The sequence below is a fragment of the Enterococcus sp. DIV0802b genome, assembly GCF_050543535.1.
Taxonomy (GTDB): Bacteria; Bacillota; Bacilli; order Lactobacillales; family Enterococcaceae; genus Enterococcus_D; species Enterococcus_D entomosocium.
Genome location: NZ_CP172941.1, coordinates 1,496,098 through 1,611,440, shown reverse-complemented (window position 1 = coordinate 1,611,440; position 115,343 = coordinate 1,496,098). Strand labels below are relative to the sequence as shown.

The window sequence follows — 115,343 nt, the reverse complement described above, 5'->3', positions numbered from 1 at the left end:
AAATGAGCCAATTTACCAATATACATTCGAAAAACACCTTTCTCGTCTCATACGAAAACGGCCGCAAGATAGCGGATTTCTTAAGACAAGCCAGCTTTTGATTTTAAAACATGCACGCTTTTCTCCTACGCCGCTACATCAGCATGATTTTATCGAAATGAATTATGTTTTTTCTGGAACAGTCACGATCATGATCAATGAGAAAAAAGTGATCCTAAAGGCAGGTGACTTTTGCTTACTAGATACAGGGGTGATCCACCAAATTATCGAAACAAATCAAGACGACATTGTTATTAACTTTTTGATCAGCAAAGAGTACTTTTCCACCCAGATGCTCAGTCGGTTGGCATCCAATAGCATGATCGCCGATTTTGCCATCAATGCGTTATCTGAAAGCCAAAAGCACAATCAATACCTAGTGTTTGAAACGAGTAACAACGACTATTTGATTGATGCGATTTTTGGGGTCTTGGCCCAGTTCTTTAATCCCTCCTTCGGTTCTCATGAGGTCATCCATTCCTATATGATCATTATTTTTTCCGAACTCGTTCGTAACTTCCAGGAAAAACAACGGATCGAGTCGCAAAAAAGTGACCAACTGTACCTCGGAGAAGTGTTGGACTATCTGGAGAAACATTTCGCTACTTGCACACTAGCCTCGGTTGCGGAGGCATTTGGATACAACCCGAGCTATTTGAGTCGCCGTATCAGTCAGCAGCTTGGTCGATCCTTTGTGACGATCCTTCAAGAATTAAAACTCAATCAAGCCAGTTTATTGTTGAGAAGCTCTTCTCTGCCTGTGGAACAAATCGCACACCAAGTCGGCTATAAAAATGTCTCATTCTTCTATAAGCTGTTTCAAAAGAAGTATCAGTGCTCTCCTCATGCCTACCGTCAAAACTAAACAATACTGCTGCACACCATTTTATCGACAAAAAAACACTGCTCACTTGATGCTGCTAACGCAGCAATCTCAAATGAGCAGTGTTTTTTAACTAATCAGTTTCAAGCAATTCAGGAATTCACGACGCCGATCCTCGGTGATACAACGTTGTATAATATGGCTGTTCGCTGGTATCGATCGCAATACCGATCCCGAGAAATTGATACTCATCGTTTAGAATCGTTGCCCGATGTCCTTCTGAATTCATTAAACCTTGATGGGCGTAAATACTGCTGGCTTGGCCAAATGCCAAATTCTCCCCTGCAGCAGTGAAGCTGATCCCGTCTTCTTGCATCCGATCAAATGGAGTCGATCCATCTAACCCAATATGGTCAAAGTATCGATGTTCTGCCATATCTTGGCTATGCTTGACGGCAGTCTCACTGGTTGCTTCACTGAATCCAAGGGGCGACAAACCAAATTTCACTCGGGTGGCATTCGTTAATTCAAATAACTGTGTTCGTAAGCCGCTTAAAATGGCAGCTTGATTTTGGCGAAAATCATTCGCATGGCGTGTTTCTAGCGAGCGATTGATGATTTGAATCGCAGTCACTGTATCTTCGGCATGAACATCATAGAAAAAAGTAATCAATTGGTCGTCTTGTAAGAACAGATCATAGTCGGCATCAGAATCGATGCGATACCGTCTTGATCCTCGTTGTAGACTTTCTTGGCGCGTACCCATCTGATTACGAACGCTTGCTTTTGAAGACCCGATACCTAGCGTGTCATCGATAAGAATCGTGTCTTGATTCGTATAGATCCCTTGCGCAATATCATGTTCATCGTACATCACCATCATGAAGTTACGAAAATCATCGTGATAGGAAGTCCAGTTCAGCCCATACCTATTCGCTGATTCATTGATCGCTTCTCCAAAGGTTTCTTCGATCACTTGTCGTGATTCATTATATAAATATGTCTGGGCAGGTGTTTCTGCCGATGGCCTGGCTGAAGTGTCTTGTGAAGGAGAAAATTGGGACGAGAGAGATTGAGTGATCTCGTTGAGTCGAGCATCCCGAAATGCCAAGCGCCCGTCTTGCCATGTAATCATCTGGCTCACAAAATAAAGAAGTCCGATGAGAAAAATGCTTTTGATTAAGAATTTTATTTTTTTCATATGACACCTCCGTCAATGAATCATTATGTGTTAGCTGTAGCGCGATCGTTTATCCACTCATTCATCCCTAGATTGGATCGCTGATAAACCGTCCTGCCTTTTCTAAAGACTATCATTCCTGTGGAAAATTGACCAGCTGCAGCATGAAACTTCTTAGATGGTCTATGTCTTTTTAAGCTCCTGTTAAGAAACTTTTTTACTCACGAAAACTTTGCAGCGCCATCGAACGCTCCATCAATGGATTGGCAATTTTAGCTAAGGTATGACGATCGTATTCTTCTGGTCGCTTGATAGTGAGGTAAAGAATAAACTGTGGATCATCCGTTGGATAGATCGAGACCGCCGAATAAATATAATCAAACTCTCCTGTCATGTAACCTTGACCATTCTCATTGGCGATCTGAGCAGTCCCAGTTTTGACAGAAATCTCATGGTTCGTCAGTTGGTATACATCATAAGCGGTGCCATAGCGTTCATCCGTCACTACATCGGTCATGTATTCCAATACAGCATCAGCCGCTGTTTGTGAAATAGGCTGAGAAACGACTTCTGGAAAAACTTGGGTCTCTTCTCCCACTTGCCGAATCAATTGCGGACGAATCATCTCGCCACCATTGGCAAATGCGCTAAATAACTGCATCATCTGCATCTGATTGACCCCAATCGCATGGCCATAAGAACTCATGGCATAATCCACCCGATTTCTTGAAGGTAAGATACCAGGCACCTCACCGGGAAGCTCACTTCCTGTAACTTTACCTAGTCCAAAATCAGTTAAATACTGCGCCCATGCATCAAAACCGATCCGTTGCTGAAGTCGAACCATCCCAGTGTTGCTTGACCAAGCTAACGCTTGCCGCATCGTCAACTCACCATTTGCTCCTGAGTCGTGGTCGTTGATGACTCGATCTTCAATCTGCATACTCACAGGATTGTAGCGTTCCGTCGGATCAAAAACACCTTCATCAATCGCTGCCGCAACGGTTGCCAGCTTCAAGGTCGAACCTGGTTCATACATCTCTTCCGTAAAAAGATTACGCCAAATAAAGTGCTCATCCGCAATTCCTTCTTGGGTCTCTGGATGAAAACTAGGTCTTTGAGCCATCGTTAAAATCTCTCCAGTTTTCGCATCCATTAATAAAGCCGTCAGATTCTCTGGTCGTGTTTGTTCCATAACCTCATCCATCACTGATTCAGTGAATAACTGCAGATGAGCATCTAATGTCGTCCAAACATCGTTCCCATCTACGCCTTCTTCTACCATTTGATTGGTTGCAGGAACAGGATTCCCTGAAGCATTGACTTGAAAAGACTCTCGCCCATTTTGATTCTTCAAAAAGTCGTTCAGTACATATTCTAATCCAGAAACTCCGACTCGAATTTCATCATCATCTGACGTTGTCCCTATCAAATGTGAAGAAAAGATACCATTCGGATAACTGCGACTTGAACGAGCATCGAAATAGATACCGTTGATTCCAGCTGCATCAAACGCCGTTTCGATTTGATTTCGAGTAGTCACACTTAGACCACTGCCAACATTGCCAAATTCCACTTGAAAGACAGGCGGATCTGTTTGATTCGCACCGTCTGTCAAGATAGACAAAACTTGCTCGTTAGAAATAGGTAAATACTCCGAAAGAATCGTTGCGGTCTCCTCAAAGCGCGCTCTGTCTAAATACATGGGTCGTCCATTGTCAATGTAATCTTCAGAAAGAACCGCTCGAACAGTATAGGAAAGAATATCCTGTGCGATCAATGTCCCCTGCCGATCAAAAATCGCCCCTCGACTTGTTTCGATCGATCTTGAACTATAATATAAATTTTCTATTCTTTCAGACAAAGAGACGCCAGCAATCACGCCGACTTGAACAATGTAAATCAAACGTGCAGAAAACCCCATAAAAAGCGCAAGACTGATTATGTATAACCAATGACCGACAAGCTTACGATTTTTCTTCGCTTTTTTCTTTTTGACTATATGATAGTCATACATCGCCAAAGCGCCCCTTTCGATCGAATATACCTCTATAGTATTGGGTATTTGTGATGATCTTGTGAGGGAAAGAACAATTATTTTTCAAAGAGTCATTTTCCTATTAATTCAGCGATTATGCTGTGATATACTTTAAATAATATAAATTATTTTTAAGGATGTGAATAAAATTGCAAAAAATATTGATTGTCGATGATGACACTCATATGCGTGCCCTAGTGAAAACTTATGCGGAGATCGAAGGGTATCTATGTTTTGAAGCATCAGATGGAAAAGAAACTTTGGAAAAATTAACCAATCATTCATTCGATTTGATTCTCCTAGATGTCATGATGCCGGGAAAAGATGGCTTTCAGACGCTTTCGGAAATCAGAGGTAGCTGTAACACGCCAGTCATCATGATTACCGCTCGAAAGGAAGAGTATGACAAACTCTTTGGCTTCAATCTTGGTGCCGATGATTACATCGCCAAGCCATTTAGCCCTAAAGAGCTGATGGCTCGCATCAAAGCTGTGTTGAAACGAAGTAGTCAATTTCAGTTCGAAAAGATCGTTTATGGCGATCTCGAAGTCAATGTTTTTTCTCATACTGTAACGATCAAAGGGAATCCTCTGCCGCTTACGCCAAAAGAATTCGATCTGCTGGTCTATTTGACAAAAAATAATCATATTGCTTTGAGCCGAGAATCAATTTTAGAAGGTGTCTGGGGCTTCGATTATTTCGGTGATACCAGAACAGTGGATACACACATCAAGTCCTTGCGAGAGCGTCTAGGGGATTACCGAGAGTTGATCCAAACGGTTTGGGGCGTTGGGTATAAATTTGATTATGAAGACTAGTCGGTTAGGTTTTACTTACATCAAAAGTAAATTACTCGTGCGGCTTTGGTCCGCCAATATGCTGCTGGTCATCATTGGCATTGCTTTTTTATGGACTGTTCAAATTTTGCTCTTTGAACCAAATTATATCAATGTAACGAAAGAATCACTTTTAGAAACAGTTCAGGAAACAGCTGCCGCTGTTGAATAAATGGCAGTAGATCCAGATGATTTACCAGAAGATCCATTGCTTTTCCTCAGTAAAACGATCGTTGGGACTCTTTTTTTAGTCGACGAGTATGGCGAAATTCTGGCGGCATTTAACAATGGACAACAATTAAACATAGATGGGTTGAGCAACGAATACAGCTGGTTGTTATCTCATGCACCCACTGTCCTTAACGGTGAGAGCCTTAGTGCTGTAGAAGACTTTGAAAAGTCTTCTGCCATTCTTATTGGCGTTCCTACGACTCTTTTCCAACGCCCAGCTGCCCTTTTGCTCTCCAATACGATCACTCAAATCGAAGCGCTTCAAAGCATGAATCGACAGCAACTCTTTCTATTCACCATCATATTAACAATTTTTGCATCAACGATCTCCTTTTTTTTAGCACAGCATTTTATTCGCCCGATCAAAACCATCAAAGAAGCCATCATCCGCTTAACCAACGGAGAGCTTTATTCCGTACCCAAACTAAACCGTGGCGATGAATTAGGTACACTTTCTGAATCTGTTGCGGACTTAAGCACAGAACTTCAGCGAGTAGACGTGTTACGAAAAGAAGTGATTGCCAATGTTTCTCATGAACTACGATCCCCCCTCGCGTTGATCACGGGTTATGGGGAGATGGTACGTGATGTTTCTGGAAGTGACGAACGCCTTCGAAAAGAACATATGGAACTAATTATCAGCGAAGCCCACCGTATGAGTGCCATGGTTGATGACATCATGGATTTCTCTATCATGCAAGCAGGCTATACACAACTTAAAAATGAAATCTGGAATACATACGAGGTGGTTTCCTCCGTCGTTGCCTACGCAAGAGGGATCGCCAATCAATATGACATCACTGTCGATTTTGAAGCAGATCGTAAGAATGGGATTGCTCTTTTTGATCGCATCAAAATGGAACAGGTTTTGCGTAATTTAATAAACAATGGCATCAACCATACACCTAAAAACGAGCGTCTTTTGATCAAATTAACGAATACATCTACAAGAACAAAAGTTGCTGTCATCAATCCCGGAAAAGATATCCCTCCAGAACAACTCGAACTCATTTGGGAAAGATACCAACGCGTCCAACATCAAGCAGGACATAAAGAAGGAACCGGCATCGGCTTAGCGATCGTGAAAACCATTTTGACTTCTCACGCCTTCGATTATGGCGCTGAGTCGAAAAATGGCGTGACTTCTTTTTGGTTTGTTGTGCCGAGACTAGAAGACCAATGAGAACCACGTTTATACCGTTCATCATAAGTAATGAATGTCTTACTTTCTTTGCACAAAAAAAGCCTTGATTTCTCAAGACTTAATGATTTCTTGTATTTCAGCCATGGATTGGACGGTATGGTCGGCGGATACATCTTTTAAGATACCTTCTATATCATAAAATATCGTCTTGACACCTGCTCCTTGTCCTGCAAAAACATCCATCGTACGATCGCCGATCATGACGGTCTGATCTTTGTCTAAATGATATTTTTCGACAAGATAAATCAACGAAGTTGGATCAGGTTTACGGGGAAAGTTGTTTTCCGGTCCTACGATCTCAACGATCAGGTCTGCCATCTGTTCTTTTTCTAACAGCTCTTTTGTTGAAACGACATCGCGGTGGGTCAAAATGTAGTTCTTGCCACCAGCAGCAACCACGGCTTCTAATGTTTCTTTGGTTCCTACAAAGGAAAGCGGCAAACGATCATCCAGCGCTTCATTTGCTTTGAATGCTTTAGTGAACTCTTGAAAATCTAAGTTGTATTTTTCAGCAACTTTTTTGGAAGATGAATCTTTCAATATATAATAAATCTCCGCTGGATCTGGATCGAAGCCATACTCCTTCAATGTCTTAATAAAAGCTTTTAACATGATTGGGTAGCTGTCGTAAAGTGTTCCGTCAAAATCCCATATGTAAGATTGGTACATGATATCCCTCGTTTTCTCCCTTTTTCAAATGAATGAAAGTTCCATTCATTTTCTGTAACTCTAAAAAGTTTACCACACTTTGTTTGGTTTGTCTTATTTATCAAGGGATTTCCTCCACAAGAAAAAAGCCATTAACCTTGTAACAATTCCATTTGCACAAACCAAAATACAAAGGAATATGTTACAGGTTAATGAACGTTCATCTTTACTAAAAAAGCATTTGAAATAATTACCAGCTACCAGAAACACCGCCACCGCTGCTACTTCCTCCGCTAAAACCGCCAAAATCATTCGAAGAACTTTGTGTATCGGCAATGACTTGTTCTTGATGGGACACGTGATTATTCATCATCACAAAGAACAACGCCATATTCATCCCATGCGGGTCATACTCTTGGCGAGCATTATTTAAAACTGCTGCTCGATCAGAAGCATCAAATGAGGATAATTTGTTTGCTAAATCTGGGTGATTTTGATAAACCTGTTTCAAGTCAACTTGGAACAAGGCATCTGTTTTCACTTCCGCTAGAACATTAGAAACTTCTTTCGGAATGGCTTGTACCATCTCAGGATAGGTCGCTTTTTCCGTCACAAGTTGAGCTAAGTATCGCCCTTGCTCATTGCGTCTTCTGATCTCTTCTTTAGCTTGCTTGGCTATTTCTGCTCGATAAGCATCTGCTAAAGGCAGATTTTCGGGTAACACCGCATCAGTCAAATCGTAGTCTGCCATCCGTTCAGTCACTTCCCTGCCTAATTGGGCTTCATAGGTTTTTAAGGTGTCATGTTGTGTAAGGATCACCTGAACGAAATGTTTGACCGTGGTTTTTTTCTTCATCAGCAAGTTTGAAAAATAAGAGCCAATTGCTGGATTCGTCAAGGCATGTTGGATAACTCGTTTATCCGCAGTCGACAATCCGGTGATCGAGCTCAATTTCGCTGGCACGTAAGTACTCGTCACATACTGCGTAAATGCTTGTTGACAATCTTTTGCTGTCTGATACTGATGGTAACGCTGATAGTTCTTTCTATTGCTAGCCCATTTCAAGAAATCTTTCTGTTGGAAGTGACTATCTTCTAACAGATGTTTCGGCAACGGCAGGTGCTCTTCAAATCGCCGTTTGGTTTTAAGATGGCGAAAACTGATGAACCCGACAAGGCTTGCAGCTGCTGCCGCTAAAACACCACTGACGATTTTTCCAATAGTGAACCACATTTGCTTAGTGGCTTCTGCTTCTTGTGCCTGTTTTTCTGCTAACATTTGATTGCCATCTTGATAAATCGTCCCTAATCCAATCGTTTCATCCGCTTCTTTCATTCGCTGATAGACTTCATTAGAAGCTGCCAATATCGCTGTATCATAATCTTCATCTCGTAATGCGTCTTTGGCATCTTCATCCACTAAATCATCTTCCGATAGCTCACTGAAGACATAGGATAGTCCATCGCCATAACCCAGACGAAATTCACGATCATCAATGGCAAAGAGAAACAATAGTCCATTATTGTCCTCTGGATTTCCTAAACCATATTCATTGAACAGTTCCAAATTACGCTCTTCAATCGATTGCCCATCTAAGGAAGGGATCGTGATCACAGCATATTCTGGCGCGCCAGTCAATGATTGGAACCCCTCTTTATTCAAGGCATCGATCTGTTCGATCGTCTCTTGTGAAAGGACCCCGGCATCATCGCGAACAAATGTCTGTCCGAATGCAATTGATGGTTGAAGGACAAAAAATCCCATCAAACCAACAAAAACCAACATCCCAAGTTGGAAGATTTTCTTCATTTTACCACCCCTTTTTATCGTGTTATCTTTCATTGTATTCGATTCCAAACAAAAAAACATCCGCCTTAGGAATGAAAAAAATAGTAACAGGACCAAAAAACCTTTAAAAGACAGCATTCTGATTAGTCTTTTAAAGGTCACTTTATCATATTTTCTTACAAAATGAACACGAGCTAGTTTTTAAATGAATGGATCGGTGCGGGAATACGGCCGCCACGCAAAATGAAATCAGTAGACTTCGCAGGATTGGTTTTCATCACTGGCGCTGTCCCTAATAACCCACCAAACTCGATGCGATCGCCGATTTCTTTGCCTTTCGCTGGAATGATTCGGACAGCTGTCGTCTTGTGGTTGATGACACCGATCGCTGCTTCATCCGCGATCATTGCGGCGATCGTCTCAGCCGAAGTATCTCCCGGAATCGCAATCATATCTAAGCCGACAGAGCAGATCGCCGTCATGGCTTCAAGTTTTTCTAAATTCAATAAACCAGCTTCTACTGCTTTGATCATTCCTGCATCTTCAGAAACGGGGATAAAAGCACCCGACAGACCACCAACATGGTTGCAGGCCATTACGCCGCCTTTTTTGACTGCATCATTTAACAATGCCAAAGCAGCTGTCGTTCCGTGGGTACCGACAGATTCTAAGCCCATTTCTTCTAAAATCAATGCCACACTATCACCAACAGCAGGAGTTGGCGCCAGCGAAAGATCGACGATCCCGAATGGAACGCCCAAGCGCTCTGAAGCCACGCGCCCGACCAATTGCCCCATCCGCGTGATCTTGAAAGCTGTTTTTTTGACTGTTTCCGCCACGACATCAAAGGACTCGCCTTTGACTTTTTCCAAGGCACGTTTGACGACACCAGGTCCGCTGACACCGACGTTGATTTCCACATCAGCTTCACCGACCCCATGAAAAGCCCCCGCCATAAAGGGATTGTCTTCCACTGCATTCGCAAAGACGACGAGCTTCGCACAGCCCATATCTGATGCCTCAGCCGTCTTCTTGACTGTTTCTCCCATCAGACGTACTGCATCCATGTTGATCCCAGCTTTCGTTGATCCAATATTGACCGACGAACAGACAAAATTGGTTTGAGCCAAGGCTTCTGGAATCGATTCGATCAATGCAAGGTCGCCGCCTTGATAGCCTTTTTCTACTAGTGCGCTATAGCCGCCGATGAAATTTACTCCGACTTCTTGCGCCGCTCGATCCAAGGTCTTCGCAACTTTGATACAGTCTGCGGGTGTCGGCTGGCAAGCTGCCACTACGATCGCTACAGGGGTAACCGAAATCCGCTTGTTAATAATCGGAATGCCATATTCACTTTCGATCTCTTCGCCGACTTTGACAAGATCTTTCGCTTTTGTTGTAATTTTTTGAAAAATTTTCTCACAGGTACGATCAATATCGGCGTCGATACAATCCAATAATGAAATCCCCATCGTGATCGTACGAATATCTAAGTTTTCTTCTTCCACCATGCGAATGGTTTCAAGTATTTGATTTGTCTCCATAGTGCCTCCTATAATTTATGCATGGTATCAAAAATCTCTTGATTTTGAATGCTGATTTTCACACCTAATGCCTGACCTATTTGGTGAAGCTCCTCACGAACACCGTCAAAATCCTGATTGGCATCCATGTTTAAAAGCATCATCATCGTGAAGTAATCTTCCATGATCGTTTGGGACACATCTAAAATATTGATTTCTAATTCTGCTAATTTCTGGCTGACACCGGCGATGATCCCAACCTTGTCTTTTCCAATAACGGTTAATACGGCTTTCATATTCTCCCGCCTTTCATTAAATTTTTCTTATTATAGCACAACAAAACCACATTTTCGATGTAACATCAAACGAAAATGTGGTTTATTCTTTAAATGTTCGTTATTACGCCCGTTCAATCAAGTTTGCTTGGCTATCAAACTCATAAATGATCGGCTGTGCGTTAGGAATATCGATCGTATCCATGTCATCTTTGGGCACGTCCTCCAAGTATTTGACTAACGCCCGCAAACTGTTCCCATGACCAGTAATGAGAATATTCTTATGATCTTTAAGTAACGGAACCACCTGATCTTGCCAAAATGGAACCACTCGGGCCACGACCATTCCCAGATTTTCTCCCTTAGGAATCAAGCGAGGATCCAAAGAATCGTAGCGTCGATCGAAATCATTTTCCTCCACATATAAAGGCGGTTCATCATATCCTCGACGCCATTTTTGCACCTGTTCTTTTCCATATTGTGCCACCATCACATCTTTATTGACCCCAACCAGTTGCCCATAATGACGCTCGTTTAAGCGCCATGTTTTGTGTACAGGGACCCAAAGCTGATTGCTAGCTTCCAAAACGGCATCACACGTGATGATCGTTCGTTGAAGCACAGATGCAAAGGCAAAATCAAAAGTAATCCCCATTGCTTTGATCTGTTCCCCTGCTACCCATGCTTGTTGCCGGCCTTTCTCGGTCAGCGAAACATCCAGCCATCCTGTCCAATAATTTTCGAAATTTGCTTCACTTTCTCCGTGTCGAATCAATACGACCTTCATCCTACCGCCTCCTCTTCACTTTTATTATCGCAAGAAATCAAAAAAATGTCTTATGTTTCGTTTTTTTTGGCTTCTTCTGAGACCATTTTCCATTTGTTCATTCAGTGTGGTCACATTTCTTTATTATCGGTTTTTTTCAAAGTGAAAGATCGAATATATATGTTTAGAAAAAAGACGCTGTGCCTTCTTCACATTGCTCTTGGTTGGATTGCAAAAAAATTGAATAAATGGTTTTACGCTCTACAACATTTTTTGACTTTTTTTCTCTGACTTATTGACTTCAACTGATGTTATGCTATGATAGTTTCTATCACTTATATGTATTTTTATACATTTATTAGTTATTATTTGCATTTTTAATAGATGCGCAGAAAAAGTTAAAGGGGCGTTTACATGAAAAGGTTTAGTAAGGGTACTGTTTTATTAGGGATCATCACAGCATTGCTGCCGTTTTTCTTTGTCGGACAAGCACATGCAGAAGAAACTGATCCAATCTATGAAAAAGTCAAAGAAAATGGTGTATTAGTCGTGGGTTTATCTGCCGATTATGCACCTTATGAATTCCGTGCCAATGTTGACGGAAAAAATGAAATCGTGGGAATCGATATTTCCATTGCCCAAAAGATTGCAGATGACTTAGGGGTCGATCTGAAAATCGAGGAACTTGGATTTGATGCGTTGTTAGGGGCGTTAAAAACAGGCAAAATTGATGTCGTCATCTCTGGGATGGCTGCTACGGATGAGCGCCGCAAAGAAGTCAATTTCACTGACACCTATATGGAAGTCCAACAAACTGTTCTGGTTCGAGCGGAAGACGCGGATCGTTTCCAATCGACGGCTGATTTTGATGGTGTGGCTGTCGGTGCACAACGACAAACCACCCAAGAAGAGCTGGCAAATACAGAATTGACTGGCGCGACTGTCACCTCTTTGCAAAGGGTGCCTGATTTGATCACCAATCTAAAATCACGCAAGATCGATGCGATCGTGATGGAAGGTCCCGTTGCCGAAGCATATGTGACGGCGAATGATACATTGGCATTAGCCGAAAATGTCACGTTTGAAAACGGTGTGAAGGAGACCGCCATCGCCATCTCGAAAGAAGCGCCGGTTTTACTGGAAAAACTCAATTCCTCCATTGAAACCATTATTAGTAATGATCTTTTAAGCCAATACAAAGAAGATGCCTATCGATTGATGTTTACCGAAGATGGCACGATCGATGAAGAGCAAAGCTTTTGGGAAAAATATCTGCCTTTTTATATCACCGGAACTGGCTATACCATCTTCCTAGCCTTGGTTGGGGTATTATTCGGCTCTATCGGTGGCAGTTTGTTAGCCTTTATGAAGCTTTCTAAATCAAAAGCACTGAAAGTCATTGCCGCTGTCTATATTGAATATGTTCGAGGAACACCTTTGTTAGTACAAATATTTATTGTATACTTTGGAACAGGCGTGTTAGGCTTAGAGCTTTCGAAATTAGCTGCCGGCTGTATTGCCTTAGCACTAAACAGTGCCGCCTATGTGGCAGAAATCATTCGTGCCGGGATCAATGCTGTCAACAAAGGACAGCTGGAAGCCGCTCGTTCATTAGGAATGAATCAGATCCAAGCGATGCGCTTCATCATTTTCCCGCAAGCCATCAAAAACATCTTGCCTGCTCTAGGAAATGAATTTGTCACGGTCATTAAAGAGTCTTCGGTCGTATCGGTGATCGGTGTGTCTGAACTGATTTTCCAAACAGGCGTCGTTCAAGGGGCCAGCTTCAAACCGTTTTTACCATACGTTATCGTATCATTGATCTACTTTGTATTGACCTTCGCCCTCTCACGTCTCTTGGGTGTTGCTGAAAGGAGAATGAAAACTAGTGATTAAAGTTGAAAAATTAGTGAAAACATTTGGCGAGAATACCGTCTTAAAAGAAATCGATCTTGAAGTGACACCTGGTGAAGTCGTTGTGATCATCGGACCATCAGGAAGTGGAAAAAGTACTTTCTTACGCTGCTTGAACCTTCTTGAACAGCCGACCGGCGGGAAAATCACCTTCGAAGGCAATGATTTATTGGCAAAAGGTGTGAAAATCGATCAGATTCGTCAAAAAATGGGAATGGTTTTTCAAAGCTTCAATCTATTCCCTCATAAAACGGTGTTAGAAAATCTGACTATCAGCCCGATCAAAGTCAAACAGCAAGAGCAAGCCGCTGCCGAAGAGACAGCGAAAGGATTGCTGGAGCAAGTTGGCTTAGCTGAAAAAGCGGATAGTTACCCCTCTAGCCTTTCTGGCGGGCAGCAGCAACGGGTCGCTATTGCTAGAGCGTTGGCAATGGATCCTGATGTAATGCTCTTTGACGAACCAACATCGGCTTTGGACCCAGAAATGGTCGGAGAAGTGTTGACGGTCATGCAAGCTTTAGCAGAAAAAGGCATGACGATGGTGGTCGTTACCCACGAAATGGGCTTCGCTAAAGAAGTTGCCGATCGTGTCATCTTTATGGCTGACGGTATCATTCAAGAACAAGGAACACCCGAACAAATCTTTGAGCATCCGCAAAATGCGCGGACACAGGATTTTTTAAGCAAAGTTTTATAGAAATTGGAGATGACAAAATGAACCGTCCGTTGATTGCAGAACGTTTTTTACAACCAGAAGAAAATCTTTTAATGGAGATCGCCACTCTTGCGAAGAAAACCCCAAATTTGATTGATTTGTCGATTGGTGATCCTGATTTGATTACAGATGCGACGATCATTGAAGCAGCTTTTGCTGACGTCAAAGCGGGTCATACAAAATACACCGCTTCAGACGGTAGTGCTGATTTTATCCAAACTGTCGTTGATTTTTATCAAAAGCAATACCAGCTTACTTTTTCTCCTAGCCAAGTACGAGGAACTGTCGGTGCATTGCATGGCATGTACTTAGCTTTGGCTGCCATCATTGATCCTGGTGATGAAGTGATTATTCATGAACCATACTTTTCACCTTATAAACAACAAGTCGAACTAGTCGGTGGTGTGCCGGTCTTTATCCCGACCTTTGAAAAAGATGGCTTTCAAATCGATGTCGAGGTCTTAAAATCCGCCATCACTGAGAAAACTCGGGCGATCATCATCAATTCACCAAACAATCCTACCGGTGCTGTTTTTTCTCCAGAAACTTTTGAAAAAATCGCAGCAGTTGCCATTGACCATGACTTGCTGGTCCTCTCGGATGAAGTCTATGAAGCCTTTTGCTTTGATGATACCTTTGTACCGATGGCAGCCTTCGCACCTGAGAACACCATCACATTCAGCAGTTTCTCAAAAGCCTTTGCCATGACTGGCTGGCGGATCGGCTACATGATCGCACCTGAATCGATCAATCTTACGGCAAAACTGATCAATGAGGCGATCGCCTATTCGGCACCAACCCCTTCACAACGGGCAGGTATTTACGCATTGAATCACTATGATACCCTCGTGCCGCAAGTGGTTGCTGTCTTTAAGGAACGACTGACTTACATTGAACAACGGGTTGCTGAGATCCCATTCCTTTCCTTATCCCCTGTCAAAGGAAGCATGTATGCCTTCATCAACATTGAACAAACTGGGTTGGACTCTGTCAGCTTTGTAGAGAAATTATTAAAAGAAACCAGTGTGCTGATGATCCCTGGGAAAGCCTTTGGAGAAACGACCGGCGATGGCTATGTTCGCTTAGCTGCCACCCAATCGTTGGACTTGTTAAAAGAAGCTTTCGACCGGATTGCCGCGTGCTCATTTGAATAAAGAAAATCCCACTCACTACTAGTGTGTGGGATTTTTATTGTTGATGGACACGACCAACATTTAGCAGCTGTTTCGCTAAATCACAAGTTTCATGTAGAAAAAGGGACAGAAGAATCCGATTTGATTCTTCCATCCCATGACTATCTACTCGTTTTTACTTTTTTGCTTCTTCAAGCAGTTTTGCCATCGCTTCTTTTTGATAAGCTTCTGTCAATTCAGCGATTTTTGCTTTTTGGGCTGCCTCGTCCATAGTTGGATCAGCCATTAATGCAGCTTGCATTTTTTCTTGGACATACGCTTGTCCTTGTGTTTTCATGGTGTCCGCTTGTTCTTTCGCTAAAGAAGCCAGTTTTTTTGCTTGATCCACACTCAAGACTTCCCATGAATCTGGTAATGAGAACGTATTGGTACGGCTGACATATTGGCCATCGTTATCAGCGATTCCGAACAAGAAGCGTGATAGGTCACTTTTATAAACCCAGCGCGTCGTTTTTGTTTCTAATTGAGCTGAATCAGCCCCTGTTTCCACGACATTGGTCACTTTATCAGTACCGGTTTGTTTTGGTTCCTCTTGATCAGTATCCGTTTTATACAGGTAGATTTTTTCCGTACCATCTCCTAATGGCTGATACAATAGTAAATCAAAATTCTCGTTATCGGCACTAGAAACCAGTGCTGTTGTTTTAGCAGTCGTTTCTTTTTCCATTCCAAAATGGTAAGTCAAATTGGCCATCAATGCGACGACACTTGCTACGAAGACTAGACCTAAGACCAATGATAAACCTGTTTGCAGCTTGTTTTTGGCAAAAACATTCAGTACCGCAAACCCTAACACGCTAAGAACGATCAAAAGCAAGATCATTTGTCCGCACCTCCTTCAAGAACCGTCAATCGTGGTTCTTTTTTCTTTAAGGAGAAGGCGATCAAGAATCCTAAGAAGCTAAAGACCGCTGCCACATAAAAAGCGGCATGGTAGCCAGATAAAGTCGCTTCGATTGCTTGTTCTTTGTATGCCAAAGGCGTTGCATCCAGCAAAGAATCACTTGGCAAGTTGCCTTTGGTGACGTTTGTCAAGACACTGATCAAGATAGCCGTACCAATTGAGCTGGCTACTTGACGGAACGTATTGTTTACTGCGGTACCATGACTGATCAGATTACCAGGCAATGCATTCATTCCTGAAGTCGTTACTGGCATCATCACCATTGAGATCCCGAACATCCGAATCCCATAAAGAATGATGATATGCAAAATCGGTGTATCTTTTGTTAAGAAAGCAAATGGTAAGGTTGCGGCGGTCAAGATAAACATCCCGGTGATAGCTAAACGTTTTGCACCATACTTATCAAAGATCGCACCAGTGATCGGCATCATGATCCCCATAATCAACGCACCTGGTAATAACATCAATCCTGAATGGAACGCTGATTCACCACGAATGTTTTGGATATACAATGGGAGAACCATTTCAGCACCGATCATCGCCATATTCGTGACCCCGGAAAGGATCGATGCCAAGGTAAAGGTTGTTGATTTGAACACGCGCAACTCTAAGAAAGGATGCTCGATGTGCAATTGACGCCATGCAAAGAAAGCAATGAAAAAGACACCGGCTGCTAGAAAACCGATTACTTCAATACTGCCCCACCCTTTGTCACCGACACTTGAAAAGCCATAGAGCAATGTACCAAAACCAAGCGTTGATAAAATCGCTGAGAAAAGATCGATTTTCGGATGCGACAATTCAATCACACTCTTCATTAGAAAGAGCGCTAAGACTAAGACTAAAACGACGATAGGAATGACCATTCCGAACAAATAACGCCAGTCATAATGATCAATGATCCAACCAGATAACGTTGGGCCTAAGGCTGGTGCCAACCCAATAACGATTCCAGACATGCCCATAGCTGAACCGCGTTTTTCTGGTGGGAAGATCGACAACATGATATTTTGCAAAAGCGGCATGGAGATCCCTACACCAGCAGCTTGCACTAAGCGGCCAATCAATAATGTAGAAAAGTTCGGTGCTGCAAAACAAGCGATCGTTCCAGCCAGGAAGATGCTCATTGCCGTTAAGTAAAGATTTCTTGAGCTGAACTTGTTGATCAGCCATGCGGTGATCGGGATCATGATCCCATTGACCAGCAAGAAACCGGTGGTTAGCCATTGGACATCAGATGCAGAGATGTCAAAGGCATCCATCAAGGTTGGAAAAGCCGTTGTTAACAATGTTTGGTTCAAAACAGTACAAAACGTACCGATCAGCAAAACCATAACCAGTAAGGAACGATTGTAAGGTTTGCCGTAGATATCTAAAGGACGACTCGTTGACATATTTCACACTCTTTTCAGTATATTTTTCATAAAACCTTCTTTACTTTAAATCTTTCCCTAACATTTGTCAACCTACTTGACATAAAAGTAAAACAAGTTACAATGTTAACAAATACCTTTACAAGAATGGAGTCCGTATGTCTCATCTTTTTCGAAAACTCGTTGATAATGAAAACTTGTTGGTCGGCATCAGCGAACTTAGCCAAATGTGTGATATCTCCCCTCGCCAATTGCGTTATTGGGAACAAAAAGGATTTATTCAATCGGTCCCACAAGAAGAAAATGCCCCACGAAAATACCGACTGCCCACGGTCGTCAAAGTGGAAATGATCAAAACGTTTTTAGATGAAGGCTTTACGTTAGCCAAGGCTGTTGAAAAAGCAGACAAAAAAATCAAGACCGCCCATCATATTCGCAAAGTGTTTTCTGGGGTTTTACAGAATTTAGAAGTCATCAATGAACGGTTTACGATCATCAGTCTGGGACCAGTAGACGAAGACGGAAAAATCCTCCATATCATTCACGATGAAGAAACAGAACGATTGCAATACGAAGTGCTGTCTGCTAATCAAACGATCGATTTTGAGAAGTTCAAGCAATGCACGTCAAAACAAGCGGAATAAAGGATTCCCTATCCTCACCTCCTAATGAAGCAAGCACCTTTGATGACGGTGCTTGCTTCTTTTTTGGTGTTCGCTTTCCTTTTAAAGAAGGTGTCGTTTCATTTACAAGGAAAAAGCCTCATGATATAGTCGAAGGGAGAAACGAACCTTTACAAGAATGGGAAGTGTCATATACATGGAAAAAGAAGTTTTTATCCAACAAATCAAGGACGGAGTGATCGTTTCTTGTCAAGCATTGCCTGGAGAACCCCTATATACCGAAAACGGCGGTGTCATGCCCCTATTGGCAAAAGCAGCTCAAGAAGCTGGTGCTGTTGGCATCCGTGCCAATTCCGTTCGCGATATTCGCGAGATCCAAGCAGCTGTTGATTTGCCGATCATCGGAATCATCAAAAAAGACTATCCACCGGAAGAACCATTTATCACAGCAACCATCAAAGAGGTACACGAATTAGCAGCTTTACATATTGCGGTGATCGCCTTGGACTGCACCTTGCGCAAACGTCATGATGGCTTGACGGTCAATGCCTTTATCAAGCAAATCAAAACTCTTTATCCCCATCAACTACTCATGGCAGATATCGCCACCTATGAGGAAGGCATCAATGCCTTTGAAGCGGGCGTCGATTTTGTTGGTACAACTTTGTCAGGCTACACGGCGAACAGTCCTACCAATGACGAACCGGACTATCAGTTGATCCAGCAATTGGTTGCGGCGAAGGTTCCGGTAATAGCCGAAGGCAAGATCCACACACCGGAACAAGCAAAAAAAATTCAGGATATGGGTGTGACCGGTATCGTGGTTGGTGGTGCCATCACCCGACCAAAAGAGATCGCCAGTCGATTCGTGCAAGAGCTTCGCAACTGAGTCGTTCATTTCCTAAAATAAGTCTTTCTATGCGCCTTGTGACAGAAGGCGCATTCTTTGTTGTCTTTTTGAGAAACGTTTATACTTAAAAGAGAACGAATGACAACAGAGAAAGCGAGTGAAGAAAATGACAAAAATCAATGCTGGTACAGCAATGATCAAGATTTTTGAAGCGTGGGGCATCGACCATATCTATGGAATCCCCGGTGGATCTTTCAACTCAACGATGGATGCTTTGTACCATGTACGGCAATCGGTCAAATATGTTCAAGTACGTCATGAAGAAGCGGGTGCGCTGGCAGCGGCGGCTGATGCCAAGCTAACGGGAAAAGTCGGTGCGGTTTTTGGTTCTGCTGGTCCGGGTGCCACCCATTTGATCAATGGCTTATACGATGCTCAAATGGATAATGTGCCCGTCGTTGCCTTGTTAGGACAAGTAGCTTCGAGCTCGATGAACTACAATGATTTTCAAGAAATGAATGAAAATCCGATGTTCGCTGATGTCAGTATCTACAATCGCACGGTCATGTCCCCTGAAAGTTTGCCCCACGTGGTGGACGAAGCCATTAAAGCAGCCTACAAATTTAAAGGAGTCGCTGTGGTAACGATCCCGGTCGATTACGGGTTTGCAGAAATCGACGAACAGGAGATTGCAACCGCAAAAAATCATAAGACAGGTGTTCTCCAGCCTGATGAAGAGGGTTTACAGGCTGCCCTTCCTTATTTTGAACAAGCAAAAAAACCCGTCCTTTATATCGGACAAGGTCTCTTTGGTCATTTTGATGCCATCGATGCTTTTTCTAAGCATTTCTCGATGCCTATCGCAGCTTCTGTCTTAGCCAAAGGCATCGTGCCTGATCTTTATGAAAACTTTCTTGGATTTGCTGGACGGGTTGCGACAAAACCTGCCAATGAAGCTTTGGCAGAAGCCGATCTCATCGTTTTTGTCGGCAGTGACTTCCCTTTTGGCCGCCGCTTTTTCAATCCTGGTGCCAACTTTGTCCAAGTTGATATCGACGCCTCGAAATTTGGTCGTCGTCATCAGACGGATGTCTCCGTTTTAGGAGATGGTGCGACCGCTCTTAGAAAATGGACAGAGATGGCAGCCCCTCGTCCTGCAGATGCTTGGTTAAAAGCCAATCAAGAAAACTGTCGCAATTGGCATGCATGGCGCCATCATTTTTACCATGATTCGCAAGTTCCTTTGCGTCCTGAACCTGTCTATCGAGAAATCAACCGGATTGCAGCTCCTGATGCCCTGTTTGTCACGGATGTCGGTAATGTGACGATCCACAGTATCCGTCATTTAGAAATGACGGGTGAACAGCGTTTTATAACGTCTGGCTGGTTTGCGACAATGGGTAATGGTGTACCTGGTGGGATCGCAGCTCAATTGAGCTATCCGAATCGCCAAGTATTTACCTTTAGTGGGGATGGCGGTTTTGCGATGCAAATGCAAGACATCATCACCCAAGTGAAATATGATTTACCAATCATCAACGTGGTCTTTTCCAATGACTCATTCGGCTTCATCGAAGCGGAGCAAGAAGATACCGAGCAAACCAAGTTCGGTGTCCAACTAGCCGGTGCTGATTTTGGTAAAGTTGGGGAAGCATTAGGTGCGAAAGGCTTCACGGTAACGAAGGAAGATGAATTAGCATCCGTCTTTACACAAGCTAAAGAAATCAACGGACCTGTGGTGATCGATGTCAAGATCGCTAACGAACGACCTCTTCCTGTCGAAGAACTGAAACTTGATCCGAACCGCTTCAGCGCTGAAGAAATCGCAGCGTTTAAAGCAAAATACCAAGTCCATGATCTGCCAGCTTTGAGTGAGTTGTACGTGAATTCTGAGGAATAAAAAAAAAGAGAGAAAGACAGCAACCCTGTCCTTCTCTCTTTTTTTAATCGCTCATTTCGTATTAATAATCCATCGCCTTACTTATTATAAATTTTCGGGCCTTTACGCATGTTTTTCCGATCATTTTTTGGGGATTCCATCTTTTTTGAACGGCCGCCGCCTTGTTTTTTCTTGATTAGTTCTAACATTTTTTCTTTTTGATCCATCGATTCCACCTCTATTTCTTAGCAATACGATCTGTCGGTTGAAAAGAAGTGTTCCTGACTTCTTTTATGTTTGCGAACAACTACTTTATTTCGATTGGGTTAAAAAACAAACGCTGCCTATTGACGTGTCTAGAGTCAGCAGTTCCTTTTGACATTTTTACTACCCTGATTTAATCTACTTTGATTTTGATTGTTTGTCAATGGCTCTTGAAAAAATCATGTGCTTTTGTTGCCTTCTCCCAAATAACAAACCACCATTTATTATATTATTTTATCATTTTATCTAATTAAATCGAATATTTTTATTATTTATTGGTATAATTATAACAGAATCTCTGTTCCTTTCTTTTGCTTCCTTCGTTCTTCTTCCGATTGTCTCCTAACTTTCGTCGTTCTCACAAATCACGCTATTTGAAAGGAGGTGGATATGTGCTGCACACTTATGCACCTGAGCAAATTTATTTGTATGTTTTGATTGGCTGTGCTGTTTTAGCCTTTTTGCTGCTTCTGTTTGGGGATATCTTCGATTTCGACGGACCAGTCGATCCGATGTTAATTATTCCATGGTTTGCCTTTACAAGTCTCTTCGGTTACTTAGGAGAAACTTTTCTGTCTGGCTATTCGCTCCTACTTTTCGTCATTAGCGGCTGCCTTGCTACAGGGCTCGTTTTTCTCTTGAATTTTTACGTGCTGATTCCCATGCGAAATGCGGAAGCGACACTGTCAAGTTCTGAGAAAGATTTTGAAGGTCGCATCGCAACGGTGCTGACGCCGATTCCTTGTGAAGGAATGGGCGAAATTCAACTCACAAGTGTCACTGGTTCAAGCAATCGACCAGCTACGGCTTTCCAACCAATCGATGAACCATTAGCAGCTGGATCGAAGGTTTTGATTATTGAAGTCAAAGAACGAGTTTGCTACGTCGTTCCTTACACAAAAAAATTTTTGGATAACTAAACTAAATCACTAAAGAGGTGTATCTATGGATATTCTATTATCACCAATCGTTTTCCCGATCGCCATCGTGGCATTCATTTTATTAATGCTTTTGATCGTCTTTGTCACGAAATATCAAACAGCCAAGCCCGATGAAGCATTGATCATCAGCGGAAGCTATCTAGGTAGCAAAAATGTACACGCCGATGAAAGCAACAACAAAATCAAAATCGTGCGTGGTGGCGGAGCCTTTGTTTTGCCAGTGTTTCAACGATCGAATCGAATCAGTTTGCTCTCCAGCAAGCTGGATGTCTCAACGCCGGAAGTCTACACTGAACAAGGGGTTCCCGTGATGTGTGACGGAACTTCCATTATTAAGATCGGCTCATCCGTGGAAGAAATTGCAACGGCAGCGGAACAATTTCTAGGAAAAACCCGTGAAGAATTAGAAAATGAAGCGCGGGAAGTGCTAGAAGGCCATTTGCGTTCGATCCTTGGTTCGATGACTGTGGAAGAAATTTATCAAAATCGCGACAAATTCAGCCAAAGTGTGCAAGAAGTAGCCTCTGTCGATCTAGCGAAAATGGGCTTGATCATTGTCTCCTTTACGATCAAAGAAGTACGAGACAAAAACGGCTATTTGGATTCTCTTGGAAAGCCTAGAATCGCCCAAGTCAAACGGGATGCTGAAATTGCGGAAGCTGAAGCACTGAAAGAAACCCGCATCAAAAAAGCCCAATCGGAACAAGAATCGCAAACAGCGGAATCAAAACGCATGACCGAAATCGCTGAAGCATTGAAGGAAAAAGAATTGAAGCTGGCGCTTTATAAGAAAGAACAAGACATCGCCAAAGCCGATGCCGATCAAGCCTATCATCTACAAAGTGCCATCATGAAACAAAAAGTCCGAGAACAAGAGATTGAAGTCGAAGTCGTTGAACGACAAAAACAAATCGAATTGGAAGAAAAAGAAATCTTGCGTCGTGAGAAGCAATTTGATTCAGAGATCAAGAAAAAAGCCGATGCGGATCGTTATGCGCTTGAACAAGAAGCGCTAGCCAAAAAAGCATCTGCCTTAGCTACCACTGAAGCCGAGCAATTTCGAACAGAGTCCTTGGCAAAAGCCGAAGCCGATAAGATTCGTTTGATCGGTTTGGCAGAAGCCGAAACCACTTTGGCGAAAGGAACGGCAGAAGCCGAAACGAAAGAAAAAGTCGCTGAAGCCTTCAAGAAATACGATGAAGCAGCCATTCTGAGCATGATCGTCGAGATCCTGCCACAATTAGTCAAAGAAGCAGCCGCACCATTAGGCAATATCGATAAAATTTCAGTCGTTGATACAGGATCAGGTGAAGGTGGCGGTGCCAATCGTGTCACCAATTACGCCACCAATCTCTTATCGACCACACAAGAAACGTTGAAAGAAACCCTCGGTCTTGATGTGAAATCGTTGATTGAAAACTTCGCCGGTTCCACTACGAGCGAGCCGCCTCAAGAATAAGAAAACTGCTGTTAGTCTTCATCGCTTTACAAGCGACAAGGCGAACAGCAGTTTTTTTCTTACTCATTGCTATTATGCTTACTCAGTAACCTCTTTGACATATTTTGCAGGTACACCAGCCACGATCGTGCGCTCAGCGACATCTTTGGTCACCACCGACCCAGCAGCAATGATCGCATGGTCACCGATGGTCACACCGGCAACGATCGTTGCATTTGAGCCAATCCAGACATTCTTCCCAATCGTAATGGGGGCTGGATAAAGCGTGCTACGATCTTCAGGGTGAAGGCCATGATTCAAGGTAGCTAGAACAACGTTATGCCCAATTAGGGTATCATCACCGATCGTGATCCCTCCTTGGTCTTGAAAATGACAACCCGCATTGATAAAGACATCTTTGCCAATGCTGATATTCTTGCCATAATCTGTATAAAAGGGTGGAAACAGCGAAAAAGTCGGCTCAACTGGTTTTCCTGTTAATTGGGCAAAAAGTTCTTGTAACTCATCAGACTCATGGTAGACTGTATTGATTTTCATCGTGATTTTTCTCGCCTTAGCACTCAGAGCTACCATTTGTTTGGAAGCTTGCGAACCGGCAAGTAAGGGTTCGCCACTTGCCATGAGTTTGTTTAATTGATCGATCGTCATGTGTTTTTCTCCTATTCATTTGTTATTCACGAGGATTTCTTAACGAAAAAATAACCTCTACGTCTTCCGCCCCAAGTACTTCTTTTAACCCCGTCGGATCTTCAATGACACCGATACGATTATAACCACCATAAGAATTGGTAAAGGTCTGATAAAACAGCACCAACGTATGACTATTCCAGCTCATGATTTCTCCTTCGTGAATGATCTCCGGCCGTTCTGTAGTCATTTCTGGCAAATTCTCAGAAAAACGATAATATTTCTCGTTGTTGTTCAAATCACTCATTGTCACCGTAAAGGGCATTTGATTCATTAGGTGCTCAGACACCTCATTTTCATAAAACTTCGCTAGAAAATCCTGTTGACCAACCGTAATGACGACAGCTGTTGCTGCTGAAAACTGCTGGACATTCTCTTGGCTAGCTTCCGATGAAGTTTCGTTAGCGGATTGCATATTGGTTCTCTCTGTTTCGCTTGTCCCACAGGCACTTAATAAGAACAGCAAAATAGCGGATATCAATTTTATAAGCATCTCTTCGCTCCTTTCTGGTGATGATTCTATGTAGAAGCGGGCAACTGAATGCGTATTTTCAAAAAAACACGACTGCTCAGCAGAGGCAGAGTGACCGAACAGTCGTGAAGATCGTTGTGGCTATTTAGTTCAAATGTTCTTGGAAGAATTGGGTCATTTGATCAAAAGGAATTACGTCTGTTTGATCATATAGATCAACGTGCGAAGCATTAGGAATGACCGTCAACTCTTTGTTATCGCCTTGTAATTGTTCAAAGGCGTCTTGACTGAAGTAAAGAGAGTGGGCTTCTTCCCCATGTAGTAATAAAACGGCGCTTTGGATCTCATCGATATACGACAAGAGCGGCATATTTAAGAACGACAGCGATGATGTCACGTTCCAACCGTCATTAGAATTTAACGAACGTTCATGATAGCCGCGTTCCGTTTTGTAGTAATCAAAATAATCTTGCATAAAGACCGGTGCATCCTCCGGTAGTGTATCTGGCACTCCACCTGCTCTATCGTAGCTACCGTTAGCAAAATCGACTGTCCGCTGGGCGTTCAGCTGTTGGCGCAATTCATGACGTCCTTCAGCCCCCATCTCATCAAAATAACCTTGAGCATTGACTCTCGACATGTCATACATAGTGGCGGAAACCGTCGCTTTCACACGGGTATCAATGGCTGCGGCATTCAATGCCATCCCGCCCCAACCGCAAATTCCGATCAAGCCGATTCTTTCTTCATCTACATTTTCTTGGACTGACAGAAAATCGACTGCTGCCTGAAAGTCTTCTGTATTGATATCTGGTGATGCCACATAGCGTGGTTCCCCACCGCTTTCGCCTGTGTATGAAGGATCAAAAGCGATCGTAACAAAACCTCGTTCAGCCATCGTTTGGGCATATAGACCAGATGTCTGTTCTTTGACTGCCCCAAAGGGTCCGCTAACCGCGATTGCTGGAAGTGGTCCTTGCGCATCAATTGGTTCATAAAGATCAGCAACTAAAGTGATGCCGTAGCGATTTTCAAAAGTTACTTTTCGGTGATTCACCGTGTCACTTTCTGGGAAAACTTTGTCCCATTCATCTGTAAATGAAACATTTTCTGTCATCGTTTCTCCTCCTGAACTGGCTTGTGTTGCTTCATTTGACTCCTCGTTATTGCTGCTGCAAGCACCTAAAATAAGTGGTGCTAGCATCAATAGTGATACAAGTGTCTTTTTTTTCCAATTTTTCATTTCATTCGCCTTCTTTCATGGTCAATCATCCTGTACCTTAGGGCGACATATACAACTCCTTTTCTCTTTTGATCTTTTGTTGATTACCGGTAACTCATAGATCAAAAGAGTGATTCTCGGATTAAATCTATTGTACTTCGCGGTCTTTTCCATGTAAAATATCAATATCAAATACCTAACTATTCATTATACGAATAGCAAGAGGAGCATTTTAAATGGAATTAAAAAATCTGACCACCTTTTTAGCAGTTGCAGACAAAGAGACAATTTCGGCTGCAGCAAAACATCTGCATCTTTCTCAACCTTCCTTGTCCCGACAATTGATGGAGCTAGAAAAAGAATTAGGCGTGACGTTATTCACCCGAGGCAATCGCAAAATCACATTAACAGAAGACGGACTGTTGTTTCGTAAACGGGCGGAAGAAATCGTAGAATTATTAGAAAAGACCCGCTCAGAATTTTTGTCGCCTCGAGATACGATCGCCGGCAATGTATCGATCGGAGCTGGAGAAACTTATGTGATTCAGTTGCTAGGAGCAATCATCAAAGAAATCCAAGTTGAATACCCCAACATCAAATTTCACTTTTATAGCGGCAACGCCGATGAGGTCAAAGAACGATTGGATAAAGGATTGTTGGATTTTGGTGTCGTAATCAGTCCAGCAGACGTCAAAAAGTACCATTCCTTACGCTTACCTGCCAAAGATACATGGGGCGTGTTGATGCGAAAAGACAGTCCTCTAGCTGTCAAAGAAGTCATTACCCCAAAAGATCTCTGGGACGTTCCCTTGATTACTTCGCGACAAAGTTTGGTCAGCAGTGAACTTTCTAAATGGTTGAAAAAAGACCTGAAAAAATTGACGGTCGTCGCCACATATAACCTTGTTTACAATGCATCAAAACTGGTAGAAGAAGGTGTCGGCTACGGCTTGACTCTAGATAAATTAGTCAACTTCGCCCCCGATAGCCAATTGTGTTTTAGAGAATTGAGTCCTGCACTGGAATCAAACCTTGACGTTATCTGGAAAAACACCCAAGTTTTTTCAAAAGCTTCTGGACTTTTCTTGGAGCGGATGAAGGAACAGTTTTCGGAGGATAGGTATTGAAAAACAAAAAACGAGGTGTTTCATCTTTCACATGAAACACCTCGTTTTTCTTTATTAAATGAGATGATTTATTGGCTAAAATCAGTTAAGGCATTCCCGTTCTTTAACTTGGACGTCTTTTTCCATCCACTGAAATAGATGAAAAAATAGCCTATCTCCTTTAAATCACGACTCTTTATTACGAGACTTCCTAAAAAGCCATTGCGCATTCCGATAGCTATGGGTAAAAATATACAAATTTCCTTAGCTTTTAAGAACGACAAATATAAGAATTTTATTTTTTCGAAAGAAAATTGCTTAAATAGAATGCTTTCGAAACTCAGCGATTTGGTAAATATCACTCAAAGGAACGTCACTCGCTACATCAAAAATCACAGAAAAAAACTTCATTTTCGTGCCATTGGTCGGCGCCTTATGAATCCTTTCTTTTGTGTCATCATTGATTGATAGAGACAATAACTGTGTTCGGACTTTCTCGCTAAAGTGAAAGGAGACTTTGAAGAAGCCCTCCCACATCGAAAGCCAAAAAATTGGTTTCACTTTATTCGTCCCACGAGTCGTTGTCCATTTGTATTCGCCTTTGGATAACCACGCTTTCCCATCTTGGTAATAGCGCCAATCCATAAGAGAGATTCCCTCGTTTTTAAGCGTTTCGACAAAACGTTGATAAATGGCATATCCCTCACCCAGTGATTCCGCAATCAGTTGCTCTGTTGGTTTCACGTTTTTGTCTCGAAACAATTGCTCTTTGCCTTCCATCCTTTCGCTCAACTCCTTGCGCTTTTTTTAGGTTTTTGCTACGTTACAATTTAATTTTGTTGATATCATCAGTGATGACCCAATCGTCCATATTTTTTTCACGATTGTACTGAAATGGCGTTATTTCTTCTAATTCAGCGATTTCATAGACCGCTAGATACTTTTTCCCTGCCCAACGATCGACTTGCTTTTTCGATAGATTCAACTCTTTTTCATAGCGTTCTACAAAATCTATGGATTCTTCTTTCGTCATCTTTTAAGATTCAGTCACATTGGCAATGATGCCCCGATGAGTGATGGTCAAATCGCCTCCGGTCTCCACAAAATAAACAAGATCGTTGATTTTGGCTCTTCCTCCTAAGGGTGATTTTCTGCCAGCTGACCCCCGAATGATCATTGTTTTGTCGCCATGAATCAGTTTCTCAAGCTCTTTGGCTTCCTTATTTAAATAGACCAAATGTTCTGCCCGCCCAGCTTTTCCTTGATACCATTCTGCTGTTTTTGTCATAAGAAGTTCCTCTTTTCATATGAATTGTTTTTTAGCGTTGTCCATTCCATGCTGAATGGTTATTGGAACATTTTTTCAATCGTGTATAGGTGAGAGCTGCAACTGTTTCGATTGATGAATGAATAAAAACATTTGTGCAAAGGCATCTGGGATACCGCATTGGTCAAATGTTTCCGCATCTTCTTTCGTTTCGAACTTGGTGATGTCAGCCCAAGTTTCTCAATCTACTAATCATTCAAAAGAAAGGTATCCTCTTTGTTTGAAAATGTATTCACGGTTGAATTGTTCAACGACTGGAACAAATTCTGCTGTTGAAGCACCTTTTATTAATTTGTATAAGTTATGAAATGCAACCTGTCCCATCGTGTGTTTCTCCTTTCCGATTCCCTCAAGAAACAGAGCATTTAAACAACTAATAGTCGTCGATTCAACATTCGAATGACTTTTTAACATCCCGTTGTATTTTTCCCTATAATTTCTAAACAGTTGCAACAAAAAGTCCGTTCATCTGAAGAGCATCCGATACTAAAACGATCACTCAATCACTTCCCCTAAAAGCTTGTCGTGGGGAACGATCAAACATTTCTCGATTGCTTTCCAATAGCTTTCATACAGCCTTTTTTGGGCTTTGCCATAGTTTTCTTCGGTATCAAACTCCCAATAGTGGGCATATTTCACACATTTTATGACTCTTGTCAATGGATCAGGCAGGCGTCCTTCCTTGATGGTGCTCATTTCTTTAATGTAATGGGTTCGTTTCATTAATCGAAAGAACAAAGCCCCCTCCATGGCCTTCATTGCCTCTGTTGCTTCCTGCATGATTGCTTCAAAGGTATCGACTTCACTTGGTTTTACTTGATAAATACTGATTTCTGAAAACACTCCGACCGCTCCTTTCACTTGTGATTTTCTTCTCAATTATAGTATACCAAGTTTACGCCGTTGATAGTTTGGTCATTTTATTCATTTCTCATTTATCTTCCGTTTATTATTGATTTGGCCTCCTATATGCGGGATCAAATTGCTAGATTTTAAATTCTTAAAAGACTAGCAGCCAAGCTTTATCCGTAGTCACCTGCTTGCCATAGTCATTAAAAGGATCATAAAGCTTTCGCCTACAAAAAAAGCAATCAACTTTTGACAGTAGACTGCTTTTTCTTAACGCTCATTATTGCAAAAGGAATGGTTTTAGCTCTGTCTCGATAAAGTCGATTCGATCAAAGACAGTTGGCTTAAAATAAGCCGTAATAGCAATGACGCAATCTGATTCGGGATCAATATAAAGGACATTTCCGCTATTACCGATGGCGGCATAGGTGCTTTTCTCAGTATCCAAAATCCACCACAAATATCCATAACTCATGTTTTGAAATTTCTCTATGTTTGTCTCTAGCGGATTGACCATTTCAGTGAGCCATTGTGAGGAAATCACTTGTTTCCCTTGATGGATGCCTTGGTTCAAGCATAGCTCACCGATTTTGGCTAAATCTTTTGCTGAAAGGCATAGCCCGTAACCTGCCGCCCCAATATTTAAAGGATCGCAAAACCAAACTGGTTTTTTTGGTGCCTTGCTCATTGTAAAGTGCTTATGTTCTTGTGCCGTTTTCGCATAATAATTGGTTATTTCGGCTACACCAAGAGGGCGAAATAAATAATGGTTCGCATAATCAACGGTCGTCATTCCAGAAGCTTTCGCTAACAAACCAGTGAGGATCTGCAGACAAACGGTTTGATAATTGAATTCATTTGTCACTCCTTTTCTTCCTCCCAATAAATCAAGGGAGGCGCTGGTCCAGTCGTGACTCGAACAAACTTTTGTCCATGGATCACCTTTGCATTTATACGGGGCTCGCATCGTTAATAGGTGTTTGATGGTAATATCGTGAATCGTTTTTTCGCCCCGTTTTACGGAATAGTCTGGAAAATAATCGAGTACTTTGTCATTGACACTCCTGATGAGGCCTTGATCTATCGCTATTCCGACTAGTAGAGAAACGATACTTTTCGTAGCGGACATAAGGTGGCAAGTATCGTCTGGCTTATACTCATGCCATTCATCCGAGTAAACTTCCTTTCCATTTTGGTAGGCAGAAATTTGGCAAATATTGGGCTGGTTTTTACTGATACATGCATGCAGTTCTTGTCTGTTCATTTGTGAAGCCTCCCTTCAAAGATAAGCATTGTACCATTAAAAATTGTTTTCAATGTTATTTTTAAAATTGTTTTTGAAAGGACTTTTAAAAGACTACTTCAGAGGAACAAACAAAAAAGGCCCTCAATGATAGAGGTACCTTACATAAAACTTTCGAATATCGATTTTTGATTTCTATCCAGTTTTTTTGCGAGTATCGTTATCAGCAATTCTTCTAATGCTGAAATAGTGCCGATGACTCCCAAAATCAAGACAACAATTCTTTCATGGAATATTATGAGCAGCAATGGAAAAATACATAAAAGAAATCCGACTGCTTTGTTGAGCCATGTATGCAGACTGCTAAAAGACTGAAATTTTACATAGCCAATCAGATAACTGACGAAGCGGATGATAGCGATCACCAAGATCCAAACCATGATCGTTTGGGTTTCCAAAAGCTGCGGTAGAAAAGAAAGAAAGACAGCGAGAAAAAAGCTTACATCTGCGAAACTATCTAGTAAGGCACCGACCTCACTCGTGAGGTTCATCCTTCTTGCTAGTAGCCCATCGACAAGGTCACTTAAAAAACAATAGGAATAAAGCAGCCAAAACCAGCCAGACATTGGCTGAAGGAATAGTAAAAGTGGTGCTAGAATCAGTCGAGAAGTAGTAATGATATTGGGTAATTGCTTCATTTGTTCCCCCTGAAATACATTTTCTGAATACCTAAGATTGCTGCAAGTTTTTTAAAGAAGCTCAGAAACGTTAAAATGTTCTTTCTTCTAAGCATTTCGGCGATGCCCCCTATCAAAGTCTCACAGCTAGTCCCTAATGCTCCTATAAAAATCGTATCCGTTCTGTACTATCTGGTATCTGATTCCGAACCTTTATCCATCGTCCTGCTCGGTAAACCTCGTATTCTTCAAAGCGGCAAGGCAGCCCTTTTGCATGGGCGATATCGTTACTGTCCATCACTTGAAAATGCAGATGAGGCGAAGTCGAATTGCCGGAATGACCGACATTGCCAATCACCATCCCTTTGGTGATTTTTTGTCCTACGGAAACTTTGATGGATCCTTTTTGCAAATGGACGAATGCCATATATACGCCCTCAGAAGCTTTTATCACAATGTAGTTGCCAGCTATTTGTTGATACTCATCTTTTTGTTCATTAAAAAACAAGCCATTTTTTAAAGCAATCGAAAAATCGACAACCCAATGAACGACTTTGCGTTCCCGATAGCCCTCTCCTACAACAATCACTTCACCATCACAGGGCGCATAGATTTCTTTGCCCCAACAATAACAGTTCTCAAGGGGAACTCCTAAGAAGAAATAGCGCAGAAAGCTTCGGTCGTGAAAAGCTTTTGTTTTCCCCTCAAAATCGACTTGTAAAAAATCAAACGCATAACGTAACCCCATTCGATCGGTGCCATGACTAGGAATCTTCTTGGCTGGTGTAGTCGGCGCAAGCCACTCACCTCTTAAGGGAAATTCAATGGTTATCGGCTGCTCTTTCATAGGACTTTCTCCTTTTTGGATCACATGATCTCTTTTATTTGGAAATGACTATCAGCCTCGCGGCAATCTATACCTGTGCTTTACTCCTTTTCACTATAGGTCACCTAAGCCTTTTTTTCAACTCTAAAAAAGTGGGCTAATAGGAGTAGCTAAAAAAAAACACCTCAATCATATAGTGATTCCAAAAAGTTAGATCAAAAATTCTAACTTCTAGAAGTCGCTTCATGGATGAGGTGTTCTCACATTCTATTTTACTGTAGGTCCTGTCGGTGACGACTGTTCGACTAACTTTTTTTAACGGCTATTGTTTTCGCTCCACAAGTCGGTAGTAGACTCTTGCAGTGATGAAATACACCAGTAAATAGATCATTGTAAACAGCAGAACAGAGATCATCGATACCGTGATCAATAAGTTGCGATCTGTCAGACCAAAAAGAAGCAATAACTTCCGAATCATCGGCAAAGCAAATGCGAGATGGATGATCGCTACCGCCAATGGAAATGAGAAAATCATCAAGACTTGCTGCTGGATCACTTGTTTGACTTCCTTATGGCTTAACCCAACTTTTTGCAAGATCTCAAAGCGTTCTTTGTCCTCCATCCCTTCGGAAACTTGTTTATAATAAATGATCAATGCGGCAGCTAAAATAAAGACCACACCAAAAATCAAGCCTAAGAAGAAGAAGCCGCCGGTAAAGGTTTTGGTCTCACCTTCAAAAAGATCTTTTGACTGAACGCTCGCATGAGCATCTGCTGCCAGAAGTTCGCTGCGAATCTCTTTTGCGATCGCTTCGCGATCGCTTGCTTGAAAATTAAAGACTGTTGTTGTCATTGGTTGCTGGTAAAGTTGAAAATCTTCTTTTTGATACCAAGAGCTTAGCTTTTCAGTAAGCCACTGATCATCCGCCACAAGAACAAGATGCTGAACCGGGTTTTCTGTTTTCGTGAATGTTGGCAGTTCCTTCAATTCCCGCAAACGAAATTGACGATCATCGATCGTGGTCTTTTCTGGTAATGCTTGTTGGGTCCAAGTTGCGGGAAAAACAAATAATTCACCTTCAGCAGGTCCTGTTTTCCCACTGATTTCATGGTATTCAGAACTGGTAAGAAAAATAAGATACACGGCTTTATCTAAACTACCGCTATTTTCTTCAAAAGTGGTTGAGGGAACAAAATTTGGTTCCTCAAAGGTAAAAAGCAATGGTCTTGTTGTAGTGACTTGCTGGCGCTCTTTGATCGTTAGCTTCTCTTCAAGTCCATCAATCACTGTGTTGATTTGCTGGGAATCAGCCGCTGACTCAATTTGAACATCGTATGGAAAACGAGTTTCGATCACATTCTTTTGTCCAAAGTAAAGACTGGCGGTCGTAGCAACTGTCACTAACACCATCGTTGATAAAATACAAATACTTGCTAAACCAGCCGCATTTTGTTTCATCCGATACAGCATGGTAGAGACATTGATAAAATGGGTCGTTTGATAATAATAGGTCGTTCGTTTTCTTAAAAACTGCAACGCTTTGATACTGCCAGAAATAAACAACAGATAGGTGGCTAAAATCACGAGGATCACTGCGACAAAGAACAGGCCTAAGGCACTGATGGGAGACTTGATCGTCACAGAGATCGTATAGCCGGCTACTAAACAAAGGACACCTAATAGTGCTAAAATGCCTTTCGCACGAGGCTCTTTTTCATTACGCTTGCTTCCCTGTAGCAGTTGAAGTGGGTTGGTTTTGCGTACTTGCAACAGGTCAATTAAAAATAGACAACCAAACACGCACATAAAATAGAGGATCACAAATCCAATGCTCTCAAATGAAAGTTTAAAAACAAAGAATTCGCCTACGGCTAAGATTTTCTTCAGAATCAAAAATCCTAATCGTGCAAACAATAAGCCGCTGATCAACCCGGCCGCAAGACTAATAAGAAAACTGTAAAAGAGTTCCCAAAAGACCACGAAGGCTATCTCGCGTTTTCCTAGTCCCAAAACATTGTAGAGACCAAATTCTTTTTTTCGCTGCTTGATCAAAAAGTTATTGGTGTAAAAGGAAAAGATCGCCGCAAAGATCATCAGGATGATATTTCCTAAATGAAACATGAAAATGGCGCTTTGACTACTAGGAAGTTCCTTCATCCCCGGATTGTTCACGATGATTTGCGTCATCATCAAAACAGCTACCAAGAAACTCATGGATACTAAAAAGGGTGTGTAGGCTTTGGCATTTTTACGTAAATTGGAGAAGGCGATTTTTTGAAAGAACATTCGTTACTCCTCCTTCGCAAAAACAGCAGTCATTGTTTCGGCGATTGCTTCTAGAAAAGCGGTATCACTCCGTTCTCCTCGATACAACTGGTGAAATACATACCCGTCTTTGATAAACAAGACGCGTTGTGCGCGACTGGCTGCGATCGAACTGTGGGTGACCATCACGATCGTCTGTCCGTTTTGATTGATCTGCTGAAATAATGTCAGTAGTTGATCAGAGGTTTTCGAATCCAGCGCTCCGGTTGGCTCATCTGCTAATAGCAGTTCTGGTTTTGTGATGATCGCTCGTGCGACGGCAACACGTTGCTTTTGTCCGCCAGACAATTCATACGGGTAATGCTGCAATAAATCGGCGATCCCTAAAGTTTGTACAATAGGCTGAAGCTGCAATTCCATTTGTTTGACGCAAACTTTCGATAAAACTAATGGCAATAAAATATTGTCCTTTACCGTAAAAGTGTCCAATAAATTAAAGTCTTGAAAGACAAAGCCTAAGTGATCCCGTCGAAAACTTGCTGCATCTTTTTCTTTGATGGTGGTCAAATCGATGCCATTCAGCTGCATCTCACCCGCTGTCGGTTGGTCTAACGTCGCCATCAAGTTCAGTAGCGTACTCTTCCCCGAACCTGATTCCCCCATGATGGCTACATATTCCCCTTCTTCTACCTTAAAGGTGATATTCTTCAACGCTTCGACGGGTTGCCCATTCAGCTGGCTTTGATAGATTTTTTTTACTTGTTGAATGTTTAAAAGTGTCATCTTGTTCCCTCCTTCCTTTTTAGAATAAGCTGACTGGCAGAAAAAAGCGACTTACAATAAAAACCGCAAACTTACAGTGTTGAAAGTTTGCGGCTATCGGTTATTTGTGGTGGGAAAATGAAGTGTGACGATGGTTCCCTGTCCCACTTCAGAATCAATCGCTAAACGGCAGCCGATTTTTTCAGCCGCTTGTTGACTCATATATAAGCCTAGCCCGCTCGCTCGTTGCTGAAAGCGACCATTTTGTCCCGTATATCCTTTCTCAAACACCCTTGGCAAGTCTTCCTTACGAATACCAATGCCGCTATCTTGAATCACTAAGGCATTGTCTTTAGTGAAAACATTAATGCCACCGGTTTCAGTATACTTCAAGCTGTTGAAAAGAACCTGTTCAAAAATAAAAATGAGCCACTTTCGATCAGATGTCACCGTCAAATCCACTGCCATATCCAGTTGCAGATTCTTTTTCGAGAAAAACAAGGCATACTTTTTGATTGTTTGACGAACAAGGGGCTCTAAAGCAATCGACTCAAAGACAAAATCATCATTCGCTAAATTTTGTCGCAAATAATTCAACATCATTTGCAAGTAATCGTTCACCTTAAATAATTCCGCTTTGACCTCCGTCGGTGACAGGGTATCGCTTTGAACCAAAAGATCCAACGCCGCTAGAGGCGTTTTGATTTGATGAAGCCACAAGCCGAAATCTTCATAAATTTCTTCATTTTTCACGGTCGCTTTGTATTCAGACAGAGTTTTTTCTTTTGCCATCTGCCTAAGAAGCGTTTGATACTCGTCTTCTAGCCGATTTCGAGTGGTCGGCAAGAACGCCAACGCCGCTTCCGTCATACGTTCTTTTCTTAATAAATGCTGTAGCTGCTTTCTTTTTTGTGCGTAACGAAAATAATGAAAAAGGGAAAGACCTCCTAAAATCACCCCTGAAAAAACCGCATAGTCAATGAAGGGTTCTAATGGAAGGCTGTGAAGAAAGAATAACCCTAGTAGACCCGCACTAAATAGCAGGTAAACGAGATAAAACTTTCCATACAACACGAAATATTCTTTCACATTAGTCATAGGCGTGTTCCTTTTCTATCAAATAGCCTTTATTCTTTACCGTTTGGATCAAATCGGATAGTTCGATCTGGCTCAATTTTTTTCGCAAACGAGTCATATTGACGGCTAATGTATTGTTATCGATGAACTCTTCACTATTCCAGAGCATTTCAATGATGGTCTCTTTGGCTACGATCTTCCCTCGATGCTGCAAAAGCAAGGAAAGAATCCGAGCTTCATTTGGAGAAAGCGGCAACTGTTCCCCCTGATTTTTTAATACATTTTCTGTTGGATAAAAGGTTACTTGCCCTATGTCAAAGGTCAGCGATTGTTGGTGGCTATACTGATAGCTGCGCCGCAGCAACGCTTGGATTTTTGCCAAAACGAAGGCTAAATCAAAGGGTTTTGTTAAATAATCATCCGCCCCCATGTTCATCGCCATGATTTGATTCATCTGCTGATCCATCGACGAAAGAAAAATGATCGGTACTTCTGACGCCTTGCGAATTTCTTGGCACCAATGATACCCATTGTAATAAGGCAAGGAGATATCTAAAAGAACGAGATCAGGTTTGATGTCGTGAAACTCTTGCAAGAGTTCAGCAAAATTCTTGGCCGAATGGCATTCGTATCCCCACTGCTGCAAATAATCGGCTAAAACAGAGACGATCGTCGCATCATCTTCAACCAGATAGATTCTTTGCATGTCTTTCTCCCCTCTGTTGATTATTCGGTCGGTTCTTTAGAGACAGTGTACCAGAAAAGAAAAAGAATCGTCTAGATGGAGGAACATTCCAAAGGACTGTTTTTTCCTTAATCTTTTGCCAAGTGAGCAAGGATTTCTTGGTACCGTCGGGTGGCGAAGGAACTAATTTGTCCTTTTTTACAAAAATTCAGTTTCCCCAGTTTTGGTACAACCCGTTCTACAATAACATTGCCATTTTTAACTTTCGATTCAAACTGCTGCAAAGCCTCCAGAAACCGTGCGTCTTTTCTGGCAGAAGGATAAAAAGACAAGACATACAGATAATAAAAAAGATTGTACCCTCTAAAGGGGTATTCTGTCTGCATAAACAATGTGCCCATTCCGTAATGACAGGGACTGATTGGCTGACGAATCTCCCAATGAGCAAGCAAGCATTCGATTGCTTGATTAAGTGTTTCCATCTGTTCACGATCATGAGTATATCGAAAGGCATCAAGGACCGTTAACGTCGTCATCGGGGTTGAATAGCGGGTCTCCGGGCCGCGACCAAAACTGTATTTATTGCACTTCCAGCCGCCATCTGTTTCCTGAGTAGCAAGAAAATAGTGAAAGGTCTGTTGTAGCCGCGGGTCCCTTGCGTAACCAAGAGCACACAGCGTTCGCAAAGCCAGCGCTGTATGACAGGGATAAATCCCCCCTGATGGCGAAATTTTAAATCTGCCATCTTCTCTCCATCCTTGAAAGATCAATGCAGCGGTCTCTTTTAATAAGTTCTCCTCAGGCGACATACCAAGTTCAAGCAAATAATGAGGACACTCTAAGGTTGTAAAGGGTGCTCCTTTCAGTAATTTATGGTCTGGCGTCGACCATAAATCGGCGCCATGATCATATTGACGGGAAATGATCGCTTCGATATCTTGCTGAACCGTCTGATCCATATTGTTCCTCCTCCATTTCTTAAGTGCCCTGCAATCAACGCAACAATCCTTATTGACCCACAATGCAACAGCTTCTAGAATGATAAAATCGACGTTTTTCAACACATGAGTTAGATTTTTGTATTCGAATTGTCCAAATAAATTTTAGGAACCAACGAGTTTTTCAGGATGGACGTACTTAAAACAAGAGTGTTCAGATTTTCCTGATGACAGGTTCTAAAAAAGTTTCTCTCTAAACTCGCCTGATTATGCTAGCCCCTTAATGAAAGATCACCTTAATAAGAACGCGCTCACGCAATAATTTAATGCCACACTCTTCTAGTTAAAGGAATCAGGCATAATGAAATAGTTCAAAACGAATGCCTTCTGGGCTTTCAAAGAATAAGGCATAGTAGTTAGGAGCGATGCGCTCATTGTACTCCATTGGTCGATCGTGAAGGATCTTTACCCCTAAGGCTTTTATTTTGGGAAAGATCGCATCTACTACTTCGCGGCTTTCCGCCTTAAACGCCATGTGCTGAACCGAGCCAGGTTTTCTTGAATCGATTTTCTCCTTCTTCCATTCTTTTCGTGGGGAACAAATACCGAAATCAAATGAATCCCCTATATATTCTACTACTTCCATCTCGGCATGTTCTAAATACCCAGAATATTTCTTCTGAAGGTCGAAACCTAATAGTGCAAATAATTGATCATAAAAACCTTCTGCTTTTTTTACATCATTGACTGTGATTTGGATATGGTGAAACTGAATGTTCATAATCGCTCCTTTCTGGCTAACAAAATAAGTGTTTCAGGAAGAAAAGCCGCTTGCGGAAGTTTGATTCAATGGGATTAGCCAGGAAGCTCATTTAATGTAGAAATCACATTTCCCATTGCCTTTGCTACCTCTTTAGGCAACTTATTATAGCCATCATTTTCTGTTTCTTGAGCCAAAATAAAGTCCAGCCGTCCTTGCATCCGCTCTCTTAAATGAGCAACATAGGAGGCATCTTGAAAATCGACTTCGAACCCTGTTACTGGCAGGTAACTCATTTCTGTGATTTCACCAAACCTCTTAAAATTGGCCTCGCCTTCCACAATTTTTTCAATCGATGTCAGCGTGACTTCAGGTGTGACCTTCTTGTCTTTGTAAAAGCCTGTATTTAGAATATAACAAGCCGTTTGGTTTTCTTTGAATAAGTTCATGAAATGGGCAAAATCTTCTTTTAAAGGATAGACTCTAAATGGATTGGCATAAGGCTCGATGACCAGTTTATCTATATCCGTGGTCTCGACAACATGTTCAGCTGTCGTGCGCTTCGTAGCTAAGGTCAAACCAAAAACAGCGGCTAAAATCGGATCGTCAATTTTTACTACAGGAGGTAGCGTGTCATCTTTCATGATCCAAAATACTGCATCGATCGGCGACTCTAAATGATCCACCCGGTTAGGTGTGACATACCGTGATTTGACGGTTCGACCATTCCCGTTACGAATATCTTGGGTCACAAGCACCTTCTTTCCTTCCTCGTCTAAAGTAACCCCAACATTTTGACAGGTGATAAAGTAGCGGACATTTGGATTGGTTAATGGATAATCCTGCGTTTTATCAAAATAAGAAGGCTCCAGAGCAGTGGACGCACCGTTTGTTTGATTGATCACAAACGCATCGTCATGCAGAACCTTGATATCATATTTGCCATCATGTTCTGCCAATGTAATGGTCGATTTTCCTGATCCTGAAAGACCAAAAGCAGCCATCGTAAATGTTCGATTCGGTAGCTGATATTGCTTCATTCCTCCATGACACGCCACAAAGCCATTGCGATGCGCGGTAGCCCAAGCCAAAGTTAATGTCGCTTTTTTCAATTCACCAAAATAGTTTAAGCCTAAGACTGCCGCAACATTGTGTTCAGGATCAAAGAGAGATAGCCCATAGGGAAAATCAGGATGTGTCCAGTCCGGATCAGCGTACAAGAATATATCTGTCTCTGGATAGTTCTTGGAGTGTTGATACCTTTCCTGCCATGATTTCGTCAGCATTTGAAAATTCAACAAATAAGAATAAAAATTGGTTTCATAGTACTCTGGTAGCAACAGGTGTGCTTTGACCATAAACGCTTCGTCTAACCCTACAACAACTTCACCGCCATAGAATTTTTTACGTGTCCCTTGAAATAAAGCATCTCTTAAAATCCCTTCATACAATTTTCGATCAATCCCGGGATGTCCGATGATGCGTCGAGCTGCCGCTGTCCGTCCAACAACTTTTCCGTCATTAAACACGATGACTTTAGCATCCTCTGGTAGTCCTAACTCCTTGGTGTGTGTGACCGGCATATCCGTAAGAATAGCACCAGAAGATTCTTTTGCTAAGCAATAGGCCGTGGCTAGATCATGAATCCAAGTGACATTGTTCCCATAAAAAGCTGACTCTATCAACACTTTAAAACTCGACAAATGCGTATTCTGCGGTGTAATCTCTTTGTGTGAAAATGCACGAATCGTTGCCATGTGTAATCCCTCCTAACAAAAATTTTCTATTCACTACGTTTATTATAATACTTTCTAATCACCACACGCCATATTTTTATACACATTAACTATAAATTGCCGACAAACCATTTTGTTAAAGGATTTGGATCTCTGCATATTTGAAGCTTCACTGCTTTTTACATTGATTTTTTCCCCGCTCATCATTAGTGAGAAAGAACAAAAAAACTGGAACAAAAAAGAATGTCTTTCTGTTCCAGTTTCTGGTTTTATATTTCATCCATTCTAAACGTCACAATCGACGTAACTAGATAGACAGATGGGTTTTAGTTGCTTATTTCTCAATTGACTTGCTTTCTCTAGTAACTTTGCTATCGTAAGATTTTATGACATTTACCATAAAAAGAATTCAAAATCAAAATTGCTGAAAAAAACTTGTTGTTTCTTAACCACGTTCTAACAACACGACACACTCCACATGGGTCGTTTGTGGGAACAAATCTACAGGTTGAACTTCTTTTGTCACATACCCTTCTTCCGCAAACAACGCGAGGTCACGAGCCAAGGTTGCTGGATTGCAGGAAATGTAAACGATGCGCTCTGGTTTAACCGCAGCAGTCGTTTCGATAAAGCTAGCATCTAAACCTTTGCGAGGTGGATCAACGAAGACGACTGTCGGTTGAATGCCTTCGCGTAGCCATTGCGGCATGATTTTTTCGGCTTTACCGATAAAGTAATGCACGTTTTCGACACCATTTCTTTTGGCATTGGCTTTGGCATCGTTCACTGCTTCAGGAATGACTTCCATCCCTAACACTTCTTTCACGCGATCAGCCAAACTAATCCCGATCGTTCCGATTCCTGCATAAGCATCCACAACGACATCATTTTCAGACAGTTGCGCCATCTCGAAGGCGGTTTGATACAAGACTTCTGTTTGCGCTGTGTTGACTTGGTAGAAAGATTTCGCTGAGATTTGGAAGGTTTTACCTAATAATTGATCATCGATCGATGACTTGCCATACAACACACGCTCGAATTCCCCCATGATCACATTGGTTTTTTCTTCATTGATGTTTTGAATGACAGAAACAACTTCTGGAATCTCTTCGTGGATCACTTCCGCGATTTCTTCTCCTTTGAAGAATTTCGGTTTACGTGTCACTAATACGACCATCATTTCACCTGAGTGATGCCCACGACGAACGACAATGTGGCGTAAGAACCCTTCATGGGCTTCTTCATTGTAGGCTTTGACATTGAACCGCTGCAAAATATCTCTGACTTTGATGATTGCTTGATCGATGTTTGGATCTTGAATATAAAAGTCTTCGATCGGTACCAGAGTATGGCTGTTTTTGCGGTAAAATCCAGTCGTTAATTCCCCATGGATTTTTTGCACAGGGATTTGCGCTTTGTTGCGGTAACCAAATGGTTTTTCCATTCCGATTGGCGCATTGACTGTGATTTCAGGCAATTTGGCGATTTTAGCCAAAACATTCTCTACTTGCTGCTGTTTGAAGGCTAATTGTTTGTCATAGCTCAAATGACTCAATGGAGCGATACCGGTGCGCAACAATGCTTCATTCGGCAATTCTTGCCGATCAGGACTTGCTTGCAACAGTTTCATCACTTTGGCAAAACCAAATTTGTTGCCGACTTTCAACACTTTGACTAAGGCACGTTCATTTGGCAGGGTGTTTTCAATAAATAATAAGTACCCATCGACTTTGGCGATCCCATTTCCTTCATGGGAAAGATCCAAAATATCAACTTCAAGTTCCTGATTCTTTTTAACAGGATAATTTTTCATAGATTTCTCCTTTGTGCTTGCTTTCTTCATTTTAAAAAGGAATGGCCGAAATTGCAAGCGGTGCTTATTCTAACGGTCCAACTTGACTTCGAGCAAAAAAGAACCGAAGGAGGGAAATCGGCTGATTGCTTTTTCTGGGTCCTGCGGCGAAGAGCCGCTGCAACACAGGAGCAATCCCTTTTCCATCCTTCGGAAAATCGAACAGATCAGAAGTGTTTAAAACTTTTGATCACTGTTTTAGTTATCAGTTATTTTTCTTTTTCTGTGATTTTTCCCGTTCGCTCTTGTTCAAGATTTGTTTTCTTAAACGAATGCTTTCTGGTGTTACTTCACAGTATTCATCATCATTCAAGAATTCCAGTGATTCTTCCAAAGAAAGAATACGAGGTTTCTTGATAACTGAGGTTTGGTCTTTGTTTGCAGAACGGACGTTGGTCATTTGTTTTGCTTTCGTGATATTGACCGTTAAGTCTTTGTCACGAGAGTTTTCACCAATGATCATTCCTTCGTACACTTCGGTACCTGGTTCAACGAAGACCGTTCCACGTTCTTCAATACTCATGATCGAGTAAGTCGTTGCTTTTCCTGTATCGATCGATACAAGTGCGCCTTGATGACGGCCACCAATTTGTCCTTGGATCATTGGCAAATATTGATCGAAGGTGTGGTGCATGATGCCGTAGCCGCGAGTCATTGATAGGAATTCTGTCGTGTAACCGATCAAGCCACGAGCTGGTGCCAAGAAAATGATCCGTACTTGTCCATTCCCTGTATTGATCATATCTTGCATTTCTGCTTTACGCATTCCCAATGATTCGATTACTGATCCCATGTATTCTTCTGGGGTATCGATTTGCACCCGTTCAAATGGTTCGCATTTCACGCCATCGATTTCGCGTTCGATAACTTCTGGACGAGAAACTTGCAATTCAAAGCCTTCACGACGCATATTTTCGATCAAAATTGACAAATGAAGTTCGCCACGTCCAGAAACGATCCATGAATCAGGTCCGATTGGATCCACACGCAATGAAACGTCTGTTTGCAATTGCGCCATTAAGCGTTCTTCAATTTTACGAGCGGTTACGAATTTTCCTTCGCGACCCGCAAATGGTGAATTGTTCACGATAAAGGTCATTTGCAAAGTTGGTTCATCAATGTGTAAAACAGGTAATGAATCTTGATGATCGATTGGTGTAACAGTTTCACCAACGAAGATATCTTCCATCCCAGAAACGGCAATCAAATCACCGGCTTTGGCTTCTTGGATTTCTAAACGTTTCAAACCGAAGAAACCGAAAAGTTTCGTCACACGGAATTTTTTAACTTCTCCGTTTAATTTCATCAATGCAACTTGGTCGCCGACTTTGATTGATCCGCGGAAGACACGGCCAATACCGATACGTCCAACGTAGTCATTGTAATCAAGCAATGATACTTGGAATTGCAATGGTTCGTCGCTGTTGTCGATTGGCGCTGGAATATGTTCGATGATCGTATCAAACAATGGTGCCATCGTTTTTTGTTGATCAGCAGGATCATCTGATTCACTTGAAGTTCCGTTAATCGCAGAAGCGTAGATCACTGGGAAGTCCAATTGGTCATCGTCGGCACCTAATTCGATAAATAGTTCTAAGACTTCATCGACAACATGCTCAGGACGAGCAGATGGTTTGTCGATTTTGTTGACAACTACGATTGGCACTAAGTGTTGTTCCAACGCTTTTTTCAATACGAAACGTGTTTGAGGCATCGTTCCTTCATAAGCATCAACAACCAAAACAACACCATCGACCATTTTCATGATCCGCTCTACTTCACCACCGAAGTCCGCGTGTCCTGGGGTATCCATGATATTGATTTTTGTACCGTTGTATTCAACCGCTGTATTTTTCGCTAAGATCGTGATGCCTCGTTCTTTTTCGATCGCATTTGAATCCATCGCCCGTTCTTGTAATTGGGTATGGCTATCTAACGTTTGGGATTGTTTCAATAATTCATCAACTAATGTAGTTTTTCCGTGGTCAACGTGGGCAATAATTGCGACGTTGCGGATATCATTTCTAATATTCAATTTATAAACTCCTTTTTTGGTGACATTGCACTCGACAAGCCATTATACCAGAATTTCTTTCTGAAATATAGTGCAAAGTTTTCATTTTTACAGAAAAAACCAGATATTAATAAAATATCTGGTTTTTTTCTTATTGATTAACGATCGCCAATAATTCTTCAAAAGCTTTCGGTGTACCGCCGACAAACAATTCCCGTCCATTCAGGGATAGTGGCTCTCCTTTGATGTTTGCCATTTTTAATCCAAGGGTTTCTAACAAAACACCCCCTGGCGCATAATCCCATGGCGCAAGATGAGAAAGATAGCCTGCTCTTTGTCCTTTAGCGAGGGCGATCAACTCTACCCCAGCACATCCAGTCATACGAATGCCTAATGCTTTGTCACTGACTTCAGTTTCGTGGTGGCGGTTATGGATCAACATGGGTGAATTCAAGCCAACGAGACCCTCGGATAAGGCAATATCTTTCGGCGGTTCGATCTTCTTGCCATTGTTATAAACACCAATCTCTGGACCCCCCCATAAGAATTCATCTTTCATGACATTATAGACAAAGCCAAAGCGCCCTTTGCCCTCTTCGTAGATCGCGATCATGATACAAAAGTTTTCTTTTTCCAACACGAAATTCATGGTTCCATCGATCGGATCAATGATGAAGACCCGTCCACTCATGTCGGCAAGTGTGTCCAGTCCGTTTTCTTCACCTAAAATTTTGGCATCCGGATCATAGGATTGGATCTTACCAATCAGAAAATCTTGCGTGGCTTTATCCAATTCTGTCACTAAGTCTTTCCGTCCTGATTTTGTCTCGACCACCAAGTCTTCTTTATTTAAATTGCCTTTGATCCTTTCGCCTGCAGCGATTATCCACTGGCGAACTTCATTAACGATTTCATGCATTCGTTGATCTACCCTTTCATTTTTAGTTTTCCCTCAGTCTTTTTCGCTGCCTGCACGGCATGGTATAACGAATAGCCTGATAGTTCTTCAAATTCTCTACCTAAACGGCGTTCCTCGCCAATGCTGGGAACGACTTTCTTAAAGGCTTGATACGCCTCAAGAAACGTGCTGCTAGGAAGGCCTTTTTCATAGGCTTGTTCTAACCGTTCCCACATCTTCATGACGACGACCATTTCATCCGTCGACCAATCTAAGTCCAGAGGATATTGATAATCCCGCATATTACCACTCCTATTCATCTTATTCAGTGTACCACAAAATTGAAAATAGGTCAGAGCCTCCGCTGCAAAAAAGGTACATTCTGGCAATGAATGTACCTCTGGTTTACAAACTATTTGGATTTCTAGAAGCTGAACTCCATGAATCTCAAATAAGAAGGAAATTCCTTTGTTCTTTCAACGAGATCGCTGATTAAAAGATGACCGATTTCAAAAAGGTTCGTCTAGAAAAGCCCGCAAAAACAAAAAATTTTTAATGATAGCAATTGATTTCCACCACTGTTTACTAATGAAAAACTCTGGGTAATCTGTTCCCCATTGCCATGGAATGACAAATGATCCGTCTGCTTGTTGGTGTTCTAAAATTTCTTCGGCTTCTTTTTTACATATTTCTTCACTAAAAATCCCAAGCAGCTGCTCTCTTGTAAAGAAAAAATTTGAAGGTTTGCTGACATAAGACGTGAACCACTCTTCTGGCTCGTTTGAGACAGTATGGCGAATTTGCTGGAATAAGATCTCGCGAAAGCGGTCATTTGCTAAAACAGGCTGATACTGGATTTCTTCACAGTCTTGTAATAATTCTAGATAGACGACTAATGTGTGCATTTCACTGGTTGGCTCCTTAAGGAAACTTGCAACTGCTGTTTCGGCGATTTCTTGTGCTTTTTGATAGAGGGTCGTTTCGCCTGTTCTTAAGATCGTACCAGCTAGACTGACCGTTGGGTTGTCTGCTGGCACGCCCACAGGACTCTCCCACCAAATCGCATGCGGATAGGATACCGTTGACGGCACTTGGTTGAGCCATTTCCCTTCAGAAAATTCTTTTCCACTAGCTAAATACCTTAGAATCCCTTGGACTTGTGGATTTGACGAATGAAGGCATTCAAGCTCTCGTAAAATTCGACATGCCTCCCACACTGCAATCGGTGTACTATTGGGATTCCAATAATCAGGTTCCAAACCATGCCCATAACCACCATCTTCATTTTGGTAGACTTGTAACGCCTGTAATACAGCCTCGCGAGATCCATTTTCAAAATGGTACTGCCAACGAGCAAGGTCTAAAGGGCGCGCGTTTTTGTAAATAAATTTTCGTGCTTTTTCGAATGCTTCCATATCTTCGCCTCCTTTGGCTTTCTTTTATTATCGCTTACTCCCCTAATGATTACAACGCTTACATCAATATCATTTCTCTGAACGACCATTCTCAGAATAGCTTCTTGGCATTTTTCAGGAAGCATACTTTTGGTGTTTCCCTTGGCATGATGTTACAGTAAGAATAACAAGAAAAAGGAGGAATTCTCTTGCGTTTAGAAAACAAAAAAATCATTGCCTTAGTCGACAATGATTTCGAAGATTTAGAACTTTGGTATCCGGTCCATCGGTTACGGGAAGAAGGCGCACAAGTCGATTTAGTCGGTGAAGAAGCGCATAAAACGTATATTGGCAAATATGGTGTACCCGCAGAATCAGCCTATGCTTTTTCTGATATTCACGCCGATGACTACGATGCCATCTTAGTTCCGGGTGGTTGGGCACCTGATAAATTACGGCGTTTCCCAGAGGTCATCTCTTTCGTGCGAACGATGGACAAAGACCAAAAAATCATTGGACAAATCTGTCATGCAGGCTGGGTCTTGATTTCTGCGAATATCCTGCAAGGCAAGACGGTTACCAGTACACCAGGCATCAAAGATGATATGACAAATGCTGGAGCCACATGGGTCGATACACCTGTGGTTACGGATGGACATATCGTTTCCAGCCGCCGTCCCCCAGATCTACCAGACTATATGCGGGAATTTATTGCTGTTTTAGAAAAGAAATAGTACCCATTGATCAGATTCAAAAGAGTTGCGACCGAAGGAAATACGGCCGCAACTCTTTTTTCTACCTATCGATCATTCGCTTATGATCGCTAATTTTTTGTTGCTTTTAGGGATTTTTTTCACACCGATAAAGGTCAATGTAGCACCCAAAACGGCAAACCCAGTCCCAATCAAAAGCATTTCCCAGACACCAAAGCTTTGGATCAGCATCCCCCCTAAAAGGTTGCCGATCACGCCACCGATCGTGGTAGCGATAATGATAATCGTTTGTCCAAAAACCCGGTCTTCATCTGCCAAACTATGGTTGAACAAATAAGCAGAAGCAGGAATAAACAAGGCAAAACTAACCCCTTGCATCAAATGGCTCATTTCCATCAGGATGATGGAGCTGATCAACAGCATCAGCACTCCACGAATGGCAAAGGCAACACTGGACAGCAACAGCCAAAAACGGCTAGACCGTATCCTCACTAACTGTTCAAAGAAAATCATGCCCGGCAATTCGCATAACGCCGCAATCATCAGGGCGATGCCAACTTCCTTACTGCCACCGCCAATATCGGCAAAAATTTGTGCCAAAAAACTGTTGATCATCGTGTGGAAGCTGAAGAGAAAGCTAAATCCGACAAAGAGAAAGAGTAAAAAAGGATATTTTTTCAAAAAGGCACCTGAATGACTTTGTTCTGTATGCATCACGGGCATTTCTGGCTTCTTGATCGCTGGCAGCAAAAGCAAAATAATGAGAAACAAAACGGCTTGCCCGATAGCGATCATTGGCAAAAGGGCTGCCGAAAACTCCTCTAAGAGCTGCCCCAGTAAAAAGGAGGTACCCGCAAATCCTAGTGACCCACCGGCACGGGAAAAGCCAAAATTGATTTTGTTGCCGCTATTTGTGTATTCAAACGCCAAGGCGTTGAGAAAGGACTGCATGGAAACGAGCAAAATCCCTCCTAAAACATAGGTCAGTATTGATAATCCAGGGACCATCACACCTGCTAAGAGCACCGCGACCACGCCGATTGTCATCGTTTTCAAGACAACGATCAGTGGTACTTTGCTTTTTTTGATAATGACTTGACTGATGAAGGGCTGCAAAATCGTAGACGCAATATTGACTAGGGCTAAAATACCGCCAATTTTTGCTGGATCGACCTTGAAATAAATCAAAAAGAGTGTCGCAAAGCCATAGATTGAGCAAAACATCATCCAATAAAGAAATTGCAAACTTGTGTAGTAAAACCGAATCCTCTTGTCACTTGCATGATTACGCATACATCCCCCACCTTATCCATATTCCTTAGCAACTAAATATAGCATAGAACCGATGGATTTACTATCCTTCTATCAACAGAAACCGCAGTTTTATTTGAAACACTAACCCACAACAAAAAAGCGCAGCATAGTATCCTGCGCTTTTCCTACTGCTTCAACTATTTAGAGCTGTTGGAAGGCTTGCGTGAGATCTTCCAATAGATCGTCGATGTTTTCCAATCCAATGGATAAGCGAATCGTCTCTGGACGAATTTTGGCTGCTGCAAGTTCTTCTACGCTAAGCTGAGAATGGGTCGTCGAAGCTGGATGGATGATCAAGGACTTTGCATCGCCAACGTTCGCCAGTAGCGAGAAGAGCTTAGTTGCGCCACAAAAGGTTTTGCTTGCTTCTGCCCCACCCTTTAATCCGAAGGAAAAGACCGAACTGGTCCCTTTGGGGAAATACTCCTGCGCCCGCTTAAAATAAGGACTGTCCGGCAGAGTTGGGAAATGAACCCAAGAAACTTCCGGGTGCTTGGCTAAAAATTCAGCAACTTGTTGCGCATTTTCTACATGACGTTCCATCCGCAACGAGAGGGTCTCGATGCCTAAAAGCAACACCCATGAATTGAAGGGAGAAATCGCAGCACCTGTATCCCGTAAAAGAATCGTTCGGGCCCGAGTGATATAGGCAGCGTTACCAGCGGCTTCTATCCATGAGATTCCATGGTAACTATGATCGGGATCGACCAGCTTGGGAAATTTGCCGTTTGTCCAATCAAAGTTGCCACTATCAATAATAGCCCCTCCTAAAGCAGCCCCGTGACCACCGAGGTATTTTGTCGTGGAATAAACGATGATGTCCGCCCCGTGCTCAAACCCTCGAAACAGATAGGGAGTCGCAAAGGTGTTGTCAATGATGAGGGGAATCCCGGCTTCATGAGCAATCGCTGCAATCTTTTTAAAGTCGGCAATATCAATATCTGGATTGCCTAAAGACTCTAGAAAAACTGCTTTGGTATTTTCTTGGATGGCTGCTTTTAGTGCTGGTAGATCTTCACTATCGACAAAGCTTGTGGTGATGCCAAAATCTGGCAATGTATGGGCGAACAAATTATAGGTACCGCCATAAATTGAAGCAGCAGAAACGATATGATCTCCTGCTTGCGCGAGATTTAAAATTGCATAGGTGATCGCCGCTGAGCCAGAAGCCGTAGCTAACGCACCGATACCACCTTCTAATAGGGCTAATCGCTCTTCTAGAACCGCGGTCGTCGGATTGGTAATACGGGTATAGATATTGCCGCTCTCACTAAGACTAAATCTCGCTGCCGCTTGGTCAGCATCATCAAACACATAGGATGTGGTTTGATAAATGGGTACGGCGCGACTTCCTGTGGTAGGATCTGGTATTTGTCCTCCGTGTAATTGAATCGTCTCAAATCTTTCTGTCATACTATTCCTCCTTAATAATGCAAATAAAAAAGCCCTCTGATATCGAGATATCAAAGGACGTGTTTACGTGTTACCACCTTTATTCAAGCAGACTTTCCAGCATGCTTCTCAGCAAGTACGCGACAAATAAACGTCGTTATACTCTGACGCGATAGCGGGCGCACCCGGATCTCCTTATCTTTCGTACAAGTTCAGAAGATCACCTTAGAGGCCATTTTCGATTGATCCTACAAGTTCTTCTTGCACCTTACGAAGACTCTCTAGGCTTGCCAAATCAATTTACTTTCCTCATCAACGGTTGAAATATTAAGAGCATCGTATCATTTCCAGAAGATTCTGTCAATAGCATAGGATCGCTTTATTTCTGGTGATAAAAAAACTCGTTCACCAAATGATGAACGAGTTTCACAAAGCTTAAATGTGGATTGGTAATCCTAGAGCTAACTCAGCAGCATCCATTGTGATCTCACCTAGAGATGGATGTGGATGGATCGTTAACGCGATATCTTCTGCGTTCATGCCAGATTCAATAGCAAGAGCAAGTTCTGAAACCATATCGCTTGCTCCTAGACCAGCAATTTGCGCACCGATGATCACATTGTCTTCAACCGTTGTTACTAAGCGGATGAATCCTTCAGTTTTTCCTAGAGATAACGCACGACCGTTACCTGAGAATGGGAATTTGAATGCTTTTGCTTCAATTCCAGCATCTTTGGCATCTTTGATCGTCATACCGACAGAAGCCAATTCTGGATCAGTAAAGGCAACTGCTGGCATTGCTTTGTAATCAACGGCAACTTTTTTACCAGAGATTGCTTCAGCAGCGATTTTTGCTTCGTAGCTGGCTTTATGTGCTAATGCAGCACCAGGTACAATATCACCAATTGCGTAGATGTTTGATACGTTGGTACGGCCTTGTTTGTCAACCGTGATCAATCCGCGTTCGCCTACTTCAACACCTGCTTGTTCTAAGCCCATGTCATCAGTATTTGGACGACGACCAACAGTAACCATCACGTAATCAGCAGTAACTGATTCTTCTTTACCATCTACGGCATATTTGACAGTTACGCTATCGCCATTGTCAATTGCTTCTTTCGCCATTGCGTTCGTAACGACTGTTACACCTTTTTTCGCAAAGTCTTCTTCAACCAATTTGACCATGTCTTTTTCATAGGTTGGCAAGATTTGAGGAGAGCCTTCAAGGATCGTTACTTCTGCCCCTAGGTTTGCATAAGCTGCACCTAGTTCAGAACCGATGACACCGCCACCGATAACAACGAATTTTTTAGGAACTTCTTTTAATGCCAATCCGCCAGTTGAATCAAGAACACGTCCGCCGAATTTGAAACCAGGGATTTCAATTGGGCGAGAACCTGTTGCGATGATTGCATTGTTGAAAGAGTATGTTTGTGCTGAATCTGGGTGGATGACACGCAATGTGTGATCATCAACGAAGAAAGCTTCTCCTTCAATCGTTTCTACTTTGTGTTTTTTCAATAGGAAACCAACACCTGAAGTTAACGTTTTAACGACTTTGTTGTCTTTCCATTCTTGTGTTTTGGTAAAATCGAGGGAAACATTTTCACTTGTTACACCAAACATTGTTGAATCCAAAGATTCTTGATAATGATGACCTGCAGCGATCAAGGCTTTTGAAGGGATACAACCAACGTTCAAACAAACGCCGCCGATGTATTCTCTTTCAATGATTGCTACTTTTTGTCCCATTTCAGCAGCGCGGATGGCAGCTACATAGCCGCCAGGTCCCGCACCGATTACAACTGTATCTAATTCAACAGCAAAATCTCCAACTACCATTTGTTAATCATCCTTCCATCATTAATAGCTCTGGATCAGCTAATAGACGTTTGATATTATTCATTGCTTGTTGCGCTGTTGCGCCATCAACGATACGGTGGTCGAAGCTTAATGAAAGTTTCATCACACGTCCGACAACGATTTCGCCTTCAGCGTTTACGATTGGTTGTTGCGCGATTGTACCTACACCCAAAATAGCTACTTCAGGGTAGTTGATTACTGGAGTGAACCAGCCGCCACCAACTGAACCGATGTTACTGATTGTGATGGTACCATTACGCATATCATCTGCAGCCAATTTGCCGTCATGAGCAAGTTTTGCTTTTTCGTTGATTTCATCAGCGATAGCAAACATGCCTTTACGATCTGCATCTTTTACGTTTGGTACATACAACCCATGGTCAGTATCTGTTGCGATACCGATGTTGTAATAGTTTTTGTATACGATCTCTTGTTTTGCATCATCGATCGACGCATTCAAGATAGGGAATTTTTTCACTGTTGCAGTCAATGCTTTCACAACATATGGTAAGAAAGTAAGTTTTGTGCCGTTTGCAGCAGCAACTTCTTTGAATTTCTTACGATTATCCCATAGGTTTGTTACTTCAACTTCATCATGCAAGGTTACATGAGGTGCTGTTTGTTTGCTGTTTACCATCGCTTTAGCGATTGCTTTACGTGTAGGTGTTAAGGCAACACGTTCTTCTAAATCACCTAAGTTTGATTTGAAGGCTTTTGCTGGAGCTGCTGGTTTGCTTTCAGTTGCTGCAGCTTTTGTTTCTTCTTTCGCAGGAGCTTGAGTTTCAGCTTTTGCAGCTTGTCCGCCACCTGATAGGAAGTTTTCGATGTCTTCTTTTGTTACACGTCCGCCTTTACCTGTTGCTGATACTTGGGAAATATCCACATCTTTTTCGCGAGCGAATTGACGGACAGAAGGCATAGCCAAGACACGTTTGTTAGGATCTGCTGCTTCAACAACACTTGCTGAACCAGAAGTTTCCACTTTTTCTTTTGGTGCTTCTGCAGGTGCGCTTGATGAAGCAGGCGCACTGTTGTGACCAGGTGCGTCGATTTCAACTAAAACATCACCAACATTTGCAACTGTTCCTTCAGCAACAACGATGTTTTTCACTGTTCCTGTTACTGGAGATGGGATTTCTTCGACTGATTTGTCGTTTTGAACTTCAAGCAACGTATCGTCTTCATTGATGGTATCTCCTGCTTTAACGAACCATTTTACGATTTCGCCTTCTGCAATTCCTTCACCGATATCCGGTAATTTGAATTGGAAAACGCCTGCGCCTTCAGAAGAACCAGCTGATGCTTCAGCCGTTTCCGTTGTAGGTTCTGCTGCTGGTTTTGCTGGTGTTTGAGACTCTGCTGCTACACCTGCATCGCCTTCGTTGTCTTCATGTCCTGGTGCATCGATCTCAACAAGGACATCTCCAACGTTTGCGACTGTACCTTCAGGGACAACGATGTTTTTCACTGTTCCTGTTACTGGAGATGGAATTTCTTCCACTGATTTATCATTTTGAACTTCTAGTAAGGTATCATCTTCATTGATGGTATCCCCTGCTTTGACGAACCATTTTACGATTTCGCCTTCTGCAATTCCTTCACCGATATCCGGTAATTTAAATTGAAATGCCATTTTCTATTCTTCCCTTCTTCAACTATTAAAAGTTCACGATTTCTTTCACTTTGTCTTCGATGTCTTTTGCATTTGGCAACCAAATGTTTTCAGCTTGACCGAATGGGAAGATCGTATCTGGTGCAGACACGCGTCCGATTGGAGCTTCTAGTGATAGAACCGCACGTTCAGAAATTTCAGAAACGACTTGAGCGCCAACACCTGCTTGTTTTTGTGCTTCTTGAACGACAACCACACGACCAGTTTTTTCAACTGATTTGATGATCGTTTCAACATCAAGAGGAGCAACTGTACGCAAGTCGATAATTTCAGCGTTGATGTTTTCTTTCGCTAAGTTGTCAGCAGCTTTGATTGCTTCACGAACCATTGCACCATAAGTGATGATTGAAACATCAGAACCTTCACGAGTTACTGCTGCTTTGTCTAAAGGAACTTCGTATGCTTCTTCTGGCACTTCTTCACGGAATGAACGGTAAAGTTTCATGTGCTCTAAGAAAACAACTGGGTCATTGCTGCGGATAGAAGCAATCAATAATCCTTTTGCATCATATGGGTTTGATGGAATAACGACACGGATACCAGGTGATTGAGCGATCAATCCTTCCAAGTTATCTGAGTGCAATTCTGGTGTGTGCACACCGCCACCAAATGGTGAACGAATAGTGATTGGTAAATTACGTGTACCACCCATACGGTAACGAGTACGCGCCATTTGACCAACGATTTCGTCAAATGTTTCAAATACGAAACCAAAGAATTGGATTTCTGGAACTGGACGGAAACCTTCTAATGCTAAACCGAAAGCCAAGCCGCCGATACCAGATTCAGCAAGAGGGGTATCGAAGACACGATCTTCGCCGAATTTTTCTTGTAAACCTTCTGTTGCACGGAAAACCCCGCCGTTTTTACCGACATCTTCACCAAAGACTAAAATCTCTTTGTCATTTTCCATTTCAACAGCTAAGGCATCTGTAATTGCTTGAATCATTGTTTTTTGTGCCATGACTATTTCGACTCCTTCGCTTCGTAAGTTGCAATTTGTTCTTTAATGTTTTGTGGTTGTACTTCAAACATGTTTTTCAAGAAATCTGAAACTTTTTGTTTTGGCACGCGGTCCGCTTCAGCGATCGCTGCTTTGATTTCTTCTTTTGTTTGTTCAATGACTTGTTCTTCTTTTTCTTCAGACCAAAGTCCTTTTTCAGTTAGGTAAGTACGGAAACGTACCAATGGATCTTTTTGTTGCCATTCGCTGTCCATGTCTTTTGAACGGTAACGGGTTGGATCATCACCAGACAATGTATGTGGACCGTAACGGTAAGTCAAGGTTTCAATTAATACAGGACCGTTGCCGTTTGCTGCCCATTCACGAGCTGCTTTAGAAACATAGTACACTGCCAATGGATCCATACCGTCAACTTGGATACCAGGGATCCCAGCTGCTGCAGCTTTTTGTGCCAATGTTGGTGCCGCGCTTTGTACTTCACGAGGTGTAGAGATCGCAAAACCATTGTTTTGGATATAGAATACAGCGTTTGCATGGTAAGCCCCTGCAAAGTTGATTGCTTCATAGAAGTCCCCTTGTGAAGAACCGCCATCACCTGTATAAGTGAATACAACATTTTTCTTGTTGCGTTTTTTCAATCCTAAAGCAACGCCGGCTGCTTGGACGTATTGTGCACCAATAATGATTTGTGGTGGCAATGCTTTTAAATCTTCTGGATAAAGGTTCCCAGCAACGTGGCCACGTGACCATAAGAAAGCTTCTTTCAATGGCAGACCGTGTTGGATCAATTGTGGTACATCACGGTAACCAGGTAATAAAACGTCTTCTTTTTCAAAAGCAAATTGACTTGCTAATTGGCTTGCTTCTTGTCCAGCAGTTGGCGCGAAGAAACCTAAACGACCTTGACGGTTTAACGCAGTTGAGCGTTGGTCTAATACACGAGACCATACCATACGAGTCATCAATTCAACTAATTCGTCGTCACTTAAATCTGGTACTAACTCTTGATTTACAATTTTCCCGTCTTTGTCCAAAGCTTGGTAAGTTGGAAAATCCGCATTGACTTGCTCCAAAATCGCTTGGAAATCAAGTGCTTTTTGTTTTTTTGCCATCTTGACACACTTTCCTCTCTGATATAAAAATTCACTTTCGTATGTAACAGGGTTTAAATCTGTACTATCGAAATTTCATTTACTCTTATAAATTATCATTTAACTTCGAAAATGACAAGTGAAAAGGGTATTTTTTTTAATAAAAGAATTCCCACTGTAGCAACTCTTAAGAAAACATTAGTGAAATTAATCACATTAAAGCAATCGCTTTCTTCAATTTTTTCTTTTCAGATTCTTTTTTTTATTTAAGAATAGTACAGCATCCACCATTCCGCTAAACAGATTTATCATTAACCTCCTTTTATCACTTGTGAAGGATTCGACTTGAATCAAAGAGAAATTTCTTAATATGAGAAAAAAATAATACAGAGAACGGATAAAAAGAAACAGATCGGCGATTCTCCCCCTGTTAGGAAGAACGCCGACCTGTTTTTTTAAATCCATTCTCTCGTGACATGAATGTAAATGCGTTTCGCAAACTCAACTGTTACTAAATAAGCTAGATTGATACCGACATACCATGGCCAGTAACTTGATGGCAGTGCTGCAAAATCAAAGACGGTATGCAATGGCGTCAAGATGACCAAGAAGCCAACTGCAATCGCTAGAACACTTGAAATCAAAACTGCAGGTGATGCGATACTTTTGATAAATGGTAATTTTCTCGTTCTGATCATGTGAACGACTAAGGTTTGTGTCGTCAAGCCAATCATAAACCATCCTGCTTGGAACAAGGCTTGCTCTTGGATGGTATTTGCACTAAAGACATGCCACATCATAAAGAAAGTCAAAATATCGAAGATGCTGCTGACAGGTCCAATGCCGACGGTAAACTTCAATAGTCCACCCACTTGCCATTTAACTGGTTTTTCTAACTCTTCTTTATCTACGTTGTCCCATGGGATCGTCAATTGGGCCATATCGTACACCAAGTTTTGAACCAACAGTTGAATGGACAACATTGGTAAGAAAGGTAAAAAGGCACTAGCAACTAAGATCGAGAACACATTCCCGAAATTCGAACTCAACGTCATTTTGATGTACTTCATCATATTGGTAAATACTTTGCGGCCTTCGATGACCCCTTTATCAAGGACATTCAAACTTTTTTCTAATAAAATGATCGAGCTGGCATCTTTGGTGATATCTGCTGCGGTATCAACCGAGATACCAACATCTGCTGTACGTAAAGCAGGCGCGTCGTTGATGCCATCTCCCATAAAGCCGACCGTATGGCCTGCCGCTTGAATGGTTTCAATGATTCGGGATTTTTGCATTGGATTTAATTTTGCAAACAGATTAGTTTTTGCAGCTTTCTCTGCTAACTCTTCATCTGACAGATGATCTATATCGGTTCCTAACAAGTATTCATCTGCATCAATACCAACATCTCGACAAACTTTTTGCGCAACGATCGCATTATCTCCCGTTAACACTTTGACATTGATGCCATGACCGTGTAAAGAAGCAATCGCTGTTTTTGCTGTTTCTTTTGCTGGATCTAAGAAGCCCATAAAGCCAATCATGATCATATCTTGTTCATCTTCTACAGAATAAACGGCATCTGCGTGGGCATCTCGTTTTACAGCAACAGTCAACACGCGCATTCCTTGTTTATTCAAGCGCAAATTCACTTGACGCAATTGTTTTCTCAATTGAGGAGTCAATTCCATCACTTTGCCATCAACTTCTACGTACTTGCAGACTTGTTCCATTTCCTCGGCGGCACCTTTAGTGACCATCAGTTGATGACCATCTGCATTGACAACAACCGTCAAGCGGCGACGTGAGAAGTCAAACGGAATCTCATCGATTTTTGTCACATCGTTAAATGGCGCTGCCAAGCCTTCTTCTTCATAGTAGTTTAAGACAGCAATATCCATCAGGTTTTTCCACCCTGTTTGATAGTAAGAATTTAAATACGTCATATCAAGGACTTGTTTATCTTCTACGCCAAATGGGTTTAAATGCTGTACCAGTACAACACGATCTTCGGTGATCGTACCCGTTTTATCGGTACATAGTACATCCATTGCACCTAAGTTTTGAATCGAAGGCAATTCTTTGACGATCACTTTTTCTTTTGATAAAGAGATCGCCCCTTTGGCTAAGTTACTGGTGACGATCATTGGTAGCATTTCTGGCGTCAAACCAACTGCTACTGCAATCGCGAAGAACAACGCTTCGCCCCAATCACCCTTGGTCAAACCATTGATCAATAAAACGATTGGGAAAAGAACCATGACCATTCGCAACAATAGCTTGCTAACTTTTGTTAAGCCATCTTCAAAGGTTGTTTTGCCCCGTTTCGTGGTCGCATTTTTGGCAATATCACCGAAGAAAGTACTTTGACCGGTTTTCAAAATAATGGCTTTTCCTTGACCACTTAAGACATCGGTACCCATGAAAACAAGATCTTGCATATCTAGTGCAGAAATTTGTTCATCGCTTTCTTTGATCCCAGCATCGACAAATTTTTCAACTGGCATTGATTCGCCTGTTAATGAAGATTGATTGATAAATAAATCTTTGGTCCAAATCAAGATCGCATCCGCAGGAATCATGTCGCCGGTTGCTAAGGTGACGATGTCTCCTGGAACGACTTCATCCATCGGAATTTCTCTCGTGATTCCATCTCGGGTTACGGAACAAGTATTTTCAATAAGTTCTTTTAACGCTAAGCTTGCTTTTTGGGAACGGTATTCTTGGACGAAAGTAATCATGACACTGGCTAAAATCATGATTCCCATCACGATCACTGCTTCAATATCGCCTGTTACAAAAGAAATAACCATTAATAATGCCAAAACTAACACAAAAGGATCTTTGAAAGCACCTAGGATCATCAACCAAGCAGGTGTTGGTTTTTGCGCATCCACTTTGTTTGGACCGTACTCTGCCAAACGTTCTGCAGCATCTTCTTCCGATAGCCCTTGGAAGGATGTCCGCATTTCCATCAGCAGTTCTCTTTCGGTCAATTTTGCCAGTAATTTTAGTTCTTGATCTTTCGATAGTTTTTTTAACATCTTTTTTTCCTCCTAGCACTTAGGAGTTGCTTACGCCACCCCTAGCGATTCGATAATTACTCCGCTGTTTCATCTGGGGACTGGGGTATTCCATGTGAATCTTCCTTTCTTTTTATTAGGTAAGTCACTGTGGAACATGCGTAAAAGACACAAAAAAACGCACGCTCCCAATAAGCATGCGTAAAAAACTCATGATCATTGTAGAGCTTTAGCACTATAGGGCGTAGATAGCAAATCTGCTATCAGCTACTTTGGGTTTAACCTTCACGATTAGACCTGTCCTACCAACTAAGTATCTCTCGATACTTTTGCGGCAGCAGCTTGTGTCCATATAGGAGCCTCACCTAACAATTATTTGTATAAAATGTCAGTTCGCCGGAAGTCTATCTTCCAACTACCCACATAATAACTGCTATCCTAGCCAATGTCAACCGCAACAATGGAAAATAGCACCCTTTTTTCATAGATTTTCGTTGGTTTTCAAATGAAAGGTCTTACAATAAAATAACAACGTTAAAGAACTGCTGTGATTTTATATGTGACAAAACTTCTTTTACACGAATAGATAGAGAGAAATCCTCTCAGGGCAAAACCCAGAATCCATCAAGTCACTTCGGCTATCTCATTGAAGGAGAGAATGTAATAAATTTCCAAACTCGAATAAAAAATAGACAGCCATTTAAATAAACAGCTGCCTATTTCTCTTTCATATCCGATTCTGAAAAATGATTTTTTCTATATTCTTTCGATCCAGCTCTCACGAAAAATGATCTGCTAAAATTTTCAAGATTCGCCGACTAGCTTTCCCATCGCCATAGGGATTTTCTGCATGTGCCATGGCATTGTAAGCTTCTGGATCCTCTAGTAGTCGCTTCGTTTCTTGATAAACCGCAGCTTCAGACGTACCGATCAGTTTTAACGTACCTGCAGCAATTCCTTCTGGGCGCTCTGTTGTATCTCGCAAGACCAAAACAGGAACGCCTAACGACGGTGCTTCTTCTTGGACACCACCAGAATCCGTCAAAATCAATGTGCTTTGATTGGCAACATTGTGAAAATCAATGACATCTAAAGGCTCAATCAGCGTGACATTTTCTAGTTCCCCAAGTATCTCCAAAGCAATCCCTCGGACTTGAGGATTTTTATGCATAGGAAAAACCACTTTGATGGTTGGTTTCTCCTTAGCGATCTTCGCTAAAGCGCGGAAGACTTGCTGCATCGGAACACCTAAGTTCTCGCGACGGTGCATTGTCAGAAGAATCATGGTTTGATCTGCTGCAGAAAGTTCTGGATGCTGATAGTCCTCCGAGATCGTATAACGCATCGCATCAATGGCGGTATTTCCCGTTACAAAAATTGCAGCTTTATTGCGATTTTCCGCTAATAAATTTTCTTTACTTTGGACAGTTGGCGCAAAATAAAAATCCGCTAATACATCGATCAGCTGACGATTGGCTTCCTCCGGATAAGGAGATTTTTTGTTCCATGTACGCAAACCGGCTTCCACATGCCCCACAGGAATCTGCTGATAGAAAGCTGCCGTTGCGGCTGCATAAGCTGTGGTCGTATCCCCGTGAACGAGTACGATATCAGGGGTTTCTTTTTGCAAGATAGGTTCCAGATCCAGCAAAACTTTGGTGGTAATTCCTGTCAAAGTTTGCCCTAAAGTCATAATATCCAGATCATAATCTGGTATGATTTCAAAAACCGTTAAAACTTGATCCAACATTTCTCGATGCTGCGCCGTCACCACAACGATCGATTCAAAACGCGGGTCGTTTTCCAATTCCTTTACTAGTGGCGCCATTTTGATGGCTTCCGGTCTGGTACCGAACACAGACATCACTTTGATTGTCATTTGGTCACCCGCTCCTCTACTTCTCATTGCTTCTATTATAACGAAGAAAACAGAAAAACAAAATGGTTGTTCCAACAAAAAAAAGAAACGACCGCTAAAAGGCCGTTTCTTCAGTATCCAGCTTAAATAGTATCTCCATTGAAAATCGAATTTTTCACGATTACGTAATCCACTTTACGAATCGATTCTAAATCTTTTCCACCTGCATAAGAGATCGATGACTGCAAGTCTTGCTGCATTTCAACTAACGTATCTTTTAAAGAACCTTTGTATTGAATCCAAATTTTCTTTCCTTCTACGTTTTTCTTTTCACCTTTTTGAAATTCTGATGCAGAACCAAAGTATTCTTTCATTACAACGCCATTTTCTACCTTGGTTTCCCCTGGTGATTCTTCATGCCCAGCAAACAATGAACCGATCATGACCATGGTTGCACCAAAGCGGACAGATTTAGCGATATCGCCGTGTGTCCGAATGCCACCATCTGCAATGATTGGTTTGCGAGCAGCTTTGGCACACCAGCGTAATGCTGCCAATTGCCATCCGCCAGTCCCGAAACCAGTTTTGATTTTTGTGATACAAACTTTCCCTGGTCCAATACCGACTTTTGTTGCATCTGCGCCAGCGTTTTCCAATTCACGAACTGCTTCTGGCGTTCCAACATTTCCAGCGATCACAAACGTTGCTGGTAAATGCTTCTTGATGTGTTGAATCATATTGATCACGGCGTTTGAGTGACCATGGGCAATATCGATCGTGATAAAATCAGGAACAAGCTCTTTCTCAGCTAGTTCTTCTACAAAGGCATATTCATTTTCTTTGACACCCACGCTGATTGAACTAATCAAGCCGCGGCTTTTCATTTTTTTGATGAATGGAATCCGTGCTTCTTCATCAAAGCGGTGCATAATATAAAAATAGCCATTTTCAGCTAAAAATTCTGCGATTGAATCATCAATAATTGTTTGCATATTTGCAGGAACAACAGGCATTTTAAACGAGTGTCCGCCTAATGTCACCGTGGTATCACATTCTGAACGGCTGTTCACGATACACTTGTTAGGAATCAGTTGTATATCTTCGTAATCAAAAACTTTCATGTCAAACATAAAAATATCCTCCAAATCTTACTAAGAGTGAAGCAAGCATCAAATGGCATCAGCCTATTTTTAACGCCCACAACAATTTAAACCACCTGGAAATGAAATACAAGCTTTTTAGAAATACTTTTTGAAAAAAAAGGATGAATGTTCGTCTTTCGCGAACATTCATCCTTATAACAACTGAATAAAACGGAATTTACGTATAAATTAAGGCAAGATGTTCCCTGCTGCTTTATACACTTCATACCATTCATGGCGGGTCAATACGATCGAAGAAGCTTGCGCAATTTCTTCAATTCGATGCGGGGTCATCGTTCCGGCAATCACTTGCATATTTGCTGGATGACGTAAGATCCACGCAGATGCGATGCCAGTCGGCGTTGTTTGATACTTGTTCGCTAGTTCGGTTAATTTTTCGTTTAACTCTGGGAATTTCTCGTTGCCGATAAAGACCCCTTCAAAGAAACCATACTGATACGGAGACCAAGCTTGGATCGTCATCTCATGCAAACGAGAATATTCTAGAATTTCTCCATCATGATCGACACTACCAGCATCCGTCATGTTGACATGAATTCCTTGATCGATCATTCCCGTATGCATGATCCCGAATTGCAGCTGATTCGCTACTAAAGGTTGGGAAACATATTTTTTCAATAGCTCGATTTGACCAGGTTTTTGATTGCTGACACCGAAGTATTTCACTTTACCGTCTTTTTCTAATTGGTCAAAGGCTGCTGCCACTTCTTCTGGTTCAAACAAAGTGTCAGGGCGATGCAATAATAACGCATCTAAATGATCAGTTTTCAATCGTTGCAAACTACCTTCCACAGAAGAGATAATATGCTCTTTCGAAAAATCAAACATCTCACCTGGAACGATGCCGCATTTTGATTGAACAAACAAATCTTCTCTTTTAGCTGCCGTTTTTGCTAACGCTTCTGCAAAAATCGTTTCACATTCACCGCGACCATAAATATCCGCATGGTCAAAGAAGGTAATGTCATTTTCAATCGCAGTCGTCAAGACCTTCACAGGATCTTTGGCATTGTTGATTCGCATCAATCCTAAAATCACGCTGGATACTTCTAAATCAGTGGGACCGAATTTAATTTTTTTCACGTAAAGTTCCTCCTTATTTAAACTACATTCCTATTTTATCACAACAAGATGAAAACGCTATACCAACGTCAAAAAAACCTCCCATAAAACGAAAACCACCAGCACAACCGATTGGTTCTACTGGCAGCCCTCCTTTTTTCAGTTTGTGTTATGCACAGAAATATTCTTTACTTCATCGCCTTTGATGAGTTGCTATATTGCAAGGCTTTATCGCCGATATCGTTTCGGTAATATAAGCCAGATAAAGACAACCTGCTGATTGCTTCATAGACGTTCTTTTGTGCAGCAGCTAAATTCTCAGCTGATGCTTCCACAAGAAAAACGCGCCCACCAGCTGCCGTCAAACCACCTTGGTCGGCAGCTTCATCCACTCCTGCATAAAAGAATTGCGTTCCTTCTCCTTCAGGGCTTGGGACAGGCATTCCTTGCTGATACTTGCATGGATATCCTTGAGAGGCAATCACGACACCGATCGAAGCCGATTGATTCCATTGGATCGTAGGTACTTGGTCCTGCAAGAGATCATCAATGATCTGGGCTAGACTGCTTTCTAAACGACTTAACACGACTTGTGTTTCTGGATCGCCGAAACGCGCATTGAATTCGATGACTTTCGGTCCATCATTGGTAGCAATCAGACCTGCATAAAGAATCCCCGTAAACGGTGTATTGTTGCGAATCATCCCTTTTGCTGCAGGAAGTAAAACTTCTGCTACCGCTTGATCGACCATTTCTTGCGGAATCTGCGGTACCGGCGTATAAGCCCCCATACCTCCTGTATTCGGACCTAAATCGCCATCGAAGGCACGTTTATGGTCTTGGGCAATGACCATTGGATAGACGGCTTCGCCCTTCACAAATGCCAATAGCGAAAACTCTTCTCCAGCCAAAAACTCTTCGATCACCACTTTTGCACCACTTTCACCGAAAGCATTTTGCTCCAGCATCGCTTCGACTGCTGCGTTTGCTTCTTCAATGGTTTCCGCGACAACCACACCTTTGCCCGCCGCTAAACCATCTGCTTTGATGACGATTGGCGCACCTTTACGTTGGATATAGGCTTTTGCCTGGGCACTATCTGTAAAGCTTTGATAGTCTGCTGTTGGAATGTGATTGGTTCGCATCAATTCTTTGGCAAACTCTTTTGATCCTTCAATCATCGCTGCTTGGCGATTGGGGCCAAAAATTTCCAAGCCCGCCCCCTGAAAATCATCTACGATGCCATTTAGCAACGGAACTTCCGGACCAACGAAGGTCCAATCAACCTCCTGCTCTTGAGCAAAAGCAATTAGACTTTCATGATCGGACTCTTCAATTGCGACTGTCTTAATCCCGTCTTTTCGCATACCGGGATTGCCCTTCGCACAAAAGACTGTTTCCACTTGAGGATCCTGCAGAAACTTTTTTGCGACGGCATGCTCTCTACCGCCACTACCAATAACAAGTATTTTCATCGTCTTCTCCTATTTCTTAGTGTTTAAAATGACGAACACCAGTAAAGACCATCGCCACACCGTATTTATCTGCCATGTCGATCGACTCTTGATCTTTGATACTGCCACCAGGTTGAATAATCGCTTTGATTCCTTGTTGCGCTGCATATTCAACACTGTCATCCATTGGGAAAAAGGCGTCGCTTGCCAGCACTGAACCAGCCAGTTTATTGTTTTCACGGGCTTGTTCGACGGCGATTTTCACCGAACCCACGCGGTTCATTTGACCAGCGCCGATCCCGACGGTTTGCTGTTGATTGGCTAAAACGATGGCATTAGATTTCACGTGTTTCACCGCTTTCCAAGCAAAAGCCAAAGCTGCGCTTTCTTCTGTTGTTGGCTTTCTCTTTGTCACCACGGTCCAATCTTCTGGTGTTTCCATTTGATCATCTGGTTCTTGCACCAATAAGCCCCCAAGGACAGAGACAACTTCTGGCTGTTTGACTGCTTTTTCGAAATCAACAACCAGCAGGCGCAGATTTTTTTTCTTCGTTAAGATTTCTAGTGCTTCTTCTTCAAATGCAGGTGCAATGATGATCTCAAGAAAAATCCGCTGCAGTTGCTCCGCAGTTGCCACATCAACTGGACGATTCAAAACAATGATCCCGCCAAAAATCGACACTGGGTCTGCTTCGTAAGCTTCTTGGAAAGCTTCAGCAATCGTTTCTCCACTTCCGATTCCACATGGATTCATGTGCTTGAGGGCTACCGCAGTCGGCTCTGTAAATTCTTCTGCGATCCGCAAGGCAGCATCAGCATCTTTAATGTTGTTGTAAGACAATTCTTTGCCGTGGATTTGTTTTGCGCTGGCAATCGAATAGGGCACGGGTAATGCATCTTGATAGAAGGAAGCTTTCTGATGACTATTTTCACCATAACGCAATTTTTGTTTCAAAACATAGGTTTTCGTCAAGGTCTCTGTTTCTGTTTCAGCCACCGCTTTGGTCAAGTATTCACCAATCAAGGCATCGTAAGCGGCGGTATGGCGGAAGACTTTGGCAGCTAATTTCTTTCTTGATGCCAAAGTCGTATTGCCTTCCTTCAGCTCAGTTAAAACCCAGTCGTAATCCTCGGGATCAACGATAACAGTTACTGAGGCATGATTTTTCGCCGCAGAACGTAGCATGCTTGGTCCGCCGATGTCGATATTTTCGATTGCGTCGGCTTCTGTGACGTCAAGCTTACTGATGGTTTCTTTAAATGGATAAAGATTGACGACAACAAGGTCGATCGGTAAAATGCCATGCTCAGCCATTGCCTCCATATGAGAAGGCAGATCACGCCGTCCTAACAGACCACCATGCACCCGTGGATGTAGCGTCTTGACCCTACCATCCATCATTTCAGGAAATTCTGTGACCGCTTCGATGCCGATCGGTTGAAGCCCCGCTTGTTCCAAGGCCGTTTTTGTCCCGCCAGTTGAGATAATCTCAAATCCTAAATTGGTCAATTCTTGGACAAATGGTACGAGTCCTTCTTTGTCAGACACACTGATTAATGCACGTTTATTCACGATTCGATAGCCCCTTTTCCACGATTTCAGCTAAAACAGCTGGATAGATTTGATGTTCTACTTGATGAATTTTTTCTGTCACATTTGCTAATGTATCGTCGGTGTCGATCCGAACGATTTCTTGGGCAATGATTGGCCCTGTGTCAATGCCGGCATCGACATAATGAACCGTCACTCCCGTCACTTTCACGCCGTAAGCGAAGGCATCGGCGATCCCAGATTTACCTGGGAAACTCGGCAACAAGGAGGGATGGATATTGATGACTCTGCCTTCATAAGCGGATAATAGAGTGTTGCCGATGATTCGCATATACCCTGCTAAAACAATAAAATCGATGGCATGATCCTGCAATTCTTCGATCAATTTATTTTCAAAGGCTGCTTTTGATGCAAATGCCGCTGGCTCTATGACAAGCGTTTCATAGTCTCTCGCGCGGGCTTTTTCTATTACTGGCGCTGTAGGTTTATCGGAAAAGACCAACCCGATCTGCGCTCCTTTGATTTTATTTGCTTGGATCGCATCGGCGATTGCTGTAAAATTGCTGCCCGTTCCAGAAGCAAAGACGGCGATCCTCATCGGACTGCCTCTTTGAAGCAAACGGCTTCGTTGTTACGTTTGGTCACTTTACCGATCCGGTATGCTTGTTCTTCATTGGCGGATAGAAGTGCCATCACAGCCGCAACATTTTCTGGCGCAACGGCTATGACCATACCGATACCCATATTGAAAATCTCGAACATTTCTTGATGAGGAATCGCGCCATGAGTAGCGATCATATCAAATATTGGCAACTGCGGCCAAGTGTCTAAGGCGATTTCTGCCGCAAGTCCTTCAGGCAGCATCCGTGGGATATTTTCAACAAAGCCGCCACCAGTGATATGAGAAATTCCAGCTAACAATCCTTCTGTCAATAAAGGTTTCAGTGCATCAACGTAAATTCTCGTTGGCGTCAATAAACTTTCTGCAAGCGTTTGGTTGCCAAGTTCCGCAAACGTTTCTGCTCCTGTATAGCCATGCTGTTCAAAAAAGATTTTTCTGACTAAAGAGTACCCATTGGAGTGAATGCCTGAAGAAGGCAAACCAATCAGCTCATCGCCCTCTTTGATGGTTTCTCCAGTGATCAACCGACTTTTTTCGACGATCCCTACGGCGAAACCAGCAAGATCATATTCTTCCGGCTGATACATCCCCGGCATTTCAGCGGTTTCTCCACCAATCAGGGCAGCACCCGCTTGCACACAGCCCTCTGCGACACCAGCAATGATTTGTTCGATCTTTGCCGGATCGTTTTTACCAACTGCAACATAGTCAAGGAAGTAGATAGGTTCTGCCCCTTGAGCGACGATATCATTCACACACATCGCGACGCAATCAATGCCGATCGTTGTGTGCTGTTCTTGTTGGATCGCCAACAAAAGCTTGGTTCCTACACCATCAGTCCCAGAAACGAGTACCGGTTCTTTCAATTGGTACGATGATAAGTCAAAACAGCCACCAAAGCCCCCGATTGCCCCCATCACGCCTAGCCGTTCTGTTCGTTTCACATGCTTTTTGATCCGTTCGACTACTTCATAACCGGCTTCGACATCGACACCGGCTTTTGCATATGCATTTGCCACGTTCGTTCCTCCTCAATCATTCATCCGCTTTTCTTCATTCAGCTCATTCGTCATTCGTCGTTAACGCAAGTAAACCAGCGGTCCTTCACTGCTTCGTTTGAAAAACCATTTTTGCCTACTATTTATTCAGCTTATTCAGCTAAAGACGCGAGATAGTTTTCTTCATAATCATACAAAGGGGTTGGATAATCGCCATTGAAATAGGCCATACACAATCCTGAGTAAGGTGCGTCGAAATCTAAACCGATCGCTTCGATCAACCCGTCTTCACTTAAAAAGGCCAAAGAATCTGCTTCGATTTTTTCACAAATCTCAGCTTCCGTATATTTGGCTGCGATCAATTCTTTTCTCGTTTGAATGTCGATCCCGTAAAAACATGGATAGCGCAAAGGCGGCGAACCGATACGCACATGAACTTCTTTGGCACCTGCCTCTTTTAGCAGTTGCACGATACGGCGGCTGGTGGTTCCTCGGACGATCGAATCGTCGACTAGAATCACTCGTTTGCCTTCGACTACGCCACGAACAGCTGAGAGCTTCATTCGCACGCCTTGCTCTCTTAACTCCTGTGTCGGTTGAATAAACGTTCGTGCAATGTATTGATTTTTTACTAAGCCCAATTCATAAGGAATACCTGAAGCTTCAGCGTACCCGCTGGCAGCAGATAAGGATGAATTCGGTACACCAATGACCATATCCGCTTCGATCGGTGCCTCTTGTGCCAAGCGACGGCCCATATTTTTACGGGCACGATGGACGTTGACGCCAGCGATGTTGGAATCAGGACGGGCAAAATAAATAAACTCCATCGAACAAATCGCCGGCTGTACTTCTTGGGTATACTGCTCGATTTGAATGCCTGCATCATCAATGATCACGACTTCGCCCGGTCGTACATCACGAATAAATTCCGCACCGATGACTTCCAACGCACAGGTTTCTGAAGCCACCACATAGGCACCATTGACCATTTTCCCGATTGACAATGGCCGAAAGCCATTGGGATCTAGTGCTGCGATCATGGCATTTTCCGTCAGTAAAAGGTACGCAAATCCACCTTTAACTTGATTTAACGCCTCCTTGACCCGATCCATAAAAAGCGGTTCTTCGCTGCGACGGATCAAGTGCATGAGAATCTCTGTATCGGAATTCGAGTGGAAAATCGCACCAGCCTCTTCTAAGGATTTCCGTAGACTTTTCGCATTCGTCAAGTTGCCATTATGAGCTAAGCCAATCTGCTGATCAAAAAATTTGAATAAAAATGGTTGAATATTATCAACGCTACCATTACCAGCAGTTGCGTAACGAACGTGACCAATGGCAGCATCTCCTGTCAGACGCTGGAGGACACGTTCATCCGAAAACACTTCCGCTAGCAACCCTAAATCACGGTGACCATTGAGTTTTCCCGCATCATTCGTGACGATCCCAGCACCTTCTTGGCCGCGATGTTGCAAACTGTGTAGTCCGAAGTAGGTGACACGAGCGGCATCTGGATGACCCCAAACACCAAAAACCCCACATTCCTCGTTGAGGCTCTTTACTTCATTAAACATGGAATGGTTTCCTCCCATTTCAATTTCGCCTCAGTAAGGGGCATCTCGATCGTATCATCTTGTGCTTGCATGCGAATCTGGCCATCAGCAGTCACTTCCCCGATCGCTATTGCAGCAGCACCTACCAGTGCTTCAAAAGCTGTTTGCTTATCAGGTGCGACTGAAAGCACAAAACGGGATTGGGTTTCTGAAAACAATTGTGCTGCTGGCAATGACACGGTCACATTTAGACCAAAGCCCTTGTCAAAAGCGGATTCGGCTAAAGCGATCGCTAAACCACCTTCGGCACAGTCGTGGGCACTTTGAACAAGACCTGCTTGGATCGCTGCGGTAACCAAATGTTGGTTCGTTTTTTCTGTTTCAAGATCAAAGGACATTAAACGCCCAGCGATCTTTCCTGTCTGCAGTTTTTGCAATTCAGACCCATTGAAATCAGCATGGGTTTCCCCTAGGACATAGATCACATCCCCTGCTGCTTGGAAATGCTGCGTCGTGATATGCGCCAGCTCTTCGATCAATCCGACCATCCCAATTACAGGCGTTGGATAGACCGATTGTCCGTCCGTTTCGTTGTATAAGGAGACGTTCCCAGAGATTACTGGTGTCTCTAGTACACGACAAGCTTCTGAGATCCCGTCAGCAGCCGTAGATAACTCCCAGAATCCTTCTGGTTTATCTGGCGAGCCGAAGTTAAGGCAGTCAGTGATCGCCAATGGACGCCCACCGGAAGCGACGATATTTCGAGCAGCTTCTGCAACTGCGATCTGTCCGCCGACTTCAGGATCTAAGTAAAGGTAACGAGCATTACAGTCAGTCGTCATCGCCAAGGCTTTATTGGTTCCCTTGATTCGTAAAACGGCCGCATCACTGCCGGGTCCTACCACGGTATTGGTACGAACTTGCGAATCGTAGGTTTCAAAAATCGAGCGTTTCGAAGCGATCGTCGGCTGCTGCAGCAGATCCGCAAATACAGACGTTGCTGAATGAATCACTGGAACAAAGTCCGGTGTTTCCTTAAACACTTTGATCCGTGCTGGTTCTGCCATCTCTTTGTAGTAAGTCGGTGCATCTTCAGCTAAAGCATCCACTGGTAAATTAGCGACTTCCTGTCCATGATGGAACAAACGATAGTTGCCATCATCCGTCACTTCACCGATCACGACTGCTTCTAGATCGTATTTATTAAAGAGGGCTTCCACTTCAGCTTCATGCCCTTTTTTGACACAGATCAGCATCCGCTCTTGGGATTCTGACAACATCATTTCATAAGGCGTCATATTGGTTTCTCGTTGTGGAACATCATCTAATGTTAAGCGCAAACCTGATCCGGCTTTTGATGCCATCTCGGCACTAGAAGAAACCAATCCAGCAGCGCCCATATCTTGAATCCCGACTAAAATGTCCGAATGATCCACGATCAATTCCAAACAAGCTTCCAACAAGAGTTTTTCCATAAAAGGATCACCGACTTGTACGGCGGAACGTTGTTGTTCTTCTCCTTCGACAAATTCTTCCGATGCAAAAGTCGCCCCGTGTATCCCGTCGCGTCCTGTTTTTGCGCCGACATACATGATGGTGTTTCCAACACCTTTGGCTTGCCCTTTTTGAATATCCTTGTGAGCAATGATCCCTACACACATGGCATTGACTAATGGATTGCCTTCATAACAAGGATCAAATGCCACTTCACCACCGACGGTCGGAATCCCAATACAGTTGCCATAGCCACTGATCCCAGCAACGACTTCTTCCAAAAGATATTTCGTTCTTGGATTATCTAACTCACCAAATCGTAAGGAGTCTAAAACAGCAATCGGTCTTGCTCCCATACTGAAGATGTCGCGGATGATTCCACCAACACCAGTTGCTGCTCCTTCATAAGGTTCCACCGCAGAAGGATGATTATGGCTTTCCGCTTTAAATACGACAGCTAGATCATCGCCGATATCCACGATACCCGCACCTTCTCCCGGACCTTGCAGTACTTGCGGCCCATCTGTCGGGAATTTCCGCAAAACAGGTTTGGAATTTTTGTAAGAACAATGTTCACTCCACATCACTGAAAAGAGTCCAGTTTCGGTATAGTTTGGTAAACGTCCCAAAATATCTTCTGAGATCATCCGATATTCTTCTTGGGTCAATCCCCATTGCTCGTATAATTTCGTGTCTTTGATTTCTTGTGGTGTAGGTTCTTTTACGATCATTTTATCCATTTACCGGCACCTTCCCAAAATTTTTCAATAATGAAGCAAAAAACTTCTTGCCATCTTCTGAGCCTAATAAACTTTCCATCGCTCGTTCTGGATGAGGCATCATGCCTAGGACATTGCCTGCTTTGTTGCAGATACCAGCGATATTGTGTAGACTGCCGTTGACGTTATCTTCATAACGGAAAACGATTTGATTGTTGGCAACCAATTCCTGATAAGTCGTTTCATCACAATAATAATTGCCCTCACCATGAGCGACAGGAAGCGTAATGACTTGATCCGTTTCATATTCAGAAGTAAAAGCTGTTCGATTATTCACTTGCAGACGGACCGGCTTGCAAATAAAATGCAATGATTCATTTCTTTGTAAAACCCCTGGTAACAAGCCCGCTTCCGTTAAAATTTGAAACCCATTGCAGGTACCAAAGACAGGTTTGCCTTCATTTGCCAAACGAATGACCTCTGACATGATCGTAGAAAAACGGGCAATCGCTCCGCATCTTAAGTAATCACCATAAGAAAATCCTCCTGGAAGCAAAACACCGTCAAAACCGGCTAAGCTTTCTGCATCATGGCGCACATATTCTGCTTCTGCCCCCATGATATCTTTGATTGCCCACATCAAATCAACATCACAATTTGATCCAGGAAAGACGATCACTGCAAATTTCATAGGGCTGCTTCCTCCATTTGAACTATTTCATAACGGTAGGTTTCCATATTGACGTTTGCTAAAAGTTTGTCACAGATCGCTTCAATCTCCTCTGCTACTGCTGCTTGTGTTTGATTGTTGGAAGGTGTCACTTTGATTTCAAAGTATTTCCCGATGCGAATATCACTGACATCTTGATATCCTAAGCGATGAACAGCTCCTTTGACGGCTTCTCCTTGAGGGTCCAAAACAGATTCCTTATAAGTGACGTAAACTTTGACTAAATACATGTTGAATTCTCCTTTTCTAAACGATTTAAAACTTCTTCATAAACAGGAACGATGTCCCCTAAATCACGACGATAGACATCTTTATCAAGATGTTCATTTGTACCCATATCCCATAAGCGGCAAGTATCTGGTGAGATCTCATCAGCCAGGAGCAACTCGCCCTTCTTGGTTTTGCCGATCTCGATTTTAAAATCGATCAGTTGAATCTGGATACTTGCAAAGATTTCCAGTAACGCAGCGTTGACTTGTAGCGCCAGTTTTTTGATCTGGTCCAGTTCCTCTTTTGTAGCAAGACCCAGATAGAACACATGATCGTCATTGATAAACGGATCATCTAAGCGATCCTCTTTGTAGTAAAACTCCACGATCGGCTTTGGCAGTCTGGTTCCTTCTTCGATGCCCAAGCGTTTTGAAAAACTACCAGCAGCCGTATTGCGAACAACGACTTCTAAAGGAATCATGGTGACAGCTCGAATTAATTGTTCGTGTTTAGACACTAATTGAAGAAAGTGACTTGGGACATTTTTATCAGCTAAACGCTGAAAAAGATGCGCAGTGATCTGATTGTTTAGGGCACCCTTCCCTGCGACTGCATCTTTCTTTAAACCGTTCAGCGCAGTTGCTTGGTCCAGATAAAGGACTCTCAACACATCTTCTTCGTTGGTTTTAAACAATTTCTTGGCTTTTCCTTCATAAAGAAGCACTTCTGATTCCATATTCCACCTCAGTTAAGTATTATTTTTCACATAGCGATGACACACATCTTTATTTGTTTATTATTCTAACAACGCTGAAAAAGCGGGTCAACGATTATCTGTACATTTACACATTAATAAACACGAATGTTCGCCTTTTATCCCGTCAAACAAGTTTACCTCTCCCGTTTGACTGGCGAAGGGTTTTATAAAGCGTTTACAACATTCTATTTTCATGCTATATTTAGGTCGTATTGTAGCTACATTCAAGGAGGAGTACTATATGTGGTCGCTAAAGAATCGTGCTGAACTTTTTTTAGCTCATTTAACAGACAAAGAAAAACAACAGCTCCATAACGAATTATTGGCCGTGCAGCAAATCCTTTCCATTAATCAACAAACGAGTTTCTATGTATTCAGTCCCTTCAAAAAAGGGGCACGTCCTCACTATGCAGAAGAACAAAAAAGAGTTCTACAATTTCAAAATGGCCGCAATGACGAATTGATCATTCACCAGATACATCGTCAAAGCTTATTTAAACATACGTATTCTTTCCGTATTTATTTTAATTTAGAAGAAATGGACTTTTCTTTTTTAGACGATCTTTTGCATCTTTTGAAGGAACAAAGTCAAGCCCCTACCTTTAACTTAAGTCACGCTACGCACTGATGGGTGATCACTAAATAAAAATAAGATAAAAAAAACAAAAGCCCGAAATTTTACGGGCTTTTTTTGTTATACTGTTTTCAGACAAAAGAAAGGACACGATTATGCTATTTACAAAACAGTCATTTGATGCTTTTGCTTTAGAAACATTAGAAGAAAGAATGGAAAAAATCCGTTCAGAGATCCAGCCGGTTTTCCAAATCATCGGCGAGGCAGCGATCCCATTATTTGAAGAAAGCTGTCAAGAACCTTTTTATTTGCATATCGCACAGCATCGGCGTAGAACCGTCTACCCTCCTGCCGAAACGTGGGCGGGGATCGGCCCTAACAAGCGTGGTTATAAAATGGATGCCCACTTTCAAATTGGGATCAATCAAGCGTATGTCTTTGTTTGGCTCAGTGTGATCGATCAACCGAAAAATCAAGCAACGATCGCGGAATCTTGGCTGGCTCAAAAAGAATTATTTGATCAATTGCCAGCAGACTTTACGCTATCTCCTGATCATACCAAGTATGACCACTCTCCAATCGCTAAATGGCCAACCTACTTAGAACGATTACAGAAAGTCAAAAAAAGTGAACTTCAAATTGGCAAGATCTTTCCAAAAGAAATGATCGAAGACGTTGAAATGGCGGATATTTTAGCAGTTTATCAAACGCTGTTGCCGCTTTATCACGCCCGTTTGTCGGCACTAAAGGAGGAACAATAATATGTCAGAAAACCGGCGCTCTCGCAAAGAAAAACCAGCGAAAAAACCTAAGCGTTTCGTCTGGCTGGCACTCCCTGCCGCCTTATTAGTACTTGGTGGCGGTTATTATGGCTATACAGTCTATCAAAATCGACAAGAAGAAGCAGCAGCAAAAAAAGTCCTCAATTCCTTTATCGGTGCTATATCTGATCAGAAGTACAGCGATCTATCTGCTTTACTGACCGAAGAAAGTTTGGAATCAAACGGCTTTACCGCAGACGAAGTCTCAGCAAAATACGAAGCGATTTTCACTGGTATCGGTGCCGAATCATTTAAAGCTTCAGGAATTGAGCTAACGCCCGATGATAAGGATTCCGATCAATTCAATTTCCAATACAACGGTTCCTTAACCACCTCGTTAGGTGAATTAACCGAGCTGTCTTATAGTGGCACGATTACTCTGGCTGATGACCAAGCCAAGATCGATTGGTCGCCTCAATTGATTTTTCCGGGAATGGAAGGACAAGACAAAGTTAGTATCTCTGTAGATAATGCCACACGTGGAGAAATCTTAGACCGAAACAACGAACCGCTAGCAGAAAATGGCACGCTCTATCAACTAGGCGTCATTCCAGGACAGCTGGGTACGGGAGACGAAAAAACCGCCAATATCAAAGCAATCGCGGAGCGTTTTGACCTAACAGAAGATGCGATCGATCAAGCATTGGCTCAATCGTGGGTCCAAGATGAGTTGTTCGTTCCCTTGAAGATTATCGAACCAACCGATGAAATGCCAACTGGAACAAGTTTAAAAGAAACGACGGGACGGACTTATCCTCTTGGAGAAGCCGCTGCCCAGTTGATTGGTTATCTAGGGAACGTGACTGCAGAAGATATAGAAAAAGATGAAACACTAGCAAGTAACGGACAAATTGGTCGTAGTGGTCTGGAAGCTGCCTTTGACAAAGAGTTGCGGGGCGAAAATGGCGGAAAAATCGCCATCACTGATGAAGACGGTGCTGAAAAATCGGTTCTTTTAGAAAAAGAACGGGCAGATGGTAAAGATATCCAACTGACCATTGACGCACAAGCCCAAAAGACAGCTTTTGACGCCTTACAAAATCAGGCGGGCTCCACGGTCGTCACAGAACCAAAAACCGGTGATCTGCTAGTATTAGCCAGCTCACCAAGTTATGATCCCAATAAAATGACCCAAGGAATCTCACAAGAAGACTATGATGCATATGAACAAAATGAAGACTTGCCTTTCATCAGCCGATTTGCTACGGCCTATGCACCAGGTTCGACCTTTAAGACCATCACGGCAGCGATTGGCTTAGAAAATGGTACGATCGACCCTACCCAAAGTATTGCGATCGATGGATTGAAGTGGCAAAAAGACAGCTCGTGGGGGGACTACTTTGTCACCAGAGTCAGCGACGTAGCTTCTGTCAATCTAAAAGATGCACTGGTTTACTCTGATAACATCTATATGGCACAACAAACCTTAGCTATGGGTGAAGATGCTTTTCGTAACGGTTTGTCGAAATTGATTTTTGGTGAAACGTTGGATTTACCGATTGCGATGAATCCTGCTCAAATTTCCAATGAAGACTCCTTCAACTCAGAGATTTTACTGGCAGATACCGGCTATGGACAAGGAGAACTGTTACTGAATCCCATTCAGCAAGCTGCTGCTTATTCGGTCTTTGCCAATCAAGGAAAACTGGTTTATCCTCGTTTATTGAAAGAGACAGAACAAAAGGACAAAGAAGTCTTTAAAGCAGAGACGATTGAGCAAATCAATCAAGATTTAACGGCGGTTGTCTCAGATGCCAACGGAACGGCACACTCTTTGGCAGCGCTGAACATTCCACTAGCTGCCAAAACAGGAACTGCTGAAATCAAAGAAAAGCAAGATGAAAAAGGCCAAGAAAACAGCTTCTTATTCGCCTTCGATTCGCAAGATCAAGGATTTCTGATGGTTTCCATGTTAGAAGATCGCCAGGATAACCAATCAGCAACTGGTTTAGCACCTGATCTATTGTCCTACTTAGCTGAAAATTATTAAAAAAGCCGCAACCTTAAGACGGAGGTCTCAAGGTTGCAGCTTTTTTTATTCGGCTAAACCGACACGTTCAAAGATCGTGTCAACTTGTTTTAAATGATGGTTGTAATCAAACGCATCATCCAAATCAGCTTTGGTCAAAACATCCGTGATTGCTGGATCAGCTTCTAACAATGGGCGGAAATCCGTTTGTTCATCCCAAGCTTGCGCTGTTTTCGGCTGAACCAAGTCATAGGCTTGCTCTCTGGTCATCCCGTGATCGATCAATTTCAACATCACCCGTTGGCTGTAGATCAATCCAAAGGTCGCATTCATATTGCGCTTCATATTCTCTGGGAAAACGGTCAGATTTTTGACGATATTGCCAAAGCGATTCAGCATGTAATCGATCAAAATCGTCGTATCCGGAATAATGATCCGTTCTGCCGATGAATGTGAGATATCCCGTTCATGCCAAAGGGAGACATTTTCATAAGCCGTCACCATATGACCGCGAACGACTCTTGCAAGTCCGGCCATATTTTCAGAACCGATTGGGTTACGCTTATGGGGCATGGCAGAAGAACCTTTTTGTCCTTTGGCGAAGAATTCTTCAACTTCCCGCGTTTCTGATTTTTGTAGTCCACGGATCTCGGTGGCGAATTTCTCAATGCTGGTTGCGATCAATGCCATTGCTGAAAAATATTCTGCATGTAGGTCACGAGGCAATACTTGCGTGGAAATATCTTGCGCACGAATCCCTAGTTTTTCACAGACATACTCTTCGACAAATGGAGGGATATTTGCAAAGGTTCCAACAGCACCACTGATCTTTCCAGCTTCGACCCCTTTTGCTGCCCGCTCAAAACGTTCAACATTGCGTTTCATTTCTGAATACCACAAGGCTAATTTCAAGCCAAAGGTCGTTGGTTCCGCATGAACACCATGGGTACGTCCCATCATCACGGTATGCTTGTATTCTTTGGCTTTTTCGCCAATGATCGTCACGAAACGGTTCAAATCTTCCCGAATCAAATCGTTGGCCTGTTTCATCAAGTAACCATACGCCGTATCAACAACATCCGTCGACGTCAAGCCGTAGTGGACCCATTTACTTTCATCACCCAAAGATTCAGAGACTGCTCGGGTAAAAGCAACCACATCATGTCGCGTTTGCGCTTCGATCTCTAAGATACGGTCGATATCAAAGGATGCTTTTTCACGAATCAATGCAACATCCTCTTTCGGTATCTCTCCTAATTCCGCCCAAGCTTCGTCAGCTAAAATCTCGACTTCTAGCCACGCTTGGTAGCGATTTTGATCGGTCCAAATAGCACCCATTTCTGGTCTTGTATAACGCTCTAACATGTTTTTATCTCCTTTAATCCCAAATATTGGTTTGATAGATTTCTTCAGTGGTTTCTGCAATGTCTTCCGTCAAAATAGTGATATGTCCCATTTTGCGACCGGTTTTTGCTTCTTCTTTGCCATAGTAATGAAATTGCCAAGCAGGTTTTGTGGCAATCAGATCATAGGTTTCTGTCAATTCATCTCCTAAGACATTGACCATGACTGCTGGTGAAAGCAAAGAAACTTCCGGCAACGGCCAGCCACAGATGCCGCGGATATGAGCGTCAAACTGACTCATGGAGCAAGCTTCGATCGAATAGTGACCCGAATTATGCGGACGTGGCGCCAATTCATTGACATACAAGCCGCCGCTTTTGGTCAGGAACATTTCGATGGCTAAAACGCCTTGCAGATCCAAAGCTTTTGCAATAATGTGAGCGATCCGTTTGGCTTCTTCGGCAACTTCTGGATCAATGTGCGCAGGAGCGATCGTTTGATGCAAAATATTGTTACGGTGGATATTTTCTACCACTGGGAAAGTGGTAAAGGTTTCTCCATTACCGGCAACTAAAATCGATAATTCTTTTTCAAAAGGAATCCATGCTTCTAATTCGCAAGTTCCTTCGCGAAGTAAATTCATGGAAGGCGCCAAATCAGCCGTACTGTAAAGCACGTGCTGTCCTTTTCCGTCATAGCCGCCTCTGGTGGTTTTTAATACACAAGGGTAACCAATGCTATCGATGGCATCTTGGATGTCTGTCGGGCTGATGATCGTGGCATAAGGTGCAATCACGATATTGTTTGCCTCTAAAAATGACTTCTCTAACAAACGATCTTGAGTGATTGCTAACAGATCGGTGCCTTGAGGGATATGTGAGTAAGGCAAAATAGAGTTCAATGCTTCAACACTGACATTTTCAAATTCATAGGTGATTACATCGGCACGTCGAGCCATTTCTTCTAAAGCAAACACATCATCATAGGCAGCAACAATATGCCAATCAGCGACTTGGGCTGTTGGACAATTGGCAGTAGGGTCTAAAACGCCAACCCGAAAGCCCATTTCTTTGGCACTCATTGCCATCATACGACCTAGCTGTCCTCCGCCAACGATTCCGATCGTTGCGTTGGGCATTAAAGGTTTAATCAAGTTGATCACTACTTTCCAATACGATTTCTTTTAATGTATTTCTTCGTGCGTCTAATTTCTCCGCTATCTCTAAATCATACATGGAAAGCATCTGGGCTGCAAGTAGTCCTGCGTTAGTTGCGCCAGCTTTTCCGATCGCCGTTGTTGCTACTGGTACACCACCCGGCATTTGCACGATCGATAAAAGGGAATCCAAACCGTTTAATGCGCGGGATTGGACGGGAACACCAATGACCGGCAATGTTGTTTTAGCTGCCACCATTCCAGGCAAATGAGCAGCGCCACCCGCTCCTGCAACAATGACTTTAATCCCTTTTTCTCGGGCTGTTTCTGCAAATTCGAACATCAAATCTGGTGTACGATGTGCCGAAACGACTTTTTTCTGATAAGGTATCGCTAACTCATCTAAAATCAAGCAGCACTCCTTCATTGTTTCCCAATCTGACTTGCTCCCCATAATCACTGCAACTGCTGGTTTCATTTGATTTTCCCTCCAACGATTTTTTACGATTCTCTTCTGAATAAACCTCAGAAGTATTTTTCTTACGAAAATCATTTTGTTAGCAACCTTTTATCGCTACGCCTGAGATATCCCGAAGTCACATGGCTCTGCTAACAATCACTTTCACCTCTAAATAGTAACGAGTAGCCCGAGCAATGTCAAAATATTTTCGAACTATTAACAAATTTTACTTTTCATTGTTCGCTTTTATCTCAAAGATATGTATTCAACACGTCAGATAACCGATAATAAGACAAATAAAGGAACAATACAAAAAATCCAGACGAATCCTCGTCTGGATCAAATAAACTTACTGTTGCAAGCGCAATTCCGTCACTTCGTCTGTTTCTTTCGGCAGCCCATTAAAGAACAGATTCAAAACAATGGCAGTCAAACTACTCATGACGATCCCATTGCCTGTAAACATTTGAACGGTTTCAGGCATTTGACTGAATAAAGTGGGCATCATATTGAACCCTAAACCAAAACCGATTGATACTGCAATCACTAACAAGTTCTTGTCATTCATAAAATCAACTTTGCTCAGCATTCTCATCCCTTGAACAGCCACCATGCCAAACATCACTAACATGCCGCCGCCAAGCACTGCCTCTGGAATGATCTGTGCGATGGCACCGACTTTTGGAAACAACCCTAATACGATCAAAAAGATTGCTGAAAAGAAAATCGGACGGCGCGTCTTAATGCCTGAAAGTTGAACCAAACCTACGTTTTGTGAAAATCCAGTATAAGGAAACGTATTGAAGATCCCACCAAGGATCACCGCCAAGCCCTCCGCACGATAGCCGCGCTTTAAGTCATTGCCTGTAATCGGTTTTTCAGTAATGTCTCCCAGTGCAAAATAAACGCCTGTGGATTCTACCAAACTAACGATGGAAATAATGATCATCAAGACGATCGACCACAGATCAAAGGTTGGTAAACCGAAATAAAAAGGCTGTGGCAAATGAAACACAGGTGCATGAGTGATGGCAGAAAGATCAACCAAGCCTAATAATGCTGCTAAAATAGTCCCACCGATCAAACCGATCAGTACGGCAATCGAGCGAATAAAGCCTTTGCCAAACACTTGCACGCCAATGATCAGCGCAATCGTCACAAAGCCTAACAATAAATTCGTTGGATCACCAAAGTTAGCAGCTGCGGCATCCCCTCCACCGATTTTGGTGATGGCGACTGGAATCAAGGTCAAGCCGATGACGGTAATCACCGTTCCTGTCACCAATGGAGGGAACAAAACTTTGATTTTCGAAAAAATGCCGGCGATCAAGACAATGAAAATCCCAGCAGCAATGATCGCTCCGTAAATCGCACTGATTCCTGATTTGGTGCCAATCAAAATCAATGGGGAGACAGCTTGGATGGCACAACCTAAAACGACTGGTAGGCCGATCCCAAAAAAGCGGGTGACGACTAATTGCAAAAGCGTAGCGATTCCGCACATGAAAATATCGATCGAGATCAAATACGTCATCTGCGCTTCATTAAAGCCGAGGCCTGTTCCAATCAACAAAGGGACGGCAACAGCTCCTGCATACATCGCTAGCAAATGCTGCAAGCCTAAAACTGCTGAACGGCTATTCGTCTCTTTCATTAGGCATCTCCTTCTAAAAAGCTAACTTGGCCTTCCGACAATGAGGCGATTCGTGCTAAGGAAACAACGGGGATTCCCATTTCTTCAAGCAATTGTCGACCAGTTTGGAATGATTTTTCAATGACGATCCCAATGCCAACGACTTTTGCTCCTGCTTGCTGACACAATTCGATCAATCCTTTTGCAGCTTGTCCGTTTGCTAAGAAATCATCAATTATTAATACCGTATCATCTGAAGATAAGAATTTCTTAGAAATCGATACTTGGCTGGTCACTTGCTTAGTAAAGGAATAGACCGATGCGGTCAACAACTCTTCATCCATCGTCAGACTCTTTGCTTTTCGAGCAAAGATCATTGGTACCTGCAACTTTTCTGCAGTATAAAGTGCTGGTGCGATCCCTGAAGCTTCGATGGTCACTACTTTGGTGATCCCACTTTCTTGAAATCGTTCTGCAAAAACTGTACCGATTTCTCTCATCAACTCATAATCCACTTGGTGGGTCAAAAACTGGTCCACTTTGAGAACCCCTTCACCCAAGACGTTCCCGTGTGTTTTGATACGCTCAACTAATTTATCCATCCTAGCTCTCCTCGTTCCTTTCTATTCCATCCTGAAAAAAAAGACACTCTTTTTGCCAAAGCAAAAAAAGTGTCTAACAGGCACGATTTTTACTTATAGTCCGATATTTACGGTATCGGGTAGAGACTGTCGACCATATTTCGACGATATACAAGTAATTTTTAAATGATAGATTCGATTATGCCTGTCTTTGATTAAAAACACAAGCATGGAATGCCCTTTATAAATAAAAATATTCTCATTTGTGGATCATTTGCTACTCTGGTTTCTCCATATCACGATAGTGCTCCATCTTTTTACTGAAAAGCTCCCCGTTGGAAGGCGGCGTGTAAGTGATCGCATTCGCACCTGCTTCAATCGTTTCTAAGATGCTCTCCTCAGTTGGACCACCCGTTGCAATGATCGGCAGCTTCGGATATTTTTTACGGAAGAAAGCCACGGTATCCGCTGTGTCCTTGCCGGCACTGATATTGATGACCTTCACACCAGCTTCAAGTTTGGCATCAATTTCAGTATACTTACTCGTTACGGTACTGATAACGGGAATATCCACGACTTTACAGACTTGCTCCACAGTTTTCAATGGCGTGGGTCCGTTTAAGACGACCCCGATCGATCCCTGAGCTTCAGCAAACATGCTCATATAAGAAGAGCGGAATCCTTGGGTCAAGCCGCCGCCGACACCAGAAAACACTGGAATATCCGCTGCTTCGATAATTGCTTTCGTAATTGCTGGGTGCGGTGTAAAAGGATAGACCGCTATCACAGCGTCCGCATTTGTATTACGGATGATCGCAATATCCGTAGTAAAAATAATGGAGCGGATTTGTTTCCCAAATATTTGAATGCCGCTAGCCTCTCGAATAACTTTAGGCACTTTGACGATATCTTTGCGTAAATCAGTGGTGATTTTTGGCATATATTTTTCTTCCATAAGCAGCCAACTCTCTTTTCTTATTGATCAAATCGATTCAATTGGTAGGTTTCAATGACTTGAATGATTTTGCTGGCATAATCTGGATCCGTTGCATATCCTGCATCTTGTAAGGCTTGTGCGGCACTGCGGTAGTCGTTTGCTGTCAAGACATCTACATAAAGCGCAGGATTCCAATCAACACCATTTACAAACAACATCGTATGATCATCCATTGATTCTTCCCAAGTATCATAGACACGAAAATCTCCTTGAATCGTGACCCATTCTCCATTATAAAACTCTTGGGTATCTAATGTCACCTTTTTTGAATGACCAAATGACTTGATGCCAAATAAATTATTGTATTTGCTGGCTAGAGAACTCTGGCCCCAATCTGATTCAAGAATCGCCTGACCTATAATGATACTTGGTAAAATCCCATAGCCTTTTTGCAGTTCTTGCGCGTAAGGAGCAATGCGATCGATAAATTCTTCATGAGAGATCGCTTCAGTATTTGTTTCTTCCTCTTTCGGAAGAGGATCCGCCAAACTATTTAAGGAAAAAATAAAAGCAATCCCAATTAAGAATAACCCTAGAAAGACTAATGGGAAACGAGTCTTCTGTTTTTTTCGTCTTGCGCTCATTTTTTCACTTCCTTTGTCTGACTAAACACGTTCTTAGCGAACAAATCGCCTCCACTCATCAACAACTCTTCTTGTGCTCGTTGACTATTTTCTTGATTTCTAGTAAGAGAATTAGTAAAGATCCAGTCCTCCTGCAAAGGATCTGCCACTTCGTGATACGACAGTTCTGCTTCTTTACGAGTGATGTGTTCTTTTGCCTCATCAAGAAACTCTTCGAATGTTACCTCATGTTCTTCAATATATGTCGCCACTTCGACGCCTACATAGCGTAAATGCCATGGTTCATAATCGATTTGGGTAATGTCATGTTTCCCTTTCGGATAACGGATGATGAACCCATACTCTCTCGCATGGGCTTGTAGCCATTTTCCACCGTCTGTAACGCCGAATCCCTCATTGAGAAGTTCGCCTGTATGATTTTGATACCAGTCTTCATCGATTACGTCAATCGCAAGACCGGTATGGTGCTCACTATATCCCGGTTCAGTAAAGGTCAGTTTCGTGATACGAATTGCTTCTTCTTTTGTATTCCCTTGGCGGATCAAGCTATTGACATTGGCATCGAATATTTCCTGTTGATACTCTACCGAACGGTAAGCAGAGACCATGACTAAAGGATATCCAGCCACCTTTGCTGCGTCAGCTAGTTCTTCGTATGCCGAAACGATTCGCTTGTCCACAAGGTAGCCATTTGATAATTTCCCCAAATCTTCTTGCGCGATTTCGCTGACGATTTTATTTTTTGGTCCTACCAGAGCCAATGACCAATCATCCAATGAGACAGTTGGGAAATCATCTTCGTTCACTTCATCACTAACAGCTGCTTGTTCTTGCGCATCCTCTGAGTATTCCGTCGAAGTTTGACTGCTGGATTCAGTTGTTGCGCTCGTCACTGTTTGAGTAGTAGAACGAGCGATACTTAGATTCTTTATTGGGGTGACTGCGGTCACTCGGTTCACTTGAATGGTTAAAAGAACCAGAAACAAGAATCCTGCTGCCGCAGCCATTCCATAATACTTTTTCAAAAAATACCCTACCTTTAATTATAAGTTTCTTCCAGATTTTCTTTAACCCACTCTAACAACTCGATTTTTTCATTGCGGATCTGCTGCTGAACAACAGCGGGCAATCGGAAGTTTAATATATCATCATAACCCCACTCATCATACGTAATACTGACTCTCAAATCAAGGTATTGGGCTGTTTCTTCAGATTCTGTTAACAATTCGACTTTTGCTAAATCGCTACCTAGCCACGTTCTGGCGATTTGGGTTTTCATTTTTTTGAACTCGACGACCGCTTGATTGCGTTTTTCTGGATAAATGACGGTCTGGCGAATGATTTTTTGGATCAGCATCCATTCATAATCCGAAAACAGCAGTTTCACTTTCTGATTTTCAGCAGGCGATAAACTCATTGTGCCGCTTTTCCAAGCTTCCCATTGCTCCTCAGTGATTCCTAAATGTGTCTCATAAAACTGTTTTTCTGATGTATATTGCTCGATAATCGTATTTAAAATAATGGCTATTGATACATTATGCATATGTTATCCCTCCTCTTCTATATTTTACTGAAAGTCAGCCGTAATGGAAACTTTTTGCGATTGTTTTTGATTATTTTAAAGAATTCATTTCTTTTGTTATACTAAATATGAAGGAGATGATCAATGATGAAAAAATACCGTTGGGGAATGATTGGACTTGGAGACATCGCGACACAATTTGCCGCTGGTTTTTCCAATGAAGCAAGTGAACTGTATGGAGTCAGCGCCCGCAGTTTGCCAAAAGTCCAGGCCTTTGCCGAAAAATACGCTATCCCCCATGCTTATGAAAGCACAGATGCTATGCTGGAAGATCCGCAAATTGATATTGTGTACATTGCAGTACCTAATGATCTTCATCACGAATTTATTATGAAAGCTCTAATGGCCGGAAAACATGTCCTCTGTGAAAAAGCCATTACGACCAGTGCCGATGAATTAGCTGAAGAATTGACCTTAGCCAAAGAAAAAAATCTGATCTTAGAAGAAGCTATGACGATCTTCAATATGCCGGTTTATGCACGTTTGAAAGAAGAGATCGATGCTGGACGCTTAGGAAAATTAAAAATGATCCAAGCACCATTTGGCAGCTATAAAGATCCTGATCCCACCAATCGTTTCTTCAACCCAGATTTAGGTGGCGGTGCGTTACTGGATATTGGCACATATGCCGTTTCATTTGCTCGCTTTTTCATGACGGATACGCCAGAAGTGGCGTTTAGCAGCATGAAGCCCTTCTCTACTGGTGTAGACGAACAATCTGTAACGATCCTCCAAAATCCAGCTGATGAAATGGCTAGTGTCACGCTGACTTTTCAAGCGAAAATGCCTAAAACCGGTATCGTCGCTTTCGAAGAAGGATACATTACCGTAGATGAATACCCTCGTGCGGACAAAGCCGTGATCCATTTCCGAGATGGAACAAATGAAGTGATTGAAGCTGGCGACAGCAGTCAAGCCCTTAATTATGAAATTGCCAATATGATCAAAGCCATCGATGGCGAGATCGAAGGATCGATCCATTTGACCACCGATGTCATTGACGTTCTTGATCAAATGCAAGCTTTTTGGGAACAACAGTAAAAGTGAAAAGACTCCTTTGCAGGAGTCTTTTTTTTAGCGCTCCATCGTCTGAATCTGTTCAGAAAAGTCGGCTTTGATTTCAATAAAACTTTTAAAGGTTTGCAGAAACTGAAACAGCTGGGCCCGATTTTCAAATTCTGCTCTTGTTTGCGGCAATGGTTTTTGTCGATAATCTTCGTATAAAGCTGCAATTTTTGCCAAGATCTCTTTTCCATCGTTATTTTCATGAAAGGACTGGGCGGTAAAGGATAGCAGCTCTTGAAACGCATTTGTATAGGCTTCTTCTACCCAAAACAATTGTAATAGATCAACCATTTCCAAGAGTAAGCGCGCTTGACTTTGCCGCATGGTGAAATACTCTTCATAATAAGAGGCTTCTCCTCGCCACTGGTTTTCACTATGAACCATCGCTTGCTGTTTGCCTTGCTTGATTTCTCCTAACAATGCTTGGCAAACATGAGGGAGCGTCGCCTTTTCTTTTTCTGTTAACGCGATCGACATGTCTTTTAAAAGACTTTTAAACGTTTCTTCCACCAACTGCTGTTTTTCTTTCAATGCCCGTTCGCCGTCTGGCATATACAAGTTAAATAAAAGTGCAAAGCCGATGCCAATACTCATCAACAAAAAAGCATTTCCAATCAATGGCCAAGCAAAAGAACGTTCCATCATATAATGGGTCACCAAGACCGAATTGACCACGATCCCATCGGTTAATTTGAAATAGACTGCCGTCGGAATAAATAGGAAGAGAAAAAGAACAAAGCCCAGCGGACCAAAGCCTAAAAGATGAAAGCTGACAAAAGCTAGGAGCGTCGCGATCGCCAAGGAAACCAAGCGACCGATTCCTGTAAAGAGCGAGGTTTTCTTTGTATTCCCAACACTCAAAATTGCGATGATCCCTGCGGCTGGTGCATACAATAGACCGATCTGCTGAGCAAGAAACATGGACAAACCGGCAGCAACTGCTGTCTTCACTGTTCTCAATCCAATTTTCATTTTTGTCACCTCCTTTGAAAAGTATACTAAATTGTGAGGAATAAGACTAGAATTTCTCAACAGCATTGGGTATGATTAAGTAAAGGGGGCATTCTACCATGAAACTGGGGCGTTTTCGCTTAGGTATGCGAACGATAAAAACAGCCATCGCTGTCATGCTTTGTATTCTGCTCTTTCATTTCCTTGATCGCGGCCAGCCTTTGATTGCTGCCTTGTCTGCTGTCTTTTCATTGCGACAAGACCTGACAACAACAATCTCTTTTGGGAAATCACGGGTACTAGGAAATACGATCGGCGGCGGTACAGCCATTTTTTATTTTTTGACGAAGCAATATTTTCAAAATGATTTTCTGATCGAATTGTTTGTCCTGCCCGCACTGGTCATCTTTGTCATCGTTTTTTCAGATGGCATCAATAACAATTCTGGCATCATCTCTGCCATTGCGACGATGCTGTTGATCACTTCCAGTGTCCCACAAGGGGAATCGATCATCTTTGCATTGGACCGTGTGCTTGATACCTTTATCGGTACCTTAGTTGCCCTGTCAATCAATTTTGTTATTCGACCACCTGAGGAAGAGAAAAAAGATGAGATTCAAGAAGATTTGGTCGTGCTAAGGCAAAAAGAGCTTGAACTAAAAGCCATGCTAGAAGAAGTCCAAGGGGAAATCTCTGAGCAAGAAAAACAAGAAAAATAAAAACAGCCTTTTTCCAGAATGCTTCTGAAAAAAGGCTGTTTTTGTTACTCATTGGCTTTCAAGGCATCGATCATATTGACATGTTTCAACTTGAAATACATCGCGATCCCTACCACGCCTGAAAACAAGCAGGTCAATCCCGCTGCATACACATAGCTCATTGGTTCGACTGTCGGTGAAAACATGGCGATATCAACTTCGATGGTCTGTAAGACAAATTGATGCTGAAGCACCCCTAATAACAAGCCAAAACCAATACCGAAAATCGTTAAAAAGATATTCTCACGAAAGACGTACATCGTCACTTCTCGATCATAAAAGCCTAATACTTTGATAGTCGACAACTCGCGGATCCGTTCCGCTATATTGATATTGTTCAAGTTGTACAACACGATAAAGGCTAATGCCCCTGCTGACGTGATCAAGATCCAAATGACGATGTTCAAGGTTGCTGTCGTGTCATCTAAGGCATCCGCTGAAGCTGAGAGGAAGGAAACATTGATGACATTATCTTGTGCCATCAGGTCAGCTGCGATCGCTTCTTCATCTGTTTTGCTTAAGCGCTGATTGAATTTCAATAACTCACTATTGTAAGCAGGCGTTTCCTGAAAGATCTTTTCGTACGTTTCAGGTGTCAAATAAGCAAAATGGCCCGTGTAGTTTTCTGCGATGGCAGCTACCTTCAGTTGAAATTCCTCGCCGCTTTCATTCGTCAACGTTATCGTATCACCCACCGATAATCCAAACAACTTAGCAAGCTTTTCATTGATGATGGCACCCTCTCCTTCTAGCTCGTAAGCTTCTCCTGAAACCCGATCATTCAAGTGGACAAATCTCGATAAAGCCGCAGGATCTTCTGGCACGGTGACGGTTACTTCTTGCTGCGTGACCCCCGATTGAGCCAACGTCAGACTTTCCGTATGCAAGAATAACCCTGCTTCAAAGCCTTCAATATCTTCTGCGGCGGCTTTTGTTTCACTCATTGCTTCCGAATCCTCGTCATCAAAGGTAATCACCGCCTGATATTGCCAGATTTTCTCAAACTGCAAAGGAATGATATTGCTGATGGAATCTCTCAGGCCAAACCCAGTTAAAATCATCGACGTGCAACCAGCGATTCCTAAGATGGTCATGAGCATTCTTGACTTGTAGCGAAACAGGTTTCGCATTGTAACTTTTTGAATAAAACTTAAGTGCCGCCAAAAAAAAGTGATTCTTTCTAAGAGAATTCGTTTCCCTGTTTTTGGGGCCTTTGGTCTCAACAAGGAAGCCGATGACTGTCTTAAATCAAATCGTAAAACCAGCAGCGCAATTCCGATGGTGCAAAGCAAGCTAACACCCACAGCAATCAATGAAAGCCGTAAATACCATGGGGTGTCATACTCCGTGAGATTGTAAAGCGGTCCATAAGCTTGAATGATGATTGCTGGAAAAAAGGAAAAGCCTACTGCTAGGCCCAATACAGCACCTGTGATGCCTGCTGCAGAGGAATAAAGCAAAAATTTCTGTCCAATCTCCCAGTTGCGATAGCCTAGTGCTTTCAACGTTCCGATCTCACTGCGTTTTTCATCGATCATCCGCGTCATAGTGGTTAGACTCACTAAGGCTGCGATCAAAAAGAAAATGACTGGAAAAATCGTCGCTAACGAAGAAACGCGTTCCGCATTGTCTTGGTATTCTGAATAACCAGGATTCGCATCGCGGTTCGCGACACGATAAACTGCCGGTTTTAGCTCCAACAATTCCTGCTCTTTTTCCGCAACTTCTTTTTTGACATCTTCAAGCTTTTCGCGTTCTTTTGGTGCTCTTTCTTTAAATTCGGCTAGCTTTTCTTGAAGGGTTGCTTCGTTTTCTCGGTATTCCAGCCAGCCCTTGTCTAGCAAAGACTGACCATTAGCTTCCTCAGAAGCTAAAGTCTCACGAGCAACACTCAGCTGCGATTCTCCTTGAGTGATCTGGGTCTGAGCCTGTGCCAATTCTTGGCGTCCGGCACTGACCTGGCTCCAGCCAGCGTTGACTTGCTGTTGCGCCCGTTGAAGTTGCACTTCTTGTTCATTGATTGCAGCCAGTTGTCCGCTTAATTGGGCACGTTGTTGCTCACCTTCAGCAATGAGTGGATTCAATGTATCTTCAGCTGCCGTCAGCATAGTAGCAATCATCGTTTCATCGATTTCCTCCAGATCAGGAATCGGACCAAGGACATCTGTCGGTAGGTTCAACTGTGCCAGAGCGGCTGTTACTTGTGCATAGACGGTAGGCAGCTGGGCCATTTGCTCCTCTGCAGAAAGTTGACCCACACTTCTGATTTGATCCATGCCTTGGTATGCCAGCGCAAGTTGCTCCTCCACTTGTTGGGTGCCACTTTGTAGTTCTGACTTTTGTGCCGAAATGGGCGCTAACTGGGCTTGGGCTGATTTTACTTGGGCTTCTTGCTGAAGCAACGCTTGTTCGCTTTGATCCAGCAGTCGTTGGTTTTCCGCCAACGCTTGCTTACCCTCAGCTATTTTTTGTGCTTCACTATTCAACTGCTCTTGGGCAGCTTGAATTTCTGTTTGGAAAGCTGCTTCTTGTTCCGTCAGTTCCCGGTGCGCCTGCGCTAATTTTTCTTGTGCGTCGTCGAGTTCCCTTTGTGCTTCTTGCAGAGCCGTTTCTCCGTTGCGGATCTGTTCTTTGGCTTCGTCAATGGCTGGTTGTGCTTCATCGATCAGCTCTTGTCTGCGTCCTTGCGCCCGAGGAGCCAACTTTTTCTCAACTTCAGCACTTATTTGATCTCTTTTCGTCTGATACGCCACTGAATAGCTTTCCATTTGAGATAAGTCATCAAAGCGAACTAAAAATCGGGCGTACGCACTTTCTTTAAAATCCTCCTCAGGAATCACCGCAAAGTAATCCACTGTCCCATTACCAACGGTACTGTTCCCCCGATGAAAGTTCTCAATATATTCAGGACTATTGACAAAGCCCACGATCGTGAAGGTATGGGTTTTTAATTGATTTTCGCCACTTTCTGGCAACTCAAAGGATTCATCTAATTCGAAACCACCACTATTTTGTGCCGCTTGATCTAAGGCGATTTCCCCTGATTTTTGCGGCAATCGACCAGAAGTCACCTCATATTGATTGACAGGTCGATCAGTTGAAAGAGAGAAGACACGAATCACAGCACGATGATTTTCGGCATTGATATCAGCGATCTGCTCCGTCTCAACCGCTGTGACGCCAGGCATTTCCTCAATGATTTGCCGATCGGTATCCGACAACCCCAAAGTTGAAGCAATTGTAAGGTCGGCTAATTGTTGGCGAGAAAAGTAATCTTCAGCAGCTTGTTTCATATTAGGGCCGGTGGCGCTGATCCCGACAAAAAAAGCGACTCCTAAAAAGATAATGCCTAAAATGGACAAAAATCGCCCGGGTGCTTGCCTAATTTCACGTAAACTGGAACGTAATAATGTTTTTTTCATAGGCATTTACCAAGAAATAGAGGCAATTGGAATCGGATGAGTATTTTTTTCCATCTTGCGAACCTTTGCGTCATTGATATGGATCACGCGATCCGCCATGGGAGCCAATGCACTGTTGTGTGTAATGATCAAAACGGTCGTCCCAGTCTCGCGAGCTGTTTTTTCTAAAATAGCCAAAATCTGTTTTCCCGTTTCATAGTCAAGTGCCCCAGTTGGTTCATCACAAAGCAGCAGTTTGGGCTTCTTGGCTATGGCACGAGCAATCGTGACCCTTTGCTGTTCACCGCCAGACAATTGTGCAGGAAAGTGATCCAAACGATCACCTAATCCAACTTGGGTCAAAATCTCAGCTGCATCAAGTGCTTCGGGTACGATTTGTGCCGACAGTTCCACATTTTCTCTAGCCGTCAAGTTCGGCACCAAATTGTAAAATTGAAAGACAAATCCGACGTCTTTGCGACGATAGGTCGTTAGTTGTTTAGCATCAAAACCAGCAATATCCGTTCCATCGACAATCACTTGGCCGCTGTCACATTGATCCATCCCGCCTAGTATGTTCAAAACGGTGGACTTACCGGCGCCACTAGGACCAAGGATCAGCGCGATCTCGCCTTTCTCTACGGAAAAAGAGACGCCATCATTGGCAGCAATCATCGTATCGCCCATTGTGTATTTCTTCACTTCTTTCACTACTTCAATATAACTCATTTTATTCCTCCAAGAATTCCAGCGCCGCATGCGCTTTCTCGCTTAACAGTGTATCACACTTTTTCCCTTGAAAGAAACCGCAAAAAAGCAGCACAAGGTCGTGCTGCTAAAAAACAAGTCATTTATTCAAAGTGATCCAGATTGGCAAAAGCAAAACAAATCATTTTGTGTGGTCCGCAATTCTTTGTTGCGTTTCTTGCCATAGTTTCTGTGCTTGTTGCTGCTCCTTCGGGATCTCGGTTAGGACTGCTTGACGATCAACAAAGTAGCGGCCACTGATATCCGCAACGTCTGGACTTAGCGCTAAGTAAATCGCTGTATCTGCCCCTTCTTCGGCTGTTTTAAAAAAAGGCGTCAACATTTTATAAATAGATTGACCAAATCCTGTTTGTCGACTGACCCCTAAGCTGGTCGCCACAGCTCCCGGATGCAAGGAATTAGCAGTAACGGTCGTATTGCGTAGCTGGAACGCAAGCGCATCCGTAAATAAAATCAGGGCTTTTTTTGAGCGGCCATATTCCCGCCAAGGGAAAAAATCCGGTACATCGAAAAAGCGCTGATCCTTTTTCTTTACAAATTTGTAGGCGCCGGATGACACATTGACGATCCTGCCGGCATCGGCACGTTTTATTAGCGGCAATAACTGACGGGTCAGTTCAAAATGCCCCACGTAGTTTACGCCCAGCATTTGTTCAAATCCATCGGCTGTTCGCTCTTTTTTTAAATTGACGATGCCCGCATTATTGATCAGTACATCCAATTTCTCAAAGCGGGCGTTGATTTCAGCGGCTGACTTGCGTACGCTAGCCAACGACCCCAAATCACCGATCACTAGATCGATGCTTGGATTGCCTGTCTCTTCCTTCAAACGTTGCTGTGCTGCCTGCCCTCGTTCAGCAGAACGGCAATACAAAATCACATGCATCCCCAATTCTGCCAATTGTTTGGCTGTTGCAAAGCCCATACCGGCATTGGCGCCGGTAACTAAAATCGTCTTCAAATCCCCATCATCTCCTTCATAGGATGTCGTTTTCTTTCATCATAACTGAAAACAAAAAAATCTGCTCAAAAAACAGATCAAGAGAAGCTCTCTTCTTGTTTCTTTAAGCAGATTGTTTTATTTTACGCCTGGTAGCGGCAGACGCCATCTAAATAGGTGGCTGTTACATTCATTTCTTGATCCAAAACAATAAAGTCAGCTGGGCGACCTTGTTTGATCATGCCGCAAGCATGGTCAATTTTACAGCTGATTGCTGGAATCAAGCTGGCCATCATGACCGCTTCTTGAGGGGTAGCGATTCCCCAGTCTACTACATTTTTCACAGCTTCTTTTAGTTTCAAAATACTACCAGCAAGATTGCCAGTTTCCATTCGAGCCGTTCCGTCTTTCACCACTACTGGAAATTCACCTAAAATATAATCACCATCTGGCATGCCGCCAGCCATCATACAGTCAGTGATCAAGGCAACATGGTCGTGACCAGCTTTTTCCATCAAAATCTCAGCTGCTTGAGGATGCACATGGTGGCCATCACAAATCAACTCTGAAAAAACTTCTTTTAATGAAAGTAGGGCACCAACCATTCCAGGCTCGCGATGGTTTAATCCGCGCATACCGTTGAATGCATGAACAAAAACGCTAGCACCAGCTTCAACTGCTGTTTGCGCTTCTTGTAATGTACCGTTACTATGGCCTAGAGCAACCACTACGCCTTCTTCCGTCACTTGCGAAACAAACTCACTCACACCTTCTCGTTCAGGAGCCAAGGCGATTTTTTTGATAATTCCACCAGAAGCTTCTTGCCATTCATGGAAGGTATCGATATCAGGATCACCAAAATAAATTGGATTTTGTGCACCTTTATGTTCTTCAGTAAAGAATGGGCCTTCAAAATAGATCCCTTGGATTTTTGCTCCTGTAACTTCGTCTTTGACTTTCCCAACGGTTTCAGCAACATCCCGCAACCGTTCTTTGCTGGATGTTAAGGTTGTTGGCAAGAAGGAAGTCACACCACATGATAAAAGGCCTTCCGACATGGCTTTAATGCCTTCTGCATCGTTGTCCATCACATCATGGTTCATAAATCCGTGGATATGAGTATCCACAAGACCCGGTGCTACCCATTTGCCTGAATAATCTTCTACGTCTGCACCAGAAGGGACTTCATCGACGATCGCTCCGAATTTCCCCTCTGTGACCTCCAGGTAACCAGGGCCATGAACCGCTGATTTTAGAAAGAATTTGTCTGCGTAAATATATTTATTCATCTTGATCGCTCCTCTATTTCTTTTCTTCCTTAAAAGTACTCTTATTTAGGGAAGAAGTCAAGAAAGGTCTACACCACTTTGTCAGATTGGCGAATATCCATGACAGCACGATACAGCTGAAAACTTTTTTCGGCTGCATTTTCTTCTTTCAGTCTATAAAGTAAGTGTCCCTTCAGTTCAAACAATTCTTCTAGAAAATACAAACTGTTCTTTTCTCTGGCTAAGGAAATGCCTTCGTTCGTTACCTTTAGCGCGAGGCAATCTTCTTGTTGCTCCTTTAAAAAGACCGCATAATTGTAGTAAATTTTGGTCAATGATGTGGAGAGACGTTCCGGTGGCAATGCGTGCATGGCATCGTATGCTTTTTCTAAGTAAAAACGAGCTTCACCCAGTTGCAGCAAATCACTATAGACGCGACCCATGCAGCTCAGGATACGAATTTCCATCACCGACACATTGGTCTTATCCTGTTGATAGGAGTAGGCCAATCCTTTTTTCAGCGCCTCAAGGGCGGCATCATAGTTTTGATCGAGGAAATAATCACAGCTGCCTAGATAGTAGTAATACATTTGCATATCTGAATCCAGATACAAATAATCCTTGATCGCCTTATCTTCCATTTTTTCCCGCATTTCTTGAAACTGCTTATGGACAAAATGTGATTCGATTTCGGCAAAGATTTGATTGGTTTTGTTGATCTCTTCCGAATGAAGCATCATTACTTGATCTAAGGTGACTCCTAAGCGTTGGCAGATTTGATACATCACCCAGACATTCGGCAACTCTTCGTTGTTTTCAATACGGCTTAAAACACTTTGCGAACAAATATCTTCCGCTAACATCTTCTGTGTCATCTTTCGTTTCAACCGAATCGAACGGATATTTTGACCAAAAGATTCTTCTTTTTCCTTCATAATCGTCCTCCAGGGGGAATTCTTATAAAAACCGAACGTTTCTTGTCAAAAATGCGAATTCGCATTTTTAATTTTCTTTATTTTAGCACATAATGACAAAAAGGAAAGCAATTTCAAGAATGTCTTGTTATTTTTCCACAATTTCAAATGAGGTGTTAAGATGACGATCGACAGTACGATCTTTTTTACATGGGATGGCAAGAAGTATCAAGGGATCATCGAACGAGAATATGAGAACTCTGTTCTGGTTCAAGTCACCGATCCTAGTGCTGAAATGCTGGATAAATTTACCAATCGAATGATTGTGAGCAAAAAAATTTGTCAACCAGTTGCCGAATAAAAACATAAGCACCACTCCCTCACGGTTGTTGAAGGAGCGGTGCTTTTTTATATTCTTATTTCTGACGATAGGACGCCAAAAATTCTGTCATTTTTTCAGCAGTCGTTTTTAAGTCTTCCATATTAGGAAGATAAACGATTCGGAAATGATCTGGCTGTTGCCAGTTGAACCCACCGCCGTGAACCAGCAAAATGTGGTGCTCGTGTAAAAAGTCTAAAACAAATTGTTCATCATTGGTGATATTAAAGCGTTGAATATCAATTTTAGGGAAAATATAAAAGGCGGCTTTCGGTTTCACCGCTGACAATCCCGGAATGTCATTGATTGCCTTGTGGATAAACGCTCTTTGTTCATAAATACGACCACCTGGTAATAGTAACTCATCAGAACTTTGATAGCCTCCTAATGCGGTCTGAACGATTTGTTGCGATAAGACATTCGAACACAGTCGCATCGAAGATAGCATATTCAAGCCTTCGATATAGTCTTTCACATGGGACTTGTCGCCACTGAGGACCATCCAGCCCACACGGAAACCTGCCACTCGATGAGACTTAGACAAGCCACCTAGCGTCACAACGAATCGATCTGGCGCTAATGTAGCAATCGGCACATGGACATAATCATCCATGACTAACCGGTCATAGATCTCATCAGAGAAAATGATCAAGTCATGCTCACGAGCAACGTCGACGATTTGCTCCAAAATTTCTTTTGGATAAACGGCTCCTGTTGGATTGTTCGGATTAATAATGACGATCGCTTTGGTTTTGCTGGTGACCTTGGCTTTGATGTCCTCGATATCAGGATTCCAATCTGCTTGTTCATCACAAATATAATGGACGGGCTTTCCGCCAGCTAATGAGATCGAAGCAGTCCACAAAGGATAGTCAGGCATCGGCACGAGCACTTCGTCCCCATTGTTACATAGGCCCTGCATACACATCGTGATCAGCTCGGAAACACCATTACCTGTGTAAATATCATTGATGGTCACATCAGGAAATTTCTGTAATTGATAATATTGTTCGATCGCTTTACGGGCAGAAAAAATCCCTTTCGAATCAGAATATCCTTCCGATTCTCGCACGTTCATAATCAGGTCTCTAACGATCTCATTTGGGGCTTCGAACCCAAAAGGCGCGGGATTCCCCGTATTTAATTTCAAGATACTGATGCCTTCTTCTTGCATCCGATCGGCTTCTTCTAAAACTGGGCCGCGCACATCATAACTGACCCCTTCAAGTTTTGACGACTTCGAAAATTTCTTCATATTCCATTTCTCCTTTAACCATAGGTCAACGTCAGGTTATTGGTTCTCGTCGTTGATCTCTTTTCAGATTGAACCTATTATAGCAAAAAACTTTTACCTATGGCGAAATTTTTTTGCTTCTCCTTCATCTGTGCTTGTCCCGCTCTCATCTCGTAAATAGTGCGACAGTCAGTAATTTTCAGGAAAATACGTCAAATACAATTCATTTAGTGCCAAGTGCCCCACAGAAAAATCAGTGATCCCTGCAGCGATAAACCGTTGCGGTAGCTGAGGATCGCTGATTTCTATCAGATAGATCCGTCCTTGCAGATCGATGGTCACCGTCGTTAATTCTGGAAAAGCCACCAAAAAATCTGCCGAGTCCGTTTTTAAGTACAACGGTTGATTGACTAACGACTTGCGACCAAAGTATTCGTGAATGATCTTGCCGTCTTTTAAAAACAAGACCCGATCCGCGTAGGAATCCAAATTCGTCAAAATATGCGAAGCAATCACGATCGCTTTCTTTTGCGCTCGCAAGGCTTTTAATACGTTAGAGATCAATTCCACATTGGTCGGATCCAAGCCATTCATGACTTCATCCATCAGCATATAAGGCGTATCCGTCACGATCTGCATCGCAAAACAAAGACGTTGCCGCATGCCCAGCGAATAGGTACCCACAGGACGTTTGATATAGTCACTCATTCGCAAGCGCTCAATCGTTTCTTCCACTAAGTGTTCCTCTGAACGCCACATTCGCTGATACAGCTTGAGATGCTCGAAACCACTCAAATCATTGTACAAATCATTTTGGTCAGGAAAAAACGAAATTTGTTGATGCGCTGCCACTTCTGATTTTTTGGTCACATATACTTGACTGCCATTCAAAAATACTGCGCCTTCATTCGGCTGGATGAAATTCATCGCCACATTCAATAGCGTGGATTTCCCGGTGCCGTTAGGGGCGACTAACCCGACGATTTCCCCGGGAGAAAAGGCAATGGAAAGCTGATCCAATACTTTTCTCGTATACGTGACCGTCACATTTTTCAGTTCTAACATATCGTTCCTCCTATGCCAAATGAAATTTTTTGCGTTGGATCGTCACGAAGAAACACATTTCGATCAGAAGCCAAACGCCTCCTAATAAAAGCAACCCTTTTTCCATCGTAAACCCTGCAGAACCAAAATAAAAACGTGTCCAGCCTGAAAGGACTTGTCCCACATTTTGATACAGATAGACATACAGCGTTTTATCAAGGTAAGCACTGAACCAACGTCTTTGGAAAATATAGGGTGAAAGCAAGCAAAAACCAGCCAAAAGCAAATTAACCAGTTCTGAGCGAAACAGGGCACTGAACAACAAGATGCCGCGACAATAAATAAACTGCAAAAAAAGCGTCGCAAGAAAACATTGGCCTATAAAAAGACCGATGGCTTGTGTTTCAAAAGCGTTGAAATCTGTGATCGGGTAGCGGGCATCAAAGGTCGGTGATAAAATCGTGACCGGTAGTTCCAGGGAACCAAAGCCGAATTGAATACCAGAACCCAACCAGAGAAAGAACATGGTCCCAAGCGTTGCAATTGCAGAACCGACCATCAATACTGCCGTTTTGCTCCAAAGGATCTCTTCTGCCGATAATGGCAGTGAAAGAAATAGGGATTTATGTCTTCGTTCTTTTGGTAAGCAATCGATCGCCAAAAATAAAGAAACAGCAAGCAATAGAATCGGTAAATATCCAGTAAAACTTCGCTGCAATGCCTGTATCCCCGTTTTTTGCTCCATGACTGCTTGCGAGAGTTTCTTATTCGGCAACTGGCTGAAGGCTTCCATAAGCTTAGCGGTTGAAGCATAACCAAAGCGACCGTCATAGGCAGCGTAGTAATTTTGAAACGTATAATAATCCGGTGTATAAAAAACATTTCGTTCATCGGTAAACTGCAACGCCAACTGGTACCACGTAGTTGTTCCTCGTGCATAAGCTTGCCAGTTTTCATCAGCTAGTGCATCTAATCGTTGTTTTTCCGCTTCGTTCCATGGGGTAAACATTTCAACTGCTAAGCTTGCCGACCAATGGTCAGAAGGATTGGCTGCTTGTTGATCAAGAAAATCTTGTCGCACAGTATAGCGTTGTTGCATTTCTGTTTTATCTACTCGTTCAATCGGGCGAAAATCTTTTTGCCAAAAACTGTAAACGCCGCTATAGATAAGAAGCAAGCAAAAAAGACCAATAGTTTTCTTGCTCTTTAAGAGTTGTCGTAATTCAAATAAAAAATAGTCTTTCATCCTTTGCCTCCTCTCAACAAGCGATTCTGTTTATCCGCAACGAGCATCAAAGCTATACAAAGGAAGATCCACACCACCGTCAGCAGCCAACTAGCATAGACTCCCCAAGAAGTACCAGAACCCGATGCAAAGGCGCCCGAATAAAATTTATCCATAGCAGCTATATGAACTGGTAACAGTGGGATCTTTTGCAGCATCGGAATCAAGCCGAGCCCATAAAAAAGCACCAGCAAAAAGAAAGAGACGTATCGATTGGCTGCGATCATGTTCATGACAAAACCTAAGCATTCGATCAAACCAATCAGCAAGCCAAAAGAAACCAGGCTATATAAAACGCTCTGCCAAAAAGGTAAGGCTACCCAATCCCCATTGAGATAGACGGCTACTGGATACTGCCAATCCCCGAACTCCCCCAGAAGGCTCATTGAAAGAAAGACGCCTAAGAAGAACACAATCAAAACGCCTAAATTTGTAATCCCTTTAACCACAATTTTACTTAACATCCGAATCGGAAAAATCTGCGGGTACGAGCGAATCAAAGAGAAGTGTTCTCTTTCTTCTATCAAATTGTCACTGGCAAAAAAAGCCCAAAAGAAGAAGCCAAAATTCAGCAAAAACGTTATTGCCAAAGCGACAGCGGTCTGGGCATTGGCAGCAGTGAGGACCGGCTCTTTTTCTTGCTCGACTAAAGCTTGATAGACCTTCTGATCTTGTTCGATTGCCCATAAAGGTGGCAAAAATCCTTTGTCATCAACTTCTGACGCCCAAATCTGCTTTTTTAGTTCTGCAATTTGAATACTCGTTTGATTAAATCGTTCGTATTCTTCCATAATCAAGTTGGATAACTGTCGCGAAGTCAGTGTATTGTTTTCAAGCAAAAGTTGATACACCTCTTGTTCAGCAGGTGAACCCGACTGATTGGCTTGGTAGCGATCAACAAGCCGTGAGGCTTCCGCTTTTTCTGCAGTGATCGTGGCGGGTAAGTTGATGGGTTCCATCAGCTTCAAATAAATGGAAAAACAGCAACCTAAACTAAAGGCACCAATGAGCAGGAAGAGGAACGTTTTCTGTTTGACAGATTTAGCTAACTGGTTTTTAAAGTAGTTCATTTGCTCTCCTCTCAAAAAAATAATTATTCATTCTTTTAGCATACCTTTTATGGGAGAAAATGCAATCTAAAGTCTGAAAATTCTTTCAAATAGCATTAGGAAAAGTTATTGACAAACCTGTTGAAAATCAGGTAAGATATTTTCTAGACGCGGCGTGACAGAACTACCTCAGCCTGCGTTTCCTTCTATAGTATTTGCGGAAATGACGGAATGGCAGACGTGCAAGATTGAGGGTCTTGTGAGCAATCGCTCGTGTGGGTTCAAATCCCATTTTCCGCATCCTTACAGCTTCCCTATTATGGGAAGCTGTTTTTTTGTTTGCTCAAAAGATTCCCCATGGCGATCCTTCGATGAATTCTTTCGATCGCTTTGATCTTGAGCGTCTACTCCTAGAAAGTTGATACGAAGCTTCCTTTCCCAAATGTAAAAATCGATAAAAACTCTTTTATCATTGCATTTCAAACCATTTTTCATATAAAATGAATAATATAACAATTATTCTCGAAAGCTGGTTCGATGCTCCGCTTTTTCTTATTGGCGGATCAGAAACAGTTGCCTGAATTTACTGGTGATGAAAAATCTTTTCAGCATTTTTCCCATTCACCTTCTCTCCTCCTTCCCCCAGATAAACAAACCTCTTCCGACCGTTTTCTCAGTTACTTTCGATAGAAAGAAGGAGCCTAATGAAAAAAAGAGTACTGATCACCCTATTGTCATTCGTTATTTTGCTTATCGGTTGCGCAAAGGCAGATGAAGAACTGTCAGAGACCGTTGCACTTGGCATCGACGCACGACTGGAATATACAAACCAATCCGGAACGGGCTGGGCCTATTATCACCCAGCAACCTTAGAGTTGTTGATTGCCGGCAGTCAAGCCGAATTGGCTATTTTGGAAGAGCTTGATTCTTCCGACGAAGATCTTTATCAGTTAATCAGCCACACAATTGATTTGATGGCAACCGCTGAACGAGCGTTAGTGGAGCGTCGGATCGATGTCCCTGCTTGGTTTGCTGCCCGCATTGGTTATAGCGAGGCTCTGGCTGCGATTCATGAACGGAGCCCTATCATTCTCAGTAATCAAGACAACCTCAACCGTCTACTGGAGGTAGCAAACGAAACGATTCCTGAAGCCGACCCGCGTCAAAAGCTGGGGCTTTTGGCAGACGATATTGCGCAGCTTCAGCAGCTCACCGAAGATGAGCTAACTCTTTATCGCAGGATCAAACTTGACGACGAACTCACCGCCACTGTTTACCACACAAGTGAAATGAATGTTGACGTCTTCGTTTTTTCGAAGCCCGAAGAGGAGTACGCATCTGGATTTACTGTTCTTAATCGGGAAACTGCCGACGAGCAAAAAGCTGCATTCTATGAAACGATTTTACGAGGGCTGGTCGTAAATATTCCTCGTGAATCGTTGATGTTTATGAATCGATTCGATCAATCTTCAGATGAACATCAGCTGGCTGTGATGACCTATGGCTTTGATCATGACATTGATCAAGACATGGTCACTACCGTGTATCAACAGCTTCAAGAAGCAAACGCAAAACAAGAAGCAGCTACGGCTTTGCAGCAAGAGCAAAGCCAGCAAAACCAGGACGAACAAACTCAGACCGAGAATGAAGGAGCTTCAGAACAAAGACGAGCGATCGCACGTGCCGAATCCTATACGAACCTCATGGCTTTCTCACGTGCACGATTGATCCAACAATTAGAATTTGAAGGGTTTACCCATAATGATGCGCAATGGGCAGTTGATCAGCTCACGATTGATTGGAACGAGCAGGCGTTGAAGAAAGCAAATAGTTACCATTCCTTGATGAGTCTTCCTCCAGACAACATTCGCCGGTTATTGGCTTCCGAAGACTTTTCAGAAGAACAAATCGACTACGCGATGACAAACATGGGTAACTAAAAACTAGCGAACAAAAGGACATCGCGATGCCTTTATGATAGCCCTTATATTGTTGCTATTTTTTATACCCAAGAAAGTGCTCGATCTGATGCGTTCATTCGAACAAAATGGCGAAGTTTACCAGAGTCCCCGAGGAGGAGAAAAAATGAAAAAACAAGTTTTGTTGCCATTATTACTGATACTATCCCTGATTTCAGGATGTGGGACGATAAATTTAGCAAGTCCTGAGGAACTTTCTGAGCGCATCGGCGCCGCTTTGGATGCAGGTTGGGAACATACCTATCATGCAGAAAAGCTTACTTATGAGTTAAGTATTGAAAATTTAGAACTGATGATTCGTGGCAAAGAAGCAGAATTGGCCTTTCTAGAACAGGTCAATAGCAACTCAAAACACAAGGCGGCATTCATTGAAAACACGGAAAAGATGATTCAACTCGCCCAAGAAGCGATCGAAGCTCGCTATCTGGATATGCCCAGTTGGGTTGCCGCTCGGAATGGTCGTATCGCAGCCTTACTTGCCATCCATGAGGAAAGCCCGATCATCGTCAGTAGACGAGCAAAATTGCAAGAATTATTCAAAGAATACGAAGAGGATTTGGCACTAGTGACAGCTAGGGCAAACACTCCATTTGCCGATGAAGAAGCGTTCAATGAAGATACACGAGAAAAGCTTGGTTTGACGCCTGATACACTTGAACGTTTACACCAACAAAGCGACGACCAAGATATCGAGTGGCAGACCACTATTGATTTGGTGAACGGCGTGACCATGAATGTCTTTTCAACAAAACATGAGCCAGTGGAGATTCTCACATTTACGAATGCTGGCGAAAAATACCCTGCCGCAATCACTTTGTTTAATGGGCAAACGACGGAAATCGTTCCCGAGATAATGACTCCTTACGAAGCCGTTTCCGCTTATTTTTACGAAATTGCCGATGCAGTTTATGAAACGATTCCAGTCGGTTATCGATTTCTGGTTGAATCACTATGGCTTGAACTGGAAAACGACAATCGTTTTCAATTTAGAACCTACGTGTTTGATAACGAAGTGACCGAGGAAACGATTTTAGCAGGGTTTCATTTCGCCCCGACTGTAGCAGCACGCTATGAGCGCGAAAACAATGCGACAGAACGAGAACGTGAAGCCTTTTTCCTCGTTAGAGCGCAAGGAAATCGTCGCTTTTATTCAAAACAAGAGATGGCAGAACTGTTAGAAACAGAAGGTTTCACTGCGGAGGAAACACAATGGGCACTAGAGACCCTTGACGTAGATTGGTATCGCCATGCTTTAGGGCGCGCCAATCAATCCCGCCGGGTGTTAGGGATCCGTCAAAGAAATATGGCCGCTCATCTTGAAGGGAACGGCTTCTTACCTGATGAGATCGAATTTGCGATTGAAAACATGGAAAATTAGTATGTAGTGGACGAGACAGATCCCATTCCCCATTTTTTCTTAGCGTAAACAAAAAACCGACCAATCTTCCTGTTTAAGATTGGCCGGTTTCTTTATTTTTTGGTTTTGATTGGTACCATGGCTTTGCGCCGATGCTGTTTCATTATTGCTTGAAGACCATAGACACCAACTCCGATAATTCCTGCAAAAGCCGAAAAAGCAATAAAAATCACAGGAGACGCCCCACTTTCTATTAATTGTTTCCCTTGGACAAAGAAAAATAAGCCCATGCTGATCAATAATGCTAGAAATAGTGATTGTCCCGCCCCGTTTTTTTTCATGCTTGCTCTCCTTTTATTTGATTATAGGTTATTCTCTCATTTCATGAATGAAAAAACCTCCATCTTAAGGCTGATTCTTTCTTTCGATGATCAGATTGATCCCATTCGGATCAGTCAAATGCAAGCGGCTGTCTGTTTCTAACTCATAAGAAACGCCACTTGCCTTTAGATGACTTCGTAACGTAGAAAAAGCCAAAGCTGGCAAAACGATCGTAAAGTACGCTAAGCCTAGATCCTTTTCCTCCATAGCTGGAACATTTCTTCCCATCCAAATATTCGATCCGATATGGTGATGATACGAACCAGCAGCAAAAAACTTTGCTTGGCTACCAAAATCTGAAGTCAAATGCATGCCTAAAACTTCGGTGTAGAATTCTTCTGTTTTTGCCAGATCCGCCACTTTCAAATGGACATGCCCCACCGTGGTGCCAACTGGAAAAGTCGTTTGTGATCGGTCAGCGGCTCCCAGCACGCCTTGCGCGTCCATTTCGATAGTAACGCCTACGATCTCACCGTCTGCTCGAATATCCCATTCACTCTTCGGTTTGTCACGATACACTTCGATCCCGTTTCCTTCTGGATCGGTCAGGTATAACGCTTCACTATACCCATGATCGCTAGCACCATCCAGAGGGGCTTTGGCCTCCAAATAATGAACCAGCATATTTCCTAGGTCTTTACGGCTAGGCAAAAGAAACGCCGTATGGAAAAGGCCTGTTTTCCGTGTCAAAGGCAACGGATCACTTACCTTCTCTAGGACTAAGAGCTCTTGTGTCCCCACGCCCAATCGCGCGTGATCTACACTTTGCTCCAATAAAGTTAGGCCAATCACGTCCGAATAAAACCGGCTCATTTTTTCCATATTCGCTACTTTTAAAACGACTTTGCCAATTGCGGCTGTTGCATCGATTTGATAGGTTGATTGAATCATTGTCATCGCCATTTCCTCTTTTCTAAACAGTTAAATTCACTTGTACCTTTAAGTATAACACTAACTTTTAGTAAGTAAATAAATCTGCTTGTTGAGGAAAGGATTCCTTGATCTCCCGTGACTCCTTGTAACAAAGCTTTTCCTCATCAGTCACAATCAAAGACAGCTCGCTCACTTTTGCAATGCTTCAATCAGTGAAATGGCCGGCTGCATCGCTTCTTCGGTCGTCCCTTCTAACACAACATAACAAAATGGCTTGTATTCAGCGGTGATGGCCAATAGTTGTTGATAATCAATCCTTCCTTCTCCCAATGGCACTACCTTGATTTTACCATCGATTACTTGATAGTCCTTCAAGTGCAAGCAAACGATGGCATCACCAAAGCGGGAAAAAGCTTCCCTTGTCAAAGCGACTTGCTCTTGATAGTTCTTCGCCGTAATCAGATTGGTTGGATCAAAGATGATCCCTAAATAGTCAGACGGTACTCGTTCCAGCAATTCTTCGATTCGATCGATCGATGATAGTGGATGATTCAAGCCCGCTTCAATCCCTAGCATCACTTGATGTCTCTTAGCCACTTGGACCAAACGCTTGATCACCTGAACCAAATCATCGAAAACGACGTCACTAAAATTTTCCTCGGTATACCCCATATTTGGCAAAACCGAACCAGTTTCACTTGCAACCATAGCTGCATCAAAGTATTTGGCATGTGCGAGATAGGTCTCGAATCTGGATAAAATCGCTTCCCGTTTTTCCAGATCAGGATGGATCAGATTACTATAACAACTCAATAAAGCGACCTGAACATGAGATTGCCCAAAAACACGTTTGAAAAAGCGGCCTAAACCAGGGCTTAATTGCTCTGGCTCTGCCCATTGCGGGAAGGATTTATTTAATGCAAATTGAATGTTATGAATGTTTTTGGCGGCAATTTTTTGCGCTAATTCTTCTGGGGACCCATAATTCTTTAAATCATGCCCCCGAACAGTTAGTTGAAACATAGCTTCTCCTTTCTTCATTGCTTTTGAAGCAAAAAGAAGACCAAGCAGCGAATCACTTCAACTGGTCTTGGTCTTCCAATCATTCAGCAGTAGCGGCTCCTCACTTCATCCATTCCTTCTCAACAGATGATCAGAACCTTTTGTGACCTTTATTGTTGTGAACGATAATCTTCCGTGAACTCATCAATGATTTGCTGTCCACCATTTCTTAAGAAGGTTTCGATCGCTGTATCAAACCCATCGATCTCGATTTCCCCAGTCATATATTGGTAGTAAGCGTCTGAGATTCCTTCAATCAAGCTTGACCATGAACGATCATAGGTTTCAGAGGTCAGCGATTGTGCAGGATTGATCACCGCAAACTCTTCATTTTCCCGAATCTTTTCATTGGCTAAGTTGACATAGGGGTTGCTTGAAGGGAAAACTGTTACTAATTCTGATGGACGAGACGAAGAAAATGGTTGTACTTCTTGTTGCCACTTCGTATCATCTAAACGGACATAGACACCCTCATCATCAATTTCATAATGGACCCCTTCGATCCCTTGCGTCATCAAGGTAAACGGCTCTTCGTCCATCAAATCGTTGATAAATTTCAAAACAACACGTAAGTCTTCTTCGGTTTCAACATTGTTTTTCGGAATGGCTAACCAACCGCCCATTCCACCATTGGTATCAGAAAGGATACGACGTTCCACATTTTCATGGACGATATCATTGATCAAGACCCATTCCATATGCTCTTCATCAGTACCAGCTGCATCATCAATGTAGTTACGTACTTCTTGCAAACCACTCAATACAATCCCACCACGACCTTGAACGATATAGTTCTTCTGATCATTTTTCGCCATTACCGCAAAATCAGAATTCATCCAGCCGTTATCATAGATATTACGGAACCATTCCATTGCTTCTTTGTATTCTGGTTGCATAAAGGATGGCATCACTTCATCATCATCCGTGATCGTAAACCAATTGTCTGCACCAAAGTAACCTGAAAGTGAACGGAACCCAACATTAAAGGACTCATCACGTTCAACGAATCCGACCGTGTCATCTACCCCATTGCCATCTGGGTCTCCTTCTGTAAAGGCTTGTGCCACAGCTGATAATTCTTCTAAAGTCGATGGCACGTCCAACCCTAAATTGTCTAACCAATCTTTTCTTACGAGGACACCATAACGAGCGATCGGTTTTAGAAACGGTACACCATAGATATGACCATCGATACGAGAAGATTCTAAGCGATCCTCAGAAATTTCTGCCAGATTCGGAAACTCTTCTAAATAGGGTTCCACATCCCAGAACATTCCAGATGCTAGCGAACTACGGACGGTTGTGTTATTGATTTCTGTCAAACTTACGATATCTGCTAAAGAATTTGACGCTAATGCTGCATTCAAGCGTTCTGTTTTTGATGCGTCCGGCACCCATGTAAAGTCGATCTCTACCCCTGTATATTCTTCTAACTTTTGTGTTACATCCCCAGACGGAGGTGAAGCGGTATGCAGCATCGCCATCCAAGAAATACTTGTTTTTTCATCACTTTCTGGTCCATCAGATGAACCTCCGCCATCGCCGCAGCCTGCTAAAAACAGTCCTGCACATAATAATAAACTTGCTACTTTCAACTTTTTCATTCGTTACCCTTCTTTCTCTATTTTTAGGGAATCATCATCGAGCGGATCTTTCCCTTGATACTTAAAGTACGTAAAATCGGCATAGCTTCCAGCAAAGTGATCTAGATCATGGGCACTGATTCCAATGAAATTCCCTGTAAAACCACCAGACAAGAACTGGATGTTTTGCTTTTTAAAGGGATGCCACGTTTGTGATTGCCGATAGAACCATTCTGCTTCTAGATAAGAACCGACTACTTTCAATCCGATCGGCTCACTTGAAGCAGCGAGGGCCAATTTATCTGGGAACAAGTGAAATTCTCCTTCACAACACCGAATCAGACGAAGGATCTTGCCGTCTTTTTCATCATAAGTCACATAGAAAAACAAATAGTTTTCTTCGTTTAAGAACAACGACAATCCAGCCATCTGATTAAACGATTGGGGGTGGTATTCCATCACTGTTTCAGCTTCAAAACAAAAGTCTTGTTGACGAATCGCCAATAAGTGCTTATGAAAGTTCGATTGCATCGATTCTCCGCCGATCAATCGCAAATACCCTGGTCGCTTACTCAGATTGCACCACTCTTCATTGGGCAGCAATCGCCTACCGTTCCATGCTTTTTGCAACGATCCTTTAAAATCATCCATAAAAACAGCAGGTGATGCCCTTTGCTTCTGAGCGTCGCTAGCGAGTCTGATGGTTTGATCTGGGATCGTATCATCATTGCTAAGACGCAGCCATCCTTCGTGATCCCAATAGACGGTTTGGAGTGCCGTCTCTCGTCCAAGGATCGCTGCCTCTTCTACTGGCCGAGTCATCAAATAGCTCATGACCCATTCTCCTGATGGTGCAATCGTCAAACTGCCATGACCTGTACATTGAAAAGGGGAATCTTCGCGCTGATAGGCACGCATCATGGGAAAATGCGGATCTACTTCATAAGGCCCAGTGATGGTTTTACTACGACAAACCGTTACCGCATGACCTGCACCCGTTCCTCCTTCTGCCGTCAGTAAGTAATAACACTCATTGTGGTAATAAAGATGCGGTGCTTCAGTCTTCGCCAGCTGGGTTCCAGAAAAAATTGGCACTCTGTCACCGATCAATCGGCCTTGTACTTCAGAGTATTCTTGGAGCACGATCCCCACCGATTTATTTGGTGTATCCTTACGATAATCCCAAAGCGCATTCAATAACCAGATACGCCCCTCTTGATCATGAAACAAGGACGGATCAAAGCCACTACCATTTAAGTAAATGGGCTCACTCCATGGCCCATGAATCGTAGGAGCCGTGATGAGATAGTTTCGACAGTCTTTGAAGGGACGTGTCGTGTTGCGAACATTTGTATAGACACAATAGTATTGTCCGTTTGCGTAACTGATTTGCGGTGCCCAAATGCTGCAATTTGCTGTGTTACCTAATAAAACCACCTGATTGGTCAGAATATCTGTTTCATGGGACCAATTGACTAGATCTCGAGAACAGTAGACCCGAATTCCTGGCAACCACTCAAAGGAAGAAACCGCTAAATAATAAGTATCCTCGACTTTTAAAATACTCGGATCAGGATGAAACCCTCTTAAAATCGGATTATTGATCATTGCCTTCATGCAACCCCTCCTTGTTTGCTGACTGCGTCCGTTGTTTTTTTCTTGTGTCCGTCATCGCGATGGAGAAAACAAAAACCCGCCGCTAAAAAGAAACAAAAGGCAATCGGAAAAGCGATCATTTGACTACCAATCAATGTCACGACACCAGTCAAAAAATAAATAGCACAAGATTGCTTTCGATAATTACGATAGCGAACAAGCATCGTCGCCACTGAAACCAATATCAGGAGTGCCAACAGCGTGAAGCCAAACCAAGCACCGAGTGTTTGAAATTGCGCCAATGCTGCTTCTGCCGTCATTTGCTTCAGTACAGAGGGAAACGCACGTTGAAAGATCTCTTCGAACTGCTGGACAGTCATTTGATTGATCGCCAAGGAAAAGCCGCCCATCAACACCAGAGCGAGAACCATCCCGATCCAGCCAGACCATTTTGCCTTGCTCATTTTTCTATCACTCCTTCGATAGTCACCCATTCAGGACGTTTGGGGCTTGTTTGGTAACAACACATTCGCTCCGTGAACGCGACCGTTTGGTGGTTTGCTGTTTTTCCCCAATCAGACCATCCGCAAGGGACGAGCTGTTGATCAAAGCAGCAGGATAAAAAGGTGACTTTGGCTTCATTGCGCCAAGGGCGGCCTAGATAATAGGCTTTGTCCCCTGTCACCCGACACCGATCGAAGGTTAACCCGCTTGCTTGTTTGCTAGTTGAGGCAGCAGTAACGTAGTTCGTTTGTGGTGTATTTTTACAATGCAAGCGACACTCTTCAAAGGTGGCGGAACCACCGCCAAAAATAAAATCGACTGTTCCACTGATCCTGCAATGCAAAAACAAACTCTGTTGTTGGTCAAAGATTGTCTTTCGCCAAGGACTGATCATTGGTTCACCTTCTTTGGTATATTTTGGCAATGGACCCAGACACAAGGTATCTTGAAAAGCATCGAGATGACAGCGTTCGAAGCGAATGTCATCCCCTTCGATATAGACGGCAACTGCTTGCCCGACTGCTTGCCCATACCCTGCGTCATTGATGATGGTCAGGTTTTTTACAAAGACTTCTCGGCTATTGATAAAGAGCGTCGCTGTTTGGAAGGTTCCTCTTTTTTGCCCATTTTCATCGGTTTGCTCGGCAGCCAAGTGGTAGCATAAGAACGTGTTAGTTTCCCCGATCAACGTAAGCTGGTTTTTATAGATTTTCACCTGTTCTTGATACACGTCAGAGGCGATCGTGATCTCACAAGGTGCGTTTAAGGCTTCAGCAGCCAACACGGCTGCTTGGATACTCGTAAAATCACCCTTTTGCGGCTCTTTACTAACCTTTAGCTTGATAGGAGGTGTTGTTTTAGAAATTCGATCCACTGCGCTCTCATCTCCTTGGTTTCTTCATGACCACCTGGCAAGCAACACGCCTGCCAATGCTCCTTGTAGCCTATTGCTTCATAATGCTGCCCGACCTGCTGATCCAAACGAGCGACGCCGCTTGAGGGGCAGCCACGATCCTCTTTGCCAACCAAACTCAAACGCGGGCGTGGTGCGATCTGTTTTTGGATCGCCGCAGTCGTAAAGTCTTTCAACACATTAGGAACATAATAGTAAAACCCATGTTTGCTTAGACGGTCCTCTTCGATCAATGCTTGATAGTCCACTTGTGCTGCCATGTCCACCACCACTGATATCCGTTCATCTAGCGCTGCCAACCACCAGCTCATCAAGCCCCCCATAGAAAGTCCCAATGTGGCGATAGCGGACTGTTTCACTTCTTTACGGGAAGCAAGATAGGTTAAAAACTGTTGATTGTCATAGATTCGTTGTCCCCATAATGTTTTGCCTTGCAACAGAAACCGCTTGTAGCTATCATTCTCACCGTTTTTTCGTTTGCCAAAGCCCCACATGTCGATCACTCCAACGGCGACGCCCAGCTTCATAAATGCAGCGAATAGGCTTTCTTTTTGCATATACGGCGGACTTTGTCGCAGTTCTTCTTTCCCCATCGTGAAGTCGCCGCCATGAGAATGATTGAACAAAACGAGTGGAACCGGTTGCTGAGAGCTAGGATAAGCAAAGTATGCAGGGACATCCTCTTCTTGATTTAATCGTAGAAGTAAATGTTCCAAGGTATAATTTTGCACCTGCTCTTTTGTTTGCTGAACCACTTGTGGTGCAACTTTCATATCAGGACCTAGCAGCTGAAGTAACTGAGGATCCCTCACAAAAAATCTCCTTGAAATCCCAGAGGCTGACGATTCTCAAATGACTGTGTGACGGTGATTTCCCGGCTATTCTCGATATGGAACGCTTCAGTTACACCTTCCAAATTGATACGATCAAACTGAATATTCCGTCCACAGCCAATATAAAAACCTTGTTTTGTCATCTCTTCGATACCTGTCATCATCGCAGGCTTTCCTGGAATTGGGTGCTCAGCCATAGAGACGGCAATATCTTGGAAAGTGATATCTGAAATAAATTGTTCAGCCAAGCCATAAACAAACCCAGCGGCCGCATGGACATTCCGAGCCGAGATATTTGCAAAATGAATTCTCCGGAAATGAGGGGTTTCCTCGGTGATCGGGTACGGATTTTTATCCCAAACATACTTTTCTTTGCCTTTCGGTCCACAGAAATAGTAAAGATTTAAAGTGAATGGACAGATGACATTATCCATCACAATGTTATTCACTCGAATATCTTCGATCGTTCCGCCACGTCCACGACGTGATTTCAAACGAATCCCACGATCGGTATCTTGAAAAATACAATTACTAATAGTGACATTACGAATATCGCCGCTCATCTCACTCCCTAGAACGACGGCCCCATGCCCATGAAGCATATGGCAATTTACGATCGTGATATTCTCACAAGCGACCCGTTCTTTAGTGTCCTCCGTTCCTGATTTGATGGCGATGCAATCATCGCCAACATCGATATGACAGTTACTGATGCGGACATTTTTACAAGATTCAGGATCGATCCCATCCGTATTTGGCGAATCCGCTGGATTTTTGATGCGAAGATTATCGATCGTTAGATTTTGACAAAGAATCGGATTGACGGTCCAACTGGGTGAATCGACAAGACGGATATCTTTCAATGTAATTTGCTGGCAAGAGTCAAAACTGATTAATTTTGGTCGTGGATAAGCAAGCTGTTCACGATTTTCCCGAAAGGTCTTCCACCATCTTTGCCCTTGCCCATCAAGCATTCCTAGTCCTGTGACAGCGATATTTTCCGCATTCTCGGCATATAAACAAGAGGCATAAACTTCCCGTTTGACCCCTTCCCAGCGAGACAAAACGACGGGATAGTCTTTGGGATCATCAGAAAATACTAAGGTCGCCCCCAATAGTAGGTGCAGTTCAATGTTACTTTTTAAAAAGAGCGCACCCGTCGGATAGCGTCCTGCTGAAAAAGTGATTCTGCCTCCTCCTTGTTGATGCAATTCATCAATTTTTTCTTGAATCGCTTCTGTCAACAGACCTTCTTTTCCTTGTAAATCAGCTGTAGTCAATTGGATATTCATTTCTTGCTTCCTTCCTCCGTTAATGGTTGCAGCAGTAAACTCGCTTGTAAAAAGGCACCGTATCCTTTGAAATCATTCGTGATAACGGGTTCACTGATATAGTAAACATACGTACCATCCCGATTATCTGGTCCACCAAGACCAGCAACTTCACAGTTTCTGATCAGATTCAACCAGCCTTCTTTTGTTAAAAAGACAAACTCATCCAACAATCCTTGATAGGTCTCTTGGGCAAACACTTGCCATTTTTGATCGATGATCCCTGCTTTGACCGCTTTTGCTGTTGCGTAACAAATCATTGAAGAAGCGGATGCTTCTAAATAATTCCCACGCTCCCTGCCTTTATCTAAGACTTGATACCACACTTTTTTCTGGGGATCTCTTACTTTAGCAAGAGCTTCTAGACAGGAGACAAACATGTTTTCTAATGGATTCTTCTGCTCTGATTCCCCTAATAGCACCATCGTATCGGCGAGAGCCATCATGAACCATCCCATTGACCGTCCCCAGAAATTTTTTGAACAACCGGTCTTGGGATCTGCCCACGGCTGGACTTTTTGTTCATCCCACGCGTGATACAAAAGACCCGTTTTTGGATCTAGGGTATGCGTAAAGCATAAGGTGAATTGCTTGATTACATCTGCCAATGCTTCTTCTTTATCAAATGTCAGTGCGTATTCTGTCAAAAATGGGGCCCCCATATATAAGCCATCTAACCACATTTGATACGGATAGATTTTTTTATGCCAGAACCCGCCTTCGCTCGTTCTTGGCATCTGCTGTAATTGTTGATACAGCGTGTCCAAGGCGATCTTGTATTTTGACGCTCCTGTTTCTTTGTATAGCAAGAATAAACATTTGCCATTATTGATGTAATCGATATTCATCGCATCCATCTGATAGTTTTTGATACGACCGTCTTCGTCAATATAAACATCCATCGTGTTTTGGATATAGTCCAAATAGCGTTTGTCACCAGTCTGTTCATAGGCTTCTTTCACGCCTTGCAAAACGACCCCGATGTCATAGGACCATTTTCCGTGATAAATTTTTTCTTTGCATAAGTAGTCATAGCGCTCAAATAATGTGTTCAAAGCAATTTCCGAATAGTTCTTCATGTACGATACTTCCTTTTATTGTAGTCTCCTCAATTCATAGAGCTGTTTCAATGAATCCGTTTTACTGGCTGTATTTCATGAGGGTTCAGCTTGTTCTGCTATTTTTCAGGTGTTTTCTAGTGACCGTTTTGTTCACGGACTAGTAAAAGTCTTTGAGCCGTTTTCTTTAGATAATGACCTCATCTCCTTTACTGGCAACGGTTTGCTCCGTAGTCGATGCCGTTTTTGAAACCACCTGATCTGTTTCAATTGGGTGGATATCTTGAAGAATTTTTTTACCAGCAAGGGCAAAAACACCACCAACTAAGCTGCTCCCCATCAAAATGAGGCCGATCAAGAAATAGCTGCCAAGAACTAAATAGCCAACGATCAAAATCGACCAACTAATGATCGAATAATGCAGATAGCCTAAACCTAACAACGCACTCCCTCGCAGGATCTCAAACACGGTCACAAAGTTAGTGGCTGCCATGACGGTATACACGTGCATGAATAGAAAGAGAAACGCAATCAAAAAGAGGACATTCGCTACTTGGATAAACCATGGAAATGGCGCAAATATATTGGTGATCACGATTGCTGCGATGATCAGAAACAACCAACTGATCAGCACCGATTGTCGGAACCGTTCTTTACTATAGTAGAAAAAACTTTTGATCAAAGGCGGTCGTTCGTGAAGACGAAGCCAGCGATTATAATATTTCATCATGGCATACGAGGCTGGTCCGATTCCCAAAAAGATTCCCCCCAGAAGTGTCACACTTAGCCAAAGAAAATGAAGGGCGATCAGGGTCAAAAACGCGGTTAGCCCATCGTTGATTTTCGTGATTTTCTCAATCGTCATATGATCCCCTCTTTCTTAATAGATACCATCTTCCCCAATTTTTTTCGCCAAACGATTCGCAAAAACAACGAGGATCAAACCTACAAGACCTTTAAACAGCCCAACAGCTGTCGAGTAACTCAATTGACCATTTTGAATCCCGGCGGTATAGACAAAGGTATCAAAGATTTGGGCAACCTCACGGTTCATTGAGTTCATTAATAGGAACATATGCTCAAAGCCCATATCTAAGATCGAACCGATTTTTAAAATCATTAAGGTCACAATCGTCGGACGAATACACGGCAACGTGATGTGCCACATTTTACGTAGTTTGCCAGCCCCATCCATATCCGCAGCTTCATAAAGCTGTTCATCAACATTGGTAATAGCGGCTAGATAGACGATCGTCCCCCAACCGGCACCTTTCCAAAGATCTTGGAAAATGTACATTGGACGTAGCCAAGTACGGCTAGTTAAGAATGGGATACGTTCCCCACCAAGACTTTCGATCATGTTATTGATCACACCACCTTCAGTCGTCAACAGGACGTAGAAGATTGAAACTACGATCACCCACGACATAAAATGAGGCAAATAAATAATCGTCTGGATACTTTTTTTCAAGCGACGGTTATTTACTTCATTTAACATAAGCGCCAATAAAATAGGAAAAGGGAAGGAAATCGTGATATTTAAGAAAAACATGATCAGCGTGTTGCGCATCAACATCACAAAAGTATCTTCAGTAAAGAGCCGAATAAAATGAGTAAACCCAACAAAGGGACTGCCTAAGATCCCTAAGAATGGCTGGTAGTCTTGAAAAGCGATGACCAAACCGCCCATTGGAATGTAACGAAAGATAATAAAATATAAAATACCTGGCAATACCATAATATAGAGCGCACGATTTTTTCTGATTTGCGCCCATTTTTTCTTTTTCGACCGCAGTCGCTGTTCTTCTTCAGTAAGTGGTGAGAAGTAATTATCAACTTTTGTTTCCATACTTGTTCCTCCGAGTTTTTTTGATTTGATAGTCCCATGGTAGCGTGTAAGAAAGATAACGTATATAATCATTTTCTCAGCATTGGAAAGGCATACATTTTTTAGGATTATTTCTCGGTCGAATTGGAAAACCATTGATTTATCAACGTTTGTCACGATTGTGATTTTTTTAACATGTAAAAGTGATTATATACGTTGTCCCCGCCTCATGATACGTTGGAAATACCTATTTAAGTAAAAAAAGATGGAGGTTTTTCCTATGCAACAAACCCTAAAAAAAACGAACCGCCCGAAGAGTGAACGGGTTGTTCAAGGATTTATTATCGGTTTTCTACTACTCTTTACCTTAATGTGTCTCTTGCCTTTTCTGAACATTCTCGGAAGCTCCTTTGCTTCTTCTTCTGAGATTGCGACACGAACATTTATCATTATCCCACGTGAATTTAGCTTAAATGCTTACCGGTATATTCTCTCGACTCCCACGATTTTTACGAGTATTGGTGTTTCCCTTTTTGTGACCATCGTCGGAACGGTTCTTTCAATGATCTTGACCTCTTTTATGGCCTATGCTCTTTCAAGAAAATATTTGCATGGACGTGGCATCTTCAATTTTATTGTCGTATTTACGATGTTGTTTAGCGGAGGGATGATCCCAAGTTTTATTTTGGTACAAAGCCTCGGCTTGATCGATTCTCTCTGGGCACTGATCTTACCGAGCGCCATCAGTGCATATAATATGATCATTATGAGAAACTTTTTCCAAGGGATTCCTGATAGTTTAGAGGAATCCGCAAAAATG

Annotated in this window: 102 protein-coding genes, 1 tRNA gene, 2 pseudogenes, 2 riboswitches and 1 other annotated feature (2 of these 108 only partly in view); of the genes and pseudogenes, 23 read left to right on the top strand and 82 right to left on the bottom strand. The window is 42.7% G+C overall.

The genetic code is table 11. The features are described from left to right. Nucleotides 1-904: the 3' portion of an AraC family transcriptional regulator gene (locus IGJ12_RS07645; protein WP_008381361.1), read on the top strand. It extends 122 nt beyond the left edge of the window; only the last 904 of its 1,026 coding nucleotides appear in the window; its start codon lies off the left edge, out of view; the stop codon is at nt 902-904. A gap of 118 nt (nt 905-1,022) precedes the next feature. On the opposite strand, the gene IGJ12_RS07640 is transcribed toward IGJ12_RS07645, so the two are convergent. Continuing rightward, nucleotides 1,023-2,063, bottom strand: coding sequence for a CAP domain-containing protein (locus tag IGJ12_RS07640; protein WP_008381363.1), 1,041 nt, complete (start codon nt 2,061-2,063; stop codon nt 1,023-1,025). Between the two features lie 196 nt (nt 2,064-2,259). Further along, entirely contained in the window at nt 2,260-4,059 is a 1,800-nt protein-coding gene (locus tag IGJ12_RS07635; protein WP_008381365.1) for a penicillin-binding transpeptidase domain-containing protein, read from the bottom strand. 170 nt (nt 4,060-4,229) lie between these two features. On the opposite strand from IGJ12_RS07635, the gene IGJ12_RS07630 reads away from it, so the two are divergent. Then, on the top strand, nt 4,230-4,898 hold the full coding sequence (locus IGJ12_RS07630; protein ID WP_005236299.1) for a response regulator transcription factor: 669 nt from the start codon (nt 4,230-4,232) through the stop codon (nt 4,896-4,898). After that, nucleotides 4,888-6,330: pseudogene (locus IGJ12_RS07625) on the top strand (ATP-binding protein). The gene IGJ12_RS07630 and the pseudogene IGJ12_RS07625 overlap by 11 nt, the downstream one beginning before the upstream one ends. A 72-nt stretch (nt 6,331-6,402) precedes the next feature. Here IGJ12_RS07625 and IGJ12_RS07620 read toward each other — a convergent pair. The 5 genes from IGJ12_RS07620 to IGJ12_RS07600 form a co-directional block, all read right to left on the bottom strand. Then, nucleotides 6,403-7,020, bottom strand: coding sequence for an HAD-IA family hydrolase (locus IGJ12_RS07620; RefSeq protein WP_005236303.1), 618 nt, complete (start codon nt 7,018-7,020; stop codon nt 6,403-6,405). 229 nt (nt 7,021-7,249) lie between these two features. After that, nucleotides 7,250-8,842, bottom strand: coding sequence for a TPM domain-containing protein (locus IGJ12_RS07615; protein WP_035007134.1), 1,593 nt, complete (start codon nt 8,840-8,842; stop codon nt 7,250-7,252). A 140-nt stretch (nt 8,843-8,982) separates the two neighbouring features. After that, on the bottom strand, nt 8,983-10,332 hold the full coding sequence (locus tag IGJ12_RS07610; protein ID WP_008381372.1) for a PFL family protein: 1,350 nt from the start codon (nt 10,330-10,332) through the stop codon (nt 8,983-8,985). 8 nt (nt 10,333-10,340) lie between these two features. Further along, the gene (locus IGJ12_RS07605; protein WP_005236306.1) at nt 10,341-10,607 is read right to left on the bottom strand and encodes an ACT domain-containing protein; all 267 of its coding nucleotides are present in this window, start codon (nt 10,605-10,607) and stop codon (nt 10,341-10,343) included. A gap of 103 nt (nt 10,608-10,710) precedes the next feature. Next, complete coding sequence (locus IGJ12_RS07600; RefSeq protein ID WP_008381373.1) at nt 10,711-11,373, bottom strand: 2,3-bisphosphoglycerate-dependent phosphoglycerate mutase; 663 nt, start codon at nt 11,371-11,373, stop codon at nt 10,711-10,713. 393 nt (nt 11,374-11,766) lie between these two features. Between IGJ12_RS07600 and IGJ12_RS07595 the strand changes: the two genes are divergently transcribed. From IGJ12_RS07595 to IGJ12_RS07585, 3 genes are read left to right on the top strand one after another with little or no spacing between them, the layout of a single operon-like run. Beyond that, nucleotides 11,767-13,248, top strand: coding sequence for an ABC transporter permease subunit (locus IGJ12_RS07595; RefSeq protein ID WP_005236308.1), 1,482 nt, complete (start codon nt 11,767-11,769; stop codon nt 13,246-13,248). Next, nucleotides 13,241-13,963, top strand: a complete 723-nt coding sequence (locus tag IGJ12_RS07590) for an amino acid ABC transporter ATP-binding protein (protein WP_005230134.1) — start codon at nt 13,241-13,243, stop codon at nt 13,961-13,963. Before IGJ12_RS07595 ends, IGJ12_RS07590 begins: the two co-directional genes overlap by 8 nt. 17 nt (nt 13,964-13,980) lie before the next feature. After that, nucleotides 13,981-15,135 (top strand): pyridoxal phosphate-dependent aminotransferase, encoded by a 1,155-nt coding sequence (locus tag IGJ12_RS07585; RefSeq protein WP_008381374.1) that lies wholly within the window; start codon nt 13,981-13,983, stop codon nt 15,133-15,135. A 154-nt stretch (nt 15,136-15,289) separates the two neighbouring features. On the opposite strand, the gene IGJ12_RS07580 is transcribed toward IGJ12_RS07585, so the two are convergent. Continuing rightward, nucleotides 15,290-15,997 (bottom strand): DUF4811 domain-containing protein, encoded by a 708-nt coding sequence (locus tag IGJ12_RS07580; RefSeq protein ID WP_016620846.1) that lies wholly within the window; start codon nt 15,995-15,997, stop codon nt 15,290-15,292. Further along, nucleotides 15,994-17,472 (bottom strand): MDR family MFS transporter, encoded by a 1,479-nt coding sequence (locus IGJ12_RS07575; RefSeq protein ID WP_005236311.1) that lies wholly within the window; start codon nt 17,470-17,472, stop codon nt 15,994-15,996. The genes IGJ12_RS07580 and IGJ12_RS07575 overlap by 4 nt, the downstream gene beginning before the upstream one ends. Nucleotides 17,473-17,609: 137 nt before the next feature. Here IGJ12_RS07575 and IGJ12_RS07570 point away from each other — a divergent pair, with 137 nt between their 5' ends. From IGJ12_RS07570 to spxB, 3 genes are all read left to right on the top strand, one after another. Beyond that, complete coding sequence (locus tag IGJ12_RS07570; protein WP_005236312.1) at nt 17,610-18,095, top strand: MerR family transcriptional regulator; 486 nt, start codon at nt 17,610-17,612, stop codon at nt 18,093-18,095. Nucleotides 18,096-18,270: 175 nt separating this feature from the next. Beyond that, nucleotides 18,271-18,963: an N-acetylmannosamine-6-phosphate 2-epimerase gene (locus IGJ12_RS07565; RefSeq protein WP_008381380.1), complete on the top strand. Its 693-nt coding sequence runs from the start codon at nt 18,271-18,273 to the stop codon at nt 18,961-18,963. A gap of 127 nt (nt 18,964-19,090) precedes the next feature. Then, nucleotides 19,091-20,824, top strand: a complete 1,734-nt coding sequence (gene spxB, locus IGJ12_RS07560) for a pyruvate oxidase (protein ID WP_430619532.1) — start codon at nt 19,091-19,093, stop codon at nt 20,822-20,824. Nucleotides 20,825-20,901: 77 nt separating this feature from the next. On the opposite strand, the gene IGJ12_RS07555 is transcribed toward spxB, so the two are convergent. Further along, entirely contained in the window at nt 20,902-21,030 is a 129-nt protein-coding gene (locus IGJ12_RS07555; RefSeq protein WP_005236316.1) for a hypothetical protein, read from the bottom strand. A gap of 411 nt (nt 21,031-21,441) precedes the next feature. On the opposite strand from IGJ12_RS07555, the gene IGJ12_RS07550 reads away from it, so the two are divergent. After that, nucleotides 21,442-21,987 (top strand): NfeD family protein, encoded by a 546-nt coding sequence (locus tag IGJ12_RS07550; RefSeq protein ID WP_016620851.1) that lies wholly within the window; start codon nt 21,442-21,444, stop codon nt 21,985-21,987. Nucleotides 21,988-22,012: 25 nt separating this feature from the next. Then, a complete protein-coding gene (locus IGJ12_RS07545) occupies nt 22,013-23,467 on the top strand; it encodes a flotillin family protein (RefSeq protein WP_008381386.1) in 1,455 nt (484 codons plus the stop codon). Between the two features lie 78 nt (nt 23,468-23,545). Here the strand turns inward: IGJ12_RS07545 and IGJ12_RS07540 are convergent, their stop codons facing one another. The 3 genes from IGJ12_RS07540 to IGJ12_RS07530 form a co-directional block, all read right to left on the bottom strand. Next, nucleotides 23,546-24,115 (bottom strand): sugar O-acetyltransferase, encoded by a 570-nt coding sequence (locus tag IGJ12_RS07540; protein ID WP_005236324.1) that lies wholly within the window; start codon nt 24,113-24,115, stop codon nt 23,546-23,548. Between the two features lie 22 nt (nt 24,116-24,137). Continuing rightward, complete coding sequence (locus IGJ12_RS07535; RefSeq protein WP_008381393.1) at nt 24,138-24,647, bottom strand: cyclophilin-like fold protein; 510 nt, start codon at nt 24,645-24,647, stop codon at nt 24,138-24,140. 124 nt (nt 24,648-24,771) lie between these two features. Continuing rightward, complete coding sequence (locus tag IGJ12_RS07530) at nt 24,772-25,869, bottom strand: alpha/beta hydrolase (RefSeq protein ID WP_430619531.1); 1,098 nt, start codon at nt 25,867-25,869, stop codon at nt 24,772-24,774. Nucleotides 25,870-26,084: 215 nt separating this feature from the next. Here IGJ12_RS07530 and IGJ12_RS07525 point away from each other — a divergent pair, with 215 nt between their 5' ends. After that, a complete protein-coding gene (locus IGJ12_RS07525; protein ID WP_430619530.1) occupies nt 26,085-26,975 on the top strand; it encodes a LysR family transcriptional regulator in 891 nt (296 codons plus the stop codon). Nucleotides 26,976-27,272: 297 nt separating this feature from the next. Here IGJ12_RS07525 and IGJ12_RS07520 read toward each other — a convergent pair whose 3' ends face one another. From IGJ12_RS07520 to IGJ12_RS07430, 19 genes and pseudogenes are all read right to left on the bottom strand, one after another. Next, on the bottom strand, nt 27,273-27,734 hold the full coding sequence (locus tag IGJ12_RS07520) for a DUF3788 family protein (RefSeq protein ID WP_430619529.1): 462 nt from the start codon (nt 27,732-27,734) through the stop codon (nt 27,273-27,275). 43 nt (nt 27,735-27,777) lie between these two features. Then, a pseudogene (locus IGJ12_RS07515) lies at nt 27,778-28,242 on the bottom strand (hypothetical protein). A 231-nt stretch (nt 28,243-28,473) separates the two neighbouring features. Beyond that, nucleotides 28,474-28,605, bottom strand: coding sequence for a hypothetical protein (locus tag IGJ12_RS07510; RefSeq protein ID WP_008381400.1), 132 nt, complete (start codon nt 28,603-28,605; stop codon nt 28,474-28,476). 171 nt (nt 28,606-28,776) lie between these two features. Beyond that, complete coding sequence (locus IGJ12_RS07505) at nt 28,777-29,142, bottom strand: hypothetical protein (protein WP_005236340.1); 366 nt, start codon at nt 29,140-29,142, stop codon at nt 28,777-28,779. Nucleotides 29,143-29,410: 268 nt separating this feature from the next. Then, entirely contained in the window at nt 29,411-30,394 is a 984-nt protein-coding gene (locus IGJ12_RS07500; protein WP_430619528.1) for a serine hydrolase domain-containing protein, read from the bottom strand. A 140-nt stretch (nt 30,395-30,534) separates the two neighbouring features. Next, nucleotides 30,535-31,071: a CDP-alcohol phosphatidyltransferase family protein gene (locus IGJ12_RS07495; protein ID WP_005236344.1), complete on the bottom strand. Its 537-nt coding sequence runs from the start codon at nt 31,069-31,071 to the stop codon at nt 30,535-30,537. A gap of 142 nt (nt 31,072-31,213) precedes the next feature. Further along, a complete protein-coding gene (locus IGJ12_RS07490) occupies nt 31,214-31,897 on the bottom strand; it encodes a M23 family metallopeptidase (RefSeq protein WP_087664201.1) in 684 nt (227 codons plus the stop codon). 301 nt (nt 31,898-32,198) lie between these two features. Next, nucleotides 32,199-34,163, bottom strand: a complete 1,965-nt coding sequence (locus IGJ12_RS07485; RefSeq protein ID WP_430619527.1) for an FtsX-like permease family protein — start codon at nt 34,161-34,163, stop codon at nt 32,199-32,201. Between the two features lie 3 nt (nt 34,164-34,166). Beyond that, a complete protein-coding gene (locus IGJ12_RS07480; RefSeq protein WP_086332323.1) occupies nt 34,167-34,925 on the bottom strand; it encodes an ABC transporter ATP-binding protein in 759 nt (252 codons plus the stop codon). A 93-nt stretch (nt 34,926-35,018) separates the two neighbouring features. Continuing rightward, nucleotides 35,019-36,002: a sensor histidine kinase gene (locus IGJ12_RS07475; protein WP_086317327.1), complete on the bottom strand. Its 984-nt coding sequence runs from the start codon at nt 36,000-36,002 to the stop codon at nt 35,019-35,021. After that, nucleotides 35,995-36,687, bottom strand: coding sequence for a response regulator transcription factor (locus IGJ12_RS07470; RefSeq protein ID WP_086299510.1), 693 nt, complete (start codon nt 36,685-36,687; stop codon nt 35,995-35,997). The genes IGJ12_RS07475 and IGJ12_RS07470 overlap by 8 nt, the downstream gene beginning before the upstream one ends. A 107-nt stretch (nt 36,688-36,794) precedes the next feature. Further along, nucleotides 36,795-37,625: a prenyltransferase gene (locus IGJ12_RS07465; protein ID WP_430619526.1), complete on the bottom strand. Its 831-nt coding sequence runs from the start codon at nt 37,623-37,625 to the stop codon at nt 36,795-36,797. 331 nt (nt 37,626-37,956) lie between these two features. Beyond that, a complete protein-coding gene (locus tag IGJ12_RS07460) occupies nt 37,957-38,385 on the bottom strand; it encodes a VOC family protein (protein WP_086338139.1) in 429 nt (142 codons plus the stop codon). Between the two features lie 74 nt (nt 38,386-38,459). Next, complete coding sequence (locus IGJ12_RS07455; RefSeq protein ID WP_086338138.1) at nt 38,460-40,121, bottom strand: phosphoenolpyruvate carboxykinase (ATP); 1,662 nt, start codon at nt 40,119-40,121, stop codon at nt 38,460-38,462. 424 nt (nt 40,122-40,545) lie between these two features. After that, nucleotides 40,546-41,913 carry a 23S rRNA (uracil(1939)-C(5))-methyltransferase RlmD gene (gene rlmD, locus IGJ12_RS07450; RefSeq protein ID WP_010749606.1) on the bottom strand — a complete coding sequence of 456 codons (1,368 nt, stop codon included), beginning with the start codon at nt 41,911-41,913 and terminating at the stop codon, nt 40,546-40,548. A gap of 244 nt (nt 41,914-42,157) precedes the next feature. Further along, complete coding sequence (gene typA / locus IGJ12_RS07445) at nt 42,158-43,987, bottom strand: translational GTPase TypA (RefSeq protein ID WP_005236363.1); 1,830 nt, start codon at nt 43,985-43,987, stop codon at nt 42,158-42,160. 130 nt (nt 43,988-44,117) lie between these two features. Then, a complete protein-coding gene (locus IGJ12_RS07440) occupies nt 44,118-44,885 on the bottom strand; it encodes an inositol monophosphatase family protein (protein WP_086338136.1) in 768 nt (255 codons plus the stop codon). Nucleotides 44,886-44,893: 8 nt separating this feature from the next. Then, nucleotides 44,894-45,166, bottom strand: a complete 273-nt coding sequence (locus IGJ12_RS07435) for a UPF0223 family protein (RefSeq protein WP_008381425.1) — start codon at nt 45,164-45,166, stop codon at nt 44,894-44,896. 207 nt (nt 45,167-45,373) lie between these two features. Then, complete coding sequence (locus tag IGJ12_RS07430; protein ID WP_429967746.1) at nt 45,374-46,279, bottom strand: hypothetical protein; 906 nt, start codon at nt 46,277-46,279, stop codon at nt 45,374-45,376. A 188-nt stretch (nt 46,280-46,467) separates the two neighbouring features. On the opposite strand from IGJ12_RS07430, the gene IGJ12_RS07425 reads away from it, so the two are divergent. Continuing rightward, nucleotides 46,468-46,992: a type 1 glutamine amidotransferase domain-containing protein gene (locus IGJ12_RS07425; protein ID WP_005236373.1), complete on the top strand. Its 525-nt coding sequence runs from the start codon at nt 46,468-46,470 to the stop codon at nt 46,990-46,992. A 72-nt stretch (nt 46,993-47,064) separates the two neighbouring features. On the opposite strand, the gene IGJ12_RS07420 is transcribed toward IGJ12_RS07425, so the two are convergent. The 19 genes from IGJ12_RS07420 to purC form a co-directional block, all read right to left on the bottom strand. Further along, a complete protein-coding gene (locus IGJ12_RS07420) occupies nt 47,065-48,264 on the bottom strand; it encodes an MFS transporter (RefSeq protein WP_086338134.1) in 1,200 nt (399 codons plus the stop codon). A 162-nt stretch (nt 48,265-48,426) separates the two neighbouring features. Beyond that, nucleotides 48,427-49,698: an O-acetylhomoserine aminocarboxypropyltransferase/cysteine synthase family protein gene (locus IGJ12_RS07415; RefSeq protein ID WP_086338133.1), complete on the bottom strand. Its 1,272-nt coding sequence runs from the start codon at nt 49,696-49,698 to the stop codon at nt 48,427-48,429. 50 nt (nt 49,699-49,748) lie between these two features. Then, nucleotides 49,749-50,002, bottom strand: a binding site (T-box leader). Nucleotides 50,003-50,112: 110 nt separating this feature from the next. Next, nucleotides 50,113-51,519 (bottom strand): dihydrolipoyl dehydrogenase, encoded by a 1,407-nt coding sequence (gene lpdA, locus IGJ12_RS07410; RefSeq protein WP_005230052.1) that lies wholly within the window; start codon nt 51,517-51,519, stop codon nt 50,113-50,115. Between the two features lie 7 nt (nt 51,520-51,526). After that, on the bottom strand, nt 51,527-53,173 hold the full coding sequence (locus IGJ12_RS07405; RefSeq protein WP_005236379.1) for a dihydrolipoyllysine-residue acetyltransferase: 1,647 nt from the start codon (nt 53,171-53,173) through the stop codon (nt 51,527-51,529). Between the two features lie 25 nt (nt 53,174-53,198). Beyond that, nucleotides 53,199-54,176 (bottom strand): alpha-ketoacid dehydrogenase subunit beta, encoded by a 978-nt coding sequence (locus IGJ12_RS07400; protein WP_005230047.1) that lies wholly within the window; start codon nt 54,174-54,176, stop codon nt 53,199-53,201. A 2-nt stretch (nt 54,177-54,178) separates the two neighbouring features. Further along, nucleotides 54,179-55,288 (bottom strand): pyruvate dehydrogenase (acetyl-transferring) E1 component subunit alpha, encoded by a 1,110-nt coding sequence (gene pdhA, locus IGJ12_RS07395; protein ID WP_005231936.1) that lies wholly within the window; start codon nt 55,286-55,288, stop codon nt 54,179-54,181. 434 nt (nt 55,289-55,722) lie between these two features. Next, nucleotides 55,723-58,314, bottom strand: a complete 2,592-nt coding sequence (gene mgtA, locus IGJ12_RS07390; protein WP_005236382.1) for a magnesium-translocating P-type ATPase — start codon at nt 58,312-58,314, stop codon at nt 55,723-55,725. 187 nt (nt 58,315-58,501) lie between these two features. Further along, nucleotides 58,502-58,673: riboswitch (M-box (ykoK) riboswitch) on the bottom strand. 398 nt (nt 58,674-59,071) lie between these two features. Continuing rightward, nucleotides 59,072-60,172, bottom strand: coding sequence for a non-hydrolyzing UDP-N-acetylglucosamine 2-epimerase (wecB, locus tag IGJ12_RS07385; RefSeq protein ID WP_008381437.1), 1,101 nt, complete (start codon nt 60,170-60,172; stop codon nt 59,072-59,074). Nucleotides 60,173-60,294: 122 nt separating this feature from the next. After that, nucleotides 60,295-61,272 (bottom strand): GMP reductase, encoded by a 978-nt coding sequence (gene guaC, locus IGJ12_RS07380; protein WP_080555199.1) that lies wholly within the window; start codon nt 61,270-61,272, stop codon nt 60,295-60,297. Nucleotides 61,273-61,482: 210 nt separating this feature from the next. Further along, the gene (locus IGJ12_RS07375) at nt 61,483-62,397 is read right to left on the bottom strand and encodes an aldo/keto reductase (protein ID WP_430619525.1); all 915 of its coding nucleotides are present in this window, start codon (nt 62,395-62,397) and stop codon (nt 61,483-61,485) included. Nucleotides 62,398-62,564: 167 nt separating this feature from the next. After that, nucleotides 62,565-63,851 (bottom strand): phosphoribosylamine--glycine ligase, encoded by a 1,287-nt coding sequence (gene purD, locus IGJ12_RS07370; protein WP_430619524.1) that lies wholly within the window; start codon nt 63,849-63,851, stop codon nt 62,565-62,567. Nucleotides 63,852-63,867: 16 nt separating this feature from the next. Next, nucleotides 63,868-65,403 (bottom strand): bifunctional phosphoribosylaminoimidazolecarboxamide formyltransferase/IMP cyclohydrolase, encoded by a 1,536-nt coding sequence (gene purH / locus IGJ12_RS07365; RefSeq protein WP_430619523.1) that lies wholly within the window; start codon nt 65,401-65,403, stop codon nt 63,868-63,870. Further along, entirely contained in the window at nt 65,396-65,980 is a 585-nt protein-coding gene (gene purN, locus IGJ12_RS07360; RefSeq protein WP_086317291.1) for a phosphoribosylglycinamide formyltransferase, read from the bottom strand. The genes purH and purN overlap by 8 nt, the downstream gene beginning before the upstream one ends. Continuing rightward, a complete protein-coding gene (gene purM / locus IGJ12_RS07355; protein WP_087664213.1) occupies nt 65,977-67,023 on the bottom strand; it encodes a phosphoribosylformylglycinamidine cyclo-ligase in 1,047 nt (348 codons plus the stop codon). Before purM ends, purN begins: the two co-directional genes overlap by 4 nt. A 131-nt stretch (nt 67,024-67,154) precedes the next feature. Continuing rightward, a complete protein-coding gene (gene purF / locus IGJ12_RS07350; RefSeq protein ID WP_005236394.1) occupies nt 67,155-68,579 on the bottom strand; it encodes an amidophosphoribosyltransferase in 1,425 nt (474 codons plus the stop codon). Continuing rightward, nucleotides 68,564-70,792: a phosphoribosylformylglycinamidine synthase subunit PurL gene (gene purL / locus IGJ12_RS07345; protein WP_176374277.1), complete on the bottom strand. Its 2,229-nt coding sequence runs from the start codon at nt 70,790-70,792 to the stop codon at nt 68,564-68,566. Before purL ends, purF begins: the two co-directional genes overlap by 16 nt. Further along, a complete protein-coding gene (gene purQ, locus IGJ12_RS07340) occupies nt 70,785-71,462 on the bottom strand; it encodes a phosphoribosylformylglycinamidine synthase subunit PurQ (protein WP_016613328.1) in 678 nt (225 codons plus the stop codon). The genes purL and purQ overlap by 8 nt, the downstream gene beginning before the upstream one ends. After that, nucleotides 71,459-71,731, bottom strand: a complete 273-nt coding sequence (gene purS, locus IGJ12_RS07335) for a phosphoribosylformylglycinamidine synthase subunit PurS (protein WP_005230018.1) — start codon at nt 71,729-71,731, stop codon at nt 71,459-71,461. Before purS ends, purQ begins: the two co-directional genes overlap by 4 nt. Continuing rightward, nucleotides 71,722-72,447, bottom strand: coding sequence for a phosphoribosylaminoimidazolesuccinocarboxamide synthase (gene purC / locus IGJ12_RS07330; protein WP_016620872.1), 726 nt, complete (start codon nt 72,445-72,447; stop codon nt 71,722-71,724). The genes purS and purC overlap by 10 nt, the downstream gene beginning before the upstream one ends. 214 nt (nt 72,448-72,661) lie before the next feature. On the opposite strand from purC, the gene IGJ12_RS07325 reads away from it, so the two are divergent. The 3 genes from IGJ12_RS07325 to IGJ12_RS07315 all read left to right on the top strand — a co-directional run bounded on the left by IGJ12_RS07325 (nt 72,662) and on the right by IGJ12_RS07315 (nt 75,853). Further along, the gene (locus tag IGJ12_RS07325; RefSeq protein ID WP_005236409.1) at nt 72,662-73,096 is read left to right on the top strand and encodes a hypothetical protein; all 435 of its coding nucleotides are present in this window, start codon (nt 72,662-72,664) and stop codon (nt 73,094-73,096) included. A gap of 101 nt (nt 73,097-73,197) precedes the next feature. Next, entirely contained in the window at nt 73,198-73,803 is a 606-nt protein-coding gene (locus tag IGJ12_RS07320; RefSeq protein ID WP_430619522.1) for a DUF1054 domain-containing protein, read from the top strand. 1 nt (nt 73,804) lies between these two features. Beyond that, a complete protein-coding gene (locus tag IGJ12_RS07315) occupies nt 73,805-75,853 on the top strand; it encodes a penicillin-binding transpeptidase domain-containing protein (protein WP_430619521.1) in 2,049 nt (682 codons plus the stop codon). Nucleotides 75,854-75,898: 45 nt separating this feature from the next. Here the strand turns inward: IGJ12_RS07315 and purB are convergent, their stop codons facing one another. The 9 genes from purB to IGJ12_RS07270 form a co-directional block, all read right to left on the bottom strand. Beyond that, on the bottom strand, nt 75,899-77,197 hold the full coding sequence (gene purB, locus IGJ12_RS07310; protein ID WP_008381467.1) for an adenylosuccinate lyase: 1,299 nt from the start codon (nt 77,195-77,197) through the stop codon (nt 75,899-75,901). Between the two features lie 13 nt (nt 77,198-77,210). Then, complete coding sequence (gene purK, locus IGJ12_RS07305; protein WP_172634721.1) at nt 77,211-78,329, bottom strand: 5-(carboxyamino)imidazole ribonucleotide synthase; 1,119 nt, start codon at nt 78,327-78,329, stop codon at nt 77,211-77,213. Then, on the bottom strand, nt 78,322-78,810 hold the full coding sequence (purE, locus tag IGJ12_RS07300) for a 5-(carboxyamino)imidazole ribonucleotide mutase (RefSeq protein WP_139960191.1): 489 nt from the start codon (nt 78,808-78,810) through the stop codon (nt 78,322-78,324). The genes purK and purE overlap by 8 nt, the downstream gene beginning before the upstream one ends. Nucleotides 78,811-79,141: 331 nt before the next feature. Continuing rightward, the gene (locus tag IGJ12_RS07295; protein ID WP_016613324.1) at nt 79,142-80,446 is read right to left on the bottom strand and encodes a nucleobase:cation symporter-2 family protein; all 1,305 of its coding nucleotides are present in this window, start codon (nt 80,444-80,446) and stop codon (nt 79,142-79,144) included. Continuing rightward, on the bottom strand, nt 80,446-81,027 hold the full coding sequence (locus IGJ12_RS07290; RefSeq protein WP_016613323.1) for a xanthine phosphoribosyltransferase: 582 nt from the start codon (nt 81,025-81,027) through the stop codon (nt 80,446-80,448). Before IGJ12_RS07290 ends, IGJ12_RS07295 begins: the two co-directional genes overlap by 1 nt. A gap of 76 nt (nt 81,028-81,103) precedes the next feature. Further along, nucleotides 81,104-81,201, bottom strand: a riboswitch (purine riboswitch). A gap of 82 nt (nt 81,202-81,283) precedes the next feature. Beyond that, a complete protein-coding gene (locus IGJ12_RS07285; protein WP_008381475.1) occupies nt 81,284-81,961 on the bottom strand; it encodes a hydrolase in 678 nt (225 codons plus the stop codon). Nucleotides 81,962-81,981: 20 nt separating this feature from the next. Beyond that, on the bottom strand, nt 81,982-82,587 hold the full coding sequence (locus IGJ12_RS07280; RefSeq protein ID WP_005236425.1) for a glycoside hydrolase family 73 protein: 606 nt from the start codon (nt 82,585-82,587) through the stop codon (nt 81,982-81,984). Then, nucleotides 82,584-83,594, bottom strand: a complete 1,011-nt coding sequence (locus tag IGJ12_RS07275; protein WP_086317476.1) for a M15 family metallopeptidase — start codon at nt 83,592-83,594, stop codon at nt 82,584-82,586. Before IGJ12_RS07275 ends, IGJ12_RS07280 begins: the two co-directional genes overlap by 4 nt. Nucleotides 83,595-83,626: 32 nt before the next feature. After that, complete coding sequence (locus IGJ12_RS07270; RefSeq protein WP_086317279.1) at nt 83,627-84,130, bottom strand: hypothetical protein; 504 nt, start codon at nt 84,128-84,130, stop codon at nt 83,627-83,629. Between the two features lie 123 nt (nt 84,131-84,253). Here IGJ12_RS07270 and IGJ12_RS07265 point away from each other — a divergent pair, with 123 nt between their 5' ends. Continuing rightward, entirely contained in the window at nt 84,254-85,210 is a 957-nt protein-coding gene (locus tag IGJ12_RS07265; protein ID WP_086317277.1) for a Gfo/Idh/MocA family protein, read from the top strand. A 33-nt stretch (nt 85,211-85,243) separates the two neighbouring features. Here IGJ12_RS07265 and IGJ12_RS07260 read toward each other — a convergent pair whose 3' ends face one another. Then, the gene (locus IGJ12_RS07260; protein WP_086317276.1) at nt 85,244-86,206 is read right to left on the bottom strand and encodes an aromatic acid exporter family protein; all 963 of its coding nucleotides are present in this window, start codon (nt 86,204-86,206) and stop codon (nt 85,244-85,246) included. A 98-nt stretch (nt 86,207-86,304) separates the two neighbouring features. Between IGJ12_RS07260 and IGJ12_RS07255 the strand changes: the two genes are divergently transcribed. Continuing rightward, nucleotides 86,305-86,904: an FUSC family protein gene (locus IGJ12_RS07255; protein WP_005231932.1), complete on the top strand. Its 600-nt coding sequence runs from the start codon at nt 86,305-86,307 to the stop codon at nt 86,902-86,904. A 44-nt stretch (nt 86,905-86,948) separates the two neighbouring features. Here the strand turns inward: IGJ12_RS07255 and IGJ12_RS07250 are convergent, their stop codons facing one another. From IGJ12_RS07250 to IGJ12_RS07230, 5 genes are all read right to left on the bottom strand, one after another. Then, nucleotides 86,949-90,371: an ABC transporter permease gene (locus tag IGJ12_RS07250; RefSeq protein ID WP_086317274.1), complete on the bottom strand. Its 3,423-nt coding sequence runs from the start codon at nt 90,369-90,371 to the stop codon at nt 86,949-86,951. After that, entirely contained in the window at nt 90,372-91,073 is a 702-nt protein-coding gene (locus IGJ12_RS07245) for an ABC transporter ATP-binding protein (protein WP_086317272.1), read from the bottom strand. It lies immediately after the preceding gene. 160 nt (nt 91,074-91,233) lie between these two features. Further along, complete coding sequence (locus IGJ12_RS07240) at nt 91,234-92,073, bottom strand: SDR family oxidoreductase (protein ID WP_086317269.1); 840 nt, start codon at nt 92,071-92,073, stop codon at nt 91,234-91,236. A 122-nt stretch (nt 92,074-92,195) separates the two neighbouring features. After that, nucleotides 92,196-93,341 carry an N-acetylglucosamine-6-phosphate deacetylase gene (gene nagA, locus IGJ12_RS07235; RefSeq protein WP_430619520.1) on the bottom strand — a complete coding sequence of 382 codons (1,146 nt, stop codon included), beginning with the start codon at nt 93,339-93,341 and terminating at the stop codon, nt 92,196-92,198. A 68-nt stretch (nt 93,342-93,409) separates the two neighbouring features. After that, nucleotides 93,410-94,255: a helix-turn-helix domain-containing protein gene (locus IGJ12_RS07230; protein WP_086317267.1), complete on the bottom strand. Its 846-nt coding sequence runs from the start codon at nt 94,253-94,255 to the stop codon at nt 93,410-93,412. Nucleotides 94,256-94,415: 160 nt separating this feature from the next. Here IGJ12_RS07230 and IGJ12_RS07225 point away from each other — a divergent pair, with 160 nt between their 5' ends. After that, the gene (locus IGJ12_RS07225) at nt 94,416-94,595 is read left to right on the top strand and encodes a hypothetical protein (RefSeq protein ID WP_005236448.1); all 180 of its coding nucleotides are present in this window, start codon (nt 94,416-94,418) and stop codon (nt 94,593-94,595) included. Nucleotides 94,596-94,650: 55 nt separating this feature from the next. Here IGJ12_RS07225 and IGJ12_RS07220 read toward each other — a convergent pair whose 3' ends face one another. The 4 genes from IGJ12_RS07220 to IGJ12_RS07205 form a co-directional block, all read right to left on the bottom strand. Then, nucleotides 94,651-95,868, bottom strand: coding sequence for a pyridoxal phosphate-dependent aminotransferase (locus IGJ12_RS07220; protein ID WP_005236450.1), 1,218 nt, complete (start codon nt 95,866-95,868; stop codon nt 94,651-94,653). A 168-nt stretch (nt 95,869-96,036) separates the two neighbouring features. Then, nucleotides 96,037-96,912, bottom strand: a complete 876-nt coding sequence (locus IGJ12_RS07215; protein ID WP_429967741.1) for an ABC transporter ATP-binding protein — start codon at nt 96,910-96,912, stop codon at nt 96,037-96,039. A 10-nt stretch (nt 96,913-96,922) separates the two neighbouring features. Further along, on the bottom strand, nt 96,923-98,137 hold the full coding sequence (locus tag IGJ12_RS07210; protein ID WP_005236453.1) for an ABC transporter permease subunit: 1,215 nt from the start codon (nt 98,135-98,137) through the stop codon (nt 96,923-96,925). Further along, the gene (locus IGJ12_RS07205) at nt 98,134-99,246 is read right to left on the bottom strand and encodes a hypothetical protein (protein ID WP_016621170.1); all 1,113 of its coding nucleotides are present in this window, start codon (nt 99,244-99,246) and stop codon (nt 98,134-98,136) included. Before IGJ12_RS07205 ends, IGJ12_RS07210 begins: the two co-directional genes overlap by 4 nt. Before the next feature lie 196 nt (nt 99,247-99,442). Between IGJ12_RS07205 and IGJ12_RS07200 the strand changes: the two genes are divergently transcribed. The 3 genes from IGJ12_RS07200 (at nt 99,443) to IGJ12_RS07190 (ending at nt 102,582) form a co-directional block, all read left to right on the top strand. Further along, nucleotides 99,443-99,525, top strand: a tRNA-Leu gene (locus tag IGJ12_RS07200). A gap of 404 nt (nt 99,526-99,929) precedes the next feature. Beyond that, a complete protein-coding gene (locus IGJ12_RS07195; RefSeq protein WP_086338129.1) occupies nt 99,930-101,165 on the top strand; it encodes an Ltp family lipoprotein in 1,236 nt (411 codons plus the stop codon). A 145-nt stretch (nt 101,166-101,310) separates the two neighbouring features. Further along, nucleotides 101,311-102,582: a hypothetical protein gene (locus tag IGJ12_RS07190; RefSeq protein WP_086338128.1), complete on the top strand. Its 1,272-nt coding sequence runs from the start codon at nt 101,311-101,313 to the stop codon at nt 102,580-102,582. Nucleotides 102,583-102,674: 92 nt separating this feature from the next. On the opposite strand, the gene IGJ12_RS07185 is transcribed toward IGJ12_RS07190, so the two are convergent. From IGJ12_RS07185 to IGJ12_RS07130, 12 genes are all read right to left on the bottom strand, one after another. Beyond that, entirely contained in the window at nt 102,675-102,902 is a 228-nt protein-coding gene (locus IGJ12_RS07185; protein WP_005229963.1) for a hypothetical protein, read from the bottom strand. A 64-nt stretch (nt 102,903-102,966) separates the two neighbouring features. Further along, entirely contained in the window at nt 102,967-103,839 is an 873-nt protein-coding gene (locus IGJ12_RS07180) for a VOC family protein (protein ID WP_086338127.1), read from the bottom strand. Between the two features lie 165 nt (nt 103,840-104,004). After that, entirely contained in the window at nt 104,005-104,838 is an 834-nt protein-coding gene (locus IGJ12_RS07175) for a sugar phosphate isomerase/epimerase family protein (protein WP_275626169.1), read from the bottom strand. 149 nt (nt 104,839-104,987) lie between these two features. Further along, the gene (locus IGJ12_RS07170) at nt 104,988-106,481 is read right to left on the bottom strand and encodes an extracellular solute-binding protein (protein WP_016613309.1); all 1,494 of its coding nucleotides are present in this window, start codon (nt 106,479-106,481) and stop codon (nt 104,988-104,990) included. A gap of 3 nt (nt 106,482-106,484) precedes the next feature. Next, nucleotides 106,485-108,077 (bottom strand): glycoside hydrolase family 43 protein, encoded by a 1,593-nt coding sequence (locus tag IGJ12_RS07165; protein WP_430619519.1) that lies wholly within the window; start codon nt 108,075-108,077, stop codon nt 106,485-106,487. Continuing rightward, nucleotides 108,074-108,520 carry a DUF4064 domain-containing protein gene (locus IGJ12_RS07160; protein ID WP_087664226.1) on the bottom strand — a complete coding sequence of 149 codons (447 nt, stop codon included), beginning with the start codon at nt 108,518-108,520 and terminating at the stop codon, nt 108,074-108,076. Before IGJ12_RS07160 ends, IGJ12_RS07165 begins: the two co-directional genes overlap by 4 nt. Next, the gene (locus IGJ12_RS07155; RefSeq protein ID WP_430619518.1) at nt 108,517-109,434 is read right to left on the bottom strand and encodes a pectinesterase family protein; all 918 of its coding nucleotides are present in this window, start codon (nt 109,432-109,434) and stop codon (nt 108,517-108,519) included. Before IGJ12_RS07155 ends, IGJ12_RS07160 begins: the two co-directional genes overlap by 4 nt. Continuing rightward, nucleotides 109,395-110,285: a dienelactone hydrolase family protein gene (locus IGJ12_RS07150; protein ID WP_429961181.1), complete on the bottom strand. Its 891-nt coding sequence runs from the start codon at nt 110,283-110,285 to the stop codon at nt 109,395-109,397. The genes IGJ12_RS07155 and IGJ12_RS07150 overlap by 40 nt, the downstream gene beginning before the upstream one ends. Continuing rightward, a complete protein-coding gene (locus IGJ12_RS07145) occupies nt 110,282-111,598 on the bottom strand; it encodes a glycoside hydrolase family 28 protein (RefSeq protein WP_430619517.1) in 1,317 nt (438 codons plus the stop codon). Before IGJ12_RS07145 ends, IGJ12_RS07150 begins: the two co-directional genes overlap by 4 nt. Beyond that, nucleotides 111,595-112,716, bottom strand: coding sequence for a glycoside hydrolase family 88/105 protein (locus IGJ12_RS07140; RefSeq protein WP_430619516.1), 1,122 nt, complete (start codon nt 112,714-112,716; stop codon nt 111,595-111,597). Before IGJ12_RS07140 ends, IGJ12_RS07145 begins: the two co-directional genes overlap by 4 nt. Nucleotides 112,717-112,882: 166 nt before the next feature. Further along, nucleotides 112,883-113,560 carry a DUF624 domain-containing protein gene (locus IGJ12_RS07135; RefSeq protein WP_087664230.1) on the bottom strand — a complete coding sequence of 226 codons (678 nt, stop codon included), beginning with the start codon at nt 113,558-113,560 and terminating at the stop codon, nt 112,883-112,885. 15 nt (nt 113,561-113,575) lie between these two features. After that, nucleotides 113,576-114,544 carry an ABC transporter permease gene (locus IGJ12_RS07130; RefSeq protein WP_087664231.1) on the bottom strand — a complete coding sequence of 323 codons (969 nt, stop codon included), beginning with the start codon at nt 114,542-114,544 and terminating at the stop codon, nt 113,576-113,578. A 259-nt stretch (nt 114,545-114,803) separates the two neighbouring features. On the opposite strand from IGJ12_RS07130, the gene IGJ12_RS07125 reads away from it, so the two are divergent. Further along, nucleotides 114,804-115,343, top strand: partial view of a carbohydrate ABC transporter permease gene (locus tag IGJ12_RS07125; protein WP_008381527.1) — the 5' portion only. 348 nt of this gene lie beyond the right edge of the window; 540 of the gene's 888 nt are visible here — the first part of the coding sequence; its start codon is at nt 114,804-114,806; the stop codon falls past the right edge of the window.

What these genes read in the sequence shown, in the direction of transcription:
- IGJ12_RS07640 (WP_008381363.1), bottom strand. Translation starts at nt 2,063, where the DNA reads ATGAAAAAAATAAAATTCTTAATCAAAAGCATTTTTCTCATCGGACTT.
- IGJ12_RS07255 (WP_005231932.1), top strand. Translation starts at nt 86,305, where the DNA reads ATGAAACTGGGGCGTTTTCGCTTAGGTATGCGAACGATAAAAACAGCC.
- mgtA (WP_005236382.1), bottom strand. Translation starts at nt 58,314, where the DNA reads ATGTTAAAAAAACTATCGAAAGATCAAGAACTAAAATTACTGGCAAAA.
- IGJ12_RS07455 (WP_086338138.1), bottom strand. Translation starts at nt 40,121, where the DNA reads ATGGCAACGATTCGTGCATTTTCACACAAAGAGATTACACCGCAGAAT.
- IGJ12_RS07135 (WP_087664230.1), bottom strand. Translation starts at nt 113,560, where the DNA reads ATGACGATTGAGAAAATCACGAAAATCAACGATGGGCTAACCGCGTTT.
- IGJ12_RS07280 (WP_005236425.1), bottom strand. Translation starts at nt 82,587, where the DNA reads ATGAGCGCAAGACGAAAAAAACAGAAGACTCGTTTCCCATTAGTCTTT.
- IGJ12_RS07165 (WP_430619519.1), bottom strand. Translation starts at nt 108,077, where the DNA reads ATGAAGGCAATGATCAATAATCCGATTTTAAGAGGGTTTCATCCTGAT.
- IGJ12_RS07290 (WP_016613323.1), bottom strand. Translation starts at nt 81,027, where the DNA reads ATGGATAAATTAGTTGAGCGTATCAAAACACACGGGAACGTCTTGGGT.
- purB (WP_008381467.1), bottom strand. Translation starts at nt 77,197, where the DNA reads ATGTTAGAGCGTTATACAAGACCAGAAATGGGTGCTATTTGGACCGAT.
- IGJ12_RS07520 (WP_430619529.1), bottom strand. Translation starts at nt 27,734, where the DNA reads ATGGAAGGCAAAGAGCAATTGTTTCGAGACAAAAACGTGAAACCAACA.
- guaC (WP_080555199.1), bottom strand. Translation starts at nt 61,272, where the DNA reads ATGAAAGTTTTTGATTACGAAGATATACAACTGATTCCTAACAAGTGT.
- IGJ12_RS07160 (WP_087664226.1), bottom strand. Translation starts at nt 108,520, where the DNA reads ATGAGCAAGGCAAAATGGTCTGGCTGGATCGGGATGGTTCTCGCTCTG.
- IGJ12_RS07470 (WP_086299510.1), bottom strand. Translation starts at nt 36,687, where the DNA reads ATGCAAAGAATCTATCTGGTTGAAGATGATGCGACGATCGTCTCTGTT.
- IGJ12_RS07605 (WP_005236306.1), bottom strand. Translation starts at nt 10,607, where the DNA reads ATGAAAGCCGTATTAACCGTTATTGGAAAAGACAAGGTTGGGATCATC.
- spxB (WP_430619532.1), top strand. Translation starts at nt 19,091, where the DNA reads ATGACAAAAATCAATGCTGGTACAGCAATGATCAAGATTTTTGAAGCG.
- IGJ12_RS07495 (WP_005236344.1), bottom strand. Translation starts at nt 31,071, where the DNA reads ATGAAGCAATTACCCAATATCATTACTACTTCTCGACTGATTCTAGCA.
- IGJ12_RS07570 (WP_005236312.1), top strand. Translation starts at nt 17,610, where the DNA reads ATGTCTCATCTTTTTCGAAAACTCGTTGATAATGAAAACTTGTTGGTC.
- IGJ12_RS07185 (WP_005229963.1), bottom strand. Translation starts at nt 102,902, where the DNA reads ATGAAAAAAAACGGGGCGGGACAATCACTATTTCTAGCATTATTGATC.
- IGJ12_RS07475 (WP_086317327.1), bottom strand. Translation starts at nt 36,002, where the DNA reads ATGACTAATGTGAAAGAATATTTCGTGTTGTATGGAAAGTTTTATCTC.
- IGJ12_RS07465 (WP_430619526.1), bottom strand. Translation starts at nt 37,625, where the DNA reads ATGGATCAGACGGTTCAGCAAGATATCGAAGCGATCATTTCCCGTCAA.
- IGJ12_RS07420 (WP_086338134.1), bottom strand. Translation starts at nt 48,264, where the DNA reads ATGCGTAATCATGCAAGTGACAAGAGGATTCGGTTTTACTACACAAGT.
- IGJ12_RS07565 (WP_008381380.1), top strand. Translation starts at nt 18,271, where the DNA reads ATGGAAAAAGAAGTTTTTATCCAACAAATCAAGGACGGAGTGATCGTT.
- IGJ12_RS07480 (WP_086332323.1), bottom strand. Translation starts at nt 34,925, where the DNA reads ATGACACTTTTAAACATTCAACAAGTAAAAAAAATCTATCAAAGCCAG.
- IGJ12_RS07400 (WP_005230047.1), bottom strand. Translation starts at nt 54,176, where the DNA reads ATGGCACAAAAAACAATGATTCAAGCAATTACAGATGCCTTAGCTGTT.
- IGJ12_RS07195 (WP_086338129.1), top strand. Translation starts at nt 99,930, where the DNA reads ATGAAAAAAAGAGTACTGATCACCCTATTGTCATTCGTTATTTTGCTT.
- IGJ12_RS07190 (WP_086338128.1), top strand. Translation starts at nt 101,311, where the DNA reads ATGAAAAAACAAGTTTTGTTGCCATTATTACTGATACTATCCCTGATT.
- IGJ12_RS07430 (WP_429967746.1), bottom strand. Translation starts at nt 46,279, where the DNA reads ATGGAAGCATTCGAAAAAGCACGAAAATTTATTTACAAAAACGCGCGC.
- IGJ12_RS07555 (WP_005236316.1), bottom strand. Translation starts at nt 21,030, where the DNA reads ATGGATCAAAAAGAAAAAATGTTAGAACTAATCAAGAAAAAACAAGGC.
- IGJ12_RS07440 (WP_086338136.1), bottom strand. Translation starts at nt 44,885, where the DNA reads ATGCATGAAATCGTTAATGAAGTTCGCCAGTGGATAATCGCTGCAGGC.
- IGJ12_RS07575 (WP_005236311.1), bottom strand. Translation starts at nt 17,472, where the DNA reads ATGTCAACGAGTCGTCCTTTAGATATCTACGGCAAACCTTACAATCGT.
- IGJ12_RS07245 (WP_086317272.1), bottom strand. Translation starts at nt 91,073, where the DNA reads ATGAGTTATATTGAAGTAGTGAAAGAAGTGAAGAAATACACAATGGGC.
- IGJ12_RS07275 (WP_086317476.1), bottom strand. Translation starts at nt 83,594, where the DNA reads ATGGCTGCGGCAGCAGGATTCTTGTTTCTGGTTCTTTTAACCATTCAA.
- purC (WP_016620872.1), bottom strand. Translation starts at nt 72,447, where the DNA reads ATGGAATCAGAAGTGCTTCTTTATGAAGGAAAAGCCAAGAAATTGTTT.
- IGJ12_RS07220 (WP_005236450.1), bottom strand. Translation starts at nt 95,868, where the DNA reads ATGAAGAAATTTTCGAAGTCGTCAAAACTTGAAGGGGTCAGTTATGAT.
- IGJ12_RS07485 (WP_430619527.1), bottom strand. Translation starts at nt 34,163, where the DNA reads ATGTTCTTTCAAAAAATCGCCTTCTCCAATTTACGTAAAAATGCCAAA.
- IGJ12_RS07405 (WP_005236379.1), bottom strand. Translation starts at nt 53,173, where the DNA reads ATGGCATTTCAATTTAAATTACCGGATATCGGTGAAGGAATTGCAGAA.
- IGJ12_RS07265 (WP_086317277.1), top strand. Translation starts at nt 84,254, where the DNA reads ATGATGAAAAAATACCGTTGGGGAATGATTGGACTTGGAGACATCGCG.
- IGJ12_RS07145 (WP_430619517.1), bottom strand. Translation starts at nt 111,598, where the DNA reads ATGAATATCCAATTGACTACAGCTGATTTACAAGGAAAAGAAGGTCTG.
- pdhA (WP_005231936.1), bottom strand. Translation starts at nt 55,288, where the DNA reads ATGGCAAAAAAACAAAAAGCACTTGATTTCCAAGCGATTTTGGAGCAA.
- purD (WP_430619524.1), bottom strand. Translation starts at nt 63,851, where the DNA reads ATGAAAATACTTGTTATTGGTAGTGGCGGTAGAGAGCATGCCGTCGCA.
- IGJ12_RS07615 (WP_035007134.1), bottom strand. Translation starts at nt 8,842, where the DNA reads ATGAAAGATAACACGATAAAAAGGGGTGGTAAAATGAAGAAAATCTTC.
- IGJ12_RS07210 (WP_005236453.1), bottom strand. Translation starts at nt 98,137, where the DNA reads ATGAAAGACTATTTTTTATTTGAATTACGACAACTCTTAAAGAGCAAG.
- IGJ12_RS07270 (WP_086317279.1), bottom strand. Translation starts at nt 84,130, where the DNA reads ATGCATAATGTATCAATAGCCATTATTTTAAATACGATTATCGAGCAA.
- IGJ12_RS07325 (WP_005236409.1), top strand. Translation starts at nt 72,662, where the DNA reads ATGCTATATTTAGGTCGTATTGTAGCTACATTCAAGGAGGAGTACTAT.
- IGJ12_RS07225 (WP_005236448.1), top strand. Translation starts at nt 94,416, where the DNA reads ATGACGATCGACAGTACGATCTTTTTTACATGGGATGGCAAGAAGTAT.
- IGJ12_RS07535 (WP_008381393.1), bottom strand. Translation starts at nt 24,647, where the DNA reads ATGCTTATAAAATTGATATCCGCTATTTTGCTGTTCTTATTAAGTGCC.
- IGJ12_RS07530 (WP_430619531.1), bottom strand. Translation starts at nt 25,869, where the DNA reads ATGAAAAATTGGAAAAAAAAGACACTTGTATCACTATTGATGCTAGCA.
- purF (WP_005236394.1), bottom strand. Translation starts at nt 68,579, where the DNA reads ATGTTTAATGAAGTAAAGAGCCTCAACGAGGAATGTGGGGTTTTTGGT.
- IGJ12_RS07140 (WP_430619516.1), bottom strand. Translation starts at nt 112,716, where the DNA reads ATGAAGAACTATTCGGAAATTGCTTTGAACACATTATTTGAGCGCTAT.
- IGJ12_RS07205 (WP_016621170.1), bottom strand. Translation starts at nt 99,246, where the DNA reads ATGAACTACTTTAAAAACCAGTTAGCTAAATCTGTCAAACAGAAAACG.
- lpdA (WP_005230052.1), bottom strand. Translation starts at nt 51,519, where the DNA reads ATGGTAGTTGGAGATTTTGCTGTTGAATTAGATACAGTTGTAATCGGT.
- IGJ12_RS07600 (WP_008381373.1), bottom strand. Translation starts at nt 11,373, where the DNA reads ATGAAGGTCGTATTGATTCGACACGGAGAAAGTGAAGCAAATTTCGAA.
- IGJ12_RS07435 (WP_008381425.1), bottom strand. Translation starts at nt 45,166, where the DNA reads ATGCGGGATTATCAATATCCTCTGGACTTAGATTGGTCGACGGATGAA.
- IGJ12_RS07250 (WP_086317274.1), bottom strand. Translation starts at nt 90,371, where the DNA reads ATGCCTATGAAAAAAACATTATTACGTTCCAGTTTACGTGAAATTAGG.
- IGJ12_RS07525 (WP_430619530.1), top strand. Translation starts at nt 26,085, where the DNA reads ATGGAATTAAAAAATCTGACCACCTTTTTAGCAGTTGCAGACAAAGAG.
- IGJ12_RS07260 (WP_086317276.1), bottom strand. Translation starts at nt 86,206, where the DNA reads ATGAAAATTGGATTGAGAACAGTGAAGACAGCAGTTGCTGCCGGTTTG.
- IGJ12_RS07490 (WP_087664201.1), bottom strand. Translation starts at nt 31,897, where the DNA reads ATGAAAGAGCAGCCGATAACCATTGAATTTCCCTTAAGAGGTGAGTGG.
- nagA (WP_430619520.1), bottom strand. Translation starts at nt 93,341, where the DNA reads ATGAATAAATATATTTACGCAGACAAATTCTTTCTAAAATCAGCGGTT.
- IGJ12_RS07180 (WP_086338127.1), bottom strand. Translation starts at nt 103,839, where the DNA reads ATGACAATGATTCAATCAACCTATCAAATCGATGCAACAGCCGCAATT.
- wecB (WP_008381437.1), bottom strand. Translation starts at nt 60,172, where the DNA reads ATGACAATCAAAGTGATGTCTGTGTTCGGTACCAGACCGGAAGCCATC.
- IGJ12_RS07635 (WP_008381365.1), bottom strand. Translation starts at nt 4,059, where the DNA reads ATGTATGACTATCATATAGTCAAAAAGAAAAAAGCGAAGAAAAATCGT.
- purQ (WP_016613328.1), bottom strand. Translation starts at nt 71,462, where the DNA reads ATGAAATTTGCAGTGATCGTCTTTCCTGGATCAAATTGTGATGTTGAT.
- purL (WP_176374277.1), bottom strand. Translation starts at nt 70,792, where the DNA reads ATGGATAAAATGATCGTAAAAGAACCTACACCACAAGAAATCAAAGAC.
- purS (WP_005230018.1), bottom strand. Translation starts at nt 71,731, where the DNA reads ATGTATTTAGTCAAAGTTTACGTCACTTATAAGGAATCTGTTTTGGAC.
- IGJ12_RS07175 (WP_275626169.1), bottom strand. Translation starts at nt 104,838, where the DNA reads ATGTTTCAACTAACTGTTCGGGGGCATGATTTAAAGAATTATGGGTCC.
- IGJ12_RS07610 (WP_008381372.1), bottom strand. Translation starts at nt 10,332, where the DNA reads ATGGAGACAAATCAAATACTTGAAACCATTCGCATGGTGGAAGAAGAA.
- IGJ12_RS07315 (WP_430619521.1), top strand. Translation starts at nt 73,805, where the DNA reads ATGTCAGAAAACCGGCGCTCTCGCAAAGAAAAACCAGCGAAAAAACCT.
- IGJ12_RS07510 (WP_008381400.1), bottom strand. Translation starts at nt 28,605, where the DNA reads ATGGGACAGGTTGCATTTCATAACTTATACAAATTAATAAAAGGTGCT.
- IGJ12_RS07585 (WP_008381374.1), top strand. Translation starts at nt 13,981, where the DNA reads ATGAACCGTCCGTTGATTGCAGAACGTTTTTTACAACCAGAAGAAAAT.
- rlmD (WP_010749606.1), bottom strand. Translation starts at nt 41,913, where the DNA reads ATGAAAAATTATCCTGTTAAAAAGAATCAGGAACTTGAAGTTGATATT.
- IGJ12_RS07130 (WP_087664231.1), bottom strand. Translation starts at nt 114,544, where the DNA reads ATGGAAACAAAAGTTGATAATTACTTCTCACCACTTACTGAAGAAGAA.
- IGJ12_RS07285 (WP_008381475.1), bottom strand. Translation starts at nt 81,961, where the DNA reads ATGGAAGAAAAATATATGCCAAAAATCACCACTGATTTACGCAAAGAT.
- IGJ12_RS07460 (WP_086338139.1), bottom strand. Translation starts at nt 38,385, where the DNA reads ATGAACATTCAGTTTCACCATATCCAAATCACAGTCAATGATGTAAAA.
- IGJ12_RS07320 (WP_430619522.1), top strand. Translation starts at nt 73,198, where the DNA reads ATGCTATTTACAAAACAGTCATTTGATGCTTTTGCTTTAGAAACATTA.
- IGJ12_RS07215 (WP_429967741.1), bottom strand. Translation starts at nt 96,912, where the DNA reads ATGTTAGAACTGAAAAATGTGACGGTCACGTATACGAGAAAAGTATTG.
- IGJ12_RS07295 (WP_016613324.1), bottom strand. Translation starts at nt 80,446, where the DNA reads ATGAAAGAGACGAATAGCCGTTCAGCAGTTTTAGGCTTGCAGCATTTG.
- IGJ12_RS07230 (WP_086317267.1), bottom strand. Translation starts at nt 94,255, where the DNA reads ATGAAGGAAAAAGAAGAATCTTTTGGTCAAAATATCCGTTCGATTCGG.
- IGJ12_RS07545 (WP_008381386.1), top strand. Translation starts at nt 22,013, where the DNA reads ATGGATATTCTATTATCACCAATCGTTTTCCCGATCGCCATCGTGGCA.
- IGJ12_RS07595 (WP_005236308.1), top strand. Translation starts at nt 11,767, where the DNA reads ATGAAAAGGTTTAGTAAGGGTACTGTTTTATTAGGGATCATCACAGCA.
- IGJ12_RS07580 (WP_016620846.1), bottom strand. Translation starts at nt 15,997, where the DNA reads ATGATCTTGCTTTTGATCGTTCTTAGCGTGTTAGGGTTTGCGGTACTG.
- purN (WP_086317291.1), bottom strand. Translation starts at nt 65,980, where the DNA reads ATGAGGATCGCCGTCTTTGCTTCTGGAACGGGCAGCAATTTTACAGCA.
- IGJ12_RS07415 (WP_086338133.1), bottom strand. Translation starts at nt 49,698, where the DNA reads ATGACAGAAAGATTTGAGACGATTCAATTACACGGAGGACAAATACCA.
- IGJ12_RS07540 (WP_005236324.1), bottom strand. Translation starts at nt 24,115, where the DNA reads ATGACGATCGATCAATTAAACAAACTCATGGCAAGTGGCGAACCCTTA.
- IGJ12_RS07170 (WP_016613309.1), bottom strand. Translation starts at nt 106,481, where the DNA reads ATGAAAAAGTTGAAAGTAGCAAGTTTATTATTATGTGCAGGACTGTTT.
- IGJ12_RS07620 (WP_005236303.1), bottom strand. Translation starts at nt 7,020, where the DNA reads ATGTACCAATCTTACATATGGGATTTTGACGGAACACTTTACGACAGC.
- purE (WP_139960191.1), bottom strand. Translation starts at nt 78,810, where the DNA reads ATGAAACCAGCAGTTGCAGTGATTATGGGGAGCAAGTCAGATTGGGAA.
- IGJ12_RS07500 (WP_430619528.1), bottom strand. Translation starts at nt 30,394, where the DNA reads ATGAACAGACAAGAACTGCATGCATGTATCAGTAAAAACCAGCCCAAT.